This is a genomic window from Streptomyces hamibioticus (genome assembly GCF_047946815.1).
Lineage (GTDB): Bacteria > Actinomycetota > Actinomycetes > Streptomycetales > Streptomycetaceae > Streptomyces.
Genome location: NZ_JBKKQY010000001.1, coordinates 3287466 through 3400757 on the forward strand (window position 1 = coordinate 3287466; position 113292 = coordinate 3400757).

Sequence of the window (113292 nt, forward strand, 5' to 3'; positions counted from 1 at the left end):
TGGCGGCGCCGGTCGTGGTCGGCACGATGTTGACGCCGGCGGCCCGGGCGCGACGGGCGTCGCGGTGCGGACCGTCCTGCAGGTTCTGCTCCTGCGTGTAGGCGTGCACCGTCGTCATGAACCCGTGCTCGATACCGGCGAGTTCGTCGAGCACCTTGGCCAGCGGCGCGAGCGCGTTGGTGGTGCAGGAGGCGTTCGAGACGATGGTGTGCACGGCCGGGTCGTAGGCGTCGGTGTTGACCCCGAAGGCGAGCGTGACGTCGGCGCCGTCCGACGGCGCGCTGACGAGTACCTTCCTCGCGCCCGCGTCGAGGTGGGCCCGGGCGGCCTCGGCCGAGGTGAAGCGGCCGGTGGCCTCCAGGACGATGTCGACGCCGAGTTCGGCCCACGGCAGCTGCGCCGGTTCGCGCTCGGCCGGCACCGTGATCCGGCGGCCGTCGACGACGAGGGCGTTCCCGTCGACGGTCACCGGGCGCCCGAGCCGGCCGGCCGTGCTGTCGTAGGCGAGCAGCCGGGCGAGGGCGGCGGGCTCCGTCAGGTCGTTGACGGCGACGATCTCGAGGGTGCTGTCGCGCTCCAGCAGCGCGCGCAGCACATTGCGTCCGATGCGGCCGAATCCGTTGATGGCGATGCGAGTCATGAGTGATGTCCCTTCCGTTCGCCACCAGGCTCGCCCGCGGCCGGCGCCGCTGACAGTGGCGCGATCGCCACGGTTCAAAAGGATCCCGCCAGCCGGTGCCGGGGGGTCACTCGCCCCGGGTGAAGGTGCGCCGGTACTCGCTCGGTGTGGTGCCGAGGATGCGCTGGAAGTGCAGGCGCAGGTTCGCGCCGGTGCCGAGCCCGATGTCGGCGGCGATCTGTTCGACGCTGCGCTGCGAGCGCTCCAGCAGTTCGCGGGCCAGGTCGATGCGGGCGCGCATCACCCACTGCATCGGCGTGTAGCCGGTCTCCTCGACGAAGCGCCGGGAGAACGTGCGCGCCGAGACCCCCGCCTGCCGCGCCAGTACGCCGAGGGTGAGGGGCTCGCCGAGCCGGTGCAGCGCCCACTCGCGGGTGGCGGCGAACCGCTCGCCGAGCGGCTCGGGGACGCTGCGCGGCACGTACTGGGCCTGGCCGCCGCTGCGGTAGGGGGCCGCGACCAGACGCCGGGCCGCGTGGTTGGAGGCGGCCACTCCGAGGTCGCCGCGCAGGATGTGCAGGCACAGGTCGATGCCGGAGGCGGCGCCGGCCGAGGTGAGCACGCTGCCCTCGTCGACGAACAGCACGTTCTCGTCGACCCGGACGAGCGGGTGCCTGGCCACGAGTGCCCGCGTGTAGTGCCAGTGCGTCGTGGCGCGCCTGCCGTCGAGCAGGCCCGTGGCGGCGAGCGCGAAGGCGCCCGTCGAGATGGCGGCGAGCCGCGCTCCCCGGTCGTGCGCGGCGATCAGTGCCTCGACGACGGACCGGGGCGGGTCGTCGCGGTCCGGGAACCGGTAGCCGGGGACGAAGACGATGTCGGCCCACGCAAGCGCGTCGAGGCCGTGGGCGACGTAGTAGGCCAGGCCGTCGCCGCCGGTCACGAGTCCGGGTGCCGCCCCGCACACCCGCACCTCGTACGGCATGCTCGCGCGGGTCGTGAAGACCTGCGCGGGGATTCCGACATCGAGCGGCTTCGCACCCTCGAGCACGAGGACGGCGACGCGATGCAGGCGGGGTGCAGGCACAGGAAGAGGTTACGTGGGGCGTGACTTCGAACCGGCGGCCCTGCGCGGACTCGGGGAGCGGGCGCGCGTCCAGGCGGCCGGGGCGATGCGGCCAAGAGGCTCCTCGCGGGCCCGCCCCGAGTGGTTGACGCACCTGTGGCTCGACTCGGAACCCACCGGCACCGATGGGTCCGCAACGTGCCGAGGGGGGCGCGAGCCACGGCGTGGCAACGCGAACCAACTGACAACTGCTCAGTAACCCAATCGTTGCCGTCCAGCCACTTGTTGACGCGAGCATGCCCGGGACACTTTGTGCCGTCAGGCATCCGCGCAGGCATGAGAGGACGCCACCCCCCATGACCGAACAGACCGGACCGACCAGACAGTCCGGGCGCGCCTGGAAGCGCGCCCTCGGCACCGCCGCCGTCACCGGGGCCGTGCTCACCATGACGGTCGCGCCCGCCGGCGCCGCCACGTCGTCGCCCACCCCCGCACAGGCCCCGGCCGCCACGGCCTCGGCCGCGGCCGACGTCGACTACGACACCTGGCAGCGGGACTGCCGGGCCGTGATGGACCGGGCGCTGCCGTACCTGAAGGAGCGCATCGCCGACGCCCGGCCCGGCGAGAAGCAGGCGATCGTCCTCGACATAGACAACACCTCCCTGGAGACCGACTTCGGCTTCAGCTACCCGCAGCCCGCCAACGCGCCGGTCCTGGAGGCCGCCCGGTACGCCCAGGAGCGCGGGGTCGCCCTGTTCTTCGTGACGGCCCGCCCGGGGATCATCTACCACCCCACCGAGTGGAACCTCGGCCACGCCGGCTACGAGTCCTCCGGCCTGTACGTCCGCGGCTTCTTCGACCTGTTCAAGAACGTCGCCGACTACAAGACCGCCCAGCGCGTCGACATAGAGTCCAAGGGCTACACGATCATCGCGAACATCGGCAACAGTGCCACCGACCTGTCGGGCGGCCACGCGGAGAAGACGTTCAAGCTGCCGGACTACGACGGACAGCTGTCGTAACCCGGGTCCGGGCACGCCGAAGGGGCCGGTGCTCTTCAGCACCGGCCCCTTCGGGTGCGAGGTCTACGCCTCCTTGCTCAGGTTCGGACCGCCGCCGGCCGCCTGCTCGATCGGCGGGACGTCGGGCAGCGCCGACTTCTCCTCACCGCGGAAGGTGAAGGTCTGGGACTCGCCCTCGCCCTCGGTGTCCACGACCACGATGTGACCGGGGCGCAGCTCGCCGAAGAGGATCTTCTCCGACAGCGAGTCCTCGATCTCGCGCTGGATGGTCCGGCGCAGCGGCCGGGCGCCCAGCACGGGGTCGTAGCCCTTCTTGGACAGCAGTTCCTTGGCGGTCTGGGACAGCTCGATGCCCATGTCCCGGTCCTTCAGGCGCTCGTCCACCTTGCTGATCATCAGGTCGACGATCCGGAGGATGTCGTTCTGCGTCAGCTGCGGGAAGACCACCACGTCGTCGACGCGGTTGAGGAACTCGGGCCGGAAGTGCTGCTTCAGCTCGTCCGACACCTTGTTCTTCATGCGCTCGTAGTTGGTCTTCGTGTCGCCCGCGGCGGCGAAGCCCAGGTTGAAGCCCTTGGAGATGTCCCGGGTGCCGAGGTTGGTCGTCATGATGATGACCGTGTTCTTGAAGTCCACGACCCGGCCCTGGGAGTCGGTCAGACGACCGTCCTCCAGGATCTGCAGCAGCGAGTTGAAGATGTCCGGGTGGGCCTTCTCGACCTCGTCGAAGAGGACGACGGAGAACGGCTTGCGGCGCACCTTCTCGGTCAGCTGGCCGCCCTCCTCGTAGCCCACGTAACCGGGGGGCGAACCGAAGAGACGCGACACCGTGTGCTTCTCGCTGAACTCCGACATGTCGAGGGAGATCAGCGCGTCCTCGTCACCGAACAGGAACTCGGCCAGCGCCTTGGACAGCTCCGTCTTACCGACACCGGAGGGGCTGGCGAAGATGAACGAGCCACCCGGACGCTTCGGGTCCTTGAGCCCCGCACGCGTACGGCGGATCGCCTTCGACAGCGCCTTGACGGCGTCGTTCTGGCCGATGACCCGCTTGTGCAGCTCGTCCTCCATGCGGAGCAGACGGCTGGACTCCTCCTCGGTCAGCTTGAAGACCGGGATGCCGGTCGCCGTGGCGAGGACCTCGGCGATCAGCTCGCCGTCGACCTCGGCGACGACGTCCATGTCGCCGGCCTTCCACTCCTTCTCCCGCTTGGCCTTGGCGGCCAGGAGCTGCTTCTCCTTGTCGCGGAGGGAGGCGGCCTTCTCGAAGTCCTGCGAGTCGATCGCGGACTCCTTGTCCCGGCGGACGCCGGCGATCTTCTCGTCGAACTCGCGCAGGTCCGGCGGCGCGGTCATCCGGCGGATGCGCATCCGGGAGCCGGCCTCGTCGATCAGGTCGATCGCCTTGTCCGGCAGGAAGCGGTCCGAGATGTACCGGTCGGCCAGGGTGGCGGCCTGGACCAGCGCCTCGTCGGTGATCGAGACGCGGTGGTGCGCCTCGTAGCGGTCCCGCAGGCCCTTGAGGATCTCGATCGTGTGCGGCAGGGACGGCTCCGCGACCTGGATCGGCTGGAAGCGGCGCTCCAGGGCCGCGTCCTTCTCCAGGTGCTTGCGGTACTCGTCCAGCGTGGTCGCACCGATGGTCTGCAGCTCACCGCGGGCCAGCATCGGCTTCAGGATGGAGGCCGCGTCGATGGCGCCCTCGGCGGCACCCGCACCGACCAGCGTGTGCAGCTCGTCGATGAACAGGATGATGTCGCCGCGGGTGCGGATCTCCTTGAGCACCTTCTTCAGGCGCTCCTCGAAGTCACCGCGGTAGCGGGAGCCGGCGACCAGCGCGCCGAGGTCCAGGGTGTAGAGGTGCTTGTCCTTGAGGGTCTCGGGCACCTCGCCCTTGACGATGGCCTGGGCGAGGCCCTCGACGACGGCGGTCTTGCCGACGCCGGGCTCACCGATCAGGACCGGGTTGTTCTTCGTCCGGCGGGACAGCACCTGCATGACCCGCTCGATCTCCTTCTCGCGCCCGATGACCGGGTCGAGCTTGGACTCACGAGCGGCCTGGGTGAGGTTCCGGCCGAACTGGTCGAGGACCAGGGACGTGGAGGGCGTGCCCTCGGCAGGACCGCCGGCGGTGGCGGTCTCCTTGCCCTGGTAACCGGAGAGCAGCTGGATCACCTGCTGCCGCACGCGGTTCAGATCTGCGCCCAGCTTGACCAGGACCTGGGCGGCGACGCCCTCGCCCTCACGGATCAGGCCGAGCAGGATGTGCTCCGTGCCGATGTAGTTGTGGCCCAGCTGAAGCGCCTCGCGGAGCGACAGCTCCAGCACCTTCTTGGCACGGGGGGTGAAGGGGATGTGACCCGACGGGGCCTGCTGGCCCTGCCCGATGATCTCCTCCACCTGCTGGCGGACCGCCTCGAGCGAAATCCCGAGGCTCTCAAGGGCCTTGGCGGCGACACCCTCACCCTCATGGATCAGGCCCAGGAGGATGTGCTCGGTGCCGATGTAGTTGTGGTTGAGCATCCGGGCTTCTTCCTGAGCCAGGACGACAACCCGCCGCGCGCGGTCGGTGAACCTCTCGAACATCGTTAATCGCTCCTCAGAGCGGTCAGGCAGTAAGGGGAACTTCCCCTCCCTGTCCTTCCGCAGCTTAGTCCCGCAAGCGGGGACCGCTCATTCCAACTGCCGACACCGTCGATGGCCTCCTGACCCCGAACGCCGACATCTGCTCCAACCCGATGGTGCGAGACGATGTTCCCGCAGGCCAGGCACTTACCCCCATCGCCAGTACGCCGATGGCGAACGTGAGACGGCCCATCCTGCGTGTCGCCCCCTCCCACTAGGGATGTCTTACCCGCCGGCACCGGCAGTCCATGCCGCGCGCCCCCGTTCCCTCCGCTACGGGCGAACAACTTCACGCCTCCCCGCAACCCCGCGCGCCCCCTCGTTCAGTACTCAGCGCATTGGTCAGAGCACCCAGCGTAACCCGGACGGCCTTTCGACGGTTGCACTTGGCATGTCTGGCACCGCCTCGGTCCCCTCGCCTCGCCGGCCGCTCGAGTCGGCACGGTCGGCACGGTCGGCGGTCCGGGCGCAGTCGGCGCCGTGGGCGCAGTGGGTGCGGTGGTGGTACGAGAGCCGGCTCGGCTGGGAGACGGCGCCAGGGCCCCCGGGCTCCCCGGTGCGGCTCCGGGTCGGCGTCCGCTTCGACGTCCTGGACGTTCCCGCGGAGGCCGGGCAGGCGTCGCTGGGGCGGCTCGGGCCGGACTCTCCGGTGGCCGTCCGGGGCGAGCGCATGCTGCTGCTGGTGGCGGCGGGCAGCGCGGAGGAGCTGCCGGGGCTGCTGGACTGGCTGGAGTGGGGCTCACTGCCCCTCGGCCTGACGGCGGTCGGCGAGGGCGGCCTCATGGACGCGCCGCCGCCTCCCGGCGCCGGAGTGGCCGGCGTCCGACCGCTTGCCGCACAGGGGGCGGGAGGGAAGGGGGCCGCCGTGTGGCTGCGGCCCCCTGTTCCGGGGCGCGAGGTCGAGGCCTCGCTGCCGGCCCTGCCGGCCGTGGGGGGCGGTGCAGGCGCCCCCGACCTCGTGCGGCTGGTCGACACGGTGGCAGTGCAGTGCCACCGCGTCCGGTTGCGGCGGGCGTACGCGGCGCCGCGGCCCTCGGGATGAATCAGCCGTCGATTCAGCCGCCGGCCTTCTGGTGTCAGCCGTTGGCCTTCTCGTAGGCCTCGCGAATGCTGGCGGGAACACGGCCGCGGTCGTTGACCTCGTAGCCGTTCTCCTTCGCCCAGGCACGGATGGCCGCCGTGTCCTGGCTGCTGCCCGAAGAAGCGCGCGCCTTGCCACGCCCGCCCGAAGCGCGCCCTCCGGTACGACGACCGCCCTTCACGTAAGGCTCGAGAAGGCTGCGGAGCTTGTCCGCATTGGCGGTGGTGAGATCGATCTCGTACGTCTTGCCGTCCAGTGCGAACGTGACGGTCTCGTCCGCCTCGCCGCCGTCGAGGTCGTCGACAAGAAGGACCTGAACCTTCTGTGCCACCGGATTTCCTTTCATCGATAACTTGAGGGCCGGGGTCCACCGGCGTCCGCCGTATCGCCGTCCCCTGATATATGCAGTACTGCAGTACGCCGGAAAGCAAACCGCTTTTGCGGGAAAAACACAAACCCTCGGCGGAGACCGGCAGCCCGGAACCTCACCGGAAAGATGCGCGTATCGGACATAGGGCACCGCGCGCGGCAGTCACGCTTGACGATCACAGATGCAGAAGCATCCGGCTGTTGCCCAGGGTGTTCGGTTTCACTCGTTCGAGACCGAGGAACTCCGCGACGCCCTCGTCATAGGAACGGAGCAGCTCCGCATAGACATCGGTGTCGACCGGTGTCTCTCCGATCTCCACGAAGCCGTGCTTGCCGAAGAAGTCCACTTCGAAGGTCAGACAGAAAACGCGGCTAACGCCGAGCTGGCGCGCGGTCTCCAGCAACTTCTGGAGGAGCCGGTGGCCGACGCCGGCGCCCTTCAGCCCCGGCTTCACCGCGAGAGTCCGTACTTCCGCGAGGTCTTCCCACATCACGTGCAGGGCGCCGCAGCCGACGACCTCGGCGTTGTCGTCGCGTTCCGCGACCCAGAACTCCTGGATGTCCTCGTAAAGCGTCACCGTCGCTTTGTCGAGCAGGATGCCGTCCCGGACGTAGGCGTCGAGGAGCCGGCGCACCGCCGGGACATCCCGGGTGCGGGCCCGCCGGACGGTGATGGCTTTTGCGGTGACTTCGGGGCTCACTGCTGACATGAGCGGACGCTATCGCCCGCCGTCGTCCTGTGCCGAGCCGGGGCTGGGGGGCGCCGGCGGCCTATTGGGCGGGCGGGTTTCGGAGGTTTCCGGGCCCTGGACGATGCGGATGGCGTCGCTGAGCGCCTGTCGTTGTTCGTCGCTCATCATGCCGAAGAAGGCCACGAGGGCGGCGGCCGGGTTGTCGCTCTGCGACCAGGCGTCGTTCATGAGTGCGGCGGCGTAGGCGGCGCGGGTGGAGACGGCCTCATATCGATAGGCCCGGCCTTCCGACTCGCGGCGCACCCAACCCTTCTGATGGAGATTGTCCAGAACGGTCATCACGGTGGTGTACGCGATCGACCGTTCCTGTTGGAGATCTTCCAGGACTTCTCGAACGGTGACCGGGCGGTTCCACTTCCACACTCTGGTCATGACCGCGTCTTCGAGTTCTCCCAATGGGCGAGGCACCCTCAGAACAATAGTGGGAGATCCCGGCAATTGCGTGCCAGGCATGCGCTTACGTGGCAGATGGGAACAAAAGGGACGTCCGGTGCGCGGGCGCGCGAGTGCGCGAGCAGGTGGCCGCACGAGGAGACCGCCGAGGGGGCTGCCGGTGCCCCGGGGCGGGCGCCGGTCAGGCCTCGGCGCGCGGGGAGCTCTGCTGGGCGCTCTCCGCGCGCGCGACGGCGGCGTCGACGGCCGCGTCCTCCTTGGCCTTGTTGGCGCCGCCCTGGGACTTGATGATCACCCTGACCACGGCGATGAAGAGCACGGCCATGACGACCGGAGGCAGGAGCGCGGAGACGTAGTCCATGGCTCCAGAGTAGCCAGCCGCGCCCGTCAGCCGGCGGCGAGGTGCCGGTGGGAGTCGGAAGGGGGCGGGGTGGGCTTGCGGCGGGGGAAGACCTCGCCCGGGGTGGGGACGGGGCGCTTGGGGCCGGGGCTGGGGGCGGCCGGCTTCTGGGCGGGCTTCTGGGCCGGTTTCTGGGCGGGCTTCTGGCCCGGCTTCTCCTCCGGACTCCCGTCGGGGTCCTGGTCGGCCGCGGAGGGGCCGGCGGACAGGCCGCCGGGGAGGGCGAGGAGACGGGCGCGGATGGGAGCGGTGGGGGTGGGGATGGCCGGCGTGCGGGTGGCCGGGGCGTGAGTGCGGGCGGCGGGGACGGTGGCCGCGGGGGCGGTGGTGGCTGTGGCGGGTGTGGCGGGTGTGGCCAGCGTGGCGGATGTGGTGGCCGTCGTGGCCTGGCAGCGGCTGAGGAGGGCGGCGGCGGTGGGGTTGCCCCGCAGGGCCCCGAGGGCGGCGAGGTCGTCCTGGTCGGGGTGGTGTCCGGCGCCCAGGGCCTCGTCCAGGAGCGCGAGGTAGCCGGCGGCGGTGCCGGGGAGCGCGGCGCGGTAGCGGGCGAGGTCGGCCACCAGGAACGCCTTCAGGCGGGCGCTCTCCCGCGTCGCCTCGTCGAGCGACTCTGCTAGGCGGAGGCAGTCCTGGACGTCCTCGGCCGAGACGGGGCTGGGGTTGAGGGCGAGGGCGAGGGCGCGGCGGAGCACACGCAGCTCCTCCACGCCGAACGCCATGCCGCCGCGGGATCCGTATGGCGTGGGCATGTGCCGACGATACGCGCTAATCAGACAAACTCGACATAGGGGGTGGGTGTGGCGTGGGGGTGCCACCCGGGTGGGGGTGCGCGTCTCATGCCTGCGGCGCCGCTGCGCGTGGTCGGGGGTGCGGGTCTCATGCCTGCGGCGCCTGTGCGGGTGGGGTGGGGTGCGCGTCTTATGCCTGCGGCGCCTGTGCGGGTTCGGTGGGGGTGCGCGTAGCGCCTCGGGTGCGGTGGGTGGTTCGGGGCCGCGCCGGGGGGTGTCCGTCCTCGGAACGTCGCGGAATCGGTCTGTTGTAGAGGGTGCCCGTGTTGACGCGACAACCGCTGCGGGCGGACACCCCCCGACACGACCCCTTCCCGCCGCGGGCGGCTGCGGGCAGCGCCCCGGCCGGTCGTCCCTTCCCGCCGTGGGCGGATGCGGGCGCGGGCTGGGGGGTGCCCCCTTGGGGAGGCACCCCGTTCCGTCGGGTTGCGCAACGTGCCCGGGGCAAGGGGTCAGAGGCGGGACACGTTGCGTTCGTAGACCAGGCGGAGGCCGATCAGGGTCAGCCACGGTTCGTGTTCGTCGATGACCGAGGACTCACCCAGCACCATCGGGGCCAGCCCACCCGTCGCGATGACCGTCACGTCGTCGGGGTCGTCGGCCAGCTCGCGGGCCATCCGGCTCACGACGCCGTCGACCTGGCCGGCGAAGCCGTACACGATGCCGGCCTGCATGGCCTCCACCGTGTTCTTGCCGATGACGCTGCGCGGCCGCGCCACCTCGATCTTGCGGAGCTGGGCGCCCTTGACGCCGAGCGCGTCGACCGAGATCTCGATGCCGGGGGCGATGACCCCGCCGACGTACTCTCCGCGCGCGCTCACCGCGTCGAACGTCGTCGCCGTGCCGAAGTCGACGACGATGGCCGGACCGCCGTAGAGGTCGACCGCCGCGACCGCGTTGATGATGCGGTCCGCGCCGACCTCCTTGGGGTTGTCGGTGAGGATCGGGACGCCCGTCTTGACACCCGGTTCGACGAGGACCGCGGGGACGTCGCCGTAGTAGCGGCGGGTGACCTCGCGGAGTTCGTGCAGGACCGACGGGACGGTCGCGCAGATCGCGATGCCGTCGATGCCGTCGCCCAGCTCGTCGCCGAGGAGCGGGTGCATGCCCATCAGGCCCTGGAGGAGGACCGCCAGCTCGTCGGCCGTGCGGCGCGCGTCCGTGGAGATGCGCCAGTGCTCGATGATGTCGTCGCCGTCGAAGAGGCCCAGGACGGTGTGCGTGTTGCCTACGTCGATCGTCAGCAGCATGGCCCTACTCCGCCGCTCGCAGGTCCAGGCCGATGTCCAGGATCGGGGAGGAGTGGGTCAGGGCTCCCACGGCCAGGTAGTCGACGCCCGTCGCCGCGTACGCCTTGGCGTTGTCCAGGGTCAGGCGGCCCGACGCCTCCAGGGCCGCGCGGCCGTCCACCAGGGCCACCGCCTCCTCGCACTCGCCCGGCGTGAAGTTGTCCAGCAGGATCAGGTCGGCGCCCGCGTCGAGCACCTCGCGGAGCTGGTGCAGGGTGTCGACCTCGACCTCGATGGGGACGTCGGGGAAGCGGTCGCGGACCGCCCGGAAGGCCGCTGCCACGCCGCCCGCGGCCACCACGTGGTTGTCCTTGACCAGGGCCGCGTCCGACAGGGACATGCGGTGGTTGACGCCGCCGCCGCAGCGGACCGCGTACTTCTCGAGGCTGCGCAGGCCGGGCGTGGTCTTGCGGGTGTCGCGGACGCGCGCCTCGGTGCCGGCCAGGACGTCCGCCCACGCGCGCGTGGCCGTCGCGATGCCCGACAGGCGGCACAGGATGTTCAGCGCGCTGCGTTCGGCCGTGAGGAGGTCGCGGGTCCGGGAGGTGACGGAGAGCAGCTTCCGGCCCGGTTCCACGCGGTCGCCGTCCTCGACGTGGCGCTCGACCTCGAACTCGTCCGTGCAGACGACCGAGAGGACCGCCTCGGCGACCCTGAGACCCGCCACGACGCCCGCCTCGCGGGCGGTGAAGTCGGCGGTGGCCACCGCGTCCTCGGGGATCGTCGCGACCGTCGTCACGTCGACGCCGCCCGCCAGGTCCTCGTGGAGGGCGACGTTGGCGATGTCCTCGACCTCCACGGGGTCGAGGCCGGCGTCCGCCAGGAGCTGGGCGAGCGCGGGGTCGAGGCCGCACTCCAGGTATTCCTCGTCGGCTCCGCAGGCGCAGCCGTCGCCGCAGCCTCCGTCGGAGGCGAGGGGAAGGTCGGGGGTGGTCACGTCGGTCACTGCTCCTGGGGGTTCTGCGTCGGCTGTGCGGTCGGGGGAAATTCTGCGGTTTCCGTGGTGTGCACGGCGAGAGTGCGGTCCGGGTTCAGGCGTACGACGACATGGCGCCGCCAGGCGGTGTCGTCGCGGTCCGGACGGTCCTCGCGCCAGTGGCAGCCCCGGGTCTCGTCGCGGAGCGCCGCCGCGGCGACCAGGACCCGGGCCACGCACATCAGGTTGGTGGCCTCCCAGGTGTCGGTGCCCGGCTCGGCCGTCTTGCCGTTCTCGTCGAGGGCCTCGCGGGCCTCGGTGCGCAGGTGGCGGAGCTGGTCGGCGGCCCGGGCGAGGGAGTCCGCGGAGCGGAGGACGCCCGCGCCCTCGGTCATGATCCGCTGGATGGTGAAGCGGGTCTCCGCGGGCAGCAGCGGGTGCTCCGGGACCTCCGGGTACGGGGTGGTGTGCGGCACGCCTGCGCGGAGGGTGCCGGCGTCCGTGCTCGCCGTGATGTCCGCCGCGATGCGCTCGGCGTAGACCAGGCCTTCGAGGAGGGAGTTGGAGGCGAGGCGGTTGGCACCGTGCACCCCGGTGCAGGCGACCTCTCCGCACGCGTACAGGCCGGGCACCGTGGTGCGGCCGCGGGAGTCCGTGCGGACGCCGCCGGAGGCGTAGTGGGCGGCCGGGGCGATCGGGATCGGCTCGGTGACCGGGTCGATGCCGTGGGCCCGGCAGGCGGCGAGGATCGTCGGGAAGCGGTGCTCCCACATGTCCGCGCCGAAGTGCCGCGCGTCCAGGTACATGTGCTCGGCGTCCTGCTCCTGCATCCGCCGCATGATGCCCTTGGCGACGATGTCCCGGGGGGCGAGTTCCGCGAGTTCGTGCTGTCCCTGCATGAAGCGCACGCCGTCGGCGTCCACCAGGTGGGCGCCCTCGCCGCGCACCGCCTCCGAGACCAGGGGCTGCTGGCCCTCGGCGTCGGGGCCCAGGAACAGGACCGTGGGGTGGAACTGCACGAACTCCAGGTCGCTCACCTCGGCGCCCGCGCGCAGGGCGAGGGCGACGCCGTCGCCCGTGGAGACGGCGGGGTTGGTGGTCGCCGAGAAGACCTGGCCCATGCCGCCGGTGGCGAGGACCACGGCGGGGGCGTGGACCGCCCCCACGCCGTCGTGCTGGCCCTCGCCCATGACGTGCAGGGTCACACCGGCGGTGCGCCCGTCGGCGTCCGTGAGGAGGTCCAGGACCAGGGCGTTCTCGATGGTGCGGATGCCCGCCCGGCGTCCGGCACCGCCCCTGGCCGGGAGGTTTTCGCGCGCACCGCTGCCCACCGCGCGTACCGCCTCGACCAGTGCCCGGGAGATCTCCGCGCCCGTGGCGTCGCCGCCGGCGTGCGCGATGCGGCGGCGGTGGTGGCCGCCCTCGCGGGTCAGCTCGATGCCGCCCTCGTCGTCCGTGTCGAAGTGCGCGCCGGTGGAGATCAGCCGGCGTACGGCGTCGGGCCCCTCGGTGACGAGGATGCGCACCGCCTCCTCGTCGCACAGGCCGGCGCCCGCGACCAGGGTGTCGTCCAGGTGCTGCTCGGGGGTGTCGCCCTCGCCGAGGGCCGCGGCGATGCCGCCCTGCGCCCAGCGGGTGGAGCCGTCGTCGAGGCGGGCCTTGGTGACGACGACCGTGTGCAGGCCGGCGGCCTCGCAGCGCAGCGCCGCGGTGAGGCCGGCGACGCCGGAGCCGACGACGACCACGTCCGCTTCGATGGCCCAGCCGGGCGCGGGGGCGTGCAGTCGTATGCCTGTGCTGGTCACGAGGCGGCTCCGAAGGTGAGGGGGAGGTTGTCGATCAGCCGGGTCGTCCCGACGCGGGCGGCGACGGCGAGGACGGCGTCGCCGGTGAAGTCTTCCCCGATCTCGGTGAAGTCGGCCGGGTCCACCAGGGCCAGGTAGTCCAGCTCCAGGGGCGGGGTGAGGCGGGCGGCCTCGTCCAGGACCAGACGGGCCGCGGCGCGGACGGCGGCCGGGCCGCCGGGGGCCGCCTTGGCGACGGCGTGCGCGTCGGCCGCCGCACGGGACTCGCCGAGCGCGCTGAGTGCCTCGGCACGCGCGCGCGTGGCGGGCACTTCGCGGGCCCGCGCGCGCAGCGCCTCCTGGGCGACGTGCCGGTCGAGGCCCGCGAACAGGGCCTGGGACAGGGCGAGGGCCGTGCGCCGCTCCACAGGGGAGAGGTAGCGGTTGCGGCTGGAGAGGGCCAGGCCGTCCTCCTCGCGGACGGTGGGGACACCGACGATCTCCACACCGAAGTTCAGGTCGCGGACCATGCGGCGGATGAGGGCGAGCTGCTGGGCGTCCTTCTGTCCGTACAGGGCCACGTCGGGGCGGGTGAGGTGCAGCAGCTTGGCGACGACCGTGAGCATGCCGTCGAAGTGGCCGGGGCGGGAGGCGCCCTCCAGGCGTTCGCCCATGGGGCCGGCGGTGATCCGGACCTGGGGTTCGCCGCCCGGGTAGACCTCGTCCACGGAGGGTGCGAAGACGGCGTCCGCGCCGGACTCCGCCGCGATCTTGACGTCGGCGTCCAGCGTGCGCGGGTAGCGGTCCAGGTCCTCGCCCTCGCCGAACTGCAACGGGTTGACGAAGACGGTGACGACGACCTCTCCGTCCGGGCCCGCGATCGAGCGGGCCGTGCGGATCAGGGTCGCGTGGCCCTCGTGCAGGGCGCCCATGGTCATCACGACGGCCCGGCGGCCGTTTCGCACGCGCGCGTGCAGTTCGTCGGCGGTGCGCAGCAGGGCGATGGTCATCGGGCGTCCCCCTCGGTGCCGTCCGTCCCTTCGGTTCCGGCGATGCCGTCGGTCCCGTCGGCGAGTACCCCGAGCAGGTCCTCGGCCAGCTCCGGCTTCAGCATGCCGCCCGCGAGCGCGCGGTCGGCGGTCGCGCGTGCCATCGCCAGGTAGCCGGCGACGGTCTGCGGGGCGTGCGCGCGCAGCTCCTCGACGTGTGCGGCGACGGTGCCGGCGTCACCGCGCGCCACGGGACCGGTCAGGGCCGCGTCGCCGGAGCGCAGGGCGTTGTCCAGGGCGGCGCCCAGCAGCGGGCCGAGCATCCGGTCGGGGGCTTCCACGCCGGCCGTGCGCAGCAGCTCCATGGACTGGGCGACCAGGGTGACCAGGTGATTGGCGCCGAGCGCGAGGGCCGCGTGGTACAGCGGGCGCCGGTCCTCGGCGATCCACTCCGGCTCGCCGCCCATCTCGATGACCAGGGCCTCGGCGGCCAGCCGCAGCTCCTCGGGCGCGGTGACGCCGAAGGAGCAGCCCGCCAGCCGCTGCACGTCCACGGGCGTGCCGGTGAAGGTCATCGCCGGGTGCAGGGCCAGCGGCAGGGCGCCCGCGCGCAGCGCCGGGTCGAGGACCTTCGCGCCGTACCGCCCGGAGGTGTGGACGAGGAGCTGGCCCGGCCGCACCGCGCCGGTCTCGGCGAGCCCGGAGACCAGTCCCGGAAGGGCGTCGTCGGGGACGGTGAGCAGGACCAGTTCGGCGCGCTGGAGGACCTCGGCGGGCGGCACCAGCGGCACGTCAGGGAGCAGCTCCGCGGCGCGGCGCCGGGAGGCGTCGGAGACCCCGGAGGCGGCCACCGGGCGGTGTCCGGCGAGCTGGAGCGACGCGGCCAGCGCCGGACCGACGCGGCCGGCGCCGACGACGCCGACGGTGAGCCGCGCGGGGCGGTCCTGGGGGTCTGGCTGTGGGGTTGTGTTCACGCGAGGTGGCCTTCCCGTTCCAGTCCGCTCGGGGTACCGGACGATTTCTCGTCATGTTAACGCGATCGGTTCGAGGGGCGTTCGGTTGTCCACAGGCTGTGGGTTTCCGTACGCGCGCGGGCGGAACGGGCGCGGGCGGAACAGGCGCGGAAATACGGGTGCGGAAATACGGGTGCCCTCGTGCGGCGCCGCCCGGCATGATCGCCGCATGACCGAAACGGCGCAGCAGGACGGCACCTCGGACGGGCGGGAGACGGAGGCCGAACGTTTCGCGCGGCTGCCGAATCGGCGCGTCGCCGCCCAGCGGGGCGCTCGGAGGGTGCTCACCCGGCCCGGCCACCGCGCGACGCTCCGTGAACGGCTGGCCGTGCTGGACGACGCGGCGGAGCTGTACGACCTGGACGAGCCGGTCGACCTGTACGGCAACGGCGTCGTCGAGGCGCTGGAGGAGAAGACCGCCGCGCTGCTCGGCCTGGAGGCCGCCGTCTTCTTCCCCACCGGCACGATGGCCCAGCAGGTCGCCCTGCGCTGCTGGGCGGGCCGCACCGGCAGCCAGGTCGTCGCGCTGCACGCGCTGAGCCATCCCGAAGTGCACGAGCGGAACGCGTTGAGCGAGGTCAGCGGCCTGCGGCCGGTGCGGGTGAGCGGGGCGCCCCGGCTGCCGACCGCCGAGGAGGTACGCGACTTCGAGGAGCCCTTCGGGGCCCTGATGCTGGAGCTGCCGCTCAGGGACGCCGGTTATGCGCTGCCCACCTGGGAGGAGCTGACCGAGGTGGTGGCGGCCGCGCGGGAGCGCGACGCGGTGGTGCACTTCGACGGGGCCCGGCTGTGGGAGACCACCGTGCACTTCGGCCGGCCGCTGGAGGAGATCGCGGGCCTGGCGGACAGCGTCTACGTGTCGTTCTACAAGTCCCTCGACGGATTCGGCGGCGCCGCCCTGGCCGGGCCGCGGACGCTGGTGGAGGAGGCGCGGGCCTGGCGGCACCGCTACGGCGGCCAGGTGTACCAGCAGTTCCCGACGGTCCTGTCGGCGCTGGCCGGGCTGGGGCGGGAGCTGCCCCGGCTGCCGGAGTACGTCGCCCACGCGCGCGTGGTGGCCGAGGCGCTGCGTGAGGGCTTCACGGCGGCCGGGGTGCCGTGGGCGCGGGTGCGGCCGGAGGTGCCGCACACCCACGAGTTCCAGGTCTGGCTGCCCTACGACGAGGACGCCCTGACCGAGGCCGCGCTGGAACAGGCCGAGGAGTCGGGCACCCTGCTGTTCGCCGCGCCCTGGGACACCGTCGGGCCCGGGCTGGCCGCCACCGAGGTGACCGTGGGGGCGGCGGGCCTGGAGTGGACGGCCGACGACGTGCGGGCGGCGGTCGCCGGGTTCGTCTCCCGGCTGACCGGCGACGTCAGCAGGTAGGGCGCCGCCGCGGGACCGTGGGCGCGGTCGGCAGGCGGGCCGGCGCCGACCGCAGCCGACCGCGGGCCGGGCGGCCGGCGAGGACGGCGCGGAACCGCCGCACTTGCCGCCATGCGCGCACGACCTGCCGGTCGTGGACGCCGGGCGCCGGCGGGACCGGCTCGCCGAGCAGGCGGGCGCGGTGGACGGCGAGCAGGTACTCCTGGGTGATGCTCATGGCGGATCGCCTTCTCGGGACTTCTCGGGACATGGCGGACGCAAGGGCCGTGGAGACGTGAACGGTGAGGGGGCGGGCTCCGTGGTGCCCCGGTGCTGCCAGACTGCGCCGCCGGCCCCGGCCGCGTCGCGCCGATCGACGGCGGTCGTCAAACGACGGCGGCGTTGTCGGTGCCGGGGTGCACCATGAAGGCATGAGCGTCAGCATCGACATCGCGGGGCTGCGGCCGGAGAGGGTCGCCGTCGTGCCCTCGCCCCTGGCCGAGCTGGGCATGGCGCTGCACGCGCTGTCCGAGCCGGGGCACCACCCCGGTCTGCAGGGCTGGGTGACGGGCGTGACCGCGCGGCTCGACTCGCATCTGGCCGACCGGATGTGCGAGGCCGACTTCCTGTGGCGTACGACGTTCTCGGACCTGTTCCTGCCGTGCGCCGGGATCCCGGGGCGCGGCACGCTGCCGGGCGGCACCCTGGCCGAGGACCTGGACCTGCTCGACAAGCTCACCGACGAGCAGTTCGTGGACGCCGCACTGGAGTTCACCTGCGCCGTGTCGTGCAGCGCCGGCGGGCCCTCCGCGCTCACCGACGCCGACGCGCGCCGGCGCGCCCTGGACCTGGCCGCCGCGCGCGGGCCGCAGCAGCTGAGCTTCAGCGAGCGGCTGCTGGCCGATCCGCCGCGCATCCGGGCCTGGCTCAGGCAGTTCGCGCAGGACTGCGACGAGGCGTTCTTCGCGGAGACCTGGTCCCGGCTGCGCCACCAGCTCGCGTCGGACGCCCGGCACAAGACGGAGCTGCTGCACCGCAAGGGCCTGGCGGAGGCGCTGGCCGCGGTGTCCCCGGCGGTGACGCTGGACGAGTCCGCCGGGCGGCTCACCGTCGACAAACTGGGCGACGGCCGTTCGGCCACGGGCGACGGCGGCCTGCTGCTGGTGCCGACGAGCCTGGGCTGGCCCCACCTGATGGTCCTGCACCGGTACGGCTGGCAGCCGGTGCTGCACTACCCCGTGGGCATCCCGGAGCTGTCCTCCCCCACGTCCGTCGAGCAGCTCGGCCTGCGGATGACCGCGCTGTCCCACCCGGTCAGGATGCGGATCTGCCGCCTTCTGGCCCGCAGCGCCTACACCACGAGCGAGCTGGCACAGGCGCACGGCGTGACGGCCCCGCAGATATCGCGGCATCTGGGGGTGCTGAAGCAGGCGGGCCTGATCACCACCCGCCGACGCGGGCGGTACGTCCTGCACCAGCTGGACGTGGCCGTGGTGGCCCGGCTGGGCAGCGACTTCCTGGAGGGCATTCTCCGCTGACCGCAAGGGTCCGGGCACGGTCGTCGCCCCGTGCCGGTCGGCCCGGGACGGCTTTGCCACACGCCGGACGGCCCGAGCGGCCCGACGCTTGGGCACGCCGGCCGCCCCCCAGGACGCCAGGCGAACCCGGTCGCCCGTCGCCCCCCGTTGCCAGACCGAACCAGCCGCCGGACGAAGCCGGTCGTCAACCACTACCGTCCGCCAGTCAGCCCCGGCCGCCAGTCACCCCCGGTCGTCAACCGCCCCCGCCCGTCACCCCCGGCTCCTCAGTCGAAGCGGATGTGCCTCACGCCCACCCGCGCCTGGCGCAGCCGCGTGCGCAGTGCGCCCTCCGTGTTGGGGCGGAGGGTGAGCCCGGCCAGGACGGCGATGCGGTCGGCGGTCTTGGGGACGGTGGAGTGGTCGGTCCACAGATGCTCGGCGAACTCCGGCTCGCGCAACCGCTCCAGGCAGTGGTCGAGCTGCTGCACGGCCCAGCTCTCCCGGCGCAGACCGGCGTCCCGGCCGGCGACGTACCGCAGCAGGTGCCCGAAGCCGCGCTCGCGCAGCCGCTTCAGCACCGTCTCCCGCTCGGCGAGCAGCGTGAAGTGCCGTACGTCGTGCCCGAGATCGCGCAGTCGGCCGACGGTCTCGGCGAAGTGGCCGGAGTCGGTGATCGTCATGGGCGCGATCACCGGGCCGTCGTGCTTGGACAGGGCCAGGTCCAGGACCTCCACCACGCCCTGCCGCCAGGACGCCAGGTCCTGGAAGTCCCCGCGCAGACCGGGCGGCAGCATGCGGCGCAGACCGAAGCCCGCGTGCTCCGGATCGCAGATGACACTGCCGGGCAGGCGGCGCTGTATCTCGTGTGCGGTCTGTGTCTTGCCGCCCCCGAAGGGGCCGTTGATCCACAGCAGCATGCGCCGACCCTACCGGCGACACGCCGTCCGCGGGGGCCGGTCGGCCGAGCCGGTCGGCGGGGCGGGTCAGCCGTGGCCGCCGGCCCGCACCAGACCCGTCTCGTAGGCCAGCACCACCACCTGCACCCGGTCCCTGAGGCCCAGCTTGGTCAGGATGCGGCCCACGTGCGTCTTGACGGTCGCCTCCGACAGCACCAGCCGCGCCGCGATCTCCCCGTTGGACAGGCCCTGCGCGACCAGCACCATCACCTCCCGCTCGCGCTCGGTGAGCCGCTGCAGTTCCTTGTGCCGGGGCTCCTTGCCGCCGCTCGGCAGCATGGGCGCGAAGCGGTCGAGCAGGCGCCGGGTGGTGGACGGGGCGACCACCGCGTCACCGCTGTGCACGGAACGGATGGCGGCGAGCAGCTCGCCGGGCGGGACGTCCTTGAGCATGAAGCCGGACGCGCCCGCCTTCAGCGCCGAGAAGGCGTACTCGTCGAGGTCGAAGGTGGTCAGGATCAGCACCTTTGGGGCGTCCGGGTCGACGCAGATCCGGCGGGTGGTCTCCACACCGTCGAGCTTGGGCATGCGGACGTCCATCAGGACGACGTCCACACCGGTCGAGCGGAGCACCTGGAGTGCCTCGACGCCGTCGCCCGCCTCCGCGACGACCTCCATGTCCGGCTGGGCGGCGAGCACCATCCGGAACCCGGTGCGCAGCAGCACCTGGTCGTCGACGAGCATCACGCGGATCGTCATCGAAGCCTCTTCCATGTCCTCGTGCCAGGGGGTTACAGGTGTCAACAGCCTGTGCAGGCCGGGTCAGTGCGCGGGTTTGAGCGGGAGCAGCGCACTGATGCGGAATCCTCCGCCGGGGCGCGGGCCGGCGTCCAGCGTGCCGCCGACCATGCCGACCCTCTCCCGCATGCCGATCAGGCCGTGGCCCTTGCCGTCGTAGCCGCCCTCCTCGTACAGCTCGTGCGGCGCGCCCTTGCCGTCGTCCTCGACGAGCAGGCCGAGCCCGTCGTCGAAGTAGACCAGCCGCACGCTGGCGCCCGCGTTCGGCCCGCCGTGCTTGCGGGTGTTGGTGAGCGCCTCCTGCACGATGCGGTACGCGGTCAGCTCCACGCCGCTGGGCAGCCGGCGCGGCGTGCCCTCGACCTCGAAGTCGACGGGCAGCCCGGAGTCCCGGCACTGCTCGACCAGGTCCTCGATCTGCCGGACGTCGGGCTGCGGGACGTACTCCCCGGACTCCTGGTGCTCGCCGGTGCGCAGTACCCCGAGCAGACGGCGCATCTCGGCCAGGGCCTGGCGGCCGGTGGAGGAGATGGTCTCCAGCGCCTTCTTGGTCTGGTCGGGCGCGGTGTCCAGGACGAACGCGGCACCGTCGGCCTGCACGACCATCACGGAGACGTTGTGCGCGACGACGTCGTGCAGCTCGCGCGCGATGCGGGCGCGCTCGGCGGCCACCGCGACCTTGGCCTGCGCCTCACGCTCCTTCTCCAGCCGGGCGGCGCGCTCCTCCAGCTGCGCGAAGTAGGCGCGGCGGGTGCGGATGGAGTCGCCGAGCACCCAGGCAAGCGCGAAGGGCACCGTCTGGAAGACCGTCATGGCGATGTTGCTGCCGACGCCCACGTCCTCGTTGGGCCAGCGCAGCTGGGCGACGGGCGCCGCGCACAGGCCCATGGTCAGGGCGAGCCGGGAGGACCAGCGGGCGCCGGTCGCGGCCACGGTGTAGACGATCACCAGCAGGGCGAAGTCGGCGGGGAGGATCTCGACGTCCAGCACCAGCTGCCCCAGGCCGAGGGCGATGGCCAGCACCAGCATCTTCTCCGGCATCCGCCGGCGCAGCGCGATCACCAGGCACAGCAGGACGGTGAACGGGATCGTCAGCGCCGCGACGTCCCTCCCGCCGGCCTCCTGGACGGGGGCCGCGGACAGCAGGGAGATCCCGAGCAGGGCGACGGCCCAGAAGGCGTCGACCCCGGTCGGGTGCCTGCGGAGGAAGTCGTAGAGACGCTGCACGTAACCCAGAGTAGGGAAGCGTGATAGGTGCAGGGGTCAACCGGAGGACCGATCCCTGCCGGCCGCGCGTACTCCGCAAGGTGGAGGCTGCGTTCCCCTGTGCGCTTAGCCTGGGCCGGTGAAGCCGATGCAGCCGATGGAGCCGACGCAGCCGACGCAGCCGATGAGCGCGGGGGGCACGGGGGGCACGAGCGGGTGGCGGGGCTGGCGGGCAGCCGCCCAGGACGCGCTCTACGGGCCGGGGGGCTTCTACCGCGGGCCCGAGGGCCCGGCCGCGCACTTCCGTACGTCCGTCCACGCGTCGGCGCTGTTCGCCCGCGCGGTGGCGCGGTTGCTGTGCCGCGTCGACGCGGCCCTGGGGCGGCCCGCCTCGCTGGACTTCGTGGACATGGCGGCCGGGCGGGGCGAGCTGGTGGCGGGAGTCCTGGACGCGCTGCCCGACGACGTGGCCGCCCGCGCGCGCGGGTACGCCGTCGAGGTCGCCGACCGCCCCGAGGGCCTGGATCACCGGATCGAGTGGCTCGCCGAGCCGCCCCGGGGCGTCACGGGGCTGCTGTTCGCCAACGAATGGCTGGACAACGTGCCCGTGGAGGTCGCGGAGGTGGACGCCGAGGGCGTCGCGCGGCGGGTGCTCGTGCGGGAGGACGGGGCGGAGCGGCTCGGGGAGCCGGTCGGCGGCGCGGAGGCGGACTGGCTGGCGCGGTGGTGGCCGCTGCCGGCCGAGCAAGGGCTGCGGGCCGAGATCGGGCTGCCCAGGGACACCGCCTGGGCGTCCGCCGTGGCGACGCTCGACCGGGGGCTCGCCGTCGCCGTCGACTACGCGCACACCCTGCAAACCCGCCCGCCCTTCGGCACGCTGACCGGTTTCCGGGAGGGACGGGAGACGACGCCCGTGCCGGACGGCTCCTGCGACCTCACCGCCCACGTGGCCCTGGACGCGTGCGCGGCCGCGGGCGGAGGCGAGACGGCGGGCGGAGGCGGAACGGCGGGCGGAGGCGGAACGGCGGGCGGAGGCGGGACGGCGGGCGGAGACGTGACGGCGGGTGCCCCCGCGCACGAGCCGCCCCGTGCGCGGCTGCTCCCCCAGCGCGACGCCCTGCGCGCCCTGGGGGTCTCCGGCGTGCGCCCGCCGCTCGCGCTGGCCTCCAGCGACCCCGCCGCATACGTGCGCGCCCTCGCGGGCGCCGGGGAGGCCGCCGAGCTGACCGCGGCGGGCGGGCTCGGCGACTTCGTGTGGCTGCTCCAGCCGGTGGGCGCGCCGGACCTCTCCGGGCTACTTGTCGATGTCTCCGACCACGAAGAACATTGACCCGAGGATCGCCACCATGTCGGCGACCAGCGTCCCGGGCAGCAGCTCGGTCAGCGCCTGGATGTTGTTGTACGACGCCGAGCGCAGCTTCAGCCGGTACGGCGTCTTCTCCCCCTTGCTGACCAGGTAGTAGCCGTTGATGCCGAGGGGGTTCTCGGTCCAGGCGTAGGTGTGGCCCTCGGGGGCCTTCAGGACCTTCGGCAGGCGCTGGTTGATCGGGCCGGGCGGCAGCTCGGCCAGGTGGTCCAGGCAGGCGTCCGCGAGGTCGAGGGCGACGTGCGTCTGCTCCAGGAGGCACTCGAAGCGGGCGAGGCAGTCGCCCTCGGTCCGGGTGACGACCTTCAGGGTGTCCTGGAGCTCCCCGTACGCCAGATACGGCTCGTCCCGGCGCAGATCGAAGTCGACGCCCGAGGCGCGCGCGATCGGGCCGCTCACGCCGTACGCGTGCACGGCCTCCGGCGTGAGGGCGCCCACGCCGCGGGTGCGCCCCCGGAAGATCTCGTTGCCCAGGACCAGGTCGTCGAAGACGTCCATGCGCGAGCGCACGGCGGAGACGGCCTCACGCACGCGTGCCGTCCAGCCGGCCGGCAGGTCCTCCTTCAGGCCGCCGACACGGTTGAACATGTAGTGCATGCGTCCGCCGGAGACCTCCTCCATGACGTTCTGGAGCACCTCGCGCTCCCGGAACGCGTAGAAGACCGGCGTGATGCCGCCCAGCTCCAGGGGGTAGGAGCCCAGGAACATCAGGTGGTTGAGCACCCGGTTCAGCTCCGCGAGCAGCGTCCGGGTCCACACCGCGCGCGTGGGCACCTCCATGCCGAGCATGCGCTCCACGGCGAGGACCACGCCCAGCTCGTTGGAGAACGCCGACAGCCAGTCGTGGCGGTTGGCGAGGACGATGATCTGGCGGTAGTCGCGCGCCTCGAAGAGCTTCTCGGCGCCCCGGTGCATGTAGCCGATCACGGGCTCCGCGCGCCTGATGCGCTCACCGTCCAGGAGCAGTTTGAGCCGCAGCACACCGTGTGTGGACGGGTGCTGGGGCCCGATGTTGAGCACCATGTCGGTGCTCTCCGCGGCGCCGCCGATACCGACCATGGTCTCCGTCGTAGGAGTCATGAACACAGTCTCCCCTACGTACGCTGGCGTCATGGAGACGGGGAGCCCGGACGACACGGGGACGACAGGCACCGCGGCCGGGAGCGAACCGGTGTGGACGGGACTGCCGCCGGGGCTGCTGCGGCTGCGGCGGCTGTTGCTGGTGGTGTGGCTGGGGCTGCTGACGCTCGCCGTCGGGCTGCCGCTCGGCCTGCTGGCCGTCCCCGCCTGGACGGTGTTCGCGCTGCTGCCGCTCGCCCTGATGGCCTGGGGCTGGCGGCTGCTGGAGCGCAACTGGCGCTCCTGGCGGTACGCCGAGCGCGCCGACGAGCTGCTGATCAGCCGCGGTGTGCTGTGGCAGCACGAGACGGTGGTGCCGTACGGGCGGATGCAGCTGGTCGAGGTGACGTCCGGACCGCTCGAGCGGCACTTCGGGCTGGCCAGCGTGCAGCTGCACACCGCCGCCGCCGCGACCGACGCGACCATCCCGGGCCTGGACCCGGCCGAGGCGGAGCGGCTGCGCGACCGGCTCACCGAGCTGGGCGAGGCCCGATCGGCGGGGCTGTGACCGTGCCGGACACTCCGCGGGCAGAGGACGACGGTGTCACCGAGCGGCGGCTGCACCCGGTCACACCGTTCCGCCGGGCGTGGGCGCCGATCGCCGTGCTGGTCGGCTGGGCCGTGCACGACCCCGACCAGGCACACCGCCGGCTGACCAACCTGACCACCACCACGCTGCTGATCGGGCTGGCCGTGATCGTCCCGGCCGCCGCCCTGTACGGCTTTCTGACCTGGTGGTTCACCCACTTCGCGGTGACCGAGTCCGAGCTGCGCATCCGCACCGGCCTGCTGTTCCGGCGCACCGCGCACATCCGGCTCGAACGCGTCCAGGCCATCGACGTCACCCAGCCGCTGCTCGCCCGGGTGGCGGGCGTGGCCAAGCTGAAACTCGACGTCATAGGCACCGCCAAGAAGGACGAACTGGCCTTCCTGGGCGCCGACGAGGCCCGCGCGCTGCGCGCCGAGCTGCTCGCGCGGGCGGCCGGTTTCGCGCCGGAGACCGCCCACGAGGTCGGCGAGGCGCCCGCCACGCGGCTGCTGCGGGTGCCGCCCGGCGTCCTCGCCGTCTCGCTGCTGCTGACCGGCGCCACCTGGGGCACGCTGGCCGGCGCCGTCGTCGTACCCACCGTGCTGTGGGTGGTCACCCACAACCCGTGGACGGTCCTCGCCACCGCGGTGCCGCTGCTGGGCGCGGCGGGCGCGAGCAGCGTGGGGCGGTTCGTCGGCGAGTACGACTGGACGGTGGCCGAGTCTCCGGACGGGCTGCGCATCGACCACGGGCTGCTGGACCGGGCGCACGAGACGGTGCCGCCGGGGCGGGTGCAGACCGTGCGGATCGTGGAGCCGCTGCTGTGGCGCCGGCGCGGCTGGGTCCGGGTGGAGCTGGACGTGGCCGGCTCGACGAACTCCCTGCTGCTTCCGGTCGCCCCGCGCGGGATCGCCGAGTCCGTCGTCGCGCGCGTGCTGCCCGGGGTGACCGTGCCGCCGCGCTCCGCGCTGTCCCTGCCGCCGCGCCGGGCCGCGCGCTGCACGCCGCTGTGGTGGCGCGGCTACGGGTTCGCGGTGACGGACGCGGTGTTCGCCGCCGGGTACGGGCTGTTCAAGCGGCGCCTGGCGCTGGTGCCGCACGCCAAGGTGCAGAGCGTCCGCCTGGAGCACGGCCCGTGGCAGCGGGCGGTGGGGGTCGCCGACGTGCACGTGGACACGGGGGCGAACAAGACCGTGACGGCACGGCAGCGGGACCTCGGCGAGGCGACGGAGCTGCTGCGCGCCCAGGCGGAGCGGTCACGGACGGGACGCCGGGACGCACGACCGGACCGCTGGATGGCGCCCTGACTCCCCTGGGCGACGCCAGAAGCGCCCCCGCCCCGGCCGGCGCGGGACCGCACCCGGTCGGCGCGGGATCGGCCCGGACGGTGGGGCAGCCCGCGGGGGTGCGAGAGCGCCCCGGGCGGTGCGGAACCACGCGGGACCCTGCGGGACCACGCGGGACCACGCGGGGCCCTGCGGGACCACGCGGGCGCCGGGCGGTGGGGCGACCCCTGGGCGGTGCGGGAGCGCCTCGGGCAAGGCGCGGGACCGCACCCAGGCGGTGGAGCAGCCCACGGGGGCGCGGGAACGCCTCGGACAACGCGCGGAACCGCACCCGGGCGGTAGAGCAGCCCACGGGGGCGCGGGAGCGCCATAGGCGTTGCGGGGCCTGCCCGGGCGGCGCGGGACCGGCGCCCGGGCAGTGGGGCAACCCACGGGCGGTGCGGGAGCACCACACGCGGTGTGGGGGAACTCACGGCCGGTGCGGGAGCGCGCCGGGTGGTGTCAGGAGGCCGCAGGCCGTGTCAGGAGGCCGCGCTGCGCAGCCCCTCCACGTCGATCTGCTCCGTCTCGTCGTGGGCGGTCAGGTCGATCACCTGGCCCACGCCCCGGGACTCCTCGTCGGCCGGCTTGAACCCGGACTCGGCCTCGGCCTTGTGCAGGGCGAGGGCCTCCTGGCCGACCACGTCGGCGAGGTCCTCGTTCTGGACGGCCTCCAAAGCACTGCCGGAGGTCTTCGGCTCCGGGGCCTCCGGGGCCGGCTTGCTGTTGCCGAAGAAGTCGAAGCCGCCCTCGGTCACCGGGCGCCGGGCCGGCGCCGCGGGCGGTACGACGGCCACCGCGGTCGGCATCGCGAAGTGTCCGGAGCCCTGCCGGGTGGGTTCGGCGGGCGGCGCGGCGGGGGCGGCGGCCGGCTGCCCGTGTACGTCTGCCGCCCCGGACCGCCCCTGCTCCTCGTCCTCCTGCGCAGCTTCGGCAGCCGCTCCGGCGCCCTCGCGCTCCGGCGCGACCTCCGCTCCGACGCCCGCACGCTCCTGCGCGCCCTCGGCGGCCGTCCCGGCGCCCTCACCCTCGCGCGCGGCCTCGGCAGCCGCTCCGGCGCCCTCGCGGCGGCCGCCACCACCGCCGTCGCCGTCACCGTCGTCGCCACCGTCACCGTCGCCGTCGCCGTCCGCCCCGGCGTCGGCTGCGGCGCCGCCGGGCGCCACGGCGTCGGGGTCGAGCCGCGAGAGGGCCACACCGGCCCGCAGGAACAGCCGGGAGCCCTCGGGAGAGAACACCGCGGGCCCGTCCGGCTTCTCGTCCGAGGCCGCCGCATCGCCGGAGACTCCCGCGTCGCCGGAGACCCCTGCACCCTCCGAAGCTTCCGTGCCCTTCGAAGCCTCCGTGCCCGTCGAAGCCTCCGTACCCTTCGAGGCCTCCGTACCCTCCGAGGCCTCCGTACCGTGCGAGGCCGCCACGCCGTTCGCGGCTCCGGTGCCCGGGTCCTTCGAGCCCTCCGTGCCCGAGTCCTTCGAGCCCTCCGTGCCCAAGTCCTTCGCGGATTCCGCGGCGTCCGCGGCCCGCGCGCCCGTCGAACCCGTCGGCCCCAGCGGGCCCTTCACCGGCTCCAGGCCGCCCGCTGCCCCGGCGCCCTCCGGTACGGTCCCCGCGGCCCCCGCGGCCGCCGTCTCCCGCGCCGGCGCCGAACGGCCCGCGGGCAGCGCGGGCGTCGGGGCCGTGGCCTCTATCTCCAGCAGCCGACGGCCCTCCAGGGCGCTGGCCCGCTCGGTCTCCGCCGTGGCGTACCGGCGCAGCAGGGAGGCGTGCTCGTTGCGCAGCCCCGCCAGTTCCGCACGCTTGGCCCGCAGCCGCTGCTCCAGCTTCTTGCGCAGCTCGCGCGACTCCTCCAGGTCGGACTCCAGTTCGGCGACCCGCTCCTCGTACCGCCACTCGTCGCTCGCACGCGCGCGCGTGAGCTCGGCGACGCGCTTGCCGGCCTGCGTGTCCCAGCGGCGCATGACGACCGCCCCGGCGACCGCGGTCACCGCCGCGGCGGCGGCCAGCGCGCGCAGCACCGCCGCCTCGCCGAACACCCATGGGCCGAGGGCGCAGACGACGGACACGCCTGCGATCGCCGACGGAGGAAGCAGCCGGTGCAGAGGCGGGGAATGGCGATGACGTCCACGTGGCATGGCCAGAAACTTACCGCGCGTAGGCGATTCTTGGCTGCCCGCCCCCGCAAAAACACCGTCATCTCGGAAGTGTTCACAAGCCGTCAGGGAACAGCGGGGGAATTGGCCCGGATCAGCTCAAGATCATTTTTCGGGATCGCCGAGTCGGCCGCCGAGCCACTCCAGCGCCGGCGGAATCTCCCGACGCCACGTATTGAAGTTGTGGCCGCCGCTTTCCAGAATGATCGACGAGATCCGGGTGCGCCCGGTTGCCTTCACCCGCTCGATGAACTTCAGCGTGTCCCGGTAGTTCGACTCGCCGGTCCTGCTGCTGGTGACGAGCAGTGAGGTGTCCGGCGCCGGCCGGTGTTCGAGGCACCACCACAGGTCGGCGCGATTGCGCAGTTCCGCGTCGCCGTGAAAGAGATCGCCGGTGGTCGCGTCGACCGGCGCGTCGTAGTAGGCGGACAGGCCCGCCCCGGCCGCGTAGACCTCGGGATGGTGCAGCGCGAGCTTCAGTGCGCAGTAACCGCCCGTGGAATTCCCGATGATGCCCCAGCTCCCCGGCTTCCGGCCGACCCGGTAGTGCTCGCCGACGGCCTCGGGCAGATCCCGGGCGAAGAACGACTCCGTCTGCGGTCCGCCCGGGACGTCCACGCACTCCGTGTCGCGCGGGGGCGCGACCGTCGGCCGCAGCATCACCAGGATCATCGGCGGCATCCGGCCGGCCCCGGCCAGCTCCAGGGCGGTGCGCGGATAGCGGAGCTTGTCGACCAGCGCCGCGGCCGTGCCCGGATAGCCGGTCAGGACGACGGCCACCGGGAACGTACGGGTGCGGTGGCGGGGCTGGAAGTACTCCGGCGGCAGGTAGACGTAGGCGGGCGTGGCGATCCGCGTCGTACGGCCGACCAGCTCGATCTCCTGGATCCGGCCGGCGACCTCGGGACGGCCCCCGCCCGCGGCGCGCACCCGCCGTGTGTCCACCACCCGCAGGGGACCGCCCGCCGCGTCCGCAGCGTGGTCGACGACCACACCCCGGCCGGTCTCCCGCCCGAACAGGTCCGCCCAGCTCGCGTAGAACCCGAAGGACTGGTTGGCGGCCAGCCCCACGGCCGCGAAGAGCGCCGTCTGCGTGGCGAACAGCAGGCCGACGCGCCCGCCGACGGCCCGCCAGGACCGCCGGGCCAGCCGCGGCCACAGCCACACCGTGCCGGCGAACAGCAGCACCGCGGCCGCCACCGCCAGCACCAGCACCTTGTTGCTCGTGAGACCCATCTCCCGCTTCCTGCCGCGCTTTCCGTCCCTTGGCGAAGGGGAGTGAACCTCTCCCTCCGAGACACCGTCCTAGAGGGCGCAATGTCGCCGGATGCCCGAATCGGCACCGGATCCACGGTCTCCGCAGAACTATGGGATGCGATGTCTGTCAGGACAGATGAGGAAATGTCGGGTGCGGTTCCGAGCCCAAGGAGCCGGGCCGGCCGGCACGGTTCCGTACGCCGCCTGCTGCGCGGCCCGCGCCCGGAGGCCGTACCCGCCCTCGTCGGCAGAGCCTGCGCCCTGGTCGGCCTGCTGGACATCGCCGCCGGGGTCTTCCCGCGGTTCCGGCACAGCCGGATGCACGCCCTCGCCGAGGTGCTGCCCGGTGCGCTCGGCCCGTTCGCCGCGGCCCTCTCGCTCAGCGCCGGCGTGCTGTTGCTGCTGCTCGCCCACGGGCTCAGGCGCGGCAAGCGGCGGGCCTGGCGGGCCGGCGTGGCACTGCTGCCCCTCGGCGCCGTCGCCCAGTTCGGCTACCGCCACTCCCTCGTCGGCGTGGTGATCTCCCTGGCGCTGCTCTGGGCCCTGCTGCGCCACCGCGACCAGTTCGCGGCGCTGCCCGACCCGCGCAGCCGCTGGCGGGCGCTGGCCAACTTCGTCCTCATGGGCGCCGGTTCCCTGCTGCTCGGGCTGCTGGTCGTCAGCGCCCACCCGGGCCGCATGGTCGGCGATCCGAGCCTGGCCGACCGCCTCACCCACGTCATCTACGGCCTGTTCGGTGTCGAGGGCCCGGTCGACTACCGCGGTACGACGTCCTGGACGGTCGCCTTCTCCCTCGGCGCCCTGGGCCTGATCACCGCCGTCACCACCATCTACCTGGCCTTCCGCCCCGAACACCCCGCGGCCCGGCTGACCGAGGAGGACGAGGCCCGGCTGCGCGCCCTGATCGCCAAGCACGGCGGGCGCGACTCCCTCGGCCACTTCGCGCTGCGCCGAGACAAGGCCGTCGTCTTCTCTCCCAGCGGCAAGGCGGCCGTCACCTACCGCGTCGTCTCCGGCGTGATGCTCGCCAGCGGCGACCCGATCGGCGACGTCGAGGCCTGGCCCGGCGCCATCGAGCGGTTCATGGACGTCGCCCGCGCCCACTCCTGGACCCCCGCCGTCATGGGCTGCTCAGAGACCGGCGGCGAGGTGTGGACCCGCGAGACCGGGCTCGACGCCCTCGAACTCGGTGACGAGGCGGTGGTGGACGTCGCGGATTTCTCCCTCACCGGCCGCGCGATGCGCAACGTGCGCCAGATGGTCAAGCGCATCGAGCGCGCCGGTTACCAGACCCGGGTACGGCGCGTGGCTGACCTGGGGCAGAACGAGCTGGACCGCATCCGCCGCGCCGCCGACGACTGGCGCGGCACCGCCACCGAGCGCGGCTTCTCCATGGCCCTCGGCCGCATCGGTGACCCGGCCGACGGCGCCTGCCTGGTCGCCACCGCCCACAAGCCCGGCGCCGAGCCCGGCGCGTACGGCGATCTGAAGGCGGTCCTGCACTTCGTGCCGTGGGGCACCGACGGCGTCTCCCTGGACCTGATGCGGCGCGACCGGTCCGCCGACCCCGGCATGAACGAACTGCTGATCGTCGCGGCCCTCCAGGCTGCCCCGAAGTTCGGCATCGAGCGGGTCTCGCTGAACTTCGCGATGTTCCGCTCGGCGCTGGCACGCGGCGAGAAGATCGGCGCCGGACCGGTGCTGCGGGCCTGGCGCGGGCTGCTGGTGTTCCTCTCCCGCTGGTTCCAGATCGAGTCGCTGTACCGGTTCAACGCCAAGTTCCGGCCCCGTTGGGAGCCCCGCTTCGTGGTCTACCGCGCCTCCGCCGACCTGCCGCGCATCGGCCTGGCCGCGATGCAGGCGGAGGGCTTCCTCACCCTCTCCCTCCCGCTGCCGCGCTTCCTGCGCCGCCGCGCCTCCGGCGCGCGGCCGTGCGCCCACCGGCTGACGGAGGGCGACGTGCGGGCGGCCTGACCGGACCGAACGCCCGCGCGGGAGGGCGGGGACCGGTGGGGCCTACGCTGAACACATGAGCAAGCAGACCGGCCGCCGCCGCCACGTGGCGGGACTCACCGCATGGGACCGCTGCGCGGTCATGGGGGTCGTGAACGTCACCCCCGACTCCTTCTCCGACGGCGGCCACTGGTTCGACACGACGGCCGCGATCAAGCACGGCCTCGGCCTGGTCGCCGAGGGCGCGGACCTGGTCGACGTCGGCGGCGAGTCGACCCGCCCCGGCGCGACCCGCGTCGACGAGGAGGAGGAGCTGCGGCGTGTGGTCCCCGTCGTGCGCGGCCTGGCCTCCGAGGGCGTCACGGTCTCCGTCGACACCATGCGCTCCGGCGTCGCCGAGCAGGCCCTGGCGGCGGGGGCCGCCCTGGTCAACGACGTCAGCGGCGGACTCGCCGATCCCCGGATGATCCCGGTCGTCGCCGACGCCGGCTCCCCCTTCGTCGTCATGCACTGGCGCGGCTTCCTGGCGGGCGGCAACGTCCGGGGCGTCTACGACGACGTGGTCACCGAGGTCGTCGACGAGCTGCGCGCACGCGTGGAGGCCGTTCTGGAGGGCGGCATCGCCCCCGACCGCGTCGTCGTCGACCCCGGGCTCGGCTTCTCCAAGGACGCCGAGCACGACCTCGGCCTCCTGGCCCACCTCGACCGGCTCCTCGGCCTCGGCCACCCGCTGCTCGTCGCCGCCTCCCGCAAGCGGTTCCTCGGCCGGGTGCTGGCCGGGCCGGAGGGTGCCCCGCCGCCCGCGCGCGAGCGCGACGCGGCCACCGCCGCCGTCTCCGCGCTCGCGGCGCACGCCGGCGCCTGGGCGGTGCGCGTGCACGAGGTCCGCGCGACGGCTGACGCCGTGCGGGTCGCACGCGCCATCGAAGGGGCGCGCACGGCCGAGGACGCGCGTACGGCCGAAGAGGCGCGTACGGCGGGCCAGGGCTCGGAAGCAGCCCGGTGAGCGCCCCCCACACGGACGTCGAACAGGTCGAGGCGGCCAACACCGCCTTCTACGAGGCGGTGGAGCAGGGCGACTTCGAAGCGCTGTCCGCGCTCTGGCTCACCCCGTCCGACCTGGGCGTCGACGAGACGTACCACGACCCGGCGGACACCGGCGTGATCTCCTGCGTGCACCCGGGCTGGCCGGTCCTCACCGGCCGCGGCGAGGTGCTCAGGTCGTACGCGCTGATCATGGCGAACACGGACTACATCCAGTTCTTCCTGACCGACGTGCACGTCTCCGTCACCGGCGACACCGCCCTGGTGACCTGCACCGAGAACATCCTCAGCGGCGGGCCGGCCCCTGCCGACGGCGACGAACTGGGGCCGCTCGTCGGGCAGCTCGTGGTCGCCACCAACGTGTTCCGGCGCACGCCCTCCGGCTGGAAACTCTGGTCGCACCACGGCTCGCCCGTCCTGGCGGAAGAAGACGACGAGGAGAGCGGGGAAGCACCCTCCTGACGGGGTAGACGACGGGCATGGACCCCCGCGGGGACGCCCCGGGGACCCCACAGGTACCGAGAAGTGGTTGGAATCACCCACCGGCGGGTAAGAGCCGCCACCAACCCGTGAGCCGCCGGGTTCGCCAGGGGAAACGCGCGGTGAAATCCGCCGGCGCCCGCCGGGTCGCGCGCCCCCGAGGCCCGGCCCTGTCGGTGCCCGCGGGTAGATTCGACTCCAGGCCGGTGTGCCGCCCGCACGCGGTACCCGGCCGAGACCGACGACTGCAGGAGTGATTCGCGTGGATCGTGTCGCGCTGCGCGGCCTGAAGGCCCGCGGGCACCACGGTGTGTTCCCCAAGGAGCGCGAGGAGGGCCAGACCTTCCTCGTGGATCTCGTCCTTGGCCTGGACACCCGGCCGGCCGCGGCCGACGACGACCTGGCGAAGACCGTGCACTACGGCATCGTGGCGGAGGAGGTCGTGGCCGTCGTCGAGGGCGAGCCCGTCAACCTCGTCGAGACGCTCGCCGAGCGCATCGCCCAGGTCTGTCTGAAGCACGACGGGGTCGAGGAGGTCGAGGTGTGCGTCCACAAGCCGGACGCCCCGATCACCGTCCCCTTCGACGACGTGACCGTCACCATCACCCGGAGCCGAGTATGACTGCCTTCACCAAGGGTCCCACCGACCCGACCGTACAGCCGGTACCCGCCTCCGTCGTGGAGAAGGTCGACGCCGCCGACACCACGCTGTCCAACCCCAAACGCGCCGTGATCTCCCTCGGCTCCAACCTGGGCAACCGCCTGGAGACCCTCCAGGGCGCCATCGACGCCCTGGAGGACACCCCGGGCCTGCGCATCAAGGGCGTCTCCCCGGTCTACGAGACCGAGCCCTGGGGCGTCGAGCCCGGCACCCAGCCGTCGTACTTCAACGCGGTCGTGGTCCTGAAGACCACCCTCCCCCCGTCCTCCCTCCTGGAGCGGGCGCACGCGGTGGAGGAGGCCTTCCACCGCGTCCGGGACGAGCGCTGGGGCGCCCGGACCCTGGACGTCGACATCGTCGCCTACGCCGACGTCGTCTCCGACGACCCGCAGCTCACCCTGCCCCACCCGCGCGCCCACGAACGCGCCTTCGTCCTCGCCCCCTGGCACGACCTGGAGCCCGAGGCCCAGCTGCCCGGCCGCGGCCCGGTCGCCGATCTTCTGGGCGGCGTACCCCGCGAGGGCGTCGCGGCCCGCGGCGACCTGGAACTCCGGCTGCCCGAGTAGCCGTTAAGGTCGAGAGACCGAACCGGGGGGAAGGCGAAGGGACACCGTGAAAGAGCTGCGCATCAGGGTGCTGGTCGGCGTCTTCGTCGTGGCCGGGATCCTGTCCTGGGCGGGCGCCCGTCTGTGGAACTCGATCGGGACCCTGCCCAGCATCCCCCTGGCCGCCCCCATCGTGCTGGCCGCGATCGCCGCGATCCTCCTGGCCACGGCGCTCTCCCTGCGGGCCCGCCTCAAGGCTCAGCGGGAGCGCCGCCCGGAAGCGAAGGGCGTCGATCCGCTGATGGCCGCCCGCGCGGTGGTCTTCGGCCAGGCCAGCGCCCTGGTGGCCGCCCTTGTCGCCGGCATGTACGGCGGCACGGGCGTCTTCCTGCTGGAGTTCCTCGACATTCCCGCCCGCCGCGACCAGGCCGTCTACGCCGGTTTCTCGGTCCTGGCGGCCATCGCCGTCATAGCGGCCGCCATCTTCCTGGAGCGCGTCTGCAAGCTCCCGGAGGACGAGGACGACGACCACCCGGGCGCGGCCTCGCCGGCGTGACGTCCGGCGGCCTCAGCGCGCCATGATGAGGCTCATCGCCTCGTTGCGGGTCGCCACGTCCCGCAGCTGGCCGCGGACGGCGGAGGTCAGCGTCTTGGCGCCGGGCTTGCGGATGCCGCGCATCGACATGCACATGTGCTCGCACTCCACCACGACGATCACACCGCGCGGCTCCAGGATCTCCATCAGGGAGTCGGCGATCTGCGTGGTGAGACGTTCCTGCACCTGCGGGCGGCGGGCGTAGACGTCCACCAGGCGGGCGAGCTTGGACAGTCCGGTGATCTTGCCGCTGGTGGACGGGATGTAGCCGACGTGAGCGACGCCCCGGAACGGAACCAGATGGTGCTCACAGGTCGAGTACACCTCGATGTCCCGCACGAGCACCATCTCGTCGTGCCCGATGTCGAACGTCGTCGTCAGCACGTCCTCGGGCTGCTGCCACAGCCCCGCGAATATCTCCTTGTACGCCCGCGCCACCCGCGCCGGCGTCTCGCGCAGGCCCTCGCGGTCCGGGTCCTCGCCGACCGCGATCAGCAGTTCGCGTACGGCGTTCTCGGCCCGCTTCTCGTCGAACTCGCCGATCTGGCCCTCGCCGTCCAGCGTCACGGGGTCGGTCATCTGGTGCCTCGTTCCTGTCACTGTCGTGCCTGCGGCACACGGCACAACGGAAAATGCCGTGCCCCCCAGGCTAGAACCAAGGGGGGCACGGCATACATTCCGGCCCTGGTGGGGCCGCCGGGAGAGCCGGTCAGCTCTCGGGACGGTCCTCCGGGGCCCGCTCCGGTGCCGGGGCGGGCTCCGTCGTGGTGCTCTTGGCGGTGCTGATGGCCGGTGTCGCGCCGTTCGCTCCGTTGGTCAGTGCCAGCTCCTTGGGGGAGAGCACCGGCGGGCGGGTCGACGGCGTGCGCCGCGAGGAACCGGTCCAGGCGGGCCGGGGCGGGCGCTTGACGATCGGGGCGAAGATCTCGGCGATCTCCTCCTTGCCCAGGGTCTCCTTCTCCAGGAGGGCCAGGACCAGGTTGTCGAGGACGTCGCGGTTCTCGACCAGGATCTCCCACGCCTCGTTGTGCGCGGTCTCGATGAGCTTCTTGACCTCTTCGTCGACCAGCGCGGCGACCTCTTCCGAGTAGTCGCGCTGGTGGGACATCTCACGGCCGAGGAACGGCTCGCTGTTGTCGCCGCCGAACTTGATGGCGCCGAGCCGCTCGGTCATGCCGTACTGGGTGACCATCGCCCGCGCCAGGCCGGTGGCCTTCTCGATGTCGTTGGCGGCACCCGTGGTCGGGTCGTGGAAGACCAGTTCCTCGGCCGCCCGGCCGCCCAGCATGTAGGCGAGCTGGTCGAGCATCTCGTTGCGCGTGGTCGAGTACTTGTCCTCGTCCGGGAGCACCATCGTGTAGCCGAGGGCCCGGCCTCTGGACAGGATGGTGATCTTGTGGACCGGATCGGAGTTCGGTGAGGCCGCCGCGACCAGGGCGTGCCCGCCCTCGTGGTACGCGGTGATCTTCTTCTCCTTGTCCGACATGATCCGGGTCCGCTTCTGCGGGCCCGCCACCACGCGGTCGATCGCCTCGTCCAGCATGTGGTTGTCGATCAGCTTCTGGTCGCTGCGGGCCGTCAGCAGGGCGGCCTCGTTCAGCACGTTGGCGAGATCGGCACCGGTCATGCCGGGCGTACGGCGGGCGACGGCCGACAGGTCGACGTCGGGCGCCACCGGCTTGCCCTTCTGGTGGACCTTGAGGATCTCCAGACGGCCCTGCATGTCCGGGCGGTCGACGGCGATCTGCCGGTCGAAGCGGCCGGGGCGCAGCAGCGCCGGGTCGAGGATGTCGGGCCGGTTCGTCGCGGCGATGAGGATCACGCCGCCCTTGACGTCGAAGCCGTCCATCTCGACGAGCAGCTGGTTCAGGGTCTGCTCGCGCTCGTCGTGACCGCCGCCGAGGCCGGCGCCGCGGTGGCGGCCGACCGCGTCGATCTCGTCGACGAAGACGATCGCCGGGGCGTTGGCCTTCGCCTGCTCGAACAGGTCACGGACCCGGGAGGCACCGACACCGACGAACATCTCGACGAAGTCGGAACCGGAGATCGAGTAGAACGGGACGCCCGCCTCGCCCGCGACGGCACGCGCGAGCAGGGTCTTGCCGGTGCCGGGAGGCCCGTAGAGCAGGACGCCCTTGGGGATCTTGGCGCCGACTGCCTGGAACTTCGCCGGTTCCTGCAGGAACTCCTTGATCTCGTGGAGTTCCTCGACCGCCTCGTCCGACCCGGCGACGTCGGAGAACGTCGTCTTCGGGGTGTCCTTGGTGATGAGCTTGGCCTTGGACTTGCCGAAGTTCATCACCCGGCTGCCGCCGCCCTGCATCTGATTCATCAGGAACAGGAAGACGACCACGATCAGGACGAAGGGCAGCAGGGAGAGCAGGATGCCGACGAACGGGTTCTGCTTGGACGGCGAGACCGTGTAGCCGTCCGGGATCTGCTTGTCCTGGTATTTGTTCTGCAGCGTGTTGGCGATGTCCACGCCTTGGTCGCCGATATAGCTCGCCTGGATCTTCGAGCTGTCCTCGATCTTTTCGCCGTCCTTGAGCTGGACCTTGATGGTCTGCTCATCGCCGGTGGTCAGCTTGGCCGACTCGACCTGGTTCTGGTTGATCGCCTGGACGACCTGGCCTGTGTCCACCGTCTTGTAGCCGCCGGACGAACCGACGACCTGCATCAACACGACCACGGCAAGGACGGCCAGCACGATCCACATGACCGGCCCACGGAAGTATCGCTTCACGTCCATCCACACGGAGCGGTGCCGCCCCGTCCCTCCTGCCATAGTGAGTTTGATAAGACAGTTCTTCCGACGGTACCCCAGCCTGGTCGCCCGAAGCCGCACAGGACGTCTGGCAATCCCGTCTGCATGCTCCAACGGCGCGGGACCCGCCAGGGTTCCCGATCACCGCCCGAAACCGCTCCGGTGGCGTTCAGCCGCCGTACACGTGGGGCGCGAGCGTACCCACGAACGGGAGGTTGCGGTACTTCTCGGCGTAGTCGAGGCCGTAGCCGACGACGAACTCGTTGGGGATGTCGAATCCGACCCACTCCACGTCGATGGCCACCTTCGCGGCGTCCGGCTTGCGCAGCAGCGTGCACACCTTGAGGGAGGCGGGCTCGCGCGAGCCGAGGTTGGACAGCAGCCAGGACAGGGTCAGGCCGGAGTCGATGATGTCCTCGACGATCAGGACGTGCTTGCCCTTGATGTCGGTGTCGAGGTCCTTCAGGATCCGCACGACGCCGGAGGACTGGGTGCCCGCGCCGTAGGAGGACACGGCCATCCAGTCCATCGTGACCGGGGTGGACAGCGCCCGGGCCAGGTCGGCCATGACCATCACCGCGCCCTTGAGGACGCCGACGATGAGCAGGTCCTTGCCCGCGTACTCCGCGTCGATCTTCGCGGCCAGCTCGGCCAGCTTCGCGTCGATCTCTTCCTTGGTGATGAGCACCTGCTGGAGGTCGGCACCCATGTCTTTCGCGTCCACCCGCATCACTTTCGGTCGTCCCGCTCTTCGGCCCGTATCCGCACCGTCCACGGCCCGCGCCGGCGGGCCGGTGGGGGGTCGGATTCAGCCTTGCCGAATCACCAGTCTGCCACCCTGCCGGTGGGCGACGACTCTGCCGGGGAGGTTGATGGCCTTCTGGCCGCGCCAGCCGGTGATCAGCCGGTCGACTTCCTCGATGTGACGGGCGAACAGCGAACCGGCCGGGGCACCGGCCTCGATGGCGGCGCGGCGCAGGATCCGGCGGCGTACGGCCGAGGGCAGGGCGTAGAGCTTGCCGCACTCCAGCCCGCCCGCGGCGTCGCGGACGCCGGCCTCGGCCTGGCGGGCCCAGGTGTCGAGGGCGTCGGCGTCGTCGCGGGAGAGCTGGGCCGTCCGGGCGAGGGCCTCGACGACGCCCTTGCCGAGGGCCTTCTCGAGGGCCGGCAGGCCTTCGTGGCGCAGCCGGGAGCGGGTGTAGGCCGGGTCGGCGTTGTGGGGGTCGTCCCAGACGGGCAGGGACTGGACCATGCAGGCCTTGCGGGCGGTCTGCCGGTCGAGCTGGAGGAAGGGGCGCCGGTAACGGCCGCCGGCCCCCGAGACCGCGGCCATGCCCGACAGGGAGCGGATGCCGGAGCCGCGGGCGAGCCCCAGCAGGACGGTCTCGGCCTGGTCGTCGCGGGTGTGGCCGAGCAGTACGGCGGCGGCGCCGTGGCGTTCGGCGGCGGCGTCGAGGGCGGCGTAGCGGGCGTCGCGCGCGGCGGCCTCGGGGCCGGCGCCCCGGCCGACGGTCACGGCGGTGGACTCGACGGGGTCCAGACCGAGCTCGCGCAGCCGCAGGACGACCTCCTCGGCGCGCAGGTCGGAGCCGGGCTGGAGACCGTGGTCGACGGTGATGCCGCCGGCCCGGACGCCGAGCCGGGGCGCCTCGAAGGCCAGGGCGGAGGCGAGCGCCATGGAGTCGGCGCCGCCGGAGCACGCCACGAGCACGATCGGCGGCGGCGGCCGGTCGGGTACGCGCTCGGCGGCCGTCCCGGCGGGGACGCCGGCCGTGGTGTGCAGTTCGGTGAGGATGTCGTGGAGGACGCGGCGGACCGCCAGGCGTATCGCCGCGACCGCAGGATGGGGACCCATGTCCGGTGCCCTTCAGGATGTTTTCGGGGGGTGAACCCGTGTCGGTCACGCAGAGTGTGTAGATGGTGACAGAAACGGGCCGTTCCCCGAGCATTGCACGCCTGCCGGGGGCTCACGGTCCCTCGGACGGGTGATTGGAGGGGCGTTCGCCTGCCGACGGCCGGATCCGTTTCACGCCCTTCCCGCCCCGGTTCACCCCTCGGGCCTGCGATGCACCCGCGCGATCCAGTCCGCCGGTTTGGCGATCTCCGTCTTGGTGGGGAGGGTGTTCGGGGAGGTCCACACGCGGTTGAAGCCGTCCATGCCGACCTGGTCGACGACCGCGCGGACGAACCGCTCGCCGTCCCGGTACTGCCGGAGCTTGGCGTCCAGGCCGAGCAGTTTGCGCAGGGCGAGGTCGAGCCGGGAGGCGCCCTTGGCGCGGCGCTGCTGGAACTTCTCGCGGATCTCGCCCACGGTCGGTACGACATCGGGTCCGACGCCGTCCATGACGAAGTCGGCGTGGCCCTCCAGCAGCGACATCACGGCCGTGAGGCGGCCGAGGATCTCCCGCTGGGCGGGGCTCTGCACCAGCTCGACCAGGGACCGGCCGCCGTCGTCCTCCTCGCCCTCGGGCCGGCCGCCGGCCAGCGCCTGGGCGGCCTCGCGGACGCGCTCCAGGACGGTCATCGGGTCGACGTCGGTCTCCGCTAGGAACGACTGGATTTCGCCCTGGAGGTGGTCCCGCAGCCAGGGCACCGCGGTGAACTGCGTGCGGTGCGTCTCCTCGTGCAGGCACACCCACAGGCGGAAGTCGTGGGGCTCGACGTCCAGTTCCCGCTCGACGTGGACGATGTTGGGGGCGACGAGCAGGAGCCGGCCGCCGCCGTTCTGGCCGGCCGGGAGTTCGCGGGTGGCCGGGGCGAAGGTCTCGTACTGGCCGAGGACGCGGGAGGACAGGAACGACAGCAGCATGCCCAGCTCGACGCCGGTGACCTTGCCGCCGACGGCGCCGAGGACGGCTCCGCCGGGAGTGCTGCCGCGGCGCTGCTGCATCTTGTCGAGCAGCGGTTTGAGCAGTTCGCGGAAGCCGGCGACGTTGGCCCGGACCCAACCCGGGCGGTCGACGACGAGGACGGGGGTGTCGTCGACCTCGTCGGAGACCATACGGGTGAAGCCCCGGACGTGTTCCTCCGAGGCCTTGGCATGCCGGCGAAGTTCCGCGACGACGGCGCGGGCCTCGTCGCGGCTCACCTCGGGGCCCGGCCGTACCAGGCGGGTCGCGGTCGCGACCGCGAGGTTCCAGTCGACCATCCCGGAAGATGCAGCACCACCGATGCTCGTCATGCGTCAACCGTACGTGAGCGCTGCGGTCGGGGGCAGGCTGTGCGGGCCGGGGGAGGCTGCCGCCCGTCGAGCCGGCGCCCGGCGCCTCGCCCACGGCGGGGCGGGGGTGCGGTCAGCCGCAGCCGCAGTCGGCCAGGGTCGTCGCCAGCCTGTCCAGGGTCGACTGGGCCGTTGCCGTGTTCGCCGTGTCCGAGGCCAGGAAGGCGAAGGCCAGGGCGTGGCCGTCCCGGGTGACCACCGTGCCGGACAGGGTGTTGACCCCGGTCAGGGTGCCGGTCTTGGCGCGTACGAGGCCGGCCGCGCCGTCGGTGTAGCGGCTGGTCAGCGTGCCGGTGAAGCCGGCGACCGGGAGGCCGGTGAGGACGGACCGGAGTTCGGGATGGTCCGGGTCGGCCGCCGTGACGAGCAGGGTGGTGAGGGCGTCGGCGGTGAGGCGGCCGGTGCGGTCCAGGCCGCTGCCGTCGCGCACCTCGACGCCGGTGAGGGGGACGCCGAGCTGCCCGAGGCGGGCCTCGATCGCGGCGGAGGCACCGGCGAAGTCCGCGCGTTTCCCGGTGGCCAGTGCCGTGTGGCGGGCGAGGGCCTCGGCGATGTCGTTGTCGCTGTTGGTCAGCATCCGCTCGACCAGGGCGGACAGCGGGGGCGAGGAGACGGTGGCGAGGGTGCCGGCGCGGTTCGTCGCCTTGGAGGGGCCGGGCGGCGTCGCCGTGATGCCGTGGTCGGCCAGGAGGCCGGCGAAGGTGCGGGCGGCGTCGGCGGCCGGGTCGGCCACGCGCGGCACCGGGCCCCGGGTGGAGCCGTCGGTGCGGGCCTCGTCGGTCATCAGGGCGGTGACCTCGGCGAGGTTGCCGTTGACCCCGATCGGGTGCATCGCGTCGCCGGCGTAGAGGGTGGTGTCGTAGGACAGCGTCACCTCGCGTACGTCGCGCTTCTTCAGTGCGGTGGCGGTCCGGTCGGCGAGGGTGCGCAGGCTCGCGAGGCCTCCCCCGCCGTCGGGGCGGGCGGTGAGGGTGGGGTCGCCGCCGCCGACCAGGACGAGTTCGCCGGTGTCGGGTTCGAGGGCGGTGCGGGTGGTGAGGCGGTGGTCGGGGCCGAGGGCGGTCAGCGCCGCGGCGGCGGTGGCGATCTTGGTGGTGGAGGCGGGGGTGAGGGAGGCGCCGACGCCCGTGCCGTACAGGCGCCGGCCCGTGGCGAGGTCGACGACCGACGCCGCGTGACGGGTGCCGAGGGCCGGGTCCTTCAGGAGGGGGTCCAGGGCGTCGGCGAGGGCCGGTCCGCGCGGCGCCGGTCCGGTGGCGTCGAGGCCGGTCAGGACGGACGCGGCGCTGGGCGCGGGCCGGGGCGCGCCCGAGGTCGTACCGGAGCCGCCGGGTCCGTGACCGTGATCTGTGCCACCCATGGTCTCCAGGGCAACGGCCCGGTCCCGCTCGGCCGTACGCTGACCCGTGGAGTCCCAGGGGCCCACGGCGGTCACCACACCGGCGGCCAGCGCCAGCCCGGCGGTGGCGGCGCCCGCGGTGTACTGCCAGGTCTTCGGCCTCGCGGTCCGGGCGAGCCGCGCGACCCGCGGATCGGCGGCCCGCGCGGCGCGTGCCAGACGCGGACGTACGGCGCCCGCGGCGCGCACCAGGCGCGGTCTCGCGGACCGCCACGGCCTCAGCTTGGGCACGACCACCAGCCCCTTTCGCGATCACCCACCTGCGTGAGGGACACTTAACCACCAGAACTATGTGCTGATCATGGAGGAGCGTCCGGTGGAGTTCGACGTCACGATCGAGATCCCGAAGGGTTCGCGGAACAAGTACGAGGTGGACCACGAGACGGGTCGGATCCGCCTGGACCGTCGGCTCTTCACCTCGACCGCCTACCCGACCGACTACGGCTTCGTCGAGAACACCCTCGGCGAGGACGGCGACCCGCTGGACGCGCTGGTCATCCTGGACGAGCCGACGTTCCCGGGCTGCCTGATCCGCTGCCGCGCGATCGGCATGTTCCGCATGACCGACGAGGCCGGCGGCGACGACAAGCTGCTGTGCGTGCCGTCGACGGACCCGCGTGTGGAGCACCTGCGTGACATCCACCACGTCTCGGAGTTCGACCGCCTGGAGATCCAGCACTTCTTCGAGGTCTACAAGGACCTGGAGCCCGGCAAGTCGGTCGAGGGCGCCAACTGGGTGGGCCGCACGGACGCGGAGGCCGAGATCGAGCGCTCCTACAAGCGGTTCGAGGAGCAGGGCGGTCACTGAGCCCCCACCCGTCTCGCACCGTCCGACGGGCCGCACGCGCACGCGTGCGGCCCGTCCGCGTTTGGGTGCGCATACTGAGGGCTACAGGAGGGTTTGTTCGAGGTAGGGAGCGCAACGCACGTGACGGACGCGGAGGACCGCAAGCCGCAGTCGGACGAGGCCAGGAGTGCCTTCCGGCAGCCGGCCGGGACCGCGGCATCGATCGACGGCGAATCGTCGACGACATCCGAGTTCGCCATCCCGCAGGGGCTGGCCGTCCCCCGCGCGGACACCGAGTCCGAGATCACCTCGGAGTTCGCGCTGCCGCAGGGGATGGACGCTCCGCACGCGCCGCATGCCGAGCCCGAGGGGTCGGCGTTCAACCCGCCCAGGACCTACCGGGCGCGCAGCGCCCCGCCGGCCTTCACCCCGCCGGCCGGCGTACCGGCGGTGCCGCTGGCCAAGGACGTGCCCTGGCAGGACCGGATGCGGGCGATGCTGCGCATGCCGGTGGCCGACCGTCCCGCGCCGGAGAAGGAACCGCGGCACGAGGACGAGACCGGCCCGGCCGTGCCGCGCGTGCTCGACCTGACGCTGCGTATCGGCGAGCTGCTGCTGGCGGGCGGCGAGGGCGCCGAGGACGTGGAGGCGGCGATGTTCGCCGTCTGCCGCTCCTACGGTCTGGACCGCTGCGAGCCGAACGTCACCTTCACCCTGCTGTCGATCTCGCACCAGCCGTCGCTGGTGGAGGACCCGGTGACGGCGTCGCGGACGGTACGCCGCCGGGGCACCGACTACACGCGGCTGGCGGCCGTGTTCCAGCTGGTGGACGACCTCAGCGACCCGGAGACGCACATCTCCCTGGAGGAGGCCTACCGGCGGCTGGCGGAGATCCGGCGCAACCGGCACCCGTACCCCACGTGGGTGCTGACCACGGCGACCGGGCTGCTCGCGGGCTCGGCCTCGGTGCTCGTCGGCGGTGGTCCGACGGTGTTCCTCGCGGCGATGATCGGCGCCATGCTGGGCGACCGGCTGGCGTGGCTGTGCGCCGGGCGCGGGCTGCCGGAGTTCTACCAGTTCGCGGTGGCCGCGATGCCGCCGGCCGCGGTCGGTGTCGCGCTGACGCTGGCGCACGTCGACGCGAAGGCGTCCGCGGTCATCACCGGTGGCCTGTTCGCGCTGCTGCCCGGGCGGGCGCTGGTGGCGGGGGTGCAGGACGGTCTGACCGGCTTCTACATCACCGCGTCGGCACGCCTGCTGGAGGTCATGTACTTCTTCGTCAGCATCGTGGCCGGGGTCCTGATGGTGCTGTACTTCGGCGTCCAGATGGGGGCGAAGCTCAATCCCGACGACAAGCTGGGCACGGGCGACCAGCCGGTGGTGCAGATCTGCGCGGCCATGATGCTGTCGCTGGCCTTCGCCGTGCTGCTCCAGCAGGAACGATCCACTGTGCTGGCGGTGACCCTGAACGGCGGCGTGGCGTGGAGCGTGTTCGGCGCCATGCACCTCGCGGGTGACATCTCGCCGGTGGCGTCGACGGCCGCGGCGGCGGGGCTGGTGGGGCTGTTCGGGCAGTTGATGTCCCGGTACCGGTTCGCGTCGGCGCTGCCGTACACGACCGCGGCGATCGGGCCCCTGCTGCCGGGTTCGGCGACCTACTTCGGTCTGCTGGGCATCGCGCAGAGCGAGATCGACGGCGGGCTCGTCTCGCTGTCCAAGGCGGTGGCGCTGGCGATGGCCATCGCCATCGGGGTGAATCTCGGGTCGGAGATCTCGCGGTTGTTCCTGAAGGTGCCGGGGGCCGCGAGTGCGGCGGGGCGCCGGGCGGCGAAGCGGACGCGGGGATTCTGACGCAGGGGGCCCGCGCACTCGGTTCCTTCCGCCGGGGCGCGGGGTGCCCCGCGCCCCTCAGCGTTTCAGTAGCCCTGGTTGTAGGGGTGCTGGGTGCTGCCCTGCCGGCCGCCGTACTGCTGCTGCCCGTAGCCCTGCGGGTACTGTTGGGCGTACGGCTGCTGGTGCTGCTGGTGGCCGTTCTGGCCGCCGTAGCCCTGGTCGTACGGCTGCTGCGGGTCGATGCGGCGGAGCTGGGTGGTCGCGTCGTCCAGCGGCGGGTACAGCGGCTGGGGCTGCGCCTGCGGCCGGGGCTGGGGCTGCGGTGACAGGGGACCGGCGGCCGCGGCGCGCTTCTTCTTGCCTCGTTCGCGGAGGTACTCGACGATGATCGGCACGACGGAGAGGAAGACGATCAGGACGAGGATCGCCTCGACGTTGGTCCGGATGAGCTCGATCTGGCCGAGCCAGTACCCCGCGACGGTGACGCCCGAGCCCCAGGCGATGCCGCCGATGACGTTGTACGTCAGGAAGGTGCGGTACTTCATGCGGCCGGCGCCCGCCACGATGGGGGCGAAGGTGCGCACGATCGGGACGAAGCGGGCCAGGACGATCGCCTTGGGGCCGTACTTCTCCATGAACTCGTGGGCCTTCTCCAGGTTCTCCTGCTTGAAGAGTCTGGAGTTGGGGCGGTTGAAGATCCGCGGGCCGAAGAACTTGCCGATCGTGTAGCCCACCTGGTCGCCGATGACGGCGGCCAGCACGATCAGGAGGCAGACCAGCCACAGCGGCTGGCTGATGTACTCGCCCTGGGCGACGAACAGGCCCGCGGTGAACAGCAGCGAGTCACCGGGCAGGAAGGCGAAGAGGCCGGACTCGGCGAAGACGATCAGCAGGATGCCGGGGAGGCTGAAGGTCGAGATCAGGTAGTCCGGGCTGAGCCACTCGGGGCCGAGCGCAAGCGTGGTCACGGGAATGTGGCTCCTGCTGCTGGGAAGCGGGCGGGGACTGGCTGCCCAAAAGTATCAACGCAGCCGTGGTGGTACTGGTTCCACGGGTCCTCCGGGGTGCGCCGCGGGCCCACCGGGGGAACTGTGGGAACCATGGGCATCGAAGAATACGGCGGCGGGCAGGATCCGGAACCCGATGTGCTCGTCGTGACCACGAATGACGTACCCGGCTACCGCGTGCGGGAGGTGCTCGGGGAGGTCTTCGGGCTGACCGTACGCTCCCGGCACCTGGGGAGCCAGATCGGCGCCGGGCTGAAGTCGCTGGTCGGGGGTGAGCTGCGCGGGCTCACCAAGACGCTGGTCGAGACCCGCAACCAGGCGATGGAGCGGCTCGTCGAGCAGGCACGCGCGCGTGGCGCCAACGCCGTGCTGGCCTTCCGGTTCGACGTGACGGAGGCCGCGGACGTCGGCACCGAGGTGTGCGCCTACGGGACGGCGGTGGTCGTGGCCCGGGAGTGAGCCGGGCCACGGCCCCTCAGGAGGAGTGCCGGGCGGCGTTGGCGGCGATCGCGTCCCGCAGGTAGGCGGCGAGACCGGGCCCGGCCTTGTCGATGTTCCGTGTGAACCGCTCGTCCGAGACGTACATCTCGCCCAGACAGGTGTGCATCTCGTGTCCGCAGTCGTAGTGGTTGCGGGAGATCCACCGGCGGTGCTCCTCGGCGGCGTCCATCGCCGCCCCGGAGTCCGCCGGCTCGCCGGCCTCCATCAGGGCGACGAACCGCCGGGTGATCTCGTCGGCCTCGCGCTGGATGCGCAGCCAGTCCTCCTTGGTGTAGGACGCGGCGCGCTGCCGCGACTGCCGGTAGGCGTCGCTGCCGCCCCAGCGCTCCTGCACCTCGTCCTCGTACCGGTCCGGGTCGAAGTCCCCGAACACCTCGAACTTCTCCTCGGGCGTGAGGTTGATGCCCATCTTCCGTGCCTCCATGGCGTGCTCCACGGCCGCCGCCATCTTCTGCAGCTTCTCGATCCGGGCGGTCAGCAGCCGGTGCTGGCGGCGCAGGTGCGCGCGCGGGTCCGCGGCCGGGTCGTCGAGCAGGGCGGCGACCTCGTCGAGCGGGAAGCCGAGTTCCCGGTAGAACAGGACCTGCTGCAGCCGGTCGAGATCGGCGTCGCTGTAACGCCGGTGGCCCGCGTGGCTGCGCTCGCTGGGCACGAGCAGGCCGATGTCGTCGTAGTGGTGCAGGGTGCGCACCGTGACGCCGGCGAACCCGGCCACCTGTCCCACGGAGTAGCTCACTTCCGCTCCCTTCCTCTTGCGCACTCCACGCTGCCGCCTCACGCGACGTGACGTGCAAGCCCGGCGACGCGGCTCGGCGGGAGCCCGGCGGCTGCGGGACCCGGCGGTCAGCGGATCCTGGCGCCGTACACGTGGTCGACCGTCATCGTCATCAGGACCCGGCGGTCGGAGACCATCACCGAGCGGTACTCGTCCCAGTCGGGGTGCTCGCCGGCGGCCAGGCGGTAGTAGCGCACCAGCGCCTCGACCTCCGGGCCGTGCGGGTCGGTGCCCGGTCCGGTGAGCGTCGCCATGCCCTCGGCGGCGGCCCAGGAGCCGCCGTCGGGGCTGGTGACCTCCAGGGTGGCGCGGGGATCGCGGCGGAGGTTGGCCGTCTTGGCGCGCCCCTCGGTCATGGAGACGTGAATGACCTCTTCCGCTGGGTCGTAGAAGGGCGTGACGGGGGACAACTGCGGCCGGCCGTCCGCCTTGATGGTCGCCAGGACGCCGAGCCGGCTCTCCGCCAACAGGGTGCGGGGGTCGAAGGAGGAGGTGGTCATGGGCGCACTCCGGGCGGCTCGCGGAAGTATTCGATCACCGCAGCGTAGCCGTCGCCGGGTCCCTCGGCGACGGCTGCGCACTGCCCGGCGTGAGGCCCCTGGCGGCGCCGCGCGGCTAGCGGCTCAGCCGGGCGAACCTCCGTACCGCCAGCGGGAAGAACACCGCCAGCAGGACCAGCGGCCAGACGATCGCCGGCCATACGTGCCCGGACTCGCCGCCGGGGCCGCCGAACAGGTCCCGCACGGCCGTCGCCGTGTGGGACATCGGGTTCCACTGGACGACCATGCCCAGCCAGTCGGGCATGGACTCGGGCGTGGCGAACGCGTTGGACAGGAAGCCGACCGGCCAGACCAGGATCTGCACCGCCTGCACCATCTCCGGCTTCCCGGCCACCAGCGCCAGGTGGATGCCGATCCACAGCATCGCGAACCGGAAGAGGAGCAGCAGGCCGACGGCCCCGAGGAAGGCGCCCAGCCCGCCGTGGGCACGCCAGCCGAGCGCCAGCCCGGTGCCGAACAGCACGACGAGGGCGATCGCCGACTGGAGCATGTCGGCGGCCGAACGGCCCACCAGCACCGCGCCGTTGGTCATCGGCATGGCCCGGAAGCGGTCGACGACGCCCTTGTTGAGATCCTGGGTGACGGCGATCATCGTGCCCTCCAGGCCGAAGGCCATGGTGAGCGCGAGCATCCCGGGGACGAGGTAGTCGACGTAGTCCCCGCTCAGCCCCCGGCCGCCGCCGATGAGGTAGCCGAACATCAGCAGGAGCATGACGGGGAAGACGACGTTGACGACGACCGCGACCGGCTGCCGTCCCCAGCGGGCCAGCTCCCGCCGGGTCATGGTCCAGGAGTCGGTGAGGGCGTAGGTGACGGTGCTCATGCGGCCTCCTCCGTGCGGTCGGTGAGGTGCAGGAACACCTCGTCCAGTGTCGGGCGGCGCAGGGCGACGTCCTCCGCCTCGATCCCGGCCTCCTCCAGGGCCCGCACGACCCGGGAGAGCGCCGTCATCCGGTCGGTGACCGGCGCGCTGAGCAGCCGGCGGTCGGCGTCGACCGTGACGCCGTCGAGCGGCAGCAGGGCGACCGCGGCGCCGAGGCGGCCGGCGTCGCGCAGGACGACGTCGATGCGGTCGCCGCCGGTGGCCGCCTTCAGCTCGTCGGCGGTGCCGTCGGCGATGACCCGGCCGGCGGCGACCACCGAGATGCGGTCGGCGAGCTGGTCGGCCTCCTCCAGGTACTGCGTGGTGAGCAGGACCGTCGTACCGCCGCCGACCAGGGAGCGGACCGCCTCCCAGACCTCGGCGCGGCCCCGCGGGTCGAGGCCCGTCGTCGGCTCGTCCAGGAAGAGCACCTCCGGTTCGGTGATCAGGGACGCGGCCAGGTCCAGGCGGCGCCGCATGCCGCCGCTGTAGGCCTTGACCGGTTTGCGTCCGGTTTCGGTGAGGTCGAAGCGCGCCAGAAGTTCGTCGGCACGCGCGCGTGCCCTGCGGACGCCCAGGTGGTGGAGGCGGCCGAACATCTGCAGGTTCTGCCGGCCGCCCAGTTCCTCGTCGAGGGCCGCGTGCTGGCCGAGCAGGCCGATGCGCATGCGCACCTCGTACGCCTGGCGCACCACGTCGCGGCCGGACACCTCGATCCGGCCGGCGTCCGGCCGCAGCAGTGTGGACAGGACCCTCACCAGCGTGGTCTTGCCCGCGCCGTTGGGGCCCAGCACCCCGTGGACCGTGCCCCGCGCGACCGTCAGATCGAGCCCGTCGAGCGCCTGCTTGCCGCCCTTGCCGCTCTTGCCCCCGTACGTCTTGCGTGCCCCTTCGACGGTGATCGCCGCGTCGGCCACGGATTCTCCTTCGCTAGTCAACCTTGACTACTCGCTCGAAGGTATCCCCTCCGCCAAGATTAGTCAAACTTGATTAGCGGACTTCGGGCTCAGCGGCCGTCCTCGGGGTGCCGCTCCCCCGTCGCGTACGGGTTCTCCTCGCCCTCGCGCAGCACGCCGACGAACGGCTCCCCCTCGCCGGCGAAGGTGTACGCGCCGCCCCGGATGCGCTCGATCAGACCGCGGGTCCACTCCGCGCCGGTGTCCGCGGAGTGGATCCACAGGTGCATGATCTCGCCGATGTGGCCGAGCTGCCCGGGACCGTCCTCGGGCGTGTAGTACTCCGTGACGTCCTTGCGCCACTCCTGGATCGCCCGCACCCGCTCCTCCAGCAGCGCGAGCACCTCCGCACGGCCCAGGTCGACCATCAGGCCCACCCCGGCGGAGAGGACGTCCGGCTTCTGGTTGTAGGCGGTGAGGGACTCCCGCAGCAGCGCGAAGTACTCCTCGGTGCCCTTCTCGGTGATCTCGTACTCGGTGCGCGGCGGGCCGCCGGCGGTCGACGGGGCGGTCTCGTGCTCGTGCAGCAGCCCCTGCTTCGCCATCTGCTTCAACGCGTGGTAGATCGAGCCGGGCTTGGCGTTGGACCACTCGTGCGCGCCCCAGTACTCCAGGTCGTTGCGCACCTGGTAGCCGTGGGCCCGCCCGTGCTGGCGCACCGCGCCGAGCACCAGGAGACGGATCACTGACATGCGGTCCAGAGTAGGCCGCGGACCGTCATCCCCAGGAGCTGCCCTGCTCCTTCGCGACCAGATCCCAGGCGGAGGCGCCGTCCAGCGACTCCCGGATGATGTCGGCGTGGCCGGCGTGCCGGGCGGTCTCGCGGATCAGGTGCAGGCACAGCCAGCGCATCGAGACCCGCCCGTCCGGCGGGAACCAGGGGTCGTTCGGCAGCGGGAAGGTGTCGTCCAGGCTCGGCACCGCGCGGATGAACTCCTCCGTCTCGGCCGCGACCTTCTCCCAGTACGCCAGCTGCCCGGACACCGTCTCGTCACCGACCAGCCGGAAGGTCTCGTCCCAGTTCGACTCGTCCCGGTGGACGGCCGGCGGCTCCTGCTTGGCGCGGGCCAGCCAGCCCTGCTCGACCTCGGCGACGTGCTTGATCAGCCCGCCCAGGGACAGCTCACTGGCGCTGGGACGGGAGGAGGCCTGCTCGTCCGTGAGCCCCAGCACCGACCGCCGGATGCCGCCGCGCTGCTCGGCCAGGAAGGCCAGGAGCGCCCCCCGCTCGTCACCGTGCGCCTCGGCTCCCACATGTGTGACCATGACCGGCCGCCTTTCGTCTGGTTCGGTCGCTGCTGCCTGACACACATGACGTTACGAGCCCTTGCGGTCAGGTTCTGTCCGCAAGGGCCCGGCGGGTGGAAAGCCGCTCGCTACGGCTGGGCGGATGGTGGCTCGCTGCGGCTGGGCGGATGGTGGCTCGCTGCGGCTAGAACGGGAAGCCGCTGCGGCCGTGCTGCACCGAGATCCACTTGTGCGTGGTGAAGGCGTCCAGCATCGTCTCGCCGTTCAGCCGGCCGAGGCCGGAGTGCTTCTCGCCGCCGAAGGGGACGATCGGCTCGTCGTGGACCGTGCCGTCGTTCACGTGGAACATGCCGGTGTCGATCCGCTTGGCGAAGTTCACGCCCCGCTCGACGTCGGCCGTGTGCACGGCGCCGCTCAGCCCGTACGGGGTGTCGTTGACCAGGCGTACCGCCTCCTCCTCGCCGTCGAACGGGACGAGGAAGACGACCGGGCCGAACAGCTCCTGCCGCAGCAGGGGCGAATCGGCGGGCAGGCCCGTCAGGACGGACGGCTCGACGAGGTTGTCGGTCCGCCCGCCGCGCACCAGGGCGGTGGCACCCTCGGCGAGCGCTTGCTCGACCGCGCCGGAGATCGCCTCCGCCTGCGAGGAGTTGATCACCGGGCCGATGACCGTCGCCGGGTCACCGGGGTCACCGGCCTTCAGGCCGCTGACCTTGGCGACGAACTTCTCGGTGAACTCGTCGGCGATCGACCGGTCGACCAGCACGCGGTTGGCGGCCATGCAGACCTGGCCCTGGTGGACGTACCGGCTGAAGACCGCGGCGTCGACCGCGTAGTCGACGTCGGCGTCGTCCAGCACCACCAGGGCGCTGTTGCCGCCCAGTTCGAGCACCGAGCGCTTGAAGTTCGCGGCGCAGACGGTGGCCACGTGGCGGCCGACCTTGTCGGAGCCGGTGAAGGAGATGGCCTTCGGGACCGGGTGCTCGATGAAGGCGTCACCGATCTCGGCGATGTCGGTGACGACGACGTTCAGCAGGCCGCTGGGCAGCCCCGCGTCCTCGAAGAGCTTGGCGATGAGGGTGCCGCCGACGATCGGGGTGTTCTGGTGCGGCTTGAGGACGACGCCGTTGCCCAGGGCGAGGGCGGGGGCGACCGACTTCACGGAGAGCAGGAGGGGGAAGTTGAAGGGGCTGATGACGCCCACGACGCCGACCGGGACGCGGTAGACGCGGTTCTCCTTGCCGTCGATCGGGGACGGCAGGATCCGGCCCTCGGGGCTGAGCGACAGGTGGACCGCCTCGCGCAGGAACTCCTTGGTGAGGTGCAGCTCGAAGGCGGCCTTCAGCCGGGTGCCGCCCAGCTCGGCGATGATCACCTCGGTGATCTCCTGCTCGCGCTCCTCGACGAGCCGCAGCGCCTTCTCGAACACGGCACGGCGGGCGTAGGGGTTGGTCGCGGCCCACTGCTTCTGGGCCCGTTCGGCCGCCCGGTACGCGGCGTCGACCTCGTCGACCGTGGCTATCGTGATCGAGGCCAGCTTCTCGTTGTCGTACGGGTTGAAGTCGATGATGTCCCAGGAGCCGCTGCCCTGGCGCCACTCACCGTCGATGTACTGCTGAGCCAGGTCGGTGAAGTACGACGACATGTGATCCCTCAATCCCTTGCCGCCACGGCAGGCGACATCGACAGCCGGTCACCCTCGGGGTCTGATCAGGCGTCATCGTACTTGCGTTTCAAGAGAGTTGGAGGAGACCCCGCAGAAGGTCCCGGCTCTCGTCCGGGCCCGGGCTGTCCTGCTGGAGCTCCTTCAGCGCCTTCTCGTACTGGGCCACGTCCTCGGCCTTGTCCAGGTACAGGGCGCTGGTGAGCTGCTCCAGGTACACGACGTCCGAGAGGTCGGACTCGGGGAAGCTGAGGATCGTGAACGCGCCACTCTCGCCGGAGTGCCCACCGAAGCCGAACGGCATCACCTGGAGCCGTACGTTGGGGCGCTCGGACATCTCGATCAGGTGCTGGAGCTGCCCGCGCATGACGTCGCGGTCGCCGTACGGGCGGCGCAGCGCGGCCTCGTCCAGCACGATGTGGAACTCGGGCCCGTTCTCGGCGACGAGGTACTTCTGCCGCTCCAGGCGCAGCGCCACCCGCCGCTCGACGTCGGCCTCGCTCGCGCCCGCCATGCCGCGCCGGACGACCGCGCGGGCGTACTGCGGGGTCTGCAGCAGCCCGTGCACGAACTGCACCTCGTACACCCGGATCAGCGAGGCGGCGCCCTCCAGGCCCACGTAGGTCGGGAACCAGCTCGGCAGCACGTCCGAGTAACTGTGCCACCAGCCCGCGACGTTGGCCTCTTTGGCCAGTGACAGCAGGGAGGCGCGCTCCTGCTCGTCCGTGATGCCGTACAGCGTCAGCAGGTCCTCGACGTCCCTGGTCTTGAAGCTCACCCGGCCCAACTCCATCCGGCTGATCTTCGATTCGGAGGCGCGGATCGAGTAGCCCGCCGCCTCGCGCGTGATCCCCCGTGCCTCACGCAGTCGCCTGAGTTGTGATCCGAGCAGCATGCGCCGCACCACCGATCCGGGCTCTCCCGCGCTCACGTTCGCCAGCCTCCCCAACCGTCTTCCGGGCCCGAAGTCTGCCACTAAAACACTTCGAGCAGTACTCGTGCGGTTACGGAAACGGAATCGGGCCAAAGAAAGCGTGCAGGCTCGGGCATCGGGTGCCAGGAATGCGGTCGGGAAGCGTCCCGGAGGAGGCGCGAAGATGACGGAAAAATTGGCCAACAAGCGGTACGAGCAGGGGTATTTCGGTCACGTGCACGTGCATCTGCCCTTGCATCTGCCGTACGCATCCGAAACCATGGTCCCGCACCACCGCGCCGCATCGCTACGGACCGCGAATTCACGGGAGTGCCTCGCATGGGGACGAATGGATCGACCATGCTCCAGCCGTTACGGCAGGGCCTTCCGCCGCTGGATCCCGCGGCCGTGTCCAACGCCGCCTCCTGCGCCCTGCCCTCCCGCTACGAAGCGGTGCGCGAGGCACGCCGGTTCACCCGCCGCACACTCGACGGCTGGGACGTGGGCGACCGGTTCGACGAGGTCTGCCTGGTCGTCTCCGAGCTGGTCACCAACGCCCTGCGGCATGCGCTGCTGCCCGCCGACCTGCCGGGCCCGGCGGACCACCCGCCCGTCCGGCTGCACCTGCTGCGCTGGACCGAGCGGCTGGTGTGCGCGGTGCGGGACCCGAGCCGGGACGGTCCGGTCGCCCGCGACGCGGACGACTTCTCCGCCGAGTCGGGCCGCGGCCTGTTCCTCGTCGACTCCTTCAGCGACAGCTGGGGGTGGCACCCGATGGCCGGCACGCTGGGCGGCAAGGTCGTCTGGGCGCTGTTCCGGCTCCCCCGGCCGACGGCCGCCGAATGACCTGGTGCGGCGCCTTCGCACGTCGCGTTTCTACGCGCGTCACCAAGGGTGACCTGGTGACCACCCGGAGGGACGGCCGGGTGGCGGGCGGAGCCTCGCCGAGTCCGCCCCGAGTCCGCGCCGAGCGCGCGCCGAGCGCGGTCAGCCCGCGATCAAGTGGTCGAACTCGCCGTCCTTGACGCCCAGCAGCATCGCCTCGATCTCGGCGCGCGTGTAGACGAGCGCGGGACCGTCGGGGAAACGCGAGTTGCGCACGGCCACGTCTCCACCCGGCAGGCGCGCGAACTCCACGCAGGAGCCCTGCGAGTTGCTGTGCCTGCTCTTCTGCCAGGCCACTCCGTGCAGCCTCGTGGCCGCGATGCCGTTGTACACGCCGGACGCGTCGTCAACGTCGTACACGTCGTGGTTCACAGGTCGCTCCCCGGTGCCGGTGTGCACTGACTGGTGTGGCCATTGATGCAGTGGTCAACTGAACCGGATCATAACCCTGTTCATGTGCAGATGCGCGGGCAGATGCACGTGCACGAGGGGTGGTCCGCCGGTTACAGCTTTGACGGCCGCTCCACGGGGGACCTCGTCCTTCTTTGACGCGAGTGTCAACGAAGTCGTTCCAGGCGTCTGCCCGGCGACTCGATGACCATGCGACAACAGCAGGGGCCCGCCGACGAACGGCGGGCCCCTGCCGGGGAGGACGACGGAGGCGTCCGTCAGCGGGTGGCGTAGGGCAGCAGCGCCATCTCCCGGGCGTTCTTGATCGCCCGGGCCAGCTGCCGCTGCTGCTGGGACGTCACGCGGGTGACGCGGCGGCTGCGGATCTTGCCGCGGTCGGAGATGAACTTCCGCAGCAGATCGGTGTCCTTGTAGTCGATGTACGTCACCCCGGCCTGGTCCAGCGGATTGGGCCGCTGCTTGGCGGGCTTGCGGTCGTGCTTGCGGGGCATGGGGTCAGGCCTCCGGAGGATCGTCGGTGCGGGGCATGGAGGTCAGACCTCCAGGAGGGTGTCGAAGGCGGACGGCAGCCGCTGCCAGGCGTCGCGGCCGGCGGCGTACTCGGCGTCGGTCAGCAGGCAGGACTCCAGCAGCCGCTCCAGTCCGTCGCGGTCCAGGCCGGGGGACGTGAAGACGAGGTGCTGGCAGCGGTCGCCGTGCACCGGGTGCCAGTCCAGCGCGGCGGCGGCACGGCGTACCGGCGGGACCATCTCCCAGGCCGCGTCGGGCAGGGCGGCCAGCCAGGGGCCCGCGCCCTCGACGCACAGCGCGCCGCCGGCGGCGTCCCAGTGCAGCAGCGTGTCCGGCTTGTCGGCGAGCCAGAACCGGCCCCGGCTGCGGGCCGCGGCACAGGTCAGGTCCTCCAGCGCCGCGTACAGCCGCTCGGGGTGGAAGGGGCGGCGCCGGCGCCAGACCAGGGTGGAGACGCCGTGCGCGTCGGCGTCCGCGGGCAGCAGGGCGCACGCCGGGTGCTGGGCCGCGGCGGCGGCCTCCACGTCGAATCCCGCGCGGGCGGCGTCCGCCAGCGGGGAGCCCGCCGGGCCGCCGTGGCCGATCGGGACCCGGCGGGCGGTCGGGTGGAGCTGGGCCAGCAGCTCGTGGTCCTCGTCGTCGGCCTCCGGGGAATCGGCGACGGCGAGGACGGGCGCGTACTCCAGCTGCCGCGCGAAGGTGTCGGCGACGGTGCGCTGGTCGGTGGCCGCCGCGGCCAGGCCGCCCTCGGCCAGGTCGTCGCCGTTGCCGAGGTACGGCAGCACCAGCGCCGGATCGACGGCGGTGATCACGCCGGTGACGGTGAAGCCGCCGGCGGTCACCACCTCGGCCATCGCCTTGGGCTCGACGGAGTCCCACAGCTCGACGACGGCGAGCGGGGTGCTCCCGGCGTCCGCGAGCCGTTCCAGCTCGGGCACGAGGTCCTCGCGCAGGGCGCAGCAGGCACAGTCGTTGACGAGGGGCGCCTCGCCGGCGGACCGGATGCCGGTGGCGTCCCGGACGGTCCGTACGACCGTGCCGGCGGCGGCCGTCGCCAGGTCGTGGTGGAGGACGACGCTGCCGGGCACGTCCGCCAGCAGCCGGGCCACGGCCGCCGCGCGGGCGTCGGCGTGCAGCCCGCCGACGATCACCACCGGCAGGGTCGCCGGCCGGTCCGCCGGCTGGGCCCCGGGCGGGGTCACGCCCCGCCCTGCTTTCCGTCCGCGCCGTTCCGCCCCTGCTTCCCGTACCGGCGTTCGAAGCGCTCGACGCGTCCGGCGGTGTCCAGGACGCGGGCGGTGCCCGTGTAGAAGGGATGGCTGACGTTCGAGATCTCGACGTCGACGACCGGGTAGGTGCGGCCGTCCTCCCACTCGATCGTCTTGTCGCTGGTCATGGTGGAGCGGGTCAGGAAGGCGTGGTTCGCGGCCCGGTCGCGGAAGACGACGGGGCCGTACGCCGGGTGGATTCCCTTGCGCATGGCGGTGGCTCAGCGCTCCTCTCGGAAGTCGACGTGGCGGCCGACGACCGGGTCGTACTTGCGCAGGGTCAGCCGGTCGGGGTCGTTGCGCCGGTTCTTGCGGGTCACGTAGGTGAAGCCGGTCCCGGCGGTGGACCGGAGTTTGATGACCGGACGAAGTTCGTTGCGTGCCATGCTGGTATCTTACTGAAAATGAATTCCATTAACGACTACGTCTGAGGAGAGCTACGTCACCGTGTCCGCCCACTGCATGCTGACCGGCATTAGCCCCGGCTTCGGCAACCGCATCTCCCACTCCCACCGGCGCACCTCCCGCCGGTTCGACCCGAACATCCAGACCAAGCGCTACTGGCTGCCGAGCGAGGGCCGGTACGTCCGGCTGCGGCTGAGCACCAGGGCGATCAAGACCGTCGACGCGATCGGCGTCGAGGCGGCCGTGGCCCGCATTCGCGCCCGGGGAGTGAAGGTCTGATGGCCAAGAAGAGCAAGATCGCGAAGAACGAGCAGCGCCGGGCGACCGTCGCCCGGTACGCCTCCCGGCGGGCGGAGCTGAAGGAGATCATCCGCCGGCCGTCCACCTCCGACGCCGAACGGCTCGCCGCGCAGCGGGAACTGGCCCGGCAGCCCAGGGACGCGAGCGCCACGCGCGTGCGCAACCGCGACCAGGTCGACGGGCGCCCGCGCGGTTACCTCCGCACGTTCGGGCTCTCACGGGTGAATCTGCGCGGACAGGCGCATGCCGGGCATCTTCCGGGGGTCCGCAAGGCGTCCTGGTAGCTTGCGCTGTCACGGGCCGGCCCCGGTCGGCCGGCCGTCCGTCCGTCCGCGCGGGCGTGCGTGCGTGCGTGCGTGAGTCAGTGAGTGCGTTCGCGCTCCGCGCGTGCGTCCGTGCGTGCGTGCGTGTGGCAACAGCTGGGGGTTCCGGTGACGTTGGTGACTGTCGAAGGCAAGGCCCGTGCGACCGGTGCGCGCGGTGGCGGCGACGCGGGCGGTGGCAGCGACGCGGGCCGTGGCAATCGGCGGTCTGCGCGGCGGGGACTGCGGGGCTCGCGGGGCCGTCGTGGCCTGCGGGGCTTGGGGGGCTTGCGTGGCCTGCGGGTCCTGGCCGTGGCCGCGGGGGCGGCGGGTGCCCTCGCGCTCACCGGGTGCAGCGACGGCAGCTCCGACTCCGGTGCCGGCTCCGGCTCCGGCTCCGGCTCCGGCGACAAGGCCTCGGCCACGCCCGGCGCGACCGCGAGCGCGGACACGGGCGGCGGCACCGGCGGCGGCACCGGCGGGTCGTCGTCCGCGCCGTCCGGGGAGCTGGAGGGCAGCTGGTTCGCCACCACCGACGGCAAGGCGGTGGCCCTGGTGGTCAACGGCACCGAGGCCGGCCTCTTCGCCACCGGCGGCACCGTGTGCAGCGGCAGCGCGGGCAAGGACGCCGGCGCCCGCATGATCCGCCTCACCTGCACCGACGGCAACGACGACCGGGCGACCGGGACCGTCGAGTCGGTCGACGGCAAGACGCTGAAAGTCGAATGGGCGGGCAGCCTCGGGGTGGAGACGTACACCAAGGCCGAGGGCAGCTCGCTTCCGCCGCGGCTGCCGACGTCGGGCCTGGGGTCCTGAGCCGCCCCGAGAGCTCCCGGGGCACTCGGGCCACAGGCCCGTGACGGTGTGCCCGAGGCCCGTGACGGTACGCCCGAGGCCCGTGACGGTACGCCCCAGGCCCGTGGGAAGTGGCCGGCGCTTCAGAGCCCGGTGACGGTGTCCCTGGGCCCGTGGCGGCGCCCCTGTGCCCGTGGCGGCGCCCCTGAGCCGGTGGCGGCGCCCCTGGGCCCGTGGCGGCGTTCCTGGGCTCGTGGCGGCCTGGGTCTAGGGCAGCGGGCGCCGGGGGGTGACCTGGGCGCGGTCGGCCGCGCCGGCGCCCGCCGTCCAGCCCGCCGCGTCCGTGACGCCGCGCAGGCGGGTGGTGGTCGTCTCCGGGAACATCCGCTCCAGACGGTCGGTGACCGCGACCTCGCGCGTGGCGAGCACGGGCAGCAGGTCCTCGCTCACCGGATCCGCCGCGGCGGCGTGCAGCCGGGCGCCGACCCGGTCGGCGTAGGCCGCGAGGAAGGACTGGCGGAAGGTCTTGGTCCGCTTCCGCCCGCCCGCTCGCTGCGCGGCCTCGGCCTTGGTCATCGCCGCCTCGGCCTGCACCAGCAGCGAGGCGTACAGCAGCTCGACCGCCTCCAGGTCGGCCTCGAAGCCGACGACGGTGGAGAAACCGAACGGCTCGTTCCACACGGCCCGGCAGTGGTTGGCGTCGGCCACCGCGTCCAGCAGCACGGCCTTGGCCTGCTCGTACGGCGGCTCCACGCCGATCCGGCAGGCGCCGGGCGCGTCGGGCGAGGGCGCGTGGGCCGACAGCAGGGCCTCGTCGACGCTGTGCCGGGCCATCAGTTCCTGCGCCTTGGCACTGAGGGCCTCCGCCTCCTCCGGGTAGCCGGTCGCCTCCGCCTTGGCGAGCAGGGCGCGGATACGGGCGAGGGTGCGGGACTCCGTCCGGTGCCGCTGCCGCGGTTCGTCGAGCGGCTCCAGCGCGGGCAGCCCCAGCAGCAGGCGGTACAGCTCCAGGACGGCCGTCGCGTGCGAGAAGCGGTCCGCGCGCGCAGCGGGGCGCGGTGTCCCGGCGGGCAGGTCGCCGAGCTGAGCCGTCCAGCGCGGACCGCGCGGGCGGTCGTCCCGGGCCTGCGCCCGGATCAGCGCCGCCACGAGGTGCAGGTGTACGTCGTCCAGCTCGCGCCGCACGACGCGCACGACGTCGGCGGGCTGCCAGCCGCGCCCCCACGCCGCGGCGAGGAACTCCGCCCCGCGCCGCACCAGTTCGGCATCGCCCCCGGGGTCGGCCGCGAGCAGGGACGCCGCGGTGTCGAGGGTGGCGTCGGTGGTGTCGTACAGGGCGGTCCGAAGGGCCCGGTCGACGGTGCTGGACGTACTCACCCGGCGATGGTGCCACGGCCGGGGGTCACGACCGCGCCCTCATCGACTGTCAACCATTGGTTGACACCCCTAGGGGCGCAACCTACGGTTGACACATGACGACGAACCCGAACATCACGTCATCCGTATCCCTCCGTCTCGACGACCTCATCGCGGCCATCAAGAAGGCGCACACCGAGCCGCTCGAACAGCTCCAGGACGCGGTGATCGCCGGGGAGCACCTCGGCGAGGTGGCGGACCACCTGATCGGCCACTTCGTGGACCAGGCCCGGCGTTCGGGCGCGTCCTGGACGGACATCGGCAGGAGGATGGGCGTCACCCGGCAGGCCGCGCAGAAGCGCTTCGTGCCGAAGGAGTCCAACGACCTCGACGCCGGACAGGGCTTCAGCCGCTACACGCCCCGCGCGCGCAACGTGGTGATGGCCGCCCACAACGAGGCCAAGTCGGCGGGCTCCGGCGAGGGCGTGCCGGCCCACCTCGTCCTCGGCCTGCTGTCCGAGCCCGAGGGGCTCGCCGTCAAGGCCATCGCCGCGCAGGGCGTCTCCCCCGACGCGGTGCGCGAGGCGGCGCTCGGCGCGCTGCCGCCGGCCGCCGAGCAGGTCCCGGAGCTGGTGCCGTACGGCCCGGCGGCCAAGAAGGTCCTCGAACTGACCTTCCGCGAGGCCCTGCGCCTCGGCCACAACTACATCGGCACCGAGCACATCCTGCTCGCCCTCCTGGAGCACGAGAACGGCGAGGGCCCTCTGAGCGGGCTCGGCCTCACCAAGGAACGGGCCGAGGGATACGTCACCGAGCTGCTGGCGGAGTTCCTGAAGACGACCGAGACGGCCGGGGGCGCCGGGGAGTCGGACGGGGCCGGGGAGTCCGCGGAGTCCGAGGGGCCCGCGAAGGACGGGAGCCAGGGCTGACGCCGTCCGGCGGCCGATGCGGCACCAACCGGGTTGGCCTGACGGAGCCGGACGGGCGGCGGGCGGGACCGCGGCGCGGGCGGTGCCGGGGGCGGTGGCCGAAGCCGGAAGCCGCACGGCGGCGCGGGGCCCGCAGGCCGGGAAACCGCGGGCCGGAAGCCGAAGCCACAGCCGCAGCCGCAGCCGCAGGCCGGGTACCGGAAGCCGCGGGCCGAGCCGGGAACCGCAGGCGGGGGGCCAGGCAGGCGGCCGGTCGGTGTTCGAGGCGGGGCGTTGTCAGAGGCTCCTGCGACACTCGCGGCATGGCCGAACGGTGGGCGCTCGCCGTGGCCGAGGACGGTGGCGTGGAGGTCGCTGCCCTCGGCCCCGACGGGCTGCCCGCCGGACCGGTGCGGCGGGAGGCCGGCCTCGCCGAGGCCGTGCGGAGCCGGCCGGACGTCGGGCGGTGGGTGTGGCGGTCCACCGCCGAGGTCTACCCGCGCCTGCTCGCCGCGGGGGTGCGAGTGGAGCGGTGCTACGACATCGAGGACGCCGAGATCCTCCTCCTCGGCCACGAGGGGCGGTACGGCGAGCCCCGGTCGGCCGCCGCCGCCCTGGCCCGGCTGCGCGGCGGCCCGGTGCCTCCCGACCCGCCCCAGCGGCCGGCCGAACCGGGCGCCCAGTCCCCGCTGTTCGAACCGGCGGGCGCCCGGCTTCCGCTGGCCGACCTCCTCGCCGTCTACGCCGAGCAGCAACGACGGCACGAACGAACCGCGCACCCCGACCGGATGCGGCTGCTGACGGCGGCCGAGTCGGCGGGGATGCTGGTGGCCGCCGAGATGAACCACGCGGGGCTGCCGTGGCGCGCCGACGTGCACCGCGAGGTCCTGCACGACCTGCTCGGCGAGCGGTACGCGGGCGGCGGTGAACCGCGCCGCCTGGCCGAGCTGGCCGAGGAGGTGTCCGCCGCCTTCGGACGCCGGGTGCGGCCCGATCTGCCGGCCGACGTGATCAGGGCGTTCGCTCAGGCCGGGATCAAGGTCCGTTCCACGCGCCGGTGGGAGATCGAGGCCGTCGACCACCCGGCCGTGAAGCCGCTGGTCGAGTACAAGAAGCTCTACCGGATCTGGGTCGCCCACGGCTGGTCCTGGCTCCAGGACTGGGTGCGGGACGGCCGGTTCCGGCCCGAGTTCCTGGCCGGCGGCACCGTCACCGGGCGCTGGGTGACCAACGGCGGGGGCGGGCTGCAGATCCCCAAGGTGATCCGGCGGGCGGTCGTCGCCGACCCGGGCTGGCGCCTGGTCGTGGCCGACGCCGACCAGATGGAGCCGCGCGTGCTGGCGGCGGTCTCCCGTGACCCCGGGCTGATGGAGGTGGCGGGCCGGGAGACCGACCTCTACCAGTCCGTCTCCGACCGTGCCTTCTCCGGCGACCGTACCCAGGCCAAGCTCGCCGTGCTCGGCGCGGTCTACGGCCAGACCTCGGGCGACGGGCTGAAGAACCTCGCCCTGCTCAGACGCAGGTTTCCCAGAGCGGTCGCGTACGTCGACGAGGCGGCCCGCGCGGGCGAGGAGGGCCGGCTGGTCCGCACCTGGCTGGGGCGCACCTGCCCGCCGGCGGCCCGGGCGGGCGGCGACGATGCGGCCGGGGAGGCGGGCATCCCCGTCGCGGAGGGCGACGCCGACGTCCGGCACGCCGACCGGGAAGGCGACCGGCAGGGCGACCGGGCGTGGGGGGCGGGCTACGCCTCCACCGACGCCCGCGCCCGCGGCCGGTTCGCCCGCAACTTCGTCGTCCAGGGCAGCGCCGCCGACTGGGCCCTGCTGCTGCTCGCCGCGCTGCGCCGGACGTGTGCGGGCATGGCGGCCGAGCTGGTCTTCTTCCAGCACGACGAGGTGATCGTGCACTGCCCCGCCGAGGAGGCCGGCACGGTGGCCGCGGCCATCCGCGAGGCCGCGGACCTGGCGGGTCGGCTGACGTTCGGGGAGACGCCGGTGCGGTTCCCGTTCACGACGGCGGTGGTCGAGTGCTACGCGGACGCCAAGTGACGGGCGCCGAGGACGACGGCTCCGTCGCGAGGGGCGGAACGGCGACCGGCGGAGTGCGCCACCGTCAGCGGAGCGTGTCGTCGGCCAGCAGTTCCCGCAGCTCGGTCACCACAGCCTCGGCGTCCGTGCCGTCCAGTGCGGCGAGGGCAGCGCGCCACTGCTCGTACGCCTCCTGGGCCCGCCCGTGCTGTCGCAGCAGAAGCCCGAGCTGGTGGCGGCCGAGGCCACCTGAGTAGCGGTCGGCCCGGGCGTCGGCGCGGCGGAGCAGCTCCGCGCACTCCCGGACGGCCCGCTCGGTCCGGCCGAGCAGCCGCAGGGCGCGGACGAGACCGAGCCGGGTCTGCGATTCGCCGTGCCAGTCGCCGTGGCCGCCGAGAATGCGCAGGCTCTCCTCGAAGTGCCCCGCGGCGGCGGCCGGTTCGCCGAGGGTCAGGTGGGCGTAGCCGATGTTGCAGTGGGCGGTGTGCTGCACGATCACGTTCCCGATCTCGTCGCCGATGGCGAGGGAACGCCGGTGCTGCTCGATGGCGGCGCGCGCGTCGGTGTGCTCGTAGAGGTTGCCGAGGTGGCTGTGGGTGATCGCCTCGCCGTACGGGTCGTGCAGCCGGCGTGAGTACGCCAGGCTCTGGTGCAGCGCCTGGCCCGACTCGGCGTGCCGGCCGAGCCCTTCCAGCAGCAGGCCCCGGTTGTTGAGGCAGCGGCGGACCCGGGAGGCGGTGCCGAGCCGCCGCCACAGCTCCAGCGAGCGGTCGTTGAGGGCGAGGGCGGCGTTGTGCCGGCCGGTCAGGAAGTGCACGTTGGCGAGATCGCCCAGCGCGTAGGCCTCGGCGGCCTCGTCACCGAGCCGGCGGGCCAGGTCCAGCGCGGCCCGCCCGAGCACCTCCATCTCGGCGACCCGGCCGCTGCGCTGGGCGTACGGGAAGAGCAGACGGACCAGGGCGGACAGCCGGACGGCCCGGCGGTCGCCGGACCGGTCGCCGCCGTACCGCTCCACGAGTGCGACGACGTTCGCCAGCTCCCGGTCGCCCCAGGCGAAGGCGGCCTCGGGTCCGTCGAAGGGCGGCACCGACGCGACGTCGGCGGCGTGGCCGGGCGGCTGGGCCGCGGTGAGGCGGCGGTCGTCCTGGTCGAGGCCGGGTTCGACGATCGCGGTGAGGACGCGTTCGGCGACGGCGGCGTACCAGCGCAGGGCGGTCTCCACGGCGTCGTCGGCGTCGTTGGCGTCGTTCCGGTCGTTCGCGTCGTTCCGGTCGCTCCCGTCGTTCCGGTCGCTCGCGACGTCCCGCGCGACCTCGCGGGCGACCTCACGGGCGAACTCGCGCACCAGGTCGTGCGGGGCGTACCGGCCGTAGGCGGTCTCCTCCAGCAGGGCGACGTCGACGAGTCGGTCGAGGGCGGCCTCGGCACGCCGCTCGTCGGTGCCGGTGAGCCGGGCGAGCAAGGGCACGCCGTAGTCGGGCAGGTGGAGCGCGCCGATGCGGCGCAGAGCCAGGGCCGCGTCCCGGTCCGCCTCGCGGTCGGAGGCGGCGAGAGCGTCGTGGGCGACGGCCAGCGAGCGGCGCACGCTCAGGTCGTCGTACTCCAGGTGATGCAACCGGCCCTCGGTGGCCGTCAGTTGCCCGGCGAGCACATCGGGAGTGAGAGCGCGGCGGGCGGCGAGCCGGGCGGCGACGACGCGCAGGGCGAGGGGGAGGCGGCCGGTGAGTTCGACGAGCGGGTGATCGGCACGGAGCCCGACCAGATCGTCGCGGTCCTCCCGGCCGTCGCGCCCGGAGACCGCGCGCAGCAGGGCGGCGCTCTCCTCACCGGAGAGCGGGGCGAGCGGGTAGCGGCGGACGCCGTCGAGGGCGGTGAGCGGTGAGCGGCTGGTGACGAGTACGGCACAGCCGGGGCCGCCCGGCAGCAGCGGCCGTACCTGGGCGGCGTTCGCGGCGTCGTCCAGGACCAGGAGCGTGCGACCGGGGGCGAGCATGGAGCGCAGCAGCGCGGCGGCGGCGTCGGGGTGTTCGGGGATGTTGCGGGGGTCCGCGCCGAGGTCGCGGAGGAGGGCGGCGAGGGCCTGACCGGGCGTCAGCGGGGTCATGTCCGGGGTGGCGCCGTGCAGGTTGATGTACAGCTGACCGTCGGGGAAACGTTCCTTCAGTGCGTGGGCCACGTGCAGCGCCAGGGCGCTCTTGCCGACACCGGCCATTCCGCTGATGACGGCGACGCGTGCGTGCGGGCCGAGGGTGAGGGTGCGCCGCAGATCACCGCACACGGCGGTACGGCCGGTGAAGTGTGGGGGCGGCGGCGGCAGTTGAGCGGGCCGGGGAGGGGTGCCCGCGCCCCGGGACGGAGCCGGGGGGTCGGGGGCGGCGGCCAGGCCGGGCGGGGGTTCGGAAACGGTCGTGAGGGGGCGGGAGTGGAGGTCGAAGCGGTGGGGGCCGGGGTGGTCAGGGTCGGAGTGGTAGTGGCTCGGATGGCGCGGCTCGGTGGGCGACGCGCCAGGGTGCCGTGGGGGGCCGTACGAGCCCTCGGCATGCGGCGCGTCGGCACGACCGGCACCGGCCCGCCCGGCAGCGCCCCTCCCGGCACCACCCCGCACGGTGCCGGCACCCTCGCCGCCGGCACCCTCGCCGTCGGCACGACCGGCACCGGCCCGCCCGGCGCCGCCCCGCTCGGCATCAGCCCGCCCGGCGTCGCCCCGCCATGCATCGGCACGTCCATCAGCACGCCCATCAGCACGTCCGGTGTCGGCCCGCCCGCTGTGACCGTCCTGCGCGGTGGAGCCGCGCAAGCCGGCCTCCTGCGCGGCGGAGCCCGAGGCAGGCGAACCCGACGCGGGGCGCGACGCAGGAACCGATCCAGGAGCCGAGGCGGGACCCGACGCAGGCGCCGCCCCGGGACCCGACGCAGGCGCCGCCCCGGGACCCGACGCAGGCGCCGCCCCGGAGCCCGACGCAGGCGCCGCCCCGGAGCCCGACGCAGGGGCTGGCGCAAGGGCCGACGAGGGAGCCGTCGCAGGTGAGCCGCGCAGCCCGCCGTCCCGCCCGGCGACTCCGCCCGCCGCGCCGTCACCGCGGCCGTCCCGCCCGGCGACTCCGCCCGCCGCGCCGTCGCCCCCGGCCTCCCGCAGTACCTCGACGTGCGCGGCCCGCATCGCCGGGCCCGGTTCGACGCCGAGTTCCTCGACGAGACGGGCGCGCAGGTCGCGGTGGACGGCGAGGGCCTCGGCCTGCCGGCCGGTGCGGTGCAGGGCGAGCATCAGCTGACGGTGGTACGCCTCCCGGAGCGGATACTCGGCGACGAGCGCGGCCAACTCCGGTACCAGGCCGGACAGTCGCGCGCCCCCGAGGGCCAGCTCGGCGTCGTACCGCCACTCCAGGAGCAACAGCCGCGCCTCCTGGAGCCGCTGGGTGAAGGCGTAGCCGCCCAGTTCGGCGGGCAGCCCGGCAAGCGGCGCGCCCCGCCACAGCGAGAGCGCGGCCGTGGCCTCCGACACGACCCGCGCCCACTCGCCACGGGCGTGCGCGGCGCGCGCCCCGGCGGCCAGGGACTCGAAGACGTGGACGTCGAGTTCGCCCTCCTCTACGCGCAGGAGGTACCCGGTCGGCACGGTGCGCAGCCGTCCGGGCTCGTCGAGCAGCCGCCGCAGCCGGGTCACGTGATTGTGCAGGGAGGCGTGGGCGGACGGAGGCGGGGCGCCGCCCCACAACGCGTCCTTGAGGGACTCGACGGAGACGACCCGACCCGCCTCCAGCAGCAGCGCGGCCAGCAGCGCACGCGACTTGGGCCCGGCGACGCCGCGCACCCGGGCGCCGACGCCGTCACCGACACCCTCGCTCCGGACGCCGTTCCGGACGCCGCCCCGGATTTCGTAGAGAACCGGCGGCCCCAGCAGTCCGAACCGCAGCCGGTACCGCTCCACGCCGCCCACAGCCTTCCTCACGGCGGTTCTCCGCCATCTTCACCACGACTCTTGACGTGCGCCTTCCGCTCCGCCCCGACGGAGAACCGTTGGCCATATGTTAGCGATTCGTTGGCAAGGCCTGATGTGATCACATCATCGGAGCCCGGCCCGGGGGTGCGCGCGTACGACGCGTTGCTCGGGGGAGTGTCGCCGCCGCGGCCGGCTTCCGTGGACGCACGAGGGCCCGGTCGGCAGAGGTGACCGACCGGGCCCTCGTCCTGTCGTGCCACCGCCCGCCCCCGGGTGTCAGCCACCGGCCGTCGGCTCGCCGGCACCCTGGAGAGGCGCGTCGACGTCCACGGTGTCGAAGACCTCGCCGTCCTCGTCGTAGGCCGTGACCCTGAACGACGTGAAACGCGGCAGCCCGGCGGTGTCCAGGAAGTACACGCCCCAGCCCGGGCGGCCGGGCAGCGTGAACAGTTCGGCCCGGTGGTCGACGCCCGCCACGGTCACCACGATGCGCCGGGGTGCTTCCGTAAGCCGCCAGGCGCCGTCGAGCCGCTGGACGCCCCGCCCGGCGCTGGAGTCGTACCCGACACTGATGCTCCTCCGGCGCAGGCCGTGGCCCAGCCGCGCGGAGCGGGCGTACTCCACCGCCTCAGGGAACCGCTCCGCCTCCGTGATGACATAGTTCTGCCGGCCCTCGGGCAGCAGTCCGAGCCGCAGGTCCGGCGTCAGGGTGGCCGGCTCGTACGGCTGGACCGTCCGTAGCCCGGGCCCGGCCGGGCTGGGGGACGCGGGTGCGGTCACGGCGGGTTCCACGTGGTCCGGAAGCGGCGAACCGGACAGCGGCGGCAGCCCGCCCAGTACCGCCGTCCCGGCCAGCGCGGCCAGTACCGTGAGGGCCGCCGCGCCGCTCAACACCGCCCGGTGGCGCCGGCGTCGGGCCCGGCCCGCCCGTACCACGGCGTCCACCGGCGCGGGGCCGAGCGGCAGCCCGTCGGCCGCCCGGCGCAGGGCCTCGCTCAGCTCGGCCTCCGGGTACTTCCGGTCGTCGTTCATGGGCGTTCGCTCGCTGTGAGTCGGGGCACTTCGGCGCGCAGCCTGGTCAGCGCGCGGGCGGTCTGGCTGCGGACGGTACCCACGCTGGTACCGAGCAGTTCCGCGACCTCGCTCTCGCTGCGGTCCTCCAGGTAGCGCAGTACGACGGTGGCGCGCTGGCGGACGGGCAGCGCGCGCAGGGCCGCCAGCAGGACGTCCCGTTCGACGAGCCGGTCCGTGCAGTCGGGGGCGGAGCGCTCCGGCAGCCAGTGGGTGAGCCACTCACCGAGCTTGCGGCGGCGCAGCCGGTCGGCGTTGGTGTTGATGAGGATGCGCCAGACGTACGCCTCCGGGCTGCGGGCGCCCAGGATCCGCTCCCAGCGCGTGTACGCGCGTGCCAGCGCCGCCTGCACCAGGTCCTCCGCGTCCTGGTGGTGCCCGGTCAGCAGATGGGCCGTGCGCAGCAGTCGGGGCCAGTTGCCGTCGACGAACGAACGGAATTCGTCCTCCGCGCTCTTGTTCACCTGGCGTCCTGGTCTGTCGGTGTCCGGGCCGCGCCGGGGCCCCCTCCCCGGCGCGGCAGTCGATGAACGGTCGGGACGTCAGCCCGCGAGCCAGGGCTCGTGCCTCACCGCGGCGAAGGCCCGTCCGTTCTGGTCGTGAGCGGTCACCGTGAAACTGCCCGGCAGATCCTGGCCCCGGGTGTCGAGGTAGAAGGTGCCCCAGCCGGGCTTGCCCGGAAGCCGCACGATCTGCGCCGCGTAGTCGATGTCGTTCCCGAAGGACACGGTGATGTCGCGCGGCGTCCCCGCAAGGCGCCAGGCACCGCTGATCAGCGTGACCTCACCCTGCTCCGTGGAGACGCCCAGGCTGATGCTGTCCGGTCGGATGTCGTCGCCGACGTATCCCTTGGCCGCCTCGATCTCCGCCGAGAAGCGGTCGGGCGAGCTGATCACGTAGTTCTGCCTGCCCGTCGGCAACAGCCCCATCCGGAGCTCGTCGTTGATGACCACGGGCTCGTACGGCTCGACGACCTTGACCTCCAGTCCGCCGAACACCGAAACGCCGGAGCCCGGGCCGCCGGAGCCCGGGCCGCCGGACTGCGAGCCGCGGGACTGCGAAACGCCGGAACCCGGGCCGCCGGACTGCGAGACGCCGGACTCCGAACCACCGGATTCCGACGCGGGGGTGACCGCACGCTCGCCCGCGGGCTGGGGCACGGACGCGGTCGCCGACGTGGCTGCGGACGAGGCCTGTCCCGCGGTCGCGGTGCCCACCCCGGACAGCAGCAGGGCCACCGCCGCACCGGCGGCGAGCGTGAGGCCACGGCGGGTGGCCGGGCGGGGCAGGGTGCGGTGTTCGTACATGCTGGTGTCTCCCGAGGGTGGCGGTGCGCCGGTGGCGGCCCACCGATCGACGCGGTCACCCTTCAGACGCCGGACCATGCGCGGATCTATGTCACCGGGCCCGGTTTCTTTTCTCCGCCACCGCGGACGCCACATCCGCTGAACGCGAAAACCCCAGGTCAGCCTGCATCTGACCTGGGGTTCCAGTGGAGCCGCCTTCGGGATTCGAACCCGAGACCTACGCATTACGAGTGCGTTGCTCTGGCCATCTGAGCTAAGGCGGCGAGCTGTGCGCACCATGGTGCGATCAGCAACGTCGGTAAGTCTACACAGTTTCCGGGGGTGCTTCGTACCGGCCCCGGAGGGCGGGCCTCCGGGGCCGGCAGGCCGGGTCACGAGCAGCGTTTGCCGTTCCCCGGCGCGGTGCCCCGCAGGAGGTACATGTTGATCGTGGAGTCGATGCACGTGCTGCCGCGGCCGTAGGCGGTGTGGCCGTCGCCGTCGTAGGTGAGGAGGCGGCCGGAGGAGAGCTGGCCGGCCAGGGCCTCGGCCCAGCGGTAGGGGGTCGCCGGGTCGCGGGTGGTGCCGACAACGACGATCGGGGCGGCGCCCTCGGCGAGGATGCGGTGCGGCTCACCCTTCGCCGGCACCGGCCAGTACGCGCAGTTCAGCGAGGCCCAGGCGAGGCCCTCGCCGAAGACGGGGGACGCCTTCTCGAAGTCGGGCAGCGCCTTGCGCACCTCCTCCGGGGAGGAGAAGGCGGGCGGGAGGTCGAGGCAGTTCACGGCGGCGTTGGCGAACATCAGGTTGCTGTAGCTGCCGTCGGCGTCCCGCTCGTAGTAACTGTCGGACAGGACCAGCAGGCCGGCGCCGTCCTTCTCCTTCATCGCCGCCGTCAGCGCCTCGCGCAGCTGCTGCCAGGCGCCCTCGTCGTACATCGCCGCGATCACGCCCGTGGTCGCCAGGGATTCGGTGAGCCTGCGGCCCTCGGCACCTACGGGGATCGGCTCGGCGTCCAGCCGGTCGAAGAACGCCTTCAGCGCCTTGCCGGCCTCGGCGGGCGACGTGCCCCGGCCGCCCAGCGGGCAGCCGGCCCGCCGCACGCAGTCCTTCGCGAAGGACTGGAACGCCGTCTCGAAGCCCTCCGTCTGCTCCAGGTTCAGCCGGCGCGCGGGCAGCGACGGGTCCATCGCGCCGTCCAGGACGAGCCTGCCCGCCCGGTCCGGGAACAGCCCGGCGTACGTCGCCCCGAGGAACGTCCCGTACGACGCCCCCACGTAGGCCAGCTTCTCGTCCCCCAGCACCGCCCGCAGGATGTCCATGTCACGGGCCGCCTCGACCGTCGAGACGTGGCTCAGCAGCCGAGGCGCGTCGTCCTCGCAGCCCTCGGCGAACTCCTTGTAGCCGGCGACGAGCGCCTCGGTCTCCTTGCCGTCGTCCGGTGTCACGTCCGTCTGCGTGTACGCGTCCATCTCGCGGCCGTCGAGGCACTCCACCGGCTCGCTGCGGGCCACGCCCCGCGGGTCGACCGCCACCATGTCGTAGCGGGCGCGGACCTCCTCGGGGTAGCCGATGCCCGCGTACTGCTGGAGGTAGCCGATCGCCGATCCGCCCGGTCCGCCCGGGTTGACCAGCAGCGACCCCAGGCGCTTGCCCGGGCCGGTGGCCTTCTTGCGGGCCACGGCGAGCCGGACGTCCCCGTCGGACGGCTTCGCGTAGTCGAGCGGCGCCTTCATCGTGGTGCACTGGAAGCCGGGGACACCGCAGTCGCGCCAGCTCAACTGCTGCTCGTAGTACGGCGAAAAGGCCGTCGGCGTGGATTGCGGCAGCGCGGCGAGCGTGCCCTTCGACGCCGAGGTGGCGGAGGTCGACGCCGTCCCGGAGGAGCACGCGGCGGTGAAGAGCGTGGCGGCGAGCAGGGCGAGACCGGTACGGATTCTGCGGGGAGTGCGGGGGGAGCGGTGCGAACGCCTTGTGTGCATTCAGCGAGAGTAACCCTCCGCAATGGCGTGAACGCGCAGTGTGCCGGATGTGGCTCGTACGAGTTACGCCGTCGATCGGCAGGAACGTGGTCCGGCAGGAATGGCCCGGCAGGAACGTCGTCCGGCAGGGAAATGGTCCGGCAGGAACGTGGCCCGGCGGGGACGTGGCTCAGCCCGTTCTGAGCGCCATCGTCATCGCCTCCACCGCCAGCAGCGGCGGCACATTGCGGTCCAGGGCTTCGTGACAGGCCCCGATCGCCTCGATGCGGCGGAGGGTGGCCTCCGGGGTGCTGCCGCGGGCGATGCGGTCCAGGGCGTCCTGGGCGTCGGTGTTGGCGATCGCGACCCGGGAACCGAGCTGAAGGGCGAGCACGTCGCGGTAGAAGGCGGTGAGCTCGGCGAGCGCGAGGTCGAGGCTGTCGCGCTGGGTCCGCTTCTTGCGGCGCTTCTGGTCGTCCTCCAGTTCCTTCATCACGCCCGCCGTGCCGCGCGGCAGCCGGCCGCCCTGGGCCGCCCCCAGCGCCGCCTTCAGCTCTTCGGTCTCCTTGGCGTCCCGGTCCTCGGCGAGCTGCTTGGCGTCCGCCGCCGCCGCGTCGACCAGTTCCTGGGCCGCCTTGAGCGCGGCCCCGACGTCGTCGACCCGAAGCGGCAGCTTCAGCACGGCGGCCCGGCGGTCACGGGCTGCCGGATCGGTGGCCAGCCGCCGGGCCCGCTCGATGTGGCCCTGGGTGGCGCGCGCCGCGGCGGCGGCGACGTCCGGCTCGATGCCCTCGCGCCGGATCAGCATGTCGGCGACGGCCTCGACCGACGGCGTGCGCAGGTTCAGGTGGCGGCAGCGGGAGCGGATGGTGGGCAGCACGTCCTCGATGGAAGGGGCGCACAACAGCCAGACCGTACGGGGGGCGGGCTCCTCCACGGCCTTGAGGACGGCGTTCGCCGATCTCTCGTTGAGCCGCTCGGCGTCCTCGACGAGGATCGTCTGCCAGCGGCCGTTCGCCGGTGAGGTGAAGGACTTGCGGACGGTGTCCCGCATGTCACCGACGCGGATCTCCGCGCCCACGGCCGTCACCGTGCTGACGTCCGCGTGGGTGCCGATCAGCGCTGTGTGGCAGCCGTCGCAGAAGCCGCAGCCGGGGGCGCCGCCGAGCGCGCGGTCGGGGCTCACGCACTGCAGCGCGGCGGCGAAGGCGCGCGCCGTCTGCGTCACGCCCGCGCCCGGCGGCCCGGTGAACAGCCAGGCGTGCGTCATCTTCGACGCCTCGGGCGGCGGGGCGTCGGCCGAGGCCGCGGTGACCAGGGCGTCGGCGTCCCGGGCAGCGGCGGCAAGCTGCTCGCTCACCTTCTCCTGCCCGACCAGGTCGTCCCACACGGTCATGGGTCACGCCGTCCTTCCGTCACACTGCGTCGCGCCATCCATTGTGCGGGCGGCCACTGACAACGGGGCGCGATGCGGTCGCCGACCGGGCCGTGCCGCACGGTCGCCGGCGGCCCGGCGCCGGGGTCAGCGCCCCCGGCCGCCGCGGCCGCCCCGGCCCCGCCGGCCGTCGTCCTCACCGCGGTCGGCGTTGTCGGCGTTGTCCGCGGGGCCGCCGTGGTCACCGTGGTCACTGTGGCCACCGTGATCACCGTCGTCATGCGGTCCGAGCAGCTCGTCGGCCAGCGTCGGCAGGTCGTCCAGCGGCGTCTCCTCGGCCCAGTCGGGCCGGCGCCGACGGCGCCCCGTCCGCTCGGCGTCACCCTGCGGCCCTTCCTGGGGCTCGACCTGGGGCAGCTCGCGCGTGCGGTCGTCACCGGAGCCGTCGGGGCCCCCGGCGGCCTGGTCCTCGTCCCGGAACAAGCCCGGCGGAACCCGGCCGGCCGGGTCGTCCCCACGTACGGGCGGCAGCACGGCCGTCTCGTCCGATGCGCCCCGCGGCACAGACGGCAGCACGGCCGTCTCGTCCGCGGCACCCGGCGGCACGGGCGGCAGCACCGCCGTCTCGTCCGCCGCACCCGGCGACACCGGCGGCTTGGGCAGCTCGGTCGTCACCTCGGCCTCGGACGGTCCGGAACGCTCCCCGGCCGCCTCCGCGTCGTCCTCGGCGGTCTCGTCCCGCACCGGCCGCAGCACCGCCGTGTCCTCCACCGGACCGCCGGAGGCGTTCGTCGGCGCCACCACGGGCGTCGGCACGGTCATCGCGTCCGGCGCCGACTGCGCCTGCGACTGCGGCGGGGCGGAGCGGGGCGCCCGGGGAGCGTCCGCCGCGGGCGGAACCGTCGGCTTGGGCCCCGCCGCTGCCGCTGCCGCCGCCTGCTCCGCCGCCCGGCGCGCCTCCTCGGCCCGCAGCAGGGCCTCCTCGGCCTTCCGCTGCTTCTCCAGGCGGAGCGCCTCGGCCTCGGCACGCAGCCGCGCCTCCTCCTCGGCCTGCTTGCGGCGCCGTTCCTCCTCGGCCTTGCGGCGGGCCTCCTCCTCGGCGCGGGCCTTCTCCTCGGCCAGGAGCCGGGCCCGCTCCTCCTCGGCCTTCCGGCGTGCTTCCTCGGCCCGCTGCCGGGCCTCCTCCGCCTGCCGTTCCGCCTCGCGCCGCTGGGCCTCCTCCAGCTCGCGCCGCTTGCGCTCCTCCTCCTCGGCGCGCAGCCGCTCCAGCTGCTCCTGGCGCTCGCGCTCCAGGCGCTCCTCCTCGGCCTTGCGGGCGGCTTCTTCCTCGGCCTTGCGCCGGGCCTCCTCCTCGGCCTTGCGGCGCGCCTCCTCCCGCGCCTCGATCTCCGCCTGGGACAGCGGCAGCACCCGGTCGAGCCGGTGCCGTACGGCCGCGGTGACGGCCTCCGGCTCCTGGCCGGCGTCCACCACCAGATAGCGCCCGGGGTCGGCCGCGGCCAGCGTCAGGAAACCGGCCCGCACGCGCGCGTGGAACTCGGCGGGCTCCGACTCCAGCCGGTCGGGCGCCTCGGTGAACCGCTCGCGCGCGGTCTCCGGCGGCACGTCCAGCAGGACGGTCAGGTGCGGGACCAGTCCGTTCGTCGCCCAGCGGTTGATGCGGGCGATCTCGGTCGGCGAGAGGTCGCGCCCGGCGCCCTGGTAGGCCACCGAGGAGTCGATGTACCGGTCGGAGATGACCACGGCGCCGCGCTCCAGCGCGGGCCGGACCACCGTGTCGACGTGCTCCGCGCGGTCAGCGGCGTACAGCAGGGCCTCCGCGCGGTGCGACAGGCCGGCACTCGACACGTCGAGGAGGATCGACCGCAGGCGCTTGCCGACCGGCGTCGCCCCGGGCTCGCGCGTCAGCACGACCTCGTGGCCCTTGGCCCGAATCCACTCGGCGAGGGCCTCGGCCTGGGTGGACTTCCCGGCGCCGTCGCCGCCCTCCAGGGCGATGAAGAAACCGTTCGACGCGGGTGCCGGCACCGGGTCGTCGCCGCCGAGCAGCGCGTCCCGCAGGTCGTGGCGCAGCGGTACCCCGGAGCGGTCGTCGACCTTGGCCAGCACCAGTGCGGCCACCGGCAGCAGCAGCGCGCCGATCAGCATCAGCGTGAACGCGGCGCCGCCGTGCGCGAAGACGAACTTGCCGCTCTCCAGCCGGTGCGGCCCGATCCCCGCGGCCACCAGGGGGGCGATCACCACGCCGAGCGCCACGCAGACCCGCACGCACGCGTGCAGGTGATCGGTGATCCGCGCCCGGCGGTGGTCCTCGGTCTCCTGGTCGAGCAGGGTGTGCGCGACGTTGGCGGCGACGCCCGCGCCGACACCGGCCAGGACCAGGAGCAGCAGCACGCTGGTGTCGTCCGGCACCAGCCCGGCGGCCAGCAGGGCGACGCCCGCGAAGGCGGTCGCCAGGGCCAGCAGCCGGCGGCGCGACAGGGAGGGCAGCAGGGCGGGGGCCGTGCGGATGCCGACGACGACGCCGCCGGTCAGCGCGCCCACCATCAGCCCGTACAGCACGGGGCCGCCGCCCAGGTCCTTGGCGTGCAGCACCGCCACGGCGACCGCGGCCGACACCGCGCAGGCGACCGCGGCACCGGCGAGCACCAGCAGCGGCAGAACACCGGTGCGGCCCTTCTCGGCGCCCGCGGCGGTCTTCGGGCGGCGCAGGCCCTCCAGTGGCGACCGCGCGCGCGGCGTACGCGTCGCGGGCAGCTCCAGGAAGGTCACCACGGACAGCGACGCGGCGAACAGTCCGGCCGCGACGTACGACCCGAGGGCCGCCTGGTGCTCGGCGAACCAGTCGATGCCCGCGCCCAGCAGGTTGTTCAGCAGCCCGGCGACGACGAGCGCCACCGCCGCGAGCGGTACGGCCACGAAGGCGGTGCGCAGCGACAGGCGGCGCAGCGCGTCCATGTGGTCCGGCAGCGGGCGTACGGTCGCGCCCTCCAAGGGCGGTGCGGGCAGCAGCGCGGGGGCCGCGCTCTCCCGGCAGACGCTCCAGAAGCGCTCGGCGACGCCGGTGACGAAGACGGTCACCAGCAGGACGGCGAGGGCCTCGTCCGGCATCCAGTCGATCCACAGGGGCGCCACGATCAGCAGCGCGGCCCGCAACCCGTCCGCGCCGACCATGGTCCAGCGGCGGTCCAGCGGGCCGTCCGGCGAGGTGAGCGAGGTGAGCGGACCGAGGAGGACGGCGCCGAAGAGCAGCGTCGCCAGGATGCGCACGCCGAAAACGGTCGCCACTGCGAACGCCACGCCTCTGTAGCCGCCGCCGAACGAGCCCGTGGCGACGGCCGCCTGCAGGGACAGGACGACCAGGACCAGCAGGGCGAGCGTGTCGCCGACACCGCCCACGAGCTGTGCGCTCCACAACCGCTTCAACTGCGGCTGGCGCAGCAGGGCGCGGACGGCGCGCTCGCGGGAGTCCGCGACCAGGGCATCGTCAGGGGCCGGCTGAGGGGCCGTTGGCTGCTCGGCTCGCGTCATGCATTCAGCCTATCGGGACGCACCGACACTCCCGCGCCGACGCCCGAACGTACGCGCGCCCCGACACCGAATCGATGCCGGGGCGTTCGTTTTGCGAAGAGCGGGTGCCGCGGAGCGGTTCCCGGGCTCGCCCAGGAGTTCCTGAGCCGGGCTCAGTCCCCGCTCCGTCGTCGGTCCCGCTCGGTCGTCGGTCCCGCTCCGTCGTCGGTCCCGCTCCGTCGTCGGTCCCGCTCCGTCGTCGGTCCCGCTCCGTCGTCGGTCCCGCTCCGTCGTCGGTCCCGCTCCGTCGTCGGTCCCGCTCCGTCGTCGGTCCCGCTCCGTCGTCGGTCCCGCTCCGTCGTCGGTCCCGCTCCGTCGTCGGTCCCGCTCCGTCGTCGGTCCCGCTCCGTCGTCGGTCCCGCTCGGTCGTCGGTCCCGCTCGGTCAGTCCTCGGCCGTCTTCGACGCGGTCGCCTTCTTCGCCGCGGCCGTGGTCTTGGCCGTCGTCTTCTTGGCGGCCGTCTTGGTGGCCGTCTTGGTGGCCGTCGTCTTCTTCGCCGCGGTGGTCTTCTTGGCCGCGGTCTTCTTCGCCGGTGCCTTCTTCGCGGTCGTCTTCTTGGCGGCCGACTTCTTCGCCGTCTTCTTGGCGGGCCCCTTGGCGCGCTTCTCGGCGAGCAGCTCGAAGCCGCGCTCCGGCGTGATCGTCTCCACACTGTCGCCGGACCGCAGGGTCGCGTTGGTCTCGCCGTCGGTGACGTACGGGCCGAAACGGCCGTCCTTGACCACGACCGGCTTCTCGCTGACCGGGTCGGTGCCCAGCTCCTTCAGCGGCGGCTTGGCCGCGGCCCGACCGCGCTGCTTGGGCTGGGCGTAGATCGCCAGCGCCTCCTCCAGCGTGATCGTGAAGATCTGCTCCTCGGACTGCAGGGACCGCGAGTCCGTGCCCTTCTTCAGGTACGGGCCGTAGCGGCCGTTCTGCGCGGTGATCTCGGTGCCGTCCGCGTCGGTGCCGACGACGCGCGGCAGCGCCATCAGCTTCAGGGCGTCCTCCAGCGTCACCGTGTCCAGCGACATCGACTTGAGCAGCGAGGCCGTCCGCGGCTTCACGGCGTTCTTGCCGGTCTTCGGGGTGCCCTCGGGGAGCACCTCGGTGACGTAGGGGCCGTAGCGGCCGTCCTTGGCGACGATGGTGTGGCCGGTGGCCGGGTCGGTGCCCAGCTCGAAGTCGCCGCTCGGCTTGGCGAGCAGTTCCTCCGCCAGCTCGACGGTCAGCTCGTCCGGCGCGAGGTCGTCCGGGATGTCCGCGCGCTGGTGCTGCTCGGTGTCCTTCTCGCCGCGCTCGATGTACGGGCCGTAGCGGCCGACGCGGAGCACGATGTCGTTGCCGACGGGGAACGAGGAGACCTCGCGGGCGTCGATCGCGCCCAGGTCGGTCACCAGCTCCTTGAGGCCGCCGAGGTGGTCGCCGTCGCCGTTGCCCGCGTCGGCCGCCACGCCCGCGCCGGAGCCCTCGCCGAAGTAGAAGCGGCGCAGCCACGGCACGGCCTGCGCCTCACCGCGGGCGATGGCGTCGAGGTCGTCCTCCATCTTGGCGGTGAAGTCGTAGTCGACGAGCCGGCCGAAGTGCTTCTCCAGGAGGTTGACCACGGCGAAGGACAGGAAGGACGGGACGAGTGCCGTGCCCTTCTTGAACACATAGCCGCGGTCGAGGATCGTGCCGATGATCGACGCGTACGTCGACGGGCGGCCGATCTCCCGCTCCTCCAGCTCCTTGACCAGCGAGGCCTCGGTGTAGCGGGCCGGGGGCTTGGTGGCGTGGCCGTCGACCGAGATCTCCTCGGCGGTGAGCCGGTCGCCCTCGGCGACCTGCGGCAGCCGGCGCTCACGGTCGTCCAGCTCGGCGTTCGGGTCGTCGGCACCCTCGACGTAGGCCTTCAGGAAGCCGTGGAAGGTGATCGTCTTGCCGGACGCACTGAACTCGACGTCCCGGCCGTCCGACGCCGTGCCGCCGATCTTCACGGTGACGCTGTTGCCGGTGGCGTCCTTCATCTGGGAGGCGACGGTCCGCTTCCAGATCAGCTCGTACAGCTTGAACTGGTCGCCGGTCAGACCGGTCTCCGCCGGGGTGCGGAAGCGGTCGCCGGAGGGGCGGATCGCCTCGTGCGCCTCCTGCGCGTTCTTGACCTTCCCGGCGTACGTGCGCGGCTGCGCCGGCAGGTAATCGGCGCCGTACAGCTGCGTGACCTGGGCGCGGGCGGCGGCGACCGCCGTGTCGCTCAGCGTCGTGGAGTCCGTACGCATGTACGTGATGTAGCCGTTCTCATACAGCTTCTGGGCGATCTGCATGGTCGCCTTCGCACCGAAGCCGAGCTTCCGCGACGCCTCCTGCTGGAGCGTGGTCGTACGGAAGGGGGCGTACGGCGAGCGGCGGTACGGCTTGGACTCGACGGAGCGGACGGCGAACCGCGTCTGCTCCAGGGCGGCGGCCAGGGCGCGGGCGTTCGCCTCGTCGAGGTGCAGGGTGTTCGCGTTCTTCAGCTGTCCCAGGGAGTCGAAGTCACGGCCCTGGGCGATCCGCCGGCCGTCGACGGTCTGGAGGCGGGCGACCAGCGACGACGGGTCCGACGCGTCCCCCGCGCGGCCGGTCGCGAAGGTGCCCGTCAGGTCCCAGTACTCGGCGGAACGGAACGCGATGCGCTCGCGTTCCCGCTCCACCACGAGCCGGGTCGCCACCGACTGGACACGGCCCGCCGACAGGCGCGGCATGACCTTCTTCCACAGGACCGGCGAGACCTCGTAGCCGTAGAGGCGGTCGAGGATGCGGCGGGTCTCCTGGGCGTCGACGAGCTTCTGGTTGAGCTGGCGCGGATTGGCCACGGCCTCGCGGATCGCGTCCTTGGTGATCTCGTGGAACACCATCCGCTTGACCGGGATCTTCGGCTTGAGGACCTCCTGGAGGTGCCAGGCGATGGCCTCGCCCTCCCGGTCCTCATCGGTGGCGAGGAAGAGCTCGTCGGAGTCCTTGAGCAGGTCCTTGAGCTTCTTGACCTGCGCCTTCTTGTCGGCATTGACCACATAGATCGGCTGGAAGTCGTGTTCGACGTCCACGCCGAGGCGACGGACCTCGCCGGTGTACTTCTCGGGCACCTCGGCGGCGCCGTTGGGGAGGTCGCGGATGTGCCCGACGCTCGCCTCGACGACGTATCCGGGGCCGAGGTAGCCCTTGATCGTCTTCGCCTTGGCAGGCGACTCGACGATGACGAGTCGGCGGCCGCCCTTCGCGGTCTCGCTGGTCGGGGACAACTTCGCTCTTCTCTCCGGTCGACGCTGGGGCCTGACCCAGGCCTGGGTCCCGGGGTCGGGTCTGCTTCCTTGTTCGCTCGTGACGCTGCGGAGTGTGACGGTACCTCCCGCCCCCGTGTCAAACGGGAAAAGTCCGCAAGGGCCACTCGAACGGTAACCCGACGAACCCGGTTCCTGCCGCCCGGAGTGCCCAGCGACCTGTTCGACCGTATCCGGAGCGCGATCTCCCGGTTACCGTGACCGACGTACGGCGGCCGTCCGGAACCCGCCCTTCAGACGCGGGTCAGACACCAGGCGCCGAGGGTCAGGGCGGCCACCGCGGTGACGCCGGCGAAGGTCGCCGACGCGACCTGACTCACACCCTGGGCGACCGGTCGGCGGTGGCGCACCCGGGCCGCCGTCCACACCAGCAAGCCCGCTCCGAACAGGGCGAACACCGTTCCCGCGAAGATCGCCGGTCCACGCTCCATGGTCTCCCGTGCCCCTCTTCCTCCGCCCGCCCATGCCCAGCCTCCAGGAGGCTGACACGGGCGTGCGGCGAGCGGACGAACCCTGGGTGAACGGGGGGCCGACGGGACGCGGCCTGGCTCGTTCCCTCAGGGCCCCGCAGTCTCGAATTTTTCTGAGGTGTCTTTCGACTCCATGGATCCACTCCCCCTCAAGCCCATCTTTTGCACCTCTTGCCCCATATACACCGGTTCGCAATAGGGCGTCCGAGTCCACCGCGCCGGTCCGGCACCCCCTGCGCCCACCTTGCTCACCAGGCCCATCCCACTCACCGGGCCCATCCCACTCACCGGGGCCCATCTCACCGGGCCCGCCCTGCTCCCCAGCCCCGTCTCGCTCACCGCGCCGGTTCGAGGAACCCCTGCTCCACCAGCAGGCGGATCTGCGCGGGCGTACGGTCGCGCAGCAGCACCGGGTCCTCGCCCACCAGCTGGGCGATGGCGTCCAGGATGCGGCCGGCGCTCATCGTGCCGTCGCAGACGCCCGCGAAGCCGGCACCGACCGTGTCGACCTTGGCGGCCCGGCGCATGCCGCGGTTCTGCCGCAGGACGACGTGCTCGGGGTCCTCGGCGCCGGGCAGCCCGACCTGCTCCTGGACGACCTCGCCGGCCAGGGTGAAGTGTGCCTCGAGCAGTGCCGCGTCGTCGTGGGCGCGCAGGTAGTCGAGCCGGTCGAAGTGCGCCCGGACCGTCTCGCCGAGGGGCTGTTCGACCGGGTGCGGCCATTCCTCCACGGTGATGGAGGGCTCGGCGCCCCCGGTCCGGCGCAGGGTGATCCAGCCGAAGCCGATCGCCTTGACCTTGCGCGCCTCGAACTCGTCCAGCCACGCGTCGTACCGCGCCTGGTACCGCGCCACGTCGTCCCGGTGGTCCCCGGCGTCCCGCAGCCACAGCTCGGCGTACTGCGTGACGTCCTGCACCTCGCGCTGGACGATCCACGCGTCGCAGCCGCGCGGCACCCAGGAGCGCAACCGGTCCGTCCACTCCTCCCCCTCCACGTGCTGCCAGTTGGCGAGGAACTGCGCGAACCCTCCCTCGGCCAGCCGGTCCCCCGCCTGCTGAACGAGCGTGCGGCACAGATCGTCCCCGCCCATCCCGCCGTCCCGGTAGGTCAGGCGGGCGCCGGGGGAGATCACGAACGGCGGGTTGGAGACGATCAGGTCGTACCGCTCGTCCTCCCGGACGGGCGTGAACAGCGAGCCCTCGCGCAGGTCGGCGGCCGGGACGCCGGACAGCGCGAGCGTGAGCGCGGCGATGTGCAGTGCGCGCGGGTTGACGTCGGTCGCCGTCACGCGCGTGGCGTGCGTCGCGGCGTGCAGCGCCTGGATGCCGGAGCCGGTGCCGAGGTCGAGGGCGGCGGCGACCGGCGTGCGGACGGTGATGCCGGCGAGGGTGGTGGAGGCGCCGCCGACACCGAGGACGACACCTTCCGCGCGGCTGCCGATCCCGGCGGCGCCGCCGACCGCGCACCCCAGGTCGGACACGATGAACCAGTCCTCGCCGCCCGGCCCGCCGTACGGCCGTACGTCCACGGTGGCGGCCACCTCACCGTCCCCGGCGGCCATCAGCCACCCGCTGTCCAGGCACTCCTGGACGGGCAGAACGTCCGCCACGCGCGCGTGGGGCGCCGGTTGCTGGAGGAGGAAGAGCCGGACGAGCAGTTCCAGCGGCGTGTCGCCGCGGGTGGCGCGGAGCGCGGGCACGGTCTCGCTGCGGGACAGCGCCGCGTAGGCGGGAGCGCCGAGCAGCTCCAGCAGGCCGTCGGCGGTGAAGGAGGCCCCGAGCAGGGCGTCCCGCAGCCGTGCGGTGACGTCGGGACGGTCGGCGGAGGGCAGGGCGGAGAGGCTGGCGTTACTCACGTCCCCATTGTGACCCCGCGCGCCCCGCCCGGGGCTCAGGGAACCGGCCGTCAGCTGGTCGTGGCCGACGCCGACGAGGTGGCCGACCTGCAGGTGGGCTGCTTGGCCATCGCCTGGCCGACCTCGCCCTCCTCCAGGGTCTTCAGGGCGTCGTTGCCGGTCCTGCCGAGCTTGTCCAGCTCGGTGGCGATGTCCTTGAGGCCGTCGGCGAACTTCGCCTGGTCCTTGGTCTCGAGGGCCTCCACCTGCTTCCTCAGGTCGGCGTACGAGGCGGACAGGCTGTTGAGCTCCGCGACCGCGTCCTTCTGCTTCTTCTCGCCGTTCTCGACGTCGGGGGCCCCGGCCTTCCGCACGGCGGCGCCCATCGCCTTGTAGGCGTCGGACATGTCCTGGAAGGCCTTGGCGTCGGTCTTCTGGACCTCTTCCGGCGTGCTGTTGTCCGAGGTCTCCTTCTGGATCGCGGCGTTGGCGGACGCGATCTTCCTGGCCTGCGGCTGCACGGAGTCGCAGACGTCCTTGGCCCAGGAATTCAGCTTGTCGCTGTTGTCGTCGCTGCCGCATCCCGTCAGCGCCAGTACCAGTACCGCACCGCCGGACAGTGCGGCCGCGAGCTTCTTGTTCACCGGTTTGGTCCCTTCCATGGCTTCCGGCCCCGGAACATACACGCCATCCGGGCGACATCCGCGTGACCAGCACCCCATATGACCGTAATTACAGCCATTTGCACCAAGAGAACAGACGAGAGAAGGCTCACGGCTCGGGGGCGCACACACGCGGCGCACACGCACGACGCGGGCGGGCGACGCGTCAATGCGCGCCGCCCGCCCGCGCCTTGAGCCGGGCCCGTTCCCTCGCGGTGCGCGGGTCTACGAAACCACCGCCGGGTCGGGGGACTTGGGCTCCCGGTCGGCGTTGTCCTCGTCACCCACGGCGATGCCGCGCCGCTTGGAGACGTAGACCGCGCCGATGATCACCACGGCCGAGACGGCCGCGATCAGCACCCGTACGGCGATGCTCTTGTCGGCGCCGTAGGAGAACTGGATCACGGCGGGTGCGATCAGCAGCGCCACCAGGTTCATCACCTTCAGCAGCGGGTTGATCGCCGGTCCCGCGGTGTCCTTGAAGGGGTCGCCGACCGTGTCGCCGATGACCGTGGCGGCGTGGGCATCGCTGCCCTTGCCGCCGTGGTGGCCGTCCTCGACGAGCTTCTTGGCGTTGTCCCAGGCGCCACCGGAGTTGGCCAGGAACACCGCCATCAGCGTGCCCGCGCCGATCGCGCCCGCCAGGAAGGCCCCGAGCGCGCCCACGCCGAGCGTGAACCCGATGAAGATGGGCGCCATCACGGCGAGCAGGCCGGGCGTGGCGAGCTCTCGCAGGGCGTCCCTGGTGCAGATGTCGACGACCTTGCCGTACTCCGGTTTCTCGCTGTAGTCCATGATCCCGGGCTTCTCCCGGAACTGCCGGCGCACCTCGTAGACGACCGAACCCGCCGACCGCGACACGGCGTTGATCGCCAGTCCGGAGAAGAGGAAGACGACCGCCGCGCCGGCGATCAGCCCGACGAGGTTGTTGGGCTGGGAGATGTCCATCATCAAGGTCAGCGGCGCTCCGTCACCGCTGAGCCGTTCGCCCACGTCTCTTGCGCCGGTGGCGATGGCGTCGCGGTACGCCCCGAACAGCGCCGCCGCCGCGAGGACCGCGGTGGCGATGGCGATGCCCTTGGTGATGGCCTTGGTGGTGTTGCCGACGGCGTCCAGGTCGGTGAGGACCTGCGCGCCCTCGCCCTGGACGTCGCCGGACATCTCGGCGATGCCCTGGGCGTTGTCGGAGACCGGCCCGAAGGTGTCCATGGCGACGATCACGCCGACCGTGGTGAGCAGGCCGGTGCCGGCCAGCGCCACCGCGAACAGCGCCAGCGTGATCGACGCGCCACCGAGCAGGAACGCCCCGTAGACACCGAGGCCGATCAACAGGGCGGTGTAGACGGCCGATTCCAGGCCGATGGAGATGCCGGCCAGGATGACGGTGGCGGGGCCGGTGAGCGAGGTCCTGCCGATGTCCTTGACGGGCCGTCGGGTGGTCTCGGTGAAGTAGCCGGTGAGCTGCTGGATCAGGGCGGCCAGCACGATGCCGATCGCCACGGCGACGAGGGCGAGGACGCGCGGGTCGCCGCTCTTGCCCGAGATCGCCGCGTCGGTGACGCCGTCGAGCTCGGAGTACCTTCCGGGCAGGTACAGGAAGACGGCCGCCGCCACCAGCACCAGCGAGATCGTCGCGGAGATGAAGAACCCGCGGTTGATCGCGGACATGCCGCTGCGGTCGGCACGGCGCGGTGCCACGGCGAAGATGCCGATCATGGCCGTGACCACGCCGATCGCGGGCACCAGCAGCGGGAACGCCAGCCCGGAGTCACCGAAGGCGACCTTGCCGAGGATCAGCGCGGCCACCAGCGTCACGGCGTACGACTCGAAGAGGTCGGCCGCCATGCCCGCACAGTCGCCGACGTTGTCGCCCACGTTGTCGGCGATGGTCGCGGCATTGCGCGGATCGTCCTCCGGGATCCCCTGCTCGACCTTGCCGACCAGGTCGGCGCCGACGTCGGCGGCCTTGGTGAAGATGCCGCCGCCCACCCTCATGAACATGGCGATGAGCGCCGCGCCGAGGCCGAAGCCCTCCAGCACCTTCGGCGCGTCGGCCGCGTACACCAGCACCACGCAGGAGGCGCCCAGCAGGCCGAGCCCCACCGTGAACATGCCGACGACGCCACCCGTGCGAAATGCGATCTTCATCGCTTTGTGCGAGACGAGGGTGAGATCCTTTTTCGGCTCTCCCTCGCCCGGTGTCGCTTCCCGCGCCGCCGCGGCGACGCGCACATTGCTGCGCACGGCGAGCCACATGCCGATATAGCCGGTGCCCGCCGAGAACGCCGCACCGATCAGGAAGAACACCGATCGTCCGGCACGCTGATTCCAGTCGTCCGCGGGCAGCAGCATGAGCAGGAAGAACACGACGACGGCGAATACGCCGAGCGTGCGCAGCTGCCGGGCCAGATAGGCGTTCGCGCCTTCCTGGACGGCCGCCGCGATCTTCTTCATGCTGTCGGTTCCCTCGCCCGCCGCGAGCACCTGGCGCACCAGGATGCCCGCGACCACCAGCGCTGCGAGCGCGACGGCGGCGATGACCGCCACCATGACGCGGTTGCCGTCGGTCAGCACGGCGGCTGCGAGGGTCGAGGGGTCGCCCAACTGATGAGGGTCCAACCGATGGGTAGAAAGCTCCGCCATTCGTCCTCCTTGACGCTTGGGCTGAGCTCAAGATGTGGACGGATTGTAGGTAACCGGAAGCTGATCAAAACAGTGCGCGACAAATAGAATTGGCCTGTCAATCGGATAGCGGTAATGCCCTGAAAGCATTGAGGGAGATCAAAAGGCCGTGATCCATTTGTCGTGCGGCTGTTCGTGAATTCATTCACTTAGCGCCCGCACGAACCCACTGTATGCGTGAGCTGCTGTTTCCGCACATGACAAAGGGCCCTACGAGGTAGGGCCCTTCGGAGGACTGGTGAGGGACGGCCCGAGACGGCTGACGGCTGACGGCTGACGGCTGACGGCTGACGGCTGACGGCTGACGGCTGACGGGGCGAGCGTCAGGCCATCGGCACGATCGGGTCGGCGGTCGGCCAGGTCATGCGGATCAGGCCGCCGTCCTCCCCGGCGGTGACCTCGACGTCGTCGACGAGCCCGCTGATGACCGCGAGGCCCATCTCGTCCTCATCGGCCTCCACGTCGTCGCCGGCTCCGGGGCCGGCGCCCCCGGGTGTCGCGTGCGGCGCCTCGTCGCCGACCTCGATGGAGAACTGCTTCTCCTCCTCGATCAGCGACACCTTCACCGGCGCCGTGATGCCCACGCTCTGATGCAGCCCGACGGCCCGGGTGCAGGCCTCGCCGACGGCGAGCCTGACCTCGTCGAGGACGGCCTCGTCCACTCCGGCCCTGCGTGCCACCGCGGCCGCCACCAGCCGGGCGGTCCGTACATGCTCGGGCAACGCGCTGAAGCGGAGTTCGACGGTGGCCATGCATCCCCCTCTGAAACTACGGGCGTGCGGTCGAAAGGGGCCGGGCCGCCGAAGCCCGGCCCCTCCGGTTCAACGTCAACTCGGCGTCCCGGGCCCGCGGGCCCGGGATCGGTGCCGGTCGTCAGTCGGTGGCCGCCACCGCTTCCTCGACCGAGGTGTGAATCGGGAACACCTTGGTGAGGCCGGTGATGCGGAAGATCTTGAGAATGCGCTCCTGGTTGCAGACCAGGCGGAGCGAGCCCTCATGGGCACGCACCCGCTTCAGGCCGCCGACCAGCACGCCGAGCCCGGTGGAGTCGAGGAAGTCCACGCCCTCCATGTCGACGACGAGGTGGAAACTCCCGTCGTTCACCAGCTCGACCAGCTGCTCGCGCAGCTTGGGCGCGGTGTATACGTCAATTTCGCCACCGACCTCGACGACCGTACGATCGCCGACGGTACGGGTCGACAGGGACAGGTCCACGGATCCTCCAGCACCTTGCTATCGAGCGGTCGTCCCTCGGGACATTTCGGCTTGGGAGCCCCAAGGACGGTTCGCCAGCCGCGATGGCATTCAATCACTTACCGGCAGGCGTGCACGACGCCTTCCTCCCATTGTCCGTCACGCCGGTGACACACTCGATGCCGATGGCCACCAATCACCGACCCGATCGACCCTCGACGGACCCCGCCTCCCGACCGGAACCACGCACGGTACTGGACGGGCTCGCCGCGGGACCGGGCAGGGCGTCGCGCATCACTCATACGGAGCACTTGCCCCCGCGCGAGGGCCGCCATGCCGTCTGGCCCGATCGGATTCGCCCGGAGGTCGTCGCGGCCGTACGGGACGCGGGCATCGGACACCCCTGGGCCCACCAGGCACGCGCCGCCGAGCACGCGCTGGACGGCGACTCGGTGGTCGTCGCCACCGGCACCGCGTCCGGCAAGTCCCTGGCCTACCTGGTGCCCGTCCTGTCCACCCTCGTGGACGGCTCCGAGGCCCCGAACGGCCGTGGCGCCACCGCCCTGTACCTGGCACCGACGAAGGCGCTCGCCGCCGACCAGTGCCGTTCGGTGAAGGAACTTGCACAACCGCTCGGCGCGTCGGTGCGCGCCGCGGTGTACGACGGCGACACGCCGTTCGAGGAACGCGAGTGGATCCGCCAGTACGCCACCTACGTCCTCACCAACCCGGACATGCTGCACCGCGGCATCCTGCCCTCCCACCCCCGCTGGTCCTCCTTCCTGAAGGCGCTGAAGTACGTCGTCATCGACGAGTGCCACACCTACCGCGGCGTCTTCGGCTCCCACGTCGCCCAGGTGCTGCGCCGGCTGCGCCGCCTGTGCGCCCGCTACGGCGCCTCCCCGGTGTTCCTGCTGGCCTCCGCCACCGCCGCCGATCCCGCGGTGGCCGCCCGCCGGCTCACCGGCCTGCCGGTCGTCGAGGTCGCCGACGACGCCTCACCCCGAGGTGAACTGGTGTTCGCCCTCTGGGAGCCGCCGCTGACCGAGCTGGAGGGCGAGAAGGGCGCCCCGGTCCGCCGCACCGCCACCGCCGAGGCCGCCGACCTGCTCACCGACCTCACCGTGCAGGGCATGCGTTCGATCACCTTCGTACGCTCCCGGCGCGGCGCCGAGCTGATCTCGGTGATCGCCCAGGAGCGCCTGGGCGAGGTGGACCGGTCGCTGGCCCGGCGTGTCGCGGCGTACCGCGGCGGCTATCTGCCCGAGGAACGCCGCGCCCTGGAACGCGCCCTCCATTCGGGTGAACTCCTCGGTCTCGCGGCCACCAACGCCCTCGAACTCGGCCTCGACGTCTCCGGCCTGGACGCCGTGGTGATCGCCGGCTACCCGGGCACCCGCGCCTCGCTGTGGCAGCAGGCGGGCCGGGCGGGCCGCTCCGGACAGGGGGCGCTGGCGGTGCTGGTCGCCCGGGACGACCCGCTGGACACCTTCCTCGTCCATCATCCCGAGGCGCTGTTCGGCCAGCCGGTGGAATCCACGGTCCTCGACCCCGACAATCCCTACGTCCTGGCCCCGCATCTGTGCGCGGCGGCGGCCGAGCTGCCGCTGACCGACGAGGACCTGAAGCTCTTCGGGCCCGCCTGCGAGGAACTGCTCCCCCAGCTGGAGGCCGCCAAGCTGCTGCGCCGCCGGACCCGGGCCTGGCACTGGACGCGCCGGGAGCGGGCCGCCGACCTCACCGACATCCGCGGCGAGGGCGGACGACCGGTGCAAGTCGTCGAGGCGGGCACCGGCCGGCTGCTGGGCACGGTGGACGCCGGTGCCGCCCACACGACGGTCCACGAGGGCGCCGTGCACCTGCACCAGGGCCGCACCTATCTGGTGCGCTCCCTCGACCTGGAGGACTCGGTCGCCCTGGTCGAGCAGGCCAGTCCGCCGTACTCGACGGTCGCCCGCGACACCACCTCCATCTCCGTCCTCGAGACCGACATCGAGGTCCCGTGGGGCGACGGACGCCTGTGCTACGGCTCCGTCGAGGTCACCAACCAGGTGGTCTCCTTCCTGCGCCGGCGTCTGATCACCGGCGAAGTGCTGGGCGAGACGAAACTCGACCTCCCTCCCCGTACGCTGCGCACCCGTGCCGTGTGGTGGACCGTCACCGAGGACCAGCTGGACGCCGCCCGGATCAACCCGGAGATCCTCGGCGGTGCCCTGCACGCCGCCGAGCACGCCTCGATCGGCATGCTGCCGCTGTTCGCGACCTGCGACCGCTGGGACATCGGCGGTGTGTCCGTACCGCTGCACCCGGACACCCTGCTGCCGACGGTCTTCGTCTACGACGGTCATCCCGGCGGCGCGGGCTTCGCGGAGCGCGCCTTCCACACGGCCCGCGACTGGCTCGCCGCCACCCGCGAGGCCATCGCGTCCTGCGAGTGCGACGCCGGCTGCCCGTCCTGCATCCAGTCCCCCAAGTGCGGCAACGGCAACGACCCGCTGCACAAGAGGGGGGCGGTGCGGCTGCTCACGGTGCTGCTGGACCAACCGGCGGAGCAACCAGCGGACCAACCGGTGGACCAACCGGTGGACCAACCGGTGGACCAACCGGTGGACCGACGAGCGGAGCCACCGGTGGGCCGACCCGCGCAGGAACCGCCTCCGGCGGGCCCGCCCGCGCCCTGACCTCCGCCGCGAACGGGCCCCGTCCGGACGCCGCCGTCACGTCCGATACCCGGCCGGTGAGCACACACCGCACGAGCCGCGTGCCCTGCGCCCGCGCGATCCGGTCGGCCCGGGAACAGGCCGCCGAGCCGCCCTGCGACCAGTGGTCCGCCGCCGCGAGCGCCGCGAGATCGGCGCCGCCGGCCGCACGGTGCCGTGCCACGACGGCCTGCCCCAGGGCCAGTACGACGCCGAACACGAGGCACAGCACGGCAACGGCACCGACGCTCCAGACGGTGGCAGAGCCCCGGTCGGCCGCCGGCCGGGAACGTCGGTCTACTGCCGACCGGACACGGCGGTGGGCGGCCGACCGGACGGCGCGGGCGGCTGCCGACGGGGCACGGCCGTCGCGCTTCACGAACCCGCCCCCGTCGTGCCCTCCACCGGCGTGCCCTCCACCGGCGCGGCCTCGACCGGCGTCGCCTCCGCCGCCGTGCCCTCCACCGGCGCGGCCTCGACCGACGCCACGGCCTCCTCCCGTACCTCGAACGGGAGCCCGCGCAGTACCGGCGGCTCGGCCACCACGACCACGCGGACCCGGCCCGCCTCCCGGTGGACGGTGACCCGCGCACCGCGCGGTGCCGCTTCCCGGGCGACCGCCTCGACCGCGTCGGCGGTGTCCTGCCGGGCCGCCGCACGGGCGCCCGTCCGGGCCGCGTCCACGCACTGGATCTGCGCGGCCACCACCAGCAGGCACCACACCAACGCCATCGAGAACATCACCAGCACCGGCAGCACCACGGCCGTCTCCGCCGTCACGAACCCCCGGTCGGAGTTCCCGACCGCTCCCCGCTCACATCCGCGCATCGAGCGCCTGCTTCACGATGCCCTGCAACTCCGCGCTGACCGCCCCGCTCGTCAGCACCTTGTAGAGGACGACGGCGAAAGCCACCGCCGCCACGATTCCCATCGCGTACTCCGACGTGACCATCCCCGTGTCCCGCCGCGCCGCACGCAGCCTTGCCCGTACCACCTGCCGCATTACAACCCCCGTAAGGATCAGTCCCGTTGCCTGCCGGGACGCCTGCATCGCCTACTTGTCCACCTGCTGGTTCATCCGCCGGTCCACCCGTCGACCCGCCGTCACCGACCACCCCCGCCCGACATCCCGCCCGGCACCCCGTCCGCCAGGCCGATCACCACCGGCAGGACGCCCACGGCGATGAACGCGGGCAGGAAGCACAGCCCCACCGGCGCGGTGACCATGACGGCCGCCCGCCGGGCCCGGGCCGTCGTGGCCCGCGCCCAGTCGGCGCGTGCCTGGGCGGCGAGCCGCGCGACCGGTCCGGCGGCGGGCAGCCCGGACACGTCCGCCCGTTCCAGCAGCCGAGCCAGGCCTCCGGCGCCCGGCAGCACGGCCAGGGCGTGCCAGGCAGCGCCCGGCTCACCGCCGAGCCGTACCTCGGCGGAGCCACGCGCCAGCGCCTTGCCGACCGGACCACCGAGGGCGTCGCCCACGGCCCGGGCGGCGGCCACCGGCGCGGCACCCGCCGCGATGCAGGCCGCCAGCAGGTCCGCCGCAAGTGGCAGTTCGCGGGCCGCGGCCTCGACCTCGGCGCCCGAAGCAGCCGTGGCGGCGGTCGCACCGCCGGCCGCCTGCCGAAGTCGCCACCAGCGCAGCCCGGCAGCGACGGCTGCCCCCACGAGGACGCCGGCGAAGCCTCCGACCAGCGCCCACCCGGCACACGCCGTGCCCAGCAGCGGCAGCCAACCGCGCACGGCGCCGCGTACATCCACGCCTGGTGCCGCACGCGCCCGTGCCGGGCCCAGCAGGACGGCGAGCCGCCGCCGCGCCCTCCGCCCGCGCCGGGCGTCCCCCAGCAACCGCGCGAGCCACCCGGCGGCCAGCGCCACCCCCAGCGCCACCCCCGCGGCCGTCCCCAGCCTGTGGACAAGTTCCCCGTTCACCCGGCCGCCTCCGCTCCCCGCACGATCCGCGTCACCCAGCACAACCCCAGCGCCTCCAGCACCCCGCCGGCCAGCAGACAGCCCAGCCCCGCCCCGGTGTGCAGCAGCACGCGCAGCGGGTCGGCACCCATGGCGACGCCGAGGAGAAGCCCCAGGAGCGGCAGGCCCGCGAGCATCACCGCCGTGGCGCGGGCGCCCGCCAACTGGGCGTGCAGGTCCAGCCGCTGGTCCCGTTCGGCGCGCAACGCGCCCTCCAGCCGGTCCAGCCCGTCCGCCAGCCCCGCCCCCTGGTCGACGGCCACCCGCCAGCAGGCCGCGAGTCCGCGCAGCCCCTCGGCACCCGGCTCCCGGGCCGCCGCCGCGAGGGCGCCGGGGACGTCACCGCCGAACCGGGCCGCCGCCAGCACCCTGCCTCCGACGTCACCGAGCCCTCCGGACTCCCGCGCCGCCCACAGCAGCGCCTCCCCGGGCTGGCGTCCCGCCCGCACCTCGCCGGCGAGCACCGCACAGAGCGCGATCACCGCCGCCTGCCGGCGTTCCCGCGCGCGCCGCGCCCGTGCGGCCAGCCGGACCCGGCGCAGCACCGGCACCCCGGCCGCACCCGCGAGCGCGGGCACCGGCGAGGCGGTGAGCAGTGCCAGCACCAGGCCGCCCACCAGGGACCACCACTCGGTCCGCAGCCGCCCGCCGGCCCTCCGCAGCCCGTCCGCCACCCAGCGGGCCGCCGGCGGACCGGCCCCGGCCGTCCCGCCGCCCGCCAGCAGCAACCGTGCCCGCCGCGCCCCGGAGTACCAGCCTCCTGCCAGCCAGGCCGCCGCCCCCAGACACGCCACGGCCGCGCCCATCGCCAGATCACTCGTCGCCCCGGCCATTCCCGCCCCCGTGCTCCCGGTCATCGCCGCTCCCCGTCCTCCCGGTCATCCCAGCCCCCGTACTCATCGCCCCGTTCGGGCGTGCCGTCGCCCCGCGCCGCGCATCCACTCCGCAACAGCTCCCGCAGCCGCTCCCAACCCCGCTCGTACGCGAACGCCTCCGTGCCCCAGCGCAGCGCGGGCACCGTCCGCACCAGCCCCGTCGGGTCCCGGTCCAGCACATGGACCTCGGCGATCCGCCGCCGTCCGGCGCGGTCCCGCACCAGGTGCAGGACCACCGACAGCGCCGCCGCCAACTGGCTGTGCAGGGCGGCCCGGTCGAGCCCTGCGGCGGTGCCGAGCGCCTCCAGCCGGGCGGGTACGTCCGCGGCGGCGTTGGCGTGGACCGTCCCGCATCCGCCCTCGTGGCCCGTGTTGAGCGCCGCGAGCAGGTGGACCACCTCGGGCCCGCGCACCTCCCCGACGACCAGCCGGTCCGGCCGCATGCGCAGCGCCTGCCGTACCAGGTCCTCCAGCGTCACCAGGCCCGCGCCCTCCTGGTTGGCGGGTCTGGCCTCCAGTCGGACCACGTGCGGATGGTCGGGCCGCAGCTCCGCCGAGTCCTCGGCGAGCACGATCCGCTCCCCCGGCCCGACGAGCCCGAGCAACGCGCTCAGCAGCGTGGTCTTCCCGCTGCCCGTGCCACCGCTGACGAGGAAGGACAGCCGCGCCCGCACCAGCGCCCGCAGCACCCGGTCGCCGCCCGGCGGCACCGTGCCAGCCGCCACCAGCTCGCCGAGCGTGAACGCGCGCGGTCGCACCACCCGTAGCGACAGGCAGGTGCAGCCGACGGCGACGGGAGGCAGCACCGCGTGCAGCCGCGTGCCGTCGGGCAACCGGGCGTCCGCCCACGGCCGGGCGTCGTCCAGCCGCCGCCCGGCCACGGCGGCGAGGCGTTGCGCCAGCCTCCGTACCGCACCGGCGTCCGTGAAGGACACGGACGTCAGTTCCAGGCCGCCGCCCCGGTCCACCCAGACCCGGTCGGGGGCGGACACCAGTACATCGGTGACGGAGGGGTCACTCAGCAGCGGCTCCAGCGGGCCGCTGCCGACCAGCTCGGACCGCAACCGCCGGGCGGCGCCGAGGATCTCGGCGTCCCCCAGCACCCGTCCCTGTTCCCGCAGGGCCTGCGCCACGCGCGCGGGCGTCGGCTCGCCCCCGCTCTCGGCGAGCCACCGCCGCACACCATCGAGCATCCCGGCATCCAGCACCGCCCCCGCCGCCACGCCGGCCACGGCACGAACCTCAGCGCTCGCCCCCACACCTCCCACGCTCACCCCCACACCCCTCTCCTCGCTCATCACCACACCGCTCTCCGCAATCACCCCCACAGCTCTTGCCGCGCCGGCACCTACGCCTGTGTGCACAGCCACGCCCACGCCCCTCTCCGCATCCGGCACCCCGCCCCTTTCCGCATCCGTCACCGCTCCCACGGCCACGCCAGTCACCGCTCCCACCGCCACACTCCTCACCTCGCTCAGCACGCGCCCGCCTCCCCCTCAGCACCGCCCCCCTTCAGCCCCCGTTCAGCTCCTCACCCGGCCCCCGCCTCCGCCAGCGCCCGCTCCCAGAACTGCCGGCAGAAGCGCGCCAGCGGTCCGCGGCCGGTTCCGCCCGGCGGCTGTTTCGCCTCGGTCGCCCGGAGCAGGCCCGCCTCGACCGGCACCTCGCCGGCCAGCGGCAGCCCGAGCAGCCGGGCCACCTCGCGGTCGTCGAGCCCCGGCGCGTACGGTCCGCGCACGGCGACCCGCAGGTCGCGCAGGACCATGCCGACGGCGGACGCCACCCGGCCGGCCGCGGCGACGGCCCGCAGCTCGGCCGGGACGACGAGAAGACCGAGGTCGAGCTGGGTGAGGATCTCGGCGACCGAGTCGTCGATCCGACGCGGCAGGTCGACGACGACCGTGCCGCCCCGCCGGCGGGCCGCGGCGAGTACCGCGCGGACGGCCCGGGGCGGAACGGCGACGCAGTCGCCGCGGTCCCAGCTGAGCACCCGCAGCGAGTGCAGCTCGGGCAGTGACTCCTCCAGCGCGCCGCCCCCGACCCGCCCGCGTGAGGCGGCGAACGCGGGCCACCGCAGTCCCTCGCTCGTCTCGCCGCCGAGGAGCACGTCGAGCCCGCCGCCCAGCGGATCGGCGTCCACCAGCAGGGTGCGCAGCCCCTCCCGCGCCGAGGTGACGGCGAGTGCGCAGGCCAGCGTGGAGGCACCGGCGCCGCCGCGGCCGCCGATGACGCCGACGGTGAGGGCGGGCCGGCCGACGCCTTCGGCGACGTCGGCGATGCGGTCGACCAGCCACTGCTCGCCGTCGGGCAGCATCAGGACGTGGTCGGCGCCGATCTCGACCGCCCGCTGCCAGACCCCGGAGTCGTCCTGGTCGCGGCCGATCAGGACCACCCCACGTCTGCGGGTGACCCCGCGCAGGTGCCGGGCGGCGTCGTCGCCGACCAGGACGAGCGGCGCCGCCTCCCATCCGCCGCGGCGTTCGGGCACCGTGGGGTACACCTCGGGGGTGGCGCCGGCCGCCGCGCACAGGCGCAGCAGGTCGTCGAGGAGATCGGCGTCCTCGGTGACGATCAGCGGTGCGGTCGGTCGGCCTCCGGCGCGCGGCGGGTCGTGTGTGACGGTTCCGGTCATGGACTGTGTCCCCCTCAGCGGCTTCTCACGCATCTCACGCATCTGGTGCATCTCACGCATCTCATGTGGAGAACCGGCGACCGGTCTCCCCGTGCAGGCCGTTGGAAACCGGCCATGTACGTCGGACAAACAGAACCGGCCGGGAACTCTGCGCGGCCGGGACGCGTGGGAATCACAGTGCAGCGATCCGGGAAATCGTGTGGATCTTGGTCAATAACTGTGGACAACCCGGTGGTTGTGAATATCGCCATCACTCGTACCGGTGACCGCACCCCATGCCTGTGCGACATCCGCAGAGCAGTCCGGCCCAGCATTCACAGAGCAGCACGATGGCTACGCAGAGTAGTAAGTCATGGGCATGCCATATCCATGCCGCCGCCACCGCACCACAGCGCCTCACGGCCCACAGAAACGGAAAAACCCACCCGGACATGCGACGACCCCCGCCGGGGGGGAGAGCGGGGGTCGTCTCCACGGCCGACTCGGGGGGGGAGGAGTCGGACCGGGTTAGCACGGTCGCGAACGATCCGTGACTTCCATGGTGTACCCGAGAGCCCTCTCAGGCAAACCCACGCGCCCCACCTTACGCCGAATGGGCTGCGCCTATGCTCTGGGTCGTGGAAAACCACTCGTTGCCCCGCACAGCGGCCTTCTTTGACCTGGACAAGACGGTCATTGCGAAGTCGAGCACGCTGACGTTCAGCAAGTCGTTCTACCAAGGCGGTCTGATCAACCGCCGGGCCGTCTTGCGTACCGCATATGCCCAGTTCGTCTTCCTCGCGGGCGGTGCCGACCACGACCAGATGGAGCGCATGCGCACGTACCTGTCCGCGCTGTGCCGCGGCTGGAACGTCCAGCAGGTCAAACAGCTCGTCGCCGAGACGCTGCACGACCTGATCGACCCGATCATCTACGACGAGGCGGCCTCCCTCATCGAGGAGCACCACACGGCCGGCCGGGACGTCGTGATCGTCTCCACGTCGGGCGCCGAGGTCGTGGAGCCGATCGGGGAGCTGCTCGGCGCGGACCGCGTGGTGGCGACCCGCATGGTCGTGGGCGACGACGGCTGCTTCACCGGAGACGTGGAGTACTACGCGTACGGCCCGACGAAGGCGGAGGCGATCCGGGAGCTGGCCGCCTCCGAGGGATACGACCTGTCCCGGTGCTACGCCTACAGCGACTCGGCCACCGATCTGCCGATGCTGGAGTCCGTCGGCCATCCGCACGCCGTGAACCCGGATCGGACCCTGCGCCGCGAGGCCCTCGCGCGCAAGTGGCCGATTCTCGACTTCCACCGGCCCGTCCGGCTCAAGCAGCGCATTCCGGCGTTCTCCGTGCCCCCGCGCCCGGCACTGGTCGCCGCCGCCGCGATAGGCGCCGCGGCGGCCACCGCGGGTCTCGTCTGGTACGCCAGCCGGCGCCGGGCGGCGGTGGTCTGACCTGCGTCGACGCCCGACAGAAACCGGCCCTTCGAGCCGTATTTGAACCCGAAAGTAAAGAAGTGCGGGCAGGACTTCCGCTTGCCCGGGTCCAGGAGTACAAAGGAGTCAACGGCCCGCGAGACCAAGGACATCCGAGAGGATCGCCTTAAAACGCACATTGGCCCCACGGACCGAGCATGGACATCGGGCACCCACGCGACGTCGACCCGTCGATTACGGGCCAGCCGCACCAGGTGACGGGCAGAAGTTCCCGACCTGATGGGCATATATCGAGGACGCTTGGTAACTCGATGTGCATGCCAGCGGCGGTACGAGTCCATCCTCGTACCGCCGCATTCTGCGCACAATTCCGGGCACAACCGGCCGCAAAAAAGCCGCCGCAGGACTCAAGACCCCGCTTACGCCGCTCCGCGCTGCAGCGCCTCGCACACCGCCGTCGACTCGCGCGCGCCCAGCCCGACGGCCTTGGCACAGTGTTCGATCCAGGCCGCCATGCCCTGCGGGGTGCCGGAGACATAACCGTCCAGGGCGGCCAGGTACGCCGCCCGGCCCAGCTCCGCGTGGCCGACCTCGGCCGGGCACACCGACTTCGGGTCCAGACCGCTGCCGACCAGCACGATGCGTTCCGCCGCGCGCGCGACCAGGCCGTTGTGGGAGGTGAAGGGGCGCAGCGCGAGGAGTTCGCCGTGCACCACGGCGGCCGTCACGAGGGCCGGCGCGGAACTGCCCGCGACGATCAGCTCGGCCAGGCCCTCCAGCCGGCCGTGCGCCTCCTCGGCGCTCGGCAGCGGCAGCTCGACCAGCGGCTCGTCCACCGGCTCACCCGCATGCCGCGGGCGCCCTACCTCGTCCCCCTGGTCCGCCGACGCGACCAGGTGCAGCCGGGCCAGCACCCGCAGCGGTGACTGCCGCCAGATCGAGAGCAGCTGCCCGGCCTCCGCGGTCAGCCGCAGGGCGGCGCCCATGGTGCGCACCTCGCCCTCGCCGCTGAAGTCGGTACGCCGGCGCACCTCCTCCAGCGCCCAGTCCGCACCGGACAGCGCCGCCGAGCCGCGGGCGCCGCGCAGTGCCGCCTCGGAGGTGATCGCGTTGCTCCGGCGCCGCATGATCCGGTGCCCGTAGACCCGGTCCACGGACTTGCGCACGGATTCCACGGACTCGGCCACGCCGGGCAGTGCACCCAGGGCCGCGAGCGGATCGGCGGTCGCGCCTGTCGTACTCATGAGTACGACAGTACGCACCTTGGGAGCACACCCCACGAAGGAGTGGTCTTCCTCACGCCCGTTTGCCACTTAAAGCTATCGGACCACTACCCTTGGTGAACATGAAAATTGCTTTCGTCGGGAAGGGCGGCAGCGGCAAGACGACGCTGTCCTCCCTGTTCATCCGCCATCTCGCCGCGACCGGCGCCCCCGTCGTCGCCATCGACGCCGACATCAACCAGCACCTGGGCGCCGCCCTCGGCCTCGACGAGGCGGAGGCGGCGGGACTGCCCGCGATGGGTGAGCACCTGCCGCTGATCAAGGACTACCTGCGCGGCGACAACCCGCGCATCGCCTCCGCCGAGACGATGATCAAGACCACGCCGCCCGGCGAGGGCTCGCGGCTGCTGCGCGTGCGCGAGGACAACCCGGTCTACGACGCCTGCGCCCGGCCGGTGGAACTCGACGGCGACACGGTCCGTTTGATGGTCACCGGGCCCTTCACGGAAGCCGACCTGGGAGTCGCCTGCTACCACTCCAAGACGGGAGCGGTGGAGCTGTGCCTCAACCACCTGGTCGACTGCCGTGACGAGTACGTCGTGGTCGACATGACGGCCGGCTCGGACTCGTTCGCCTCCGGCATGTTCACCCGCTTCGACATCACGTTCCTCGTCGCCGAGCCGACCCGGAAGGGGGTCTCCGTCTACCGCCAGTACAGGGAGTACGCCCGGGACTACGGCGTCACCCTCCAGGTGATCGGCAACAAGGTGCAGGGCCAGGACGACCTCGACTTCCTGCGGGCCGAGGTCGGTGACGACCTGCTCGCGACGGTCGGGCACTCGGACTGGGTGCGCGCCATGGAGAAGGGCCGGCCGCCCAGGTTCGCCCTCCTGGAGGACGCCAACCGCCGCGCCCTGCGCCTGCTGCAGACGGCCGTCGACGTGACCTACGGGCAGCGGGACTGGGAGCGGTACACGCAGCAGATGGTGCACTTCCACCTGAAGAACGCCCGCAGCTGGGGCAACGAGCGCACCGGGGCCGACCTCGCGGACCAGGTCGACCCCGGCTTCGTCCTCGGCGAGGAGGTCGCCACCGCCACCCCCGCCTGACGCTACCCCCTGGCCGCCGGCGCCCCGGGCACGCCCTTCGGCGCCGGGGCCGGGTCGGCCGACAGGAAGGACGCCCAGCCCTGCTTCGGCGCCTCGCCGACCTTCAGGGTGCGCAGCTTCTTCAGCACCTCGGGGTCCTGGGCGTCCAGCCAGTCGACGAGTTGCCGGAAGGAGACGCAGCGCACCTCCTCCTTGGTGCACACCTCCTCGACGACCTCTTCGACGGCGCGCATGTACGTGCCGCCGTTCCAGGACTCGAAGTGGTTGCCGATGATCAGCGGAGCGCGGTTGCCGTCGTAGGCGCGGTAGAAGCCCTGGAGCAGGCCGTCGCGCATCTGGTCGCCCCAGAAGTCGTGCTTGGCCGGGTCACCCTGGGTGGTGGTGCCCGACTGGTTGACCATGAAGTTGTAGTCCATGGTGAGCTGCTCGAAGGAGTGCCCGGGGAACGGCACGAGCTGCAGCGACACGTCCCACAGGCCGTGCTTCTTCTTCGGCCAGACCTGGTTGTTCACGCCGCTGCTGTCATAGCGGAAGCCCAGGTCGGCGGCGGCCTTCATGAAGTTCTCCTGGCCCTCCAGGCACGGAGTGCGGGCGCCGATCAGCTCCTTGTCGTAGTCGAAGGGCAGCGGCGCCGCGTTCTTCGTGCCGGTGGTGGTCTTCCAGGTCTTCACAAACCGCTTGGCCTGGGCGATCTCGTCTTTCCAGTCCTCGACCGACCACTCGCCGACCCCCCGGCCCTCACCGCAGAAATGGCCGTTGAAGTGGGTGCCGATCTCGTTCCCCTCCAGCCAGGCCAGGCGCAGCTGCTCGACGGTGTCGGCGATGCCCTCCTCGTCGTTGAAGCCGATGTCGGAACTGCCCGGTGAATGCTGCGGCGGCCGGTACAGGTCCCGCTTCTCTTCCGGCAGCATGTACACGCCGCTCAGGAAGTAGGTCATCGTCGCGTTGTTCTCCTTGGCCACTTTGCGGAAATGGGAGAACAGCTTCTGGCTGTCCTCCCCCGCTCCGTCCCAGGAGAAGACCACGAACTGCGGGGGTTTCTGGCCGGGCTTGAGGCGTTCGGGCTTCGGCAGGTGGGGCTGCGCTCCGGTGTACGCGGTGGAGCCGTCACCGATCAGCCGGATGGCGCTCTTGGGTGCGGGAGCCTGCTTCGCCTTCCGCGGACCCTGCGCCCCTTCCCCGGAGGCGTCCGTGCCGATTCCGCAGCCGGCGAGCGACGCGGCGCAGACCGCGGCGATCGCGGTACCCGCGGCGATCCTGTGGGTGGCGGCCATGTTCCGCCCACCTTCTTCCTTCTCTCGGGCCAACGCTGATGAGAGCGATGTCGGGTGCTGCACCGGGAGGTGCCGTCAGCGCCGCCAAGGTCGCACGGGACCGAGAAGGGATTAGTACGACAAGCCGATCAAACGCACGAATCACTCGTCCGAGCGGGCCGTTACTCCATATGCGTGGAATATCTATGCTCGCCTTTTACTCTGGATTACGATTCGTTTACTGAGCGCATTCCTGATTCGCATTCACGAGCGACTCGCCATGCGTTCATGCATCCCGCCGCTGTACGCCGTGACCCACGGCCGCGACCACCCCCGCCCACGCGGGGACCCCCACGAACCGCGACCGCGCAGCCCCGGAGGAGACGGGAACCATGTCCGCCTGCGTCCCCACCCGTGCCGACGACTCGTCACGGACCAACCGCGTCCACCCGCCACACAGCCCGCCACGCCGCCGCCGCTTCCGGATCGCCGGAGCCGACGCGTCGGCCTCGATCGCGGTCTTCCTGATCGCCCTGCCCCTGTCCCTGGGCATCGCCCTCGCCACCGGCGCGCCCCTCCAGGCCGGCCTCGTCGCCGCCGCGGTGGGCGGAATCGTCGTCGGCCGGCTCGGCGGCTGCCCGCTCCAGGTCAGCGGACCCGCCGCCGGTCTCACGGTGGTGACCGCCGACCTCATCCAGCAGTACGGATGGCGGGCGACCTGCGCCATCACCGTGCTCGCCGGCATCTCCCAACTGGGCCTCGGCTGTCTGCGCGTGGCCCGCACCGCCCTCGCCGTCAGCCCCGCCATCGTGCACGGCATGCTCGCCGGCATCGGGGTCACCATCGCCGTCGCCCAGCTGCACATCGTCCTGGGCGGCACCCCGCAGAGCTCCGTCCCCGACAACCTGCGGGCGCTGCCCGCCCAGCTGGCCGATCTGCATCCGGCCGCCTTGTCGGTGAGCGCGCTGACCCTGGCCCTGTTGCTGCTCTGGCCCCGGATCCCGGGCCGTATCGGGACCGTACTGCGCAAGGTCCCGGCCGCACTCGTCGCCGTGGCCGGGTCCACCGCGGTCGCGGTCGCCGCCGGGCTGCGCCTGCCCAGGGTCGACCTGCCGTCCTGGAGCAACCACGCCCTGGCCGCGCTGCCCGACGGCCCGGTGCTCGGCCTGGTCGCCGCCGTCCTCACCATCACGCTGGTGTGCAGCGTGCAGTCCCTGCTCGGCGCCGTAGCCGTGGACAAGCTGGTGGCCGCCCGCCCGCAGCTGACCGGGCGCGTCGGACGCTCGGACCTCGACCGCGAGCTGCTGGGGCAGGGCGCCGCCAACATCGTCTCGGGTTCCCTCGGCGGACTCCCGATCGCGGGCGTCGCCGTGCGCAGCACCGCGAACGTGAACGCGGGCGCCGTCAGCCGGAACTCCACGATGCTGCACGGCGTTCTCGTAGTGATCGCCACCGCGCTGATGGTCCCGGCCCTGGAGCTCATCCCCCTCGCCTCGCTCGCCGCCCTGGTCATGGCCATCGGCATCACGATGGTGTCCCTGCACCACATCCGCACGGTGACCCGCCACCGCGAAGTGCTGGTGTACGCGGCCACCACGGGCGGCGTGGTGATCACCGGCGTTCTGGAGGGTGTCGCCCTGGGCATCGCCGTGGCCGTCGGCGTCGCCCTGCATCGACTGACCCGCACCCGCATCACGCACGAGGAGAGGGAAGGAGTCCATCACGTACACGTACGAGGCCAGTTGACGTTCCTCGCGGTGCCACGGCTCAGCCGGGCCCTGCATCTCGTGCCCCACGGGGCGGACGTCGTCGTGGAGTTGGACGGTTCCTTCATGGACCACGCGGCGTACGAGACGCTGCAGGACTGGCAGAAGACACACACCGCGCAGGGCGGCTCGGTGGACATCACCGGACGCCGCCCCGGCACGCGCATCTCCGAGCCGGACGAGTCCGGGAACTGCCGCTGCCGCCCCTGGACGGCCTGGCGCAACCACCAGTGCGAACGCCCGCAGTCCCCGCCCCCGCCCGGCGACCGGCGAAACGAGCCCGGGGCGGTCAACGGGTACGAACTGACGCGCGGGATCAGCGCGTTCCAGCGCAACACCGCGCCGCTGGTCCGCGGGGAGCTGTCCCGGCTGGCGCGCGAGGGGCAGCGGCCCTCGCAGCTGTTCCTGACCTGCGCCGACTCCCGGCTGGTCACCTCGATGATCACCTCCAGTGGTCCCGGTGACCTGTTCGTGGTGCGGAACGTCGGCAACCTGGTGCCCCTGCCCGGTGAGGAGAGCGGCGACGACTCGGTGGCCGCGGCGATCGAGTACGCGGTGGACGTACTGAAGGTGCGGTCCATCACGGTGTGCGGGCACTCCGGTTGCGGAGCCATGCAGACGCTGCTCAACACCGATCCCTCGGGGGCGCGGACGCCGCTCAAGCGGTGGTTGCGGCACGCGCTGCCGAGCCTGGAGCGTCTGACCCGCGACGACGGCTCCTGGGCCCGGCTGGCCGGGCGCCGGCCCGCCGACGCCGTCGAGCAGCTGTGCCTGACCAACGTGGTCCAGCAACTGGAACACCTGCGCGCCCATGACGCGGTGGCGCGGGCCCTGCGGGACGGCGAGCTGGAACTGCACGGCATGTACTTCCACGTGGGCGAGGCCCAGGCGTACCTGCTGAGGCAGGAGGAGGGCGACGGAGTGTTCGCCCTCGTCCGGGACCCCGACGAGCCCGACGAGCCCGAGGTGACCGAGGTGGCCGACGAACCCGAGGTGGCCGGCGAACCCGACGCGGCCGACCGGGCGAGCACCCGGGACCCGTCCCCCGCATCGGACCGGGCCGAGGAGGGCGAGCAGCCCGCCGGGGCCGGCCGGCCCGCCTGACGGCCGGAGGTACCGGCCTGCCGACGGCGGACGGGAAGTGAACTCGAGGCGCCCGGCGTCCGTGGGTACGTGTGACCCCACGGCGCCGGGCAGCCGCAAGCGAGCCCCCGCCGCGAACAGGTCTACACCAATTTCCGGTCGGCCCTTGTCATCGGACCATCCGGTCTGATGAGCTGTGGCCTGGGACACAACGGACACCCTGGGAAAGGGAGATGTCGTGAGCAACGAGAGCCTGGCCAACCTGCTCCGCGAAGAGCGCAGGTTCGCGCCCCCCGCCGACCTGGCCGCGAACGCCAATGTCACGGCGGAGGCGTACGAACAGGCCAAGGCTGACAGGCTCGGCTTCTGGGCCGAGCAGGCCCGTCGGCTGACCTGGGCGAAGGAGCCGACCGAGACGCTCGACTGGTCCAACCCGCCGTTCGCCAAGTGGTTCAAGGACGGCGAACTCAACGTCGCGTACAACTGCGTGGACCGGCACGTCGAGGCGGGGCACGGCGACCGGGTCGCCATCCACTTCGAGGGCGAGCCCGGCGACAGCCGCGCGATCACCTACGCCCAGCTCAAGGACGAGGTGAGCAAGGCCGCCAACGCCCTGCTGGAGCTGGGGGTGCGCAAGGGCGACCGGGTCGCCGTCTACATGCCGATGATCCCGGAGACGGCGATCGCGATGCTGGCCTGCGCCCGGATCGGCGCCGCGCACTCGGTGGTCTTCGGCGGTTTCTCCTCGGACGCGCTCGCGACCCGCATCCAGGACGCCGACGCACGGGTCGTCATCACCGCCGACGGCGGCTACCGGCGCGGCAAGCCGTCCGCGCTCAAGCCGGCCGTCGACGAGGCGGTCGAGCGCGCGGGCAACGTCGAGCACGTGCTCGTGGTCCGCCGGACCGGCCAGGACGTCGCCTGGGACGACACCCGCGACACCTGGTGGCACGACCTCGTGGACCGCCAGCCGGCCGAGCACACGCCGGAGGCGTTCGAGGCCGAGCACCCGCTGTTCATCCTGTACACGTCCGGCACGACGGGGAAGCCGAAGGGCATCCTGCACACCTCCGGCGGCTACCTCACGCAGACGGCGTACACCCACTGGGCGGTCTTCGACCTCAAGCCGGAGACCGACGTCTACTGGTGCACCGCCGACGTCGGCTGGGTGACGGGGCACTCGTACATCGTGTACGGCCCGCTGGCCAACGGCGCGACGCAGGTCATGTACGAGGGCACGCCCGACACCCCGCACCAGGGCCGCTTCTGGGAGATCGTCCAGAAGTACAAGGTCTCGATCCTCTACACCGCGCCCACGGCGATCCGGACGTTCATGAAGTGGGGCGACGACATCCCCGCCAAGTTCGACCTGAGCAGCCTGCGCGTCCTCGGGTCGGTCGGTGAGCCGATCAACCCGGAGGCCTGGGTCTGGTACCGCAAGAACATCGGCGCGGACACCACGCCCGTCGTCGACACCTGGTGGCAGACCGAGACCGGCGCGATGATGATCACGCCGCTGCCGGGGGTGACGGAGGCCAAGCCCGGCTCCGCACAGCGCGCGCTGCCCGGCATCTCCGCGACGGTCGTCGACGACGAGGCGAACGAGGTGCCGAACGGCGGCGGTGGCTACCTGGTCCTCACCGAGCCGTGGCCGTCGATGCTGCGCACGATCTGGGGCGACGACCAGCGGTTCATCGACACGTACTGGTCGCGCTTCGAGGGCAAGTACTTCGCCGGTGACGGCGCCAAGAAGGACGACGACGGCGACATCTGGCTGCTCGGCCGGGTCGACGACGTGATGCTGGTCTCCGGGCACAACATCTCCACCACCGAGGTCGAGTCCGCACTGGTCTCCCACCCCTCGGTCGCCGAGGCGGCCGTGGTGGGCGCCGCGGACGAGACGACCGGCCAGGCCATCGTGGCGTTCGTGATCCTGCGCGGTACGGCCTCGGAGACCGAGCACCTGGTCGCCGACCTGCGCAACCACGTCGGCGCCGCCCTCGGCCCGATCGCCAAGCCCAAGCGGATCCTGCCGGTGGCGGAGCTGCCGAAGACCCGTTCGGGCAAGATCATGCGCCGTCTGCTGCGGGACGTGGCGGAGAACCGCCAGCTCGGTGACGTCACCACGCTGACCGACTCCACGGTCATGGACCTCATCCAGGCCAAGCTCCCGGCGGCGCCGAGCGAGGACTGATCGCCCGGACGCACCGGGAGGAATGAAACACCTGCTCACAGGGCACCCGACAGAACGCGTCGGGTGCCCTGCGCCGTGTGCGGACCATATGCCAGAAAGATCATCCGGCTGGCCGCGCGCACATTAGGTAAGCTAAGGACCGCGAAAAAGAGACAACGAGAACCTCATGGTGCGCCGGGAAGTCTGGTCGGCATGTACTTCGTGCTGCCCGACTACCGGAGGTCTCCCTAGTGACCGCGCCCCGCCCCACCTCCCGCAAGCTCTTCGGACGCCTCTCGCTGCCCGAGCGGAACTTCGTCGCGGAGGCGCTGCGCACCGAGACCGTCGGCGGTGTCCTGCTGCTGATCGCCGCGGTCACCGCGCTGGTCTGGGCGAACATACCGGCGATCCAGGACAGCTACGAGAGCGTCAGCCACTTCCACTTCGGCCCCGGAACGCTCGGCCTGGACCTGTCGGTCGCGCACTGGGCCGCCGACGGACTCCTCGCGATCTTCTTCTTCGTCGCCGGTATCGAGCTCAAGCGCGAACTGGTCGCCGGTGACCTGCGCGACCCGAAGGCCGCCGCGCTGCCCGTGGTGGCGGCGCTGTGCGGAATGGCCATACCGGCGCTCGTCTACACCTTCACCGCCGTCTCCGGCGGTGGCTCGCTGGCCGGCTGGGCCGTGCCCACCGCCACCGACATCGCGTTCGCCCTGGCCGTGCTCGCGGTCATCGGCACCTCCCTGCCGAGCGCGATGCGCGCCTTCCTGCTGACGCTCGCCGTCGTCGACGACCTCTTCGCGATCCTGATCATCGCGGTCTTCTTCACCGACTCGCTGAACTTCGCCGCGCTCGGCGGCGCCGTCGTCGGCCTCGCGGTCTTCTGGATGCTGCTGCGCAAGGGGGTGCGCGGCTGGTACGTGTACATCCCGCTCGCCGTGGTCATCTGGGGGCTGATGTACAACAGCGGCATCCACGCCACGATCGCCGGTGTCGCGATGGGTCTGATGCTGCGCTGCCACCGCCGCGAGAGCGAGGAGCACTCCCCCGGCGAGCACATCGAGCACCTCGTGCGCCCCGTGTCGGCGGGGCTGGCCGTGCCGCTGTTCGCGCTGTTCAGCGCGGGAGTCTCGGTTACCGGCGAGGCGCTCGGCGACGTGTTCACCAAGCCGGAGACCCTCGGTGTCGTCCTCGGACTCGTCCTCGGCAAGACGTTCGGCATCTTCGGCGGCACCTGGCTGACGGCCCGCTTCACCAAGGCGTCGCTCAGCGACGACCTGGCCTGGTCCGACGTGTTCGCGGTGGCCACCCTGGCCGGCATCGGCTTCACCGTGTCGCTGCTCATCGGCGAGCTGGCCTTCGAGGGCGACGCGGCGATGACCGAGGAGATCAAGGCCGCGGTGCTGTGCGGTTCCCTGATCGCGGCACTCCTGGCCACGGTGCTGCTGAAGATACGCAACGCCCAGTACCGCAAGATGATCGCGGACGAGGAGCGCGACGAGGACCTCAGCGGCATCCCGGACGTCTACGAGGAGGACGACCCGGCGTACCACCTGCGCATGGCCGCGATCCACGAGCGCAAGGCCGCCGAGCACCGCAGGATCGCCCGGGAGAAGACCGAGGAGCGGCACGGGCTTGCCGAAGTGGGCGGCGGGGCAGGCGATGAGGGCGACGGTCCGGCATGATCTGACGAGACGGTACAAAAGACGGAACCGTCCGCCGTCGGACACCGCACGGCCGACGACCGTCGACCCAACCGTACGCAGACAAGCCAGCAGAAGAGGGAGACCGCGATGAGCGCACCCGACGGCAGCCCGGTCGGCACCGAACGCAGCATCGGCCAGCTGTTCGCCTCGGCGAGCACCGACTTGTCGGCGCTGGTGCACGACGAGATCGCGCTGGCGAAGGCGCAGCTCAGGCAGGACGTCAAGCGCGGCGCGGTCAGCGGTGGCGCGGTCTCGGCGGCGGCCGTGATCCTGCTGTTCTCGCTGCCGATGCTGAACTTCGCGCTGGCCTACGGCATCCGCACCTGGAGCGACTGGAACCTCGCCGTCTGCTTCCTGCTGTCCTTCGCGGCGAACGTGCTGATCGCGGGCCTCCTCGCGCTGATCGGCCTCGTCTTCGCGAAGAAGGCCAAGAAGGGCCGCGGCCCGCAGAAAGTGGCCGCCTCGATGAAGCAGTCGGCCGGCGTGCTCCAGAAGGCCAAGCCGCACCCGCGGCCCGAGCGTCCCGAGCTGCCGCAGGACCGTGCACCCGAGGCCATCGAGGCTGTGGCACGCTCGTCCTCATGACGGATCCCGCCACACCTTGGGCACAGCCCGCCTCGGTCGTACGGCTCGACGTCCCCGGCGGGCGCGAGGTGACCCACCGGGACGTGGCCGCCAACGGCGCCCGCTTCCACATCGCCGAGCTGGGCGACGGGCCGCTCGTGCTGCTGCTGCACGGCTTCCCGCAGTTCTGGTGGACCTGGCGGCACCAGCTGGTGGCGCTCGCCGACGCGGGCTTCCGCGCGGTCGCCATGGACCTGCGCGGCGTCGGCGGCAGCGACCGCACCCCGCGCGGCTACGACCCGGCCGGGCTCGCCCTCGACGTCACCGGTGTGATCCGCTCCCTGGGCGAACCGGACGCCGCGCTGGTCGGGCACGACCTCGGCGGCTACCTGGCGTGGACGGCCGCCGCGATGCGCCCCAAGCTCGTACGGCGCCTCGCGGTGGTGTCGATGCCGCACCCGCGGCGCTGGCGCTCGGCGATGCTCTCCGACGTCAGGCAGAGCCGGGCCGGCTCCCACATCTGGGGGTTCCAGCGCCCGTGGATCCCGGAGCGGCGGCTCACCGCGGACGACGGCGCGCTCGTGGGAGAGCTGATCCGCGAGTGGTCGGGGCCGCGCCCGGTGGAGGACGAGACGGTGCAGGCGTACCGGCGGGCCATGTGCATCCCGTCCACGGCGCACTGCTCGGTCGAGCCGTACCGGTGGCTGGTGCGGTCGCTTGCCCGTCCCGACGGTGTCCAGTTCTACCGCCGCATGAAGCGGCCCGTCCGGGTGCCGACGCTGCATCTGCACGGCTCGCTCGACCCGGTGATGCGCACGCGCAGCGCGGCCGGCTCCGGGGAGTACGTCGAAGCTCCGTACCGCTGGCGCCTGTTCGACGGGCTCGGGCACTTCCCCCATGAGGAGGACCCGGTCGCGTTCTCGTCGGAGCTCATCAACTGGCTGAAGGACCCCGAACCCGATCGGTGACGGACCGGACGCGCCCGTGCGCGTACCGGAACGCTTGTCCTATGAACGGCCACTTGCCCGACGCATAGGCCAATTGGACGCGCCGGGAGCGGTTATCGACCTTGGGGCGGGGGCAGACGTCGGGGTATGGGCTGGACGCACGACTACAACGACGTAGTACGCAATCGCCGCGCCGCGAGCGGCGTGAGCACCCATCAGCGAGGCAACACCCCGCAACTGGCGGGCACGGACCTCCGGGTGGGGATCCCGCGCATCCTGCGCCGCCGCGCCCGCTGGGTCTCCGTACGCCTGCGTCACCCGCGGGGCTGACACCCCTGCGGCCCACGCTCCCCCGTCCGGGCCCCTCGGCGCCTACAGTGCACAGCTGTCGCTGTCCACCTGCCGGTTCGCGGTGCGGCCCTTGGCGATGTCCTCCTGGATCTCGTCCGCGGTGAGCGCGTAGCCGGTCTCGGCGTCGTCGAGGGACTTGGCGAACACCACGCCGTAGACCTTGCCGTCGGTGGTGAGCAGCGGGCCGCCGGAGTTGCCCTGGCGGACGGTCGCGTACAGGGAGTAGACGTCGCGGCGGACGGTGCCGCGGTGGTAGATGTCCGGGCCGTTGGCCGTGATGCGCCCGCGCACGCGCGCCGCGCGGACGTCGTACGCCCCGTTCTCCGGGAAGCCCGCGACGATCGCGCTGTCGCCGCTGCCCGCGTCCTCGCTGGTGAACTCCAGCACGGGCGCGGTCAGGTCGGGCACGTCGAGGACGGCGATGTCGCGCTTCCAGTCGTAGAGGACGACCGTCGCGTCGTACTTGCGGCCCTCACCGCCTATCTGGACGGTGGGTTCGTCGACGCCGCCCACGACATGCGCGTTGGTCATTACGCGGCGCTCGTCGAAGACGAAGCCGGTGCCCTCCAGGACCTTGCCGCAACCGGTTGCCGTGCCCATGACCTTGACGATGGAGCGCTGGGCGCGGGCGGCGACCGGGCTGTTGGCCAGGGCCGGGTCCGGCGGCCGCACATCGGTGATCGGCTCGTCGGAGAACGGGCTGAAGACCTGCGGGAAGCCGTTCTGCGCGAGGACGGAGGAGAAGTCGGCGAACCAGGTGTCGGCCTGTGCGGGCAGCGCCCGGGACACCCCGAGCAGCACCTTGGAGCTGCGGACCTCCTTGCCGAGCGTCGGCAGCGTGGTGCCCGCGATGGCCGAGCCGATCAGCCAGGCGACCAGCAGCATGGCCACCACGTTGACCAGGGCGCCGCCGGTGGCGTCCAGGGCGCGGGCCGGGGACCAGGTGATGTACCGGCGCAGCTTGTTGCCGAGATGAGTGGTCAGGGCCTGGCCGACGGAGGCGCAGACTATGACGACGACGACCGCGACGACCGCGGCGGTCGTACTCACCTCCGCGTTGTCCGTCAGGGCGTCCCAGATGACGGGCAGGGCGTAGACGGCGACGAGGCCACCGCCCAGGAAACCGATCACCGACAGGATGCCGACGACGAAGCCCTGGCGGTAGCCGACGATCGCGAACCAGACGGCGGCGACCAGCAACAGGATGTCCAGCACGTTCACCGCTTCTAGCCTCGCCTCGTCATTCCGCTCGCTTCCTTCCCGCCGGGGCAGCGGGACCCGCTCCCCGCACGGCACGGCACGGCGCCCACCTTGTCATGAGCGCCAGTCCAGCGGGACCTGCCTGTCCCGGTCCCAGGGCCGCTCCCAGCCCGCGTAGTGCAGCAACCGGTCGATGACCCCGGCCGTGAAGCCCCACACCAGGGCCGATTCGACCAGGAATGCCGGGCCTCGGTGGCCGCTCGGGTGCACCGTGGTGGCGCGGTTGGCGGGGTCCGTGAGATCCGCCACGGGGACCGTGAAGACCCGGGCGGTCTCGTTGGGGTCGACCACGCCCACCGGGCTGGGCTCGCGCCACCAGGCCAGGACGGGCGTCACGACGAAGCCGCTGACCGGGATGTACAGCTTGGGCAGGGCCCCGAAGAGCTGCACGCCCGCCGGGTCGAGCCCGGTCTCCTCCTCCGCCTCGCGCAGGGCGGCTCTGAGCGGCCCGTCACCCTGCGGATCGCCGTCCTCGGGGTCGAGGGCGCCACCGGGGAAGGAGGGCTGGCCGGCATGGGAGCGCAGGGAACTCGCGCGCTCCATGAGGAGCAGCTCGGGGCCCTTGTCCCCCTCCCCGAACAGGATGAGCACGGCGGACTGGCGCCCCGCGCCGTCGGCCGGCGGGAGGAAGCGGCTCAACTGGCCGGGCTGCACCGTCTCCGCGGCGTGCACGACCGGCTCGAGCCAGCCCGGCAGGCCCTCCTTGTCGAGCGCCACGCCCTGTGTGTTGCCCGCACGCGTCATCGCCACCCCCGTTCTGCCGTGTCCAACGCCCGACGAACCCGAGATCGTTCCGTCATCCGGCCCCCAGCGGCGGCGCCGGTTTGCCGCCCGCGTCCAGATAGGACTGCGGGGGCTTCAGACGCTGGCCCGGCAGGCCGCCCTTCTCGTATTTGAGCAGCTTCTTGGCCTTCTCCGGGTCCGTCTCGCCCTCGCCGTACGCCGGGCAGAGCGGGGCGATCGGGCAGGCACCGCAGGCGGGCTTGCGGGCGTGGCAGATGCGGCGGCCGTGCCAGATGACGTGGTGGGAGAGGTCCGTCCAGTCGGACTTGGGGAAGAGCCCGCCGACGGCCGCCTCGATCTTGTCGGGGTCGGTCTCCTCGGTCCACTGCCAGCGGCGCACCAGGCGCTGGAAGTGCGTGTCCACGGTGATGCCGGGGCGGCCGTAGGCGTTGCCGAGCACGACGAAGGCGGTCTTCCGGCCGACGCCGGGGAGTTTGACGAGGTCCTCCAGGCGGCCGGGGACCTCGCCTCCGTGGTTCTCGGTCAGGGCCTTGGACAGCCCTATCACCGACTTGGTCTTGGCCCGGAAGAAGCCGCACGGACGGAGGATCTCCTCGACCTCCTCGGGGTTGGCGGCGGCCAGGTCCTCCGGGGTGGGGTACTTGGCGAAGAGGGCGGGGGTCGTCTGGTTGACGCGCAGGTCGGTGGTCTGCGCGGACAGGACCGTCGCCACCAGGAGCTGGAACGGGGTCTCGAAGTCCAGCTCGGGGTGGGCGTACGGGTAGACCTCGGCCAGTTCGCGGTTGATGCGGCGGGCGCGGCGGACCAGGGCGGTACGGGACTCGCTGCGCGGCGACTTCCCGGCGACCGCCTTGGCGGGCGCGACGCCCTTGACCGCGGCGGCGGCCTTCTTGGGCACGACGGCGGGCTTCTTGGCCTTGGGCGCCTTCTTCGCAGCCGCCTTCTTCGCAGCCGGGTCCTTCTCAGCCGTCTTCTTCCCGGCCGTCTTCGCCGTGGCCGTCTTCGTCCCGGCCGTTCTCTTCGCTGCCGCCGTCACCTTTGCCGCTTTCGCCGTTTCCTTACCGCCATCGGGGCCCTGTTCGCCCACAGCGGAACCGCGACGTGCAACCACCCGTCCAGCCCCCTCGGCCTGCGCTCTCACCGGCGTTTTGGACACCCGGCCAGCCTACGGCCCGGCACCGACATCCGCCCCGGACCCCGAAGATCGGCGTCCAATTGGACCCCTGCCGCGTACCCCGGGACACGTGTGCGGCATCCTTGTGACAGATCACACTGTTTGGTCCCTCCGGCAAAATGGGCACCACAGTGCCCTGGTACGCGGGGGAGACATCCCCTGAGCAGGTCGACAAGGAGAGAACTCGTGGACGACGTTCTGCGGCGCAACCCGCTCTTCGCGGCGCTCGACGACGAGCAGGCCGCGGAACTCCGCGCCTCCATGAGTGAGGTGACCCTCGCCCGCGGAGACTCGCTGTTCCACGAGGGGGACCCTGGTGACCGCCTCTACGTGGTCACCGAGGGCAAGGTCAAGCTTCACCGCACGTCCCCCGACGGACGCGAGAACATGCTGGCCGTCGTCGGCCCCGGCGAGCTGATCGGCGAGCTGTCGCTGTTCGACCCGGGCCCGCGCACGGCTACGGCCACCGCACTGACCGAGGTCAAGCTGCTCGGACTCGGCCACGGCGACCTCCAGCCCTGGCTCAGCGCCCGGCCCGAGGTGGCCACGGCGCTGCTGCGCGCCGTCGCGCGTCGCCTGCGCAAGACCAACGACGCCATGTCCGACCTGGTCTTCTCGGACGTCCCGGGCCGCGTCGCGCGCGCCCTGCTGGACCTCTCCCGCCGCTTCGGCGTGCAGTCCGAGGAGGGCATCCACGTCGTGCACGACCTGACGCAGGAGGAGCTGGCCCAGCTGGTCGGCGCGTCCCGCGAGACGGTCAACAAGGCGCTGGCCGACTTCGCCCAGCGCGGCTGGCTGCGGCTGGAGGCCCGCGCGGTGATCCTGCTGGACGTGGAGCGGCTCGCGAAGCGTTCGCGCTGACACGCCCCCGGCCGACGCACGCACGCGCGGTGTCACGCACGCACGGTGTCACGCACGCGCGGTTGTCGGGCCGGCACGGGCCGGCCGGGGCCCGGCACGGGGGTTTCGGCTCTAGATGAGGCCGTGCTCCTCCAGGTATTCCAGCTGCGCCCGCACCGACAGCTCCGCGGCCGGCCACAGGGAGCGGTCGACGTCCGCGTAGACGTGGGCGACGACCTCGCTCGGTGTCAGGTAGCCGTCCTCCACGGCCGTCTCCACCTGGGCGAGGCGGGTGGCGCGGTGGGCCAGGTAGTACTCGACGGCGCCCTGGGCGTCGTCCAGCACTGGGCCGTGCCCCGGCAGGACCGTGTGCACGCCGTCGTCGACGGTGAGCGACCTGAGCCGCCGCAGGGAGTCCAGGTAGTCGCCGAGGCGTCCGTCGGGGTGGGCCACGACGGTGGTGCCACGTCCCAGGACCGTGTCGCCGGTCAGGACGGCCCGGTCGGCGGGCAGGTGGAAGCAGAGCGAGTCGGCGGTGTGCCCGGGGGTGGGTACGACCCTCAGCTCCAGCCCCCCGACGGTGATCACGTTCCCGGCGGCCAGCCCCTCGTCGCCCAGCCGCAGCGCCGGGTCCAGTGCGCGCACGCGCGTGTGCGTCAGCTCGGCGAAGCGGGCGGCGCCCTCGGCGTGGTCCGGGTGACCGTGCGTCAGCAGGGTCAGGGCGACGCGCTTGCCGGCCCGCTCGGCGGTGTCGACGACGTTGTGCAGATGCCCCTCGTCCAGCGGGCCCGGGTCGACCACGACGGCCAGGTCGGAGTCGGGCTCGGACAGGATCCAGGTGTTCGTGCCGTCCAGGGTCATCGCCGACGCGTTGGGCGCGAGAACGTTGACGGCGCGCGCGGTGGCGGGTCCCGTGAGGGCTCCGCCGCGCGGCCGGCCGGGCAGGGTGCTTGCGTCCGTCATGCGAGGCCTCCCCCGGTCGGGCCGGCAGCGGTCCCGGTGGTGGGCACGTGTTTGGTGAACTCGTCGTGCCCCGGCCAGCTCAGGACGATCTCGCCGTTCTCCAGGCGGGCCTCGGCCAGTACGGGCGTCAGGTCCCGCCCGGCGGCCCCGGCCAGTGCCCCGGCCGCCGAGTCGTACGCCGTCAGCGCGCGCAGGGTCGCGATGGTCGGCGGCATCATCAGCAGCTCGCCACGGTCGTAACCGGCCGCCGCCTCGGCAGGGGCGGTCCACACCGTGCGGTCGGCCTCGGTGGAGGCGTTGCGGGTGCGCTGGCCCTCGGGGAGCGCGGCCACGAAGAACCACGTGTCGTAGCGGCGGGCCTCGAACTCCGGTGTGATCCAGCGTGCCCAGGCCCCCAGCAGGTCGGAGCGGAGCACGAGGCCCCTGCGGTCCAGGAACTCCGCGAAGGACAGCTCGCGGGCGACCAGGGCGGCCCGGTCGGCCTCCCAGTCGGGGCCCGTGGTGTCGCCGACCACGGAGTCGGCGGTCGGACCGGCGAGGAGGACACCCGCCTCCTCGTACGTCTCCCGTACGGCGGCGCAGACGATCGCCTGGGCGCCGCCGTCGTCGACGCCGAGCCGGTCGGCCCACCACGCGCGCGTGGGGCCCGCCCAGCCGATGTCACGGTCGTCGTCGCGCGGGTCGACCCCTCCGCCCGGATACGCGTACGCGCCTCCGGCGAAGGCCATGGAGGTGCGGCGGCGCAGCATGTGGACGGCGGGCCCGGAACCGGTGTCCTTCAGCAGCATGACGGTGGCCGCGCGCTTCGGGACGACCGGCGTCAGGCGGCCCGCCGCCAGCGCGCGGATGCGGTCCGGCCATTCCGGGGGGTACCACTGCCCATTCGCCTGCCCATTCGCCATGGCCGGAGGCTATCTGGTGACGGGCGGATGTTCGAGTGGCACCGGCGCCGGCCGGCTAGGTATGGGACGGCTGTGCGGGCAGGGCGGCGAGCCAGTCGGTGAGGAGCCGGTTGGTCTCCTCGGGGCGTTCCTGCTGGAGCCAGTGGCCGCAGCCGTCCAGGAGGTTCGAGCCCGTCAGGCCGGGCAGGGTGCTCGGGTAGGCGGCGATGGCGTCGGACAGCCAGGTCGTGGAGGCGTCCAGGGCGCCGCCGAGGAACAGGGACGGCTGGGCGAGCGGGGCTCCGTGGTGGCCGACCAGGTCCGCCCCAGTCCCGGTCCATATTCCGGTAGCGGTTGAGGGCGCCGGTCAGACCGGTGCGCTCGAACTCCCCGGCGTAGACGTCGAGGTCCCGTTCGGTGAGCCAGGACGGGAGCCGGCCCGCCGGGAACCGGTCGCGCAGCCTGCCGCCCCGGTCGACGAAGTGCGGATCGGGCGCGCCGGGCGGGGGCATGGTGTCGGCGGACAGGGCGGCGTAGAACCCCGCGAGCCAGCCGCGCACGTCGGGCTCGATCTCGGCCTCGGCCCGGCCGGGCTCCTGGAAGTACGAGACGTAGAACTCCTGTTCGGCATCGGGCCCGCCGATCCCGGCGAAGACCTCGCTCGGCTTCGGCCCGCCCGGCGGCGTGTACGGCACGCTCAACAGGCCGACCGCGCGGAAGACGTCGGGGCGCAGCAGCGCGGAGGTGGCGGCGATGTTCGAGCCCCAGTCGTGCCCGACGATCACTGCC

At 72.7% G+C, this 113292-nt stretch carries 100 protein-coding genes, 1 tRNA gene and 2 pseudogenes (2 of these 103 running past the window's edge); 32 read left to right on the forward strand and 71 right to left on the reverse strand.

All coding sequences use genetic code 11. The features are described from left to right. Both gap and ACLGIH_RS14730 read right to left on the reverse strand, forming a co-directional pair. Nucleotides 1-640: the 5' portion of a type I glyceraldehyde-3-phosphate dehydrogenase gene (gene gap, locus ACLGIH_RS14725; RefSeq protein WP_416525700.1), read on the reverse strand. It extends 359 nt beyond the left edge of the window; the window shows 640 of its 999 coding nt (coding positions 1-640); its start codon is at nucleotides 638-640; its stop codon lies beyond the left edge, outside the window. A 106-nt stretch (nucleotides 641-746) separates the two neighbouring features. Next, nucleotides 747-1703 carry a GlxA family transcriptional regulator gene (locus ACLGIH_RS14730; RefSeq protein WP_416525701.1) on the reverse strand — a complete coding sequence of 319 codons (957 nt, stop codon included), beginning with the start codon at nucleotides 1701-1703 and terminating at the stop codon, nucleotides 747-749. A gap of 335 nt (nucleotides 1704-2038) precedes the next feature. On the opposite strand from ACLGIH_RS14730, the gene ACLGIH_RS14735 reads away from it, so the two are divergent. Next, entirely contained in the window at nucleotides 2039-2704 is a 666-nt protein-coding gene (locus tag ACLGIH_RS14735) for an HAD family acid phosphatase (protein WP_416525702.1), read from the forward strand. 63 nt (nucleotides 2705-2767) lie between these two features. On the opposite strand, the gene ACLGIH_RS14740 is transcribed toward ACLGIH_RS14735, so the two are convergent. Continuing rightward, the gene (locus ACLGIH_RS14740) at nucleotides 2768-5290 is read right to left on the reverse strand and encodes an ATP-dependent Clp protease ATP-binding subunit (RefSeq protein WP_416525703.1); all 2523 of its coding nucleotides are present in this window, start codon (nucleotides 5288-5290) and stop codon (nucleotides 2768-2770) included. A gap of 430 nt (nucleotides 5291-5720) precedes the next feature. Here ACLGIH_RS14740 and ACLGIH_RS14745 point away from each other — a divergent pair, with 430 nt between their 5' ends. Further along, nucleotides 5721-6371 (forward strand): SCO3374 family protein, encoded by a 651-nt coding sequence (locus tag ACLGIH_RS14745; RefSeq protein WP_416525704.1) that lies wholly within the window; start codon nucleotides 5721-5723, stop codon nucleotides 6369-6371. A 34-nt stretch (nucleotides 6372-6405) separates the two neighbouring features. Here ACLGIH_RS14745 and ACLGIH_RS14750 read toward each other — a convergent pair whose 3' ends face one another. The 10 genes from ACLGIH_RS14750 to ACLGIH_RS14795 form a co-directional block, all read right to left on the reverse strand. Continuing rightward, nucleotides 6406-6741, reverse strand: a complete 336-nt coding sequence (locus ACLGIH_RS14750; RefSeq protein WP_416525705.1) for a histone-like nucleoid-structuring protein Lsr2 — start codon at nucleotides 6739-6741, stop codon at nucleotides 6406-6408. Nucleotides 6742-6955: 214 nt separating this feature from the next. Further along, a complete protein-coding gene (locus ACLGIH_RS14755) occupies nucleotides 6956-7489 on the reverse strand; it encodes an amino-acid N-acetyltransferase (RefSeq protein ID WP_416525706.1) in 534 nt (177 codons plus the stop codon). Nucleotides 7490-7498: 9 nt separating this feature from the next. Further along, nucleotides 7499-7927, reverse strand: a complete 429-nt coding sequence (locus ACLGIH_RS14760) for a BlaI/MecI/CopY family transcriptional regulator (RefSeq protein WP_416525707.1) — start codon at nucleotides 7925-7927, stop codon at nucleotides 7499-7501. 178 nt (nucleotides 7928-8105) lie between these two features. Then, on the reverse strand, nucleotides 8106-8285 hold the full coding sequence (locus ACLGIH_RS14765) for a hypothetical protein (protein WP_416525708.1): 180 nt from the start codon (nucleotides 8283-8285) through the stop codon (nucleotides 8106-8108). A 26-nt stretch (nucleotides 8286-8311) separates the two neighbouring features. Next, nucleotides 8312-9040 carry a hypothetical protein gene (locus tag ACLGIH_RS14770; RefSeq protein ID WP_416529385.1) on the reverse strand — a complete coding sequence of 243 codons (729 nt, stop codon included), beginning with the start codon at nucleotides 9038-9040 and terminating at the stop codon, nucleotides 8312-8314. Nucleotides 9041-9561: 521 nt separating this feature from the next. After that, nucleotides 9562-10359: a type III pantothenate kinase gene (locus tag ACLGIH_RS14775; RefSeq protein WP_416525709.1), complete on the reverse strand. Its 798-nt coding sequence runs from the start codon at nucleotides 10357-10359 to the stop codon at nucleotides 9562-9564. Nucleotides 10360-10363: 4 nt separating this feature from the next. Continuing rightward, on the reverse strand, nucleotides 10364-11335 hold the full coding sequence (gene nadC / locus ACLGIH_RS14780; RefSeq protein ID WP_416529386.1) for a carboxylating nicotinate-nucleotide diphosphorylase: 972 nt from the start codon (nucleotides 11333-11335) through the stop codon (nucleotides 10364-10366). 5 nt (nucleotides 11336-11340) lie between these two features. Next, a complete protein-coding gene (locus tag ACLGIH_RS14785; RefSeq protein ID WP_416525710.1) occupies nucleotides 11341-13119 on the reverse strand; it encodes an L-aspartate oxidase in 1779 nt (592 codons plus the stop codon). Next, nucleotides 13116-14108: a pantoate--beta-alanine ligase gene (gene panC / locus ACLGIH_RS14790; protein ID WP_416525711.1), complete on the reverse strand. Its 993-nt coding sequence runs from the start codon at nucleotides 14106-14108 to the stop codon at nucleotides 13116-13118. The genes ACLGIH_RS14785 and panC overlap by 4 nt, the downstream gene beginning before the upstream one ends. Next, on the reverse strand, nucleotides 14105-15061 hold the full coding sequence (locus ACLGIH_RS14795; protein ID WP_416525712.1) for a Rossmann-like and DUF2520 domain-containing protein: 957 nt from the start codon (nucleotides 15059-15061) through the stop codon (nucleotides 14105-14107). Before ACLGIH_RS14795 ends, panC begins: the two co-directional genes overlap by 4 nt. Nucleotides 15062-15269: 208 nt before the next feature. Here ACLGIH_RS14795 and ACLGIH_RS14800 point away from each other — a divergent pair, with 208 nt between their 5' ends. Next, nucleotides 15270-16466, forward strand: coding sequence for a threonine aldolase family protein (locus ACLGIH_RS14800; protein WP_416525713.1), 1197 nt, complete (start codon nucleotides 15270-15272; stop codon nucleotides 16464-16466). On the opposite strand, the gene ACLGIH_RS14805 is transcribed toward ACLGIH_RS14800, so the two are convergent. Beyond that, a complete protein-coding gene (locus ACLGIH_RS14805; RefSeq protein WP_416525714.1) occupies nucleotides 16456-16683 on the reverse strand; it encodes a hypothetical protein in 228 nt (75 codons plus the stop codon). The genes ACLGIH_RS14800 and ACLGIH_RS14805 overlap by 11 nt on opposite strands. Before the next feature lie 193 nt (nucleotides 16684-16876). Between ACLGIH_RS14805 and ACLGIH_RS14810 the strand changes: the two genes are divergently transcribed. Then, nucleotides 16877-17983 carry a DUF5937 family protein gene (locus tag ACLGIH_RS14810; RefSeq protein WP_416525715.1) on the forward strand — a complete coding sequence of 369 codons (1107 nt, stop codon included), beginning with the start codon at nucleotides 16877-16879 and terminating at the stop codon, nucleotides 17981-17983. A gap of 266 nt (nucleotides 17984-18249) precedes the next feature. Here ACLGIH_RS14810 and ACLGIH_RS14815 read toward each other — a convergent pair whose 3' ends face one another. The 3 genes from ACLGIH_RS14815 to ACLGIH_RS14825 form a co-directional block, all read right to left on the reverse strand. Further along, nucleotides 18250-18882, reverse strand: a complete 633-nt coding sequence (locus ACLGIH_RS14815; protein ID WP_416525716.1) for an AAA family ATPase — start codon at nucleotides 18880-18882, stop codon at nucleotides 18250-18252. A gap of 66 nt (nucleotides 18883-18948) precedes the next feature. Beyond that, nucleotides 18949-19620 (reverse strand): response regulator, encoded by a 672-nt coding sequence (locus ACLGIH_RS14820; protein ID WP_416525717.1) that lies wholly within the window; start codon nucleotides 19618-19620, stop codon nucleotides 18949-18951. Nucleotides 19621-19683: 63 nt separating this feature from the next. After that, complete coding sequence (locus ACLGIH_RS14825; protein WP_416525718.1) at nucleotides 19684-20886, reverse strand: sensor histidine kinase; 1203 nt, start codon at nucleotides 20884-20886, stop codon at nucleotides 19684-19686. A gap of 136 nt (nucleotides 20887-21022) precedes the next feature. On the opposite strand from ACLGIH_RS14825, the gene ACLGIH_RS14830 reads away from it, so the two are divergent. Then, the gene (locus ACLGIH_RS14830) at nucleotides 21023-22195 is read left to right on the forward strand and encodes an SAM-dependent methyltransferase (RefSeq protein ID WP_416529387.1); all 1173 of its coding nucleotides are present in this window, start codon (nucleotides 21023-21025) and stop codon (nucleotides 22193-22195) included. On the opposite strand, the gene ACLGIH_RS14835 is transcribed toward ACLGIH_RS14830, so the two are convergent. After that, the gene (locus ACLGIH_RS14835; protein WP_416525719.1) at nucleotides 22160-23311 is read right to left on the reverse strand and encodes an NADH-quinone oxidoreductase subunit D; all 1152 of its coding nucleotides are present in this window, start codon (nucleotides 23309-23311) and stop codon (nucleotides 22160-22162) included. The two genes, ACLGIH_RS14830 and ACLGIH_RS14835, sit on opposite strands and share 36 nt — an antisense overlap. 31 nt (nucleotides 23312-23342) lie before the next feature. Here ACLGIH_RS14835 and ACLGIH_RS14840 point away from each other — a divergent pair, with 31 nt between their 5' ends. Next, complete coding sequence (locus ACLGIH_RS14840) at nucleotides 23343-23858, forward strand: PH domain-containing protein (RefSeq protein ID WP_416525720.1); 516 nt, start codon at nucleotides 23343-23345, stop codon at nucleotides 23856-23858. Nucleotides 23859-23860: 2 nt separating this feature from the next. Next, nucleotides 23861-25186: a PH domain-containing protein gene (locus tag ACLGIH_RS14845; protein WP_416525721.1), complete on the forward strand. Its 1326-nt coding sequence runs from the start codon at nucleotides 23861-23863 to the stop codon at nucleotides 25184-25186. Nucleotides 25187-25686: 500 nt separating this feature from the next. Here ACLGIH_RS14845 and ACLGIH_RS14850 read toward each other — a convergent pair whose 3' ends face one another. Beyond that, nucleotides 25687-27336 (reverse strand): coiled-coil domain-containing protein, encoded by a 1650-nt coding sequence (locus ACLGIH_RS14850; RefSeq protein WP_416525722.1) that lies wholly within the window; start codon nucleotides 27334-27336, stop codon nucleotides 25687-25689. Nucleotides 27337-27459: 123 nt separating this feature from the next. Next, the gene (locus ACLGIH_RS14855) at nucleotides 27460-28590 is read right to left on the reverse strand and encodes an alpha/beta hydrolase (protein WP_416525723.1); all 1131 of its coding nucleotides are present in this window, start codon (nucleotides 28588-28590) and stop codon (nucleotides 27460-27462) included. A 165-nt stretch (nucleotides 28591-28755) separates the two neighbouring features. Between ACLGIH_RS14855 and ACLGIH_RS14860 the strand changes: the two genes are divergently transcribed. The 6 genes from ACLGIH_RS14860 to ACLGIH_RS14885 all read left to right on the forward strand — a co-directional run bounded on the left by ACLGIH_RS14860 (nucleotide 28756) and on the right by ACLGIH_RS14885 (nucleotide 33850). Then, complete coding sequence (locus ACLGIH_RS14860; RefSeq protein ID WP_416525724.1) at nucleotides 28756-30585, forward strand: phosphatidylglycerol lysyltransferase domain-containing protein; 1830 nt, start codon at nucleotides 28756-28758, stop codon at nucleotides 30583-30585. 55 nt (nucleotides 30586-30640) lie between these two features. Then, nucleotides 30641-31570, forward strand: a complete 930-nt coding sequence (gene folP, locus ACLGIH_RS14865; protein WP_416525725.1) for a dihydropteroate synthase — start codon at nucleotides 30641-30643, stop codon at nucleotides 31568-31570. Beyond that, nucleotides 31567-32070 carry a nuclear transport factor 2 family protein gene (locus ACLGIH_RS14870; RefSeq protein WP_416525726.1) on the forward strand — a complete coding sequence of 168 codons (504 nt, stop codon included), beginning with the start codon at nucleotides 31567-31569 and terminating at the stop codon, nucleotides 32068-32070. The genes folP and ACLGIH_RS14870 overlap by 4 nt, the downstream gene beginning before the upstream one ends. A 280-nt stretch (nucleotides 32071-32350) precedes the next feature. Next, complete coding sequence (gene folB, locus ACLGIH_RS14875; RefSeq protein ID WP_416525727.1) at nucleotides 32351-32710, forward strand: dihydroneopterin aldolase; 360 nt, start codon at nucleotides 32351-32353, stop codon at nucleotides 32708-32710. After that, the gene (gene folK / locus ACLGIH_RS14880) at nucleotides 32707-33315 is read left to right on the forward strand and encodes a 2-amino-4-hydroxy-6-hydroxymethyldihydropteridine diphosphokinase (protein ID WP_416525728.1); all 609 of its coding nucleotides are present in this window, start codon (nucleotides 32707-32709) and stop codon (nucleotides 33313-33315) included. The genes folB and folK overlap by 4 nt, the downstream gene beginning before the upstream one ends. 46 nt (nucleotides 33316-33361) lie before the next feature. Beyond that, on the forward strand, nucleotides 33362-33850 hold the full coding sequence (locus tag ACLGIH_RS14885; RefSeq protein ID WP_416525729.1) for a DUF3180 domain-containing protein: 489 nt from the start codon (nucleotides 33362-33364) through the stop codon (nucleotides 33848-33850). Nucleotides 33851-33862: 12 nt separating this feature from the next. On the opposite strand, the gene folE is transcribed toward ACLGIH_RS14885, so the two are convergent. From folE to dacB, 6 genes are all read right to left on the reverse strand, one after another. Then, nucleotides 33863-34468, reverse strand: a complete 606-nt coding sequence (gene folE / locus ACLGIH_RS14890; protein ID WP_416525730.1) for a GTP cyclohydrolase I FolE — start codon at nucleotides 34466-34468, stop codon at nucleotides 33863-33865. Between the two features lie 130 nt (nucleotides 34469-34598). Continuing rightward, nucleotides 34599-36638 (reverse strand): ATP-dependent zinc metalloprotease FtsH, encoded by a 2040-nt coding sequence (gene ftsH, locus ACLGIH_RS14895; protein ID WP_416529388.1) that lies wholly within the window; start codon nucleotides 36636-36638, stop codon nucleotides 34599-34601. Nucleotides 36639-36822: 184 nt separating this feature from the next. Next, the gene (gene hpt / locus ACLGIH_RS14900) at nucleotides 36823-37383 is read right to left on the reverse strand and encodes a hypoxanthine phosphoribosyltransferase (protein ID WP_332884572.1); all 561 of its coding nucleotides are present in this window, start codon (nucleotides 37381-37383) and stop codon (nucleotides 36823-36825) included. Nucleotides 37384-37461: 78 nt separating this feature from the next. Continuing rightward, complete coding sequence (gene tilS / locus ACLGIH_RS14905; protein ID WP_416525731.1) at nucleotides 37462-38508, reverse strand: tRNA lysidine(34) synthetase TilS; 1047 nt, start codon at nucleotides 38506-38508, stop codon at nucleotides 37462-37464. 192 nt (nucleotides 38509-38700) lie between these two features. Further along, nucleotides 38701-39834: a zinc-dependent metalloprotease gene (locus ACLGIH_RS14910; protein WP_416525732.1), complete on the reverse strand. Its 1134-nt coding sequence runs from the start codon at nucleotides 39832-39834 to the stop codon at nucleotides 38701-38703. 112 nt (nucleotides 39835-39946) lie between these two features. Next, the gene (gene dacB / locus ACLGIH_RS14915) at nucleotides 39947-41509 is read right to left on the reverse strand and encodes a D-alanyl-D-alanine carboxypeptidase/D-alanyl-D-alanine endopeptidase (RefSeq protein WP_416525733.1); all 1563 of its coding nucleotides are present in this window, start codon (nucleotides 41507-41509) and stop codon (nucleotides 39947-39949) included. Between the two features lie 79 nt (nucleotides 41510-41588). Here dacB and ACLGIH_RS14920 point away from each other — a divergent pair, with 79 nt between their 5' ends. Beyond that, on the forward strand, nucleotides 41589-42080 hold the full coding sequence (locus ACLGIH_RS14920) for an inorganic diphosphatase (RefSeq protein ID WP_030422725.1): 492 nt from the start codon (nucleotides 41589-41591) through the stop codon (nucleotides 42078-42080). A gap of 120 nt (nucleotides 42081-42200) precedes the next feature. Further along, nucleotides 42201-43910 carry a threonine/serine exporter family protein gene (locus tag ACLGIH_RS14925; RefSeq protein ID WP_416525734.1) on the forward strand — a complete coding sequence of 570 codons (1710 nt, stop codon included), beginning with the start codon at nucleotides 42201-42203 and terminating at the stop codon, nucleotides 43908-43910. A 65-nt stretch (nucleotides 43911-43975) separates the two neighbouring features. Here the strand turns inward: ACLGIH_RS14925 and ACLGIH_RS14930 are convergent, their stop codons facing one another. After that, entirely contained in the window at nucleotides 43976-44860 is an 885-nt protein-coding gene (locus ACLGIH_RS14930) for a DedA family protein (RefSeq protein ID WP_416525735.1), read from the reverse strand. Between the two features lie 132 nt (nucleotides 44861-44992). Between ACLGIH_RS14930 and ACLGIH_RS14935 the strand changes: the two genes are divergently transcribed. Continuing rightward, nucleotides 44993-45358: a YbjQ family protein gene (locus ACLGIH_RS14935; protein WP_416525736.1), complete on the forward strand. Its 366-nt coding sequence runs from the start codon at nucleotides 44993-44995 to the stop codon at nucleotides 45356-45358. 16 nt (nucleotides 45359-45374) lie between these two features. Here the strand turns inward: ACLGIH_RS14935 and ACLGIH_RS14940 are convergent, their stop codons facing one another. From ACLGIH_RS14940 to ACLGIH_RS14975, 8 genes are all read right to left on the reverse strand, one after another. After that, entirely contained in the window at nucleotides 45375-46136 is a 762-nt protein-coding gene (locus tag ACLGIH_RS14940) for a MerR family transcriptional regulator (RefSeq protein WP_416525737.1), read from the reverse strand. Nucleotides 46137-46243: 107 nt separating this feature from the next. After that, complete coding sequence (locus ACLGIH_RS14945; protein ID WP_416525738.1) at nucleotides 46244-46675, reverse strand: PPOX class F420-dependent oxidoreductase; 432 nt, start codon at nucleotides 46673-46675, stop codon at nucleotides 46244-46246. A 115-nt stretch (nucleotides 46676-46790) separates the two neighbouring features. Beyond that, nucleotides 46791-47558: an ABC transporter permease gene (locus ACLGIH_RS14950; protein ID WP_416525739.1), complete on the reverse strand. Its 768-nt coding sequence runs from the start codon at nucleotides 47556-47558 to the stop codon at nucleotides 46791-46793. Next, complete coding sequence (locus tag ACLGIH_RS14955) at nucleotides 47555-48514, reverse strand: ATP-binding cassette domain-containing protein (protein ID WP_416525740.1); 960 nt, start codon at nucleotides 48512-48514, stop codon at nucleotides 47555-47557. Before ACLGIH_RS14955 ends, ACLGIH_RS14950 begins: the two co-directional genes overlap by 4 nt. 89 nt (nucleotides 48515-48603) lie before the next feature. Continuing rightward, the gene (locus ACLGIH_RS14960; RefSeq protein ID WP_416525741.1) at nucleotides 48604-49245 is read right to left on the reverse strand and encodes a PadR family transcriptional regulator; all 642 of its coding nucleotides are present in this window, start codon (nucleotides 49243-49245) and stop codon (nucleotides 48604-48606) included. Between the two features lie 25 nt (nucleotides 49246-49270). Then, the gene (locus tag ACLGIH_RS14965) at nucleotides 49271-49819 is read right to left on the reverse strand and encodes a DinB family protein (RefSeq protein ID WP_416525742.1); all 549 of its coding nucleotides are present in this window, start codon (nucleotides 49817-49819) and stop codon (nucleotides 49271-49273) included. 166 nt (nucleotides 49820-49985) lie between these two features. Further along, entirely contained in the window at nucleotides 49986-51446 is a 1461-nt protein-coding gene (locus ACLGIH_RS14970) for an aldehyde dehydrogenase family protein (RefSeq protein WP_416525743.1), read from the reverse strand. A gap of 88 nt (nucleotides 51447-51534) precedes the next feature. Further along, entirely contained in the window at nucleotides 51535-52359 is an 825-nt protein-coding gene (locus ACLGIH_RS14975; protein WP_416529389.1) for a helix-turn-helix domain-containing protein, read from the reverse strand. 378 nt (nucleotides 52360-52737) lie between these two features. Here ACLGIH_RS14975 and ACLGIH_RS14980 point away from each other — a divergent pair, with 378 nt between their 5' ends. Then, nucleotides 52738-53223, forward strand: coding sequence for an ATP-binding protein (locus tag ACLGIH_RS14980; protein WP_416525744.1), 486 nt, complete (start codon nucleotides 52738-52740; stop codon nucleotides 53221-53223). 141 nt (nucleotides 53224-53364) lie between these two features. On the opposite strand, the gene ACLGIH_RS14985 is transcribed toward ACLGIH_RS14980, so the two are convergent. From ACLGIH_RS14985 to rpmG, 5 genes are all read right to left on the reverse strand, one after another. Then, nucleotides 53365-53634 (reverse strand): DUF397 domain-containing protein, encoded by a 270-nt coding sequence (locus tag ACLGIH_RS14985; protein WP_416525745.1) that lies wholly within the window; start codon nucleotides 53632-53634, stop codon nucleotides 53365-53367. Between the two features lie 296 nt (nucleotides 53635-53930). Next, entirely contained in the window at nucleotides 53931-54164 is a 234-nt protein-coding gene (gene rpsR / locus ACLGIH_RS14990; RefSeq protein WP_416525746.1) for a 30S ribosomal protein S18, read from the reverse strand. Nucleotides 54165-54206: 42 nt separating this feature from the next. Next, nucleotides 54207-55385, reverse strand: coding sequence for a CobW family GTP-binding protein (locus ACLGIH_RS14995; RefSeq protein ID WP_416525747.1), 1179 nt, complete (start codon nucleotides 55383-55385; stop codon nucleotides 54207-54209). Beyond that, nucleotides 55382-55663: a type B 50S ribosomal protein L31 gene (locus ACLGIH_RS15000; RefSeq protein WP_416525748.1), complete on the reverse strand. Its 282-nt coding sequence runs from the start codon at nucleotides 55661-55663 to the stop codon at nucleotides 55382-55384. The genes ACLGIH_RS14995 and ACLGIH_RS15000 overlap by 4 nt, the downstream gene beginning before the upstream one ends. Nucleotides 55664-55672: 9 nt before the next feature. Next, complete coding sequence (gene rpmG, locus ACLGIH_RS15005; RefSeq protein WP_033321692.1) at nucleotides 55673-55837, reverse strand: 50S ribosomal protein L33; 165 nt, start codon at nucleotides 55835-55837, stop codon at nucleotides 55673-55675. Between the two features lie 61 nt (nucleotides 55838-55898). Between rpmG and rpmB the strand changes: the two genes are divergently transcribed. The 3 genes from rpmB to ACLGIH_RS15020 all read left to right on the forward strand — a co-directional run bounded on the left by rpmB (nucleotide 55899) and on the right by ACLGIH_RS15020 (nucleotide 57274). Next, nucleotides 55899-56135 (forward strand): 50S ribosomal protein L28, encoded by a 237-nt coding sequence (gene rpmB, locus ACLGIH_RS15010; RefSeq protein WP_416525749.1) that lies wholly within the window; start codon nucleotides 55899-55901, stop codon nucleotides 56133-56135. After that, nucleotides 56135-56440 carry a 30S ribosomal protein S14 gene (gene rpsN, locus ACLGIH_RS15015; protein WP_416525750.1) on the forward strand — a complete coding sequence of 102 codons (306 nt, stop codon included), beginning with the start codon at nucleotides 56135-56137 and terminating at the stop codon, nucleotides 56438-56440. Before rpmB ends, rpsN begins: the two co-directional genes overlap by 1 nt. A gap of 297 nt (nucleotides 56441-56737) precedes the next feature. Next, entirely contained in the window at nucleotides 56738-57274 is a 537-nt protein-coding gene (locus ACLGIH_RS15020) for a hypothetical protein (protein WP_416525751.1), read from the forward strand. Between the two features lie 246 nt (nucleotides 57275-57520). Here the strand turns inward: ACLGIH_RS15020 and ACLGIH_RS15025 are convergent, their stop codons facing one another. Then, a complete protein-coding gene (locus tag ACLGIH_RS15025; RefSeq protein WP_416525752.1) occupies nucleotides 57521-58630 on the reverse strand; it encodes a DUF2786 domain-containing protein in 1110 nt (369 codons plus the stop codon). 95 nt (nucleotides 58631-58725) lie between these two features. On the opposite strand from ACLGIH_RS15025, the gene ACLGIH_RS15030 reads away from it, so the two are divergent. Next, a complete protein-coding gene (locus ACLGIH_RS15030; protein ID WP_416525753.1) occupies nucleotides 58726-59538 on the forward strand; it encodes a Clp protease N-terminal domain-containing protein in 813 nt (270 codons plus the stop codon). A gap of 302 nt (nucleotides 59539-59840) precedes the next feature. Continuing rightward, a complete protein-coding gene (locus ACLGIH_RS15035; protein WP_416525754.1) occupies nucleotides 59841-61565 on the forward strand; it encodes a bifunctional 3'-5' exonuclease/DNA polymerase in 1725 nt (574 codons plus the stop codon). Nucleotides 61566-61629: 64 nt separating this feature from the next. Here ACLGIH_RS15035 and ACLGIH_RS15040 read toward each other — a convergent pair whose 3' ends face one another. From ACLGIH_RS15040 to bldG, 15 genes are all read right to left on the reverse strand, one after another. Beyond that, nucleotides 61630-65493 (reverse strand): AfsR/SARP family transcriptional regulator, encoded by a 3864-nt coding sequence (locus tag ACLGIH_RS15040; protein WP_416525755.1) that lies wholly within the window; start codon nucleotides 65491-65493, stop codon nucleotides 61630-61632. A gap of 267 nt (nucleotides 65494-65760) precedes the next feature. Further along, nucleotides 65761-66516 (reverse strand): hypothetical protein, encoded by a 756-nt coding sequence (locus ACLGIH_RS15045; protein WP_416525756.1) that lies wholly within the window; start codon nucleotides 66514-66516, stop codon nucleotides 65761-65763. After that, nucleotides 66513-67019, reverse strand: coding sequence for a SigE family RNA polymerase sigma factor (locus tag ACLGIH_RS15050; RefSeq protein ID WP_416525757.1), 507 nt, complete (start codon nucleotides 67017-67019; stop codon nucleotides 66513-66515). The genes ACLGIH_RS15045 and ACLGIH_RS15050 overlap by 4 nt, the downstream gene beginning before the upstream one ends. Nucleotides 67020-67097: 78 nt before the next feature. Continuing rightward, nucleotides 67098-67862, reverse strand: coding sequence for a hypothetical protein (locus ACLGIH_RS15055; RefSeq protein ID WP_416525758.1), 765 nt, complete (start codon nucleotides 67860-67862; stop codon nucleotides 67098-67100). A gap of 186 nt (nucleotides 67863-68048) precedes the next feature. Next, a tRNA-Thr gene (locus tag ACLGIH_RS15060) sits at nucleotides 68049-68125 on the reverse strand. 108 nt (nucleotides 68126-68233) lie between these two features. Next, on the reverse strand, nucleotides 68234-69823 hold the full coding sequence (locus ACLGIH_RS15065; protein ID WP_416525759.1) for an alpha/beta hydrolase: 1590 nt from the start codon (nucleotides 69821-69823) through the stop codon (nucleotides 68234-68236). Between the two features lie 169 nt (nucleotides 69824-69992). Further along, nucleotides 69993-71198 carry a DNA polymerase III subunit delta' gene (locus tag ACLGIH_RS15070; protein ID WP_416525760.1) on the reverse strand — a complete coding sequence of 402 codons (1206 nt, stop codon included), beginning with the start codon at nucleotides 71196-71198 and terminating at the stop codon, nucleotides 69993-69995. Between the two features lie 126 nt (nucleotides 71199-71324). After that, nucleotides 71325-74708, reverse strand: coding sequence for a dTMP kinase (gene tmk / locus ACLGIH_RS15075; RefSeq protein ID WP_416525761.1), 3384 nt, complete (start codon nucleotides 74706-74708; stop codon nucleotides 71325-71327). A 422-nt stretch (nucleotides 74709-75130) separates the two neighbouring features. After that, the gene (gene topA / locus ACLGIH_RS15080) at nucleotides 75131-77989 is read right to left on the reverse strand and encodes a type I DNA topoisomerase (protein WP_416525762.1); all 2859 of its coding nucleotides are present in this window, start codon (nucleotides 77987-77989) and stop codon (nucleotides 75131-75133) included. Nucleotides 77990-78261: 272 nt separating this feature from the next. Further along, complete coding sequence (locus tag ACLGIH_RS15085; protein ID WP_416525763.1) at nucleotides 78262-78459, reverse strand: hypothetical protein; 198 nt, start codon at nucleotides 78457-78459, stop codon at nucleotides 78262-78264. Between the two features lie 374 nt (nucleotides 78460-78833). Then, nucleotides 78834-80354, reverse strand: a complete 1521-nt coding sequence (locus ACLGIH_RS15090; RefSeq protein ID WP_416525764.1) for a DUF7059 domain-containing protein — start codon at nucleotides 80352-80354, stop codon at nucleotides 78834-78836. A gap of 50 nt (nucleotides 80355-80404) precedes the next feature. After that, nucleotides 80405-80995, reverse strand: a complete 591-nt coding sequence (locus ACLGIH_RS15095) for a small secreted protein (RefSeq protein WP_416525765.1) — start codon at nucleotides 80993-80995, stop codon at nucleotides 80405-80407. A 225-nt stretch (nucleotides 80996-81220) separates the two neighbouring features. After that, nucleotides 81221-83638, reverse strand: a complete 2418-nt coding sequence (locus ACLGIH_RS15100) for a sodium-translocating pyrophosphatase (RefSeq protein ID WP_416525766.1) — start codon at nucleotides 83636-83638, stop codon at nucleotides 81221-81223. A 362-nt stretch (nucleotides 83639-84000) separates the two neighbouring features. Beyond that, nucleotides 84001-84429: an ATP-binding protein gene (locus ACLGIH_RS15105; protein ID WP_416525767.1), complete on the reverse strand. Its 429-nt coding sequence runs from the start codon at nucleotides 84427-84429 to the stop codon at nucleotides 84001-84003. A 121-nt stretch (nucleotides 84430-84550) separates the two neighbouring features. Beyond that, entirely contained in the window at nucleotides 84551-84892 is a 342-nt protein-coding gene (gene bldG, locus ACLGIH_RS15110) for an anti-sigma factor antagonist BldG (RefSeq protein ID WP_003975386.1), read from the reverse strand. Between the two features lie 83 nt (nucleotides 84893-84975). Here bldG and ACLGIH_RS15115 point away from each other — a divergent pair, with 83 nt between their 5' ends. After that, nucleotides 84976-87552: a DEAD/DEAH box helicase gene (locus ACLGIH_RS15115; RefSeq protein WP_416525768.1), complete on the forward strand. Its 2577-nt coding sequence runs from the start codon at nucleotides 84976-84978 to the stop codon at nucleotides 87550-87552. Here the strand turns inward: ACLGIH_RS15115 and ACLGIH_RS15120 are convergent. The 7 genes and pseudogenes from ACLGIH_RS15120 to ssd all read right to left on the reverse strand — a co-directional run. Then, nucleotides 87491-87949 (reverse strand): annotated as a pseudogene (locus ACLGIH_RS15120) (Rv3654c family TadE-like protein); the annotation flags it as partial. The gene ACLGIH_RS15115 and the pseudogene ACLGIH_RS15120 overlap by 62 nt on opposite strands. Next, on the reverse strand, nucleotides 87946-88398 hold the full coding sequence (locus ACLGIH_RS15125) for a TadE family type IV pilus minor pilin (protein WP_416525769.1): 453 nt from the start codon (nucleotides 88396-88398) through the stop codon (nucleotides 87946-87948). The gene ACLGIH_RS15125 and the pseudogene ACLGIH_RS15120, both read right to left, overlap by 4 nt. After that, nucleotides 88385-88573 carry a DUF4244 domain-containing protein gene (locus ACLGIH_RS15130; RefSeq protein ID WP_416525770.1) on the reverse strand — a complete coding sequence of 63 codons (189 nt, stop codon included), beginning with the start codon at nucleotides 88571-88573 and terminating at the stop codon, nucleotides 88385-88387. Before ACLGIH_RS15130 ends, ACLGIH_RS15125 begins: the two co-directional genes overlap by 14 nt. 101 nt (nucleotides 88574-88674) lie before the next feature. Next, a complete protein-coding gene (locus ACLGIH_RS15135; protein WP_416525771.1) occupies nucleotides 88675-89499 on the reverse strand; it encodes a type II secretion system F family protein in 825 nt (274 codons plus the stop codon). Then, entirely contained in the window at nucleotides 89496-90395 is a 900-nt protein-coding gene (locus tag ACLGIH_RS15140) for a type II secretion system F family protein (protein WP_416525772.1), read from the reverse strand. Before ACLGIH_RS15140 ends, ACLGIH_RS15135 begins: the two co-directional genes overlap by 4 nt. After that, the gene (locus ACLGIH_RS15145; RefSeq protein WP_416529390.1) at nucleotides 90392-91606 is read right to left on the reverse strand and encodes a TadA family conjugal transfer-associated ATPase; all 1215 of its coding nucleotides are present in this window, start codon (nucleotides 91604-91606) and stop codon (nucleotides 90392-90394) included. The genes ACLGIH_RS15140 and ACLGIH_RS15145 overlap by 4 nt, the downstream gene beginning before the upstream one ends. Nucleotides 91607-91944: 338 nt before the next feature. Next, on the reverse strand, nucleotides 91945-93045 hold the full coding sequence (ssd, locus tag ACLGIH_RS15150) for a septum site-determining protein Ssd (protein WP_416525773.1): 1101 nt from the start codon (nucleotides 93043-93045) through the stop codon (nucleotides 91945-91947). 605 nt (nucleotides 93046-93650) lie between these two features. On the opposite strand from ssd, the gene ACLGIH_RS15155 reads away from it, so the two are divergent. After that, the gene (locus tag ACLGIH_RS15155; protein WP_416525774.1) at nucleotides 93651-94484 is read left to right on the forward strand and encodes an HAD family hydrolase; all 834 of its coding nucleotides are present in this window, start codon (nucleotides 93651-93653) and stop codon (nucleotides 94482-94484) included. A gap of 401 nt (nucleotides 94485-94885) precedes the next feature. On the opposite strand, the gene ACLGIH_RS15160 is transcribed toward ACLGIH_RS15155, so the two are convergent. Further along, nucleotides 94886-95710: a Fic family protein gene (locus tag ACLGIH_RS15160; RefSeq protein ID WP_416525775.1), complete on the reverse strand. Its 825-nt coding sequence runs from the start codon at nucleotides 95708-95710 to the stop codon at nucleotides 94886-94888. Between the two features lie 101 nt (nucleotides 95711-95811). Here ACLGIH_RS15160 and ACLGIH_RS15165 point away from each other — a divergent pair, with 101 nt between their 5' ends. Next, nucleotides 95812-96798 (forward strand): ATP-binding protein, encoded by a 987-nt coding sequence (locus ACLGIH_RS15165; RefSeq protein ID WP_416525776.1) that lies wholly within the window; start codon nucleotides 95812-95814, stop codon nucleotides 96796-96798. Between the two features lie 2 nt (nucleotides 96799-96800). Here the strand turns inward: ACLGIH_RS15165 and ACLGIH_RS15170 are convergent, their stop codons facing one another. Then, complete coding sequence (locus ACLGIH_RS15170) at nucleotides 96801-98072, reverse strand: polysaccharide deacetylase family protein (protein ID WP_416525777.1); 1272 nt, start codon at nucleotides 98070-98072, stop codon at nucleotides 96801-96803. A 371-nt stretch (nucleotides 98073-98443) separates the two neighbouring features. On the opposite strand from ACLGIH_RS15170, the gene ACLGIH_RS15175 reads away from it, so the two are divergent. The 6 genes from ACLGIH_RS15175 (at nucleotide 98444) to ACLGIH_RS15200 (ending at nucleotide 106620) form a co-directional block, all read left to right on the forward strand. Then, entirely contained in the window at nucleotides 98444-100921 is a 2478-nt protein-coding gene (locus ACLGIH_RS15175; RefSeq protein ID WP_416525778.1) for a bifunctional SulP family inorganic anion transporter/carbonic anhydrase, read from the forward strand. Nucleotides 100922-101138: 217 nt separating this feature from the next. Then, nucleotides 101139-103094 (forward strand): acetate--CoA ligase, encoded by a 1956-nt coding sequence (gene acs / locus ACLGIH_RS15180; RefSeq protein WP_416525779.1) that lies wholly within the window; start codon nucleotides 101139-101141, stop codon nucleotides 103092-103094. A 230-nt stretch (nucleotides 103095-103324) separates the two neighbouring features. Continuing rightward, entirely contained in the window at nucleotides 103325-104758 is a 1434-nt protein-coding gene (gene nhaA / locus ACLGIH_RS15185) for a Na+/H+ antiporter NhaA (protein WP_416525780.1), read from the forward strand. A gap of 108 nt (nucleotides 104759-104866) precedes the next feature. Next, entirely contained in the window at nucleotides 104867-105364 is a 498-nt protein-coding gene (locus ACLGIH_RS15190) for a phage holin family protein (protein WP_416525781.1), read from the forward strand. Then, nucleotides 105361-106311 (forward strand): alpha/beta fold hydrolase, encoded by a 951-nt coding sequence (locus tag ACLGIH_RS15195; RefSeq protein ID WP_416525782.1) that lies wholly within the window; start codon nucleotides 105361-105363, stop codon nucleotides 106309-106311. The genes ACLGIH_RS15190 and ACLGIH_RS15195 overlap by 4 nt, the downstream gene beginning before the upstream one ends. A 126-nt stretch (nucleotides 106312-106437) precedes the next feature. Further along, on the forward strand, nucleotides 106438-106620 hold the full coding sequence (locus ACLGIH_RS15200; protein ID WP_416525783.1) for a hypothetical protein: 183 nt from the start codon (nucleotides 106438-106440) through the stop codon (nucleotides 106618-106620). Nucleotides 106621-106662: 42 nt separating this feature from the next. Here the strand turns inward: ACLGIH_RS15200 and ACLGIH_RS15205 are convergent, their stop codons facing one another. From ACLGIH_RS15205 to nth, 3 genes are all read right to left on the reverse strand, one after another. Then, complete coding sequence (locus tag ACLGIH_RS15205; protein WP_416525784.1) at nucleotides 106663-107862, reverse strand: MarP family serine protease; 1200 nt, start codon at nucleotides 107860-107862, stop codon at nucleotides 106663-106665. Between the two features lie 93 nt (nucleotides 107863-107955). Then, nucleotides 107956-108645 carry an NUDIX hydrolase gene (locus ACLGIH_RS15210; RefSeq protein WP_416525785.1) on the reverse strand — a complete coding sequence of 230 codons (690 nt, stop codon included), beginning with the start codon at nucleotides 108643-108645 and terminating at the stop codon, nucleotides 107956-107958. A 52-nt stretch (nucleotides 108646-108697) separates the two neighbouring features. Further along, nucleotides 108698-109681, reverse strand: coding sequence for an endonuclease III (gene nth / locus ACLGIH_RS15215; RefSeq protein WP_416525786.1), 984 nt, complete (start codon nucleotides 109679-109681; stop codon nucleotides 108698-108700). 324 nt (nucleotides 109682-110005) lie between these two features. Between nth and ACLGIH_RS15220 the strand changes: the two genes are divergently transcribed. After that, nucleotides 110006-110680: a Crp/Fnr family transcriptional regulator gene (locus tag ACLGIH_RS15220; protein WP_004985207.1), complete on the forward strand. Its 675-nt coding sequence runs from the start codon at nucleotides 110006-110008 to the stop codon at nucleotides 110678-110680. A 111-nt stretch (nucleotides 110681-110791) separates the two neighbouring features. Here ACLGIH_RS15220 and ACLGIH_RS15225 read toward each other — a convergent pair whose 3' ends face one another. The 3 genes and pseudogenes from ACLGIH_RS15225 to ACLGIH_RS15235 all read right to left on the reverse strand — a co-directional run. After that, entirely contained in the window at nucleotides 110792-111622 is an 831-nt protein-coding gene (locus ACLGIH_RS15225) for an MBL fold metallo-hydrolase (protein ID WP_416525787.1), read from the reverse strand. Further along, on the reverse strand, nucleotides 111619-112524 hold the full coding sequence (locus tag ACLGIH_RS15230) for an NUDIX hydrolase (protein WP_416525788.1): 906 nt from the start codon (nucleotides 112522-112524) through the stop codon (nucleotides 111619-111621). Before ACLGIH_RS15230 ends, ACLGIH_RS15225 begins: the two co-directional genes overlap by 4 nt. Before the next feature lie 55 nt (nucleotides 112525-112579). Next, nucleotides 112580-113292 (reverse strand): annotated as a pseudogene (locus ACLGIH_RS15235) (alpha/beta fold hydrolase); it runs 305 nt beyond the window's last position.

Bases quoted from the DNA above. Each gene is read 5' to 3' on its own strand.
- ACLGIH_RS15065 (WP_416525759.1), bottom strand. From the start codon at position 69,823: ATGCACACAAGGCGTTCGCACCGCTCCCCCCGCACTCCCCGCAGAATC.
- ACLGIH_RS15100 (WP_416525766.1), bottom strand. From the start codon at position 83,638: ATGGCGGAGCTTTCTACCCATCGGTTGGACCCTCATCAGTTGGGCGAC.
- ACLGIH_RS15165 (WP_416525776.1), top strand. From the start codon at position 95,812: ATGAAAATTGCTTTCGTCGGGAAGGGCGGCAGCGGCAAGACGACGCTG.
- ACLGIH_RS14735 (WP_416525702.1), top strand. From the start codon at position 2,039: ATGACCGAACAGACCGGACCGACCAGACAGTCCGGGCGCGCCTGGAAG.
- ACLGIH_RS15145 (WP_416529390.1), bottom strand. From the start codon at position 91,606: ATGCTCGATGGTGTGCGGCGGTGGCTCGCCGAGAGCGGGGGCGAGCCG.
- ACLGIH_RS15160 (WP_416525775.1), bottom strand. From the start codon at position 95,710: ATGAGTACGACAGGCGCGACCGCCGATCCGCTCGCGGCCCTGGGTGCA.
- folP (WP_416525725.1), top strand. From the start codon at position 30,641: ATGAGCAAGCAGACCGGCCGCCGCCGCCACGTGGCGGGACTCACCGCA.
- ACLGIH_RS14800 (WP_416525713.1), top strand. From the start codon at position 15,270: ATGACCGAAACGGCGCAGCAGGACGGCACCTCGGACGGGCGGGAGACG.
- ACLGIH_RS15105 (WP_416525767.1), bottom strand. From the start codon at position 84,429: ATGGCCACCGTCGAACTCCGCTTCAGCGCGTTGCCCGAGCATGTACGG.
- ACLGIH_RS14970 (WP_416525743.1), bottom strand. From the start codon at position 51,446: ATGTCGTCGTACTTCACCGACCTGGCTCAGCAGTACATCGACGGTGAG.
- ACLGIH_RS15125 (WP_416525769.1), bottom strand. From the start codon at position 88,398: ATGCGCGGATGTGAGCGGGGAGCGGTCGGGAACTCCGACCGGGGGTTC.
- ftsH (WP_416529388.1), bottom strand. From the start codon at position 36,638: ATGGACGTGAAGCGATACTTCCGTGGGCCGGTCATGTGGATCGTGCTG.
- ACLGIH_RS15175 (WP_416525778.1), top strand. From the start codon at position 98,444: ATGTCCGCCTGCGTCCCCACCCGTGCCGACGACTCGTCACGGACCAAC.
- ACLGIH_RS15035 (WP_416525754.1), top strand. From the start codon at position 59,841: ATGGCCGAACGGTGGGCGCTCGCCGTGGCCGAGGACGGTGGCGTGGAG.
- ACLGIH_RS15170 (WP_416525777.1), bottom strand. From the start codon at position 98,072: ATGGCCGCCACCCACAGGATCGCCGCGGGTACCGCGATCGCCGCGGTC.
- ACLGIH_RS14745 (WP_416525704.1), top strand. From the start codon at position 5,721: ATGTCTGGCACCGCCTCGGTCCCCTCGCCTCGCCGGCCGCTCGAGTCG.
- tilS (WP_416525731.1), bottom strand. From the start codon at position 38,508: ATGGGTCCCCATCCTGCGGTCGCGGCGATACGCCTGGCGGTCCGCCGC.
- ACLGIH_RS15225 (WP_416525787.1), bottom strand. From the start codon at position 111,622: ATGACGGACGCAAGCACCCTGCCCGGCCGGCCGCGCGGCGGAGCCCTC.
- ACLGIH_RS14770 (WP_416529385.1), bottom strand. From the start codon at position 9,040: ATGGCGTTCGGCGTGGAGGAGCTGCGTGTGCTCCGCCGCGCCCTCGCC.
- folE (WP_416525730.1), bottom strand. From the start codon at position 34,468: ATGACCGACCCCGTGACGCTGGACGGCGAGGGCCAGATCGGCGAGTTC.
- ACLGIH_RS14910 (WP_416525732.1), bottom strand. From the start codon at position 39,834: ATGACGAGCATCGGTGGTGCTGCATCTTCCGGGATGGTCGACTGGAAC.
- ACLGIH_RS15200 (WP_416525783.1), top strand. From the start codon at position 106,438: ATGGGCTGGACGCACGACTACAACGACGTAGTACGCAATCGCCGCGCC.
- ACLGIH_RS14810 (WP_416525715.1), top strand. From the start codon at position 16,877: ATGAGCGTCAGCATCGACATCGCGGGGCTGCGGCCGGAGAGGGTCGCC.
- folK (WP_416525728.1), top strand. From the start codon at position 32,707: ATGACTGCCTTCACCAAGGGTCCCACCGACCCGACCGTACAGCCGGTA.
- ACLGIH_RS14960 (WP_416525741.1), bottom strand. From the start codon at position 49,245: ATGTCAGTGATCCGTCTCCTGGTGCTCGGCGCGGTGCGCCAGCACGGG.
- ACLGIH_RS15000 (WP_416525748.1), bottom strand. From the start codon at position 55,663: ATGCGCAAGGGAATCCACCCGGCGTACGGCCCCGTCGTCTTCCGCGAC.
- ACLGIH_RS15130 (WP_416525770.1), bottom strand. From the start codon at position 88,573: ATGCGGCAGGTGGTACGGGCAAGGCTGCGTGCGGCGCGGCGGGACACG.
- ACLGIH_RS15195 (WP_416525782.1), top strand. From the start codon at position 105,361: ATGACGGATCCCGCCACACCTTGGGCACAGCCCGCCTCGGTCGTACGG.
- ACLGIH_RS14860 (WP_416525724.1), top strand. From the start codon at position 28,756: ATGTCGGGTGCGGTTCCGAGCCCAAGGAGCCGGGCCGGCCGGCACGGT.
- ACLGIH_RS14820 (WP_416525717.1), bottom strand. From the start codon at position 19,620: ATGACGATCCGCGTGATGCTCGTCGACGACCAGGTGCTGCTGCGCACC.
- ACLGIH_RS14950 (WP_416525739.1), bottom strand. From the start codon at position 47,558: ATGAGCACCGTCACCTACGCCCTCACCGACTCCTGGACCATGACCCGG.
- ACLGIH_RS14740 (WP_416525703.1), bottom strand. From the start codon at position 5,290: ATGTTCGAGAGGTTCACCGACCGCGCGCGGCGGGTTGTCGTCCTGGCT.
- ACLGIH_RS15045 (WP_416525756.1), bottom strand. From the start codon at position 66,516: ATGAACGACGACCGGAAGTACCCGGAGGCCGAGCTGAGCGAGGCCCTG.
- ACLGIH_RS14815 (WP_416525716.1), bottom strand. From the start codon at position 18,882: ATGCTGCTGTGGATCAACGGCCCCTTCGGGGGCGGCAAGACACAGACC.
- ACLGIH_RS15230 (WP_416525788.1), bottom strand. From the start codon at position 112,524: ATGGCGAATGGGCAGGCGAATGGGCAGTGGTACCCCCCGGAATGGCCG.
- ACLGIH_RS15140 (WP_416525772.1), bottom strand. From the start codon at position 90,395: ATGACCGGGAGCACGGGGGCGGGAATGGCCGGGGCGACGAGTGATCTG.
- ACLGIH_RS14855 (WP_416525723.1), bottom strand. From the start codon at position 28,590: ATGGGTCTCACGAGCAACAAGGTGCTGGTGCTGGCGGTGGCGGCCGCG.
- ACLGIH_RS14840 (WP_416525720.1), top strand. From the start codon at position 23,343: ATGGAGACGGGGAGCCCGGACGACACGGGGACGACAGGCACCGCGGCC.
- ACLGIH_RS14755 (WP_416525706.1), bottom strand. From the start codon at position 7,489: ATGTCAGCAGTGAGCCCCGAAGTCACCGCAAAAGCCATCACCGTCCGG.
- ACLGIH_RS14775 (WP_416525709.1), bottom strand. From the start codon at position 10,359: ATGCTGCTGACGATCGACGTAGGCAACACGCACACCGTCCTGGGCCTC.
- ACLGIH_RS14935 (WP_416525736.1), top strand. From the start codon at position 44,993: ATGGGCATCGAAGAATACGGCGGCGGGCAGGATCCGGAACCCGATGTG.
- ACLGIH_RS14980 (WP_416525744.1), top strand. From the start codon at position 52,738: ATGCTCCAGCCGTTACGGCAGGGCCTTCCGCCGCTGGATCCCGCGGCC.
- ACLGIH_RS15055 (WP_416525758.1), bottom strand. From the start codon at position 67,862: ATGTACGAACACCGCACCCTGCCCCGCCCGGCCACCCGCCGTGGCCTC.
- ACLGIH_RS15095 (WP_416525765.1), bottom strand. From the start codon at position 80,995: ATGGAAGGGACCAAACCGGTGAACAAGAAGCTCGCGGCCGCACTGTCC.
- ACLGIH_RS14945 (WP_416525738.1), bottom strand. From the start codon at position 46,675: ATGACCACCTCCTCCTTCGACCCCCGCACCCTGTTGGCGGAGAGCCGG.
- rpsR (WP_416525746.1), bottom strand. From the start codon at position 54,164: ATGCCCCGCAAGCACGACCGCAAGCCCGCCAAGCAGCGGCCCAATCCG.
- rpmG (WP_033321692.1), bottom strand. From the start codon at position 55,837: ATGGCACGCAACGAACTTCGTCCGGTCATCAAACTCCGGTCCACCGCC.
- ACLGIH_RS14965 (WP_416525742.1), bottom strand. From the start codon at position 49,819: ATGGTCACACATGTGGGAGCCGAGGCGCACGGTGACGAGCGGGGGGCG.
- ACLGIH_RS15085 (WP_416525763.1), bottom strand. From the start codon at position 78,459: ATGGAGCGTGGACCGGCGATCTTCGCGGGAACGGTGTTCGCCCTGTTC.
- ACLGIH_RS14765 (WP_416525708.1), bottom strand. From the start codon at position 8,285: ATGGACTACGTCTCCGCGCTCCTGCCTCCGGTCGTCATGGCCGTGCTC.
- ACLGIH_RS15155 (WP_416525774.1), top strand. From the start codon at position 93,651: ATGCTCTGGGTCGTGGAAAACCACTCGTTGCCCCGCACAGCGGCCTTC.
- ssd (WP_416525773.1), bottom strand. From the start codon at position 93,045: ATGACCGGAACCGTCACACACGACCCGCCGCGCGCCGGAGGCCGACCG.
- ACLGIH_RS15030 (WP_416525753.1), top strand. From the start codon at position 58,726: ATGACGACGAACCCGAACATCACGTCATCCGTATCCCTCCGTCTCGAC.
- ACLGIH_RS14830 (WP_416529387.1), top strand. From the start codon at position 21,023: ATGGAGCCGACGCAGCCGACGCAGCCGATGAGCGCGGGGGGCACGGGG.
- panC (WP_416525711.1), bottom strand. From the start codon at position 14,108: ATGACCATCGCCCTGCTGCGCACCGCCGACGAACTGCACGCGCGCGTG.
- ACLGIH_RS14805 (WP_416525714.1), bottom strand. From the start codon at position 16,683: ATGAGCATCACCCAGGAGTACCTGCTCGCCGTCCACCGCGCCCGCCTG.
- hpt (WP_332884572.1), bottom strand. From the start codon at position 37,383: ATGCGGGTGGACGCGAAAGACATGGGTGCCGACCTCCAGCAGGTGCTC.
- ACLGIH_RS14835 (WP_416525719.1), bottom strand. From the start codon at position 23,311: ATGACTCCTACGACGGAGACCATGGTCGGTATCGGCGGCGCCGCGGAG.
- ACLGIH_RS15210 (WP_416525785.1), bottom strand. From the start codon at position 108,645: ATGACGCGTGCGGGCAACACACAGGGCGTGGCGCTCGACAAGGAGGGC.
- ACLGIH_RS14850 (WP_416525722.1), bottom strand. From the start codon at position 27,336: ATGCCACGTGGACGTCATCGCCATTCCCCGCCTCTGCACCGGCTGCTT.
- ACLGIH_RS15070 (WP_416525760.1), bottom strand. From the start codon at position 71,198: ATGACCGTGTGGGACGACCTGGTCGGGCAGGAGAAGGTGAGCGAGCAG.
- tmk (WP_416525761.1), bottom strand. From the start codon at position 74,708: ATGACGCGAGCCGAGCAGCCAACGGCCCCTCAGCCGGCCCCTGACGAT.
- ACLGIH_RS15115 (WP_416525768.1), top strand. From the start codon at position 84,976: ATGGCATTCAATCACTTACCGGCAGGCGTGCACGACGCCTTCCTCCCA.
- ACLGIH_RS14975 (WP_416529389.1), bottom strand. From the start codon at position 52,359: ATGCTGCTCGGATCACAACTCAGGCGACTGCGTGAGGCACGGGGGATC.
- ACLGIH_RS15190 (WP_416525781.1), top strand. From the start codon at position 104,867: ATGAGCGCACCCGACGGCAGCCCGGTCGGCACCGAACGCAGCATCGGC.
- rpsN (WP_416525750.1), top strand. From the start codon at position 56,135: ATGGCCAAGAAGAGCAAGATCGCGAAGAACGAGCAGCGCCGGGCGACC.